At 63.7% G+C, this 103618-nt stretch carries 79 protein-coding genes and 1 pseudogene (1 of these 80 running past the window's edge); 34 read left to right on the top strand and 46 right to left on the bottom strand.

Annotated elements, in window-relative coordinates:
* The first annotated feature begins 28 nt into the window (after nucleotides 1-28).
* The 11 genes from mqo to DI041_RS08380 all read left to right on the top strand — a co-directional run bounded on the left by mqo (nucleotide 29) and on the right by DI041_RS08380 (nucleotide 12625).
* The gene (mqo, locus tag DI041_RS08430; RefSeq protein WP_136640133.1) at nucleotides 29-1729 is read left to right on the top strand and encodes a malate dehydrogenase (quinone); all 1701 of its coding nucleotides are present in this window, start codon (nucleotides 29-31) and stop codon (nucleotides 1727-1729) included.
* A gap of 304 nt (nucleotides 1730-2033) precedes the next feature.
* Nucleotides 2034-4229, top strand: coding sequence for a TonB-dependent siderophore receptor (locus DI041_RS08425; protein WP_136638430.1), 2196 nt, complete (start codon nucleotides 2034-2036; stop codon nucleotides 4227-4229).
* 156 nt (nucleotides 4230-4385) lie between these two features.
* Entirely contained in the window at nucleotides 4386-6029 is a 1644-nt protein-coding gene (gene mdcA, locus DI041_RS08420) for a malonate decarboxylase subunit alpha (RefSeq protein WP_136638429.1), read from the top strand.
* A 10-nt stretch (nucleotides 6030-6039) separates the two neighbouring features.
* Nucleotides 6040-6360, top strand: a complete 321-nt coding sequence (mdcC, locus tag DI041_RS08415) for a malonate decarboxylase acyl carrier protein (protein WP_046988478.1) — start codon at nucleotides 6040-6042, stop codon at nucleotides 6358-6360.
* The gene (locus tag DI041_RS08410) at nucleotides 6357-7265 is read left to right on the top strand and encodes a biotin-independent malonate decarboxylase subunit beta (RefSeq protein ID WP_136638428.1); all 909 of its coding nucleotides are present in this window, start codon (nucleotides 6357-6359) and stop codon (nucleotides 7263-7265) included. Before mdcC ends, DI041_RS08410 begins: the two co-directional genes overlap by 4 nt.
* Complete coding sequence (mdcE, locus tag DI041_RS08405; protein ID WP_136638427.1) at nucleotides 7262-7972, top strand: biotin-independent malonate decarboxylase subunit gamma; 711 nt, start codon at nucleotides 7262-7264, stop codon at nucleotides 7970-7972. The genes DI041_RS08410 and mdcE overlap by 4 nt, the downstream gene beginning before the upstream one ends.
* Nucleotides 7965-8606 (top strand): malonate decarboxylase holo-[acyl-carrier-protein] synthase, encoded by a 642-nt coding sequence (gene mdcG / locus DI041_RS08400; protein WP_136638426.1) that lies wholly within the window; start codon nucleotides 7965-7967, stop codon nucleotides 8604-8606. Before mdcE ends, mdcG begins: the two co-directional genes overlap by 8 nt.
* The gene (gene mdcB, locus DI041_RS08395) at nucleotides 8603-9460 is read left to right on the top strand and encodes a triphosphoribosyl-dephospho-CoA synthase MdcB (protein WP_136638425.1); all 858 of its coding nucleotides are present in this window, start codon (nucleotides 8603-8605) and stop codon (nucleotides 9458-9460) included. Before mdcG ends, mdcB begins: the two co-directional genes overlap by 4 nt.
* Nucleotides 9457-10377 (top strand): malonate decarboxylase subunit epsilon, encoded by a 921-nt coding sequence (gene mdcH / locus DI041_RS08390; RefSeq protein WP_136638424.1) that lies wholly within the window; start codon nucleotides 9457-9459, stop codon nucleotides 10375-10377. Before mdcB ends, mdcH begins: the two co-directional genes overlap by 4 nt.
* A 104-nt stretch (nucleotides 10378-10481) precedes the next feature.
* Complete coding sequence (locus DI041_RS08385) at nucleotides 10482-11849, top strand: SLC13 family permease (RefSeq protein WP_046985730.1); 1368 nt, start codon at nucleotides 10482-10484, stop codon at nucleotides 11847-11849.
* A gap of 56 nt (nucleotides 11850-11905) precedes the next feature.
* The gene (locus tag DI041_RS08380; RefSeq protein WP_046985729.1) at nucleotides 11906-12625 is read left to right on the top strand and encodes a GntR family transcriptional regulator; all 720 of its coding nucleotides are present in this window, start codon (nucleotides 11906-11908) and stop codon (nucleotides 12623-12625) included.
* A gap of 152 nt (nucleotides 12626-12777) precedes the next feature.
* Here DI041_RS08380 and DI041_RS08375 read toward each other — a convergent pair whose 3' ends face one another.
* On the bottom strand, nucleotides 12778-13098 hold the full coding sequence (locus tag DI041_RS08375; RefSeq protein WP_136638423.1) for a hypothetical protein: 321 nt from the start codon (nucleotides 13096-13098) through the stop codon (nucleotides 12778-12780).
* 151 nt (nucleotides 13099-13249) lie between these two features.
* Between DI041_RS08375 and DI041_RS08370 the strand changes: the two genes are divergently transcribed.
* Nucleotides 13250-14197 carry a nucleoside hydrolase gene (locus DI041_RS08370; RefSeq protein WP_046985727.1) on the top strand — a complete coding sequence of 316 codons (948 nt, stop codon included), beginning with the start codon at nucleotides 13250-13252 and terminating at the stop codon, nucleotides 14195-14197.
* Between the two features lie 4 nt (nucleotides 14198-14201).
* Here DI041_RS08370 and DI041_RS08365 read toward each other — a convergent pair whose 3' ends face one another.
* The 6 genes from DI041_RS08365 to DI041_RS08340 all read right to left on the bottom strand — a co-directional run bounded on the left by DI041_RS08365 (nucleotide 14202) and on the right by DI041_RS08340 (nucleotide 19886).
* On the bottom strand, nucleotides 14202-15461 hold the full coding sequence (locus DI041_RS08365) for an MFS transporter (RefSeq protein WP_136638438.1): 1260 nt from the start codon (nucleotides 15459-15461) through the stop codon (nucleotides 14202-14204).
* 61 nt (nucleotides 15462-15522) lie between these two features.
* Complete coding sequence (locus DI041_RS08360; RefSeq protein WP_136638422.1) at nucleotides 15523-16662, bottom strand: metallophosphoesterase; 1140 nt, start codon at nucleotides 16660-16662, stop codon at nucleotides 15523-15525.
* A gap of 153 nt (nucleotides 16663-16815) precedes the next feature.
* A complete protein-coding gene (locus DI041_RS08355) occupies nucleotides 16816-18357 on the bottom strand; it encodes a TerC family protein (RefSeq protein ID WP_136638421.1) in 1542 nt (513 codons plus the stop codon).
* A 43-nt stretch (nucleotides 18358-18400) separates the two neighbouring features.
* Entirely contained in the window at nucleotides 18401-18625 is a 225-nt protein-coding gene (locus DI041_RS08350; protein WP_032127628.1) for a helix-turn-helix domain-containing protein, read from the bottom strand.
* Between the two features lie 13 nt (nucleotides 18626-18638).
* Nucleotides 18639-19106, bottom strand: coding sequence for a DUF2975 domain-containing protein (locus DI041_RS08345; RefSeq protein WP_032969209.1), 468 nt, complete (start codon nucleotides 19104-19106; stop codon nucleotides 18639-18641).
* A 198-nt stretch (nucleotides 19107-19304) separates the two neighbouring features.
* Nucleotides 19305-19886: an NMCC_0638 family (lipo)protein gene (locus tag DI041_RS08340; RefSeq protein ID WP_046985724.1), complete on the bottom strand. Its 582-nt coding sequence runs from the start codon at nucleotides 19884-19886 to the stop codon at nucleotides 19305-19307.
* A gap of 128 nt (nucleotides 19887-20014) precedes the next feature.
* On the opposite strand from DI041_RS08340, the gene DI041_RS08335 reads away from it, so the two are divergent.
* Together DI041_RS08335 and DI041_RS08330 are read left to right on the top strand one after the other, a co-directional pair.
* Complete coding sequence (locus DI041_RS08335; RefSeq protein WP_004147836.1) at nucleotides 20015-20326, top strand: metalloregulator ArsR/SmtB family transcription factor; 312 nt, start codon at nucleotides 20015-20017, stop codon at nucleotides 20324-20326.
* A gap of 24 nt (nucleotides 20327-20350) precedes the next feature.
* Nucleotides 20351-21745 carry a DUF2867 domain-containing protein gene (locus DI041_RS08330; protein WP_046985723.1) on the top strand — a complete coding sequence of 465 codons (1395 nt, stop codon included), beginning with the start codon at nucleotides 20351-20353 and terminating at the stop codon, nucleotides 21743-21745.
* Between the two features lie 19 nt (nucleotides 21746-21764).
* Here DI041_RS08330 and DI041_RS08325 read toward each other — a convergent pair whose 3' ends face one another.
* The 5 genes from DI041_RS08325 to DI041_RS08305 form a co-directional block, all read right to left on the bottom strand.
* The gene (locus DI041_RS08325; RefSeq protein WP_046985722.1) at nucleotides 21765-22268 is read right to left on the bottom strand and encodes a GNAT family N-acetyltransferase; all 504 of its coding nucleotides are present in this window, start codon (nucleotides 22266-22268) and stop codon (nucleotides 21765-21767) included.
* A gap of 14 nt (nucleotides 22269-22282) precedes the next feature.
* Nucleotides 22283-22720: a hypothetical protein gene (locus DI041_RS08320; protein ID WP_046985721.1), complete on the bottom strand. Its 438-nt coding sequence runs from the start codon at nucleotides 22718-22720 to the stop codon at nucleotides 22283-22285.
* Between the two features lie 71 nt (nucleotides 22721-22791).
* A complete protein-coding gene (locus DI041_RS08315; RefSeq protein WP_136638420.1) occupies nucleotides 22792-24534 on the bottom strand; it encodes a GGDEF domain-containing protein in 1743 nt (580 codons plus the stop codon).
* Nucleotides 24535-24696: 162 nt separating this feature from the next.
* A complete protein-coding gene (locus tag DI041_RS08310; RefSeq protein WP_046985719.1) occupies nucleotides 24697-25722 on the bottom strand; it encodes an AI-2E family transporter in 1026 nt (341 codons plus the stop codon).
* Between the two features lie 125 nt (nucleotides 25723-25847).
* Nucleotides 25848-26696, bottom strand: a complete 849-nt coding sequence (locus DI041_RS08305) for an isocitrate lyase/PEP mutase family protein (RefSeq protein WP_136638419.1) — start codon at nucleotides 26694-26696, stop codon at nucleotides 25848-25850.
* Nucleotides 26697-26804: 108 nt separating this feature from the next.
* On the opposite strand from DI041_RS08305, the gene DI041_RS08300 reads away from it, so the two are divergent.
* Together DI041_RS08300 and DI041_RS08295 are read left to right on the top strand one after the other, a co-directional pair.
* A complete protein-coding gene (locus DI041_RS08300) occupies nucleotides 26805-27686 on the top strand; it encodes a LysR family transcriptional regulator (protein ID WP_136638418.1) in 882 nt (293 codons plus the stop codon).
* 104 nt (nucleotides 27687-27790) lie between these two features.
* The gene (locus DI041_RS08295; protein ID WP_046985717.1) at nucleotides 27791-28711 is read left to right on the top strand and encodes a bifunctional helix-turn-helix transcriptional regulator/GNAT family N-acetyltransferase; all 921 of its coding nucleotides are present in this window, start codon (nucleotides 27791-27793) and stop codon (nucleotides 28709-28711) included.
* A gap of 33 nt (nucleotides 28712-28744) precedes the next feature.
* On the opposite strand, the gene DI041_RS08290 is transcribed toward DI041_RS08295, so the two are convergent.
* Both DI041_RS08290 and DI041_RS08285 read right to left on the bottom strand, forming a co-directional pair.
* Entirely contained in the window at nucleotides 28745-29797 is a 1053-nt protein-coding gene (locus DI041_RS08290; protein WP_136638417.1) for a sensor domain-containing diguanylate cyclase, read from the bottom strand.
* A 152-nt stretch (nucleotides 29798-29949) separates the two neighbouring features.
* A complete protein-coding gene (locus tag DI041_RS08285; RefSeq protein ID WP_136638416.1) occupies nucleotides 29950-30957 on the bottom strand; it encodes a LacI family DNA-binding transcriptional regulator in 1008 nt (335 codons plus the stop codon).
* A 95-nt stretch (nucleotides 30958-31052) separates the two neighbouring features.
* Here DI041_RS08285 and DI041_RS08280 point away from each other — a divergent pair, with 95 nt between their 5' ends.
* Genes DI041_RS08280 through DI041_RS08260 form a run of 5 tightly spaced genes read left to right on the top strand, consistent with a single transcriptional unit; the run spans nucleotide 31053 to nucleotide 35686 of the window.
* Entirely contained in the window at nucleotides 31053-32105 is a 1053-nt protein-coding gene (locus DI041_RS08280; RefSeq protein ID WP_136638415.1) for a sugar phosphate isomerase/epimerase family protein, read from the top strand.
* A 27-nt stretch (nucleotides 32106-32132) separates the two neighbouring features.
* A complete protein-coding gene (locus DI041_RS08275) occupies nucleotides 32133-33350 on the top strand; it encodes a nucleoside permease (RefSeq protein WP_136638414.1) in 1218 nt (405 codons plus the stop codon).
* 12 nt (nucleotides 33351-33362) lie between these two features.
* Entirely contained in the window at nucleotides 33363-34487 is a 1125-nt protein-coding gene (locus DI041_RS08270; protein ID WP_136638413.1) for a Gfo/Idh/MocA family protein, read from the top strand.
* Nucleotides 34488-34507: 20 nt separating this feature from the next.
* Nucleotides 34508-35371 (top strand): sugar phosphate isomerase/epimerase family protein, encoded by an 864-nt coding sequence (locus DI041_RS08265; RefSeq protein WP_136638412.1) that lies wholly within the window; start codon nucleotides 34508-34510, stop codon nucleotides 35369-35371.
* An 18-nt stretch (nucleotides 35372-35389) separates the two neighbouring features.
* Nucleotides 35390-35686 carry a c-type cytochrome gene (locus DI041_RS08260; RefSeq protein WP_046985711.1) on the top strand — a complete coding sequence of 99 codons (297 nt, stop codon included), beginning with the start codon at nucleotides 35390-35392 and terminating at the stop codon, nucleotides 35684-35686.
* A 30-nt stretch (nucleotides 35687-35716) separates the two neighbouring features.
* On the opposite strand, the gene DI041_RS08255 is transcribed toward DI041_RS08260, so the two are convergent.
* The 7 genes from DI041_RS08255 to DI041_RS08225 all read right to left on the bottom strand — a co-directional run bounded on the left by DI041_RS08255 (nucleotide 35717) and on the right by DI041_RS08225 (nucleotide 43342).
* Entirely contained in the window at nucleotides 35717-36460 is a 744-nt protein-coding gene (locus DI041_RS08255) for a 3-keto-disaccharide hydrolase (protein WP_248298438.1), read from the bottom strand.
* A gap of 14 nt (nucleotides 36461-36474) precedes the next feature.
* Nucleotides 36475-37050 (bottom strand): gluconate 2-dehydrogenase subunit 3 family protein, encoded by a 576-nt coding sequence (locus tag DI041_RS08250; RefSeq protein ID WP_046985710.1) that lies wholly within the window; start codon nucleotides 37048-37050, stop codon nucleotides 36475-36477.
* Nucleotides 37050-38735, bottom strand: a complete 1686-nt coding sequence (locus DI041_RS08245; RefSeq protein WP_046985709.1) for a GMC oxidoreductase — start codon at nucleotides 38733-38735, stop codon at nucleotides 37050-37052. The genes DI041_RS08250 and DI041_RS08245 overlap by 1 nt, the downstream gene beginning before the upstream one ends.
* A 27-nt stretch (nucleotides 38736-38762) precedes the next feature.
* Nucleotides 38763-39659: a hydroxypyruvate isomerase family protein gene (locus DI041_RS08240; RefSeq protein ID WP_211195185.1), complete on the bottom strand. Its 897-nt coding sequence runs from the start codon at nucleotides 39657-39659 to the stop codon at nucleotides 38763-38765.
* Between the two features lie 523 nt (nucleotides 39660-40182).
* Nucleotides 40183-41001: a DUF6650 family protein gene (locus tag DI041_RS08235; protein ID WP_169050324.1), complete on the bottom strand. Its 819-nt coding sequence runs from the start codon at nucleotides 40999-41001 to the stop codon at nucleotides 40183-40185.
* 265 nt (nucleotides 41002-41266) lie between these two features.
* Nucleotides 41267-42364, bottom strand: coding sequence for a CBS domain-containing anti-phage protein (locus DI041_RS08230; protein WP_136638409.1), 1098 nt, complete (start codon nucleotides 42362-42364; stop codon nucleotides 41267-41269).
* 219 nt (nucleotides 42365-42583) lie between these two features.
* Complete coding sequence (locus tag DI041_RS08225) at nucleotides 42584-43342, bottom strand: hypothetical protein (protein WP_136638408.1); 759 nt, start codon at nucleotides 43340-43342, stop codon at nucleotides 42584-42586.
* Between the two features lie 334 nt (nucleotides 43343-43676).
* Here DI041_RS08225 and DI041_RS08220 point away from each other — a divergent pair.
* A protein-coding gene (locus DI041_RS08220) for an IS3 family transposase (protein ID WP_136638407.1) occupies nucleotides 43677-44818 on the top strand; the annotation gives its coding sequence in 2 pieces (ribosomal slippage) (nucleotides 43677-43914 and nucleotides 43914-44818; 1143 coding nt in all).
* Between the two features lie 7 nt (nucleotides 44819-44825).
* Here the strand turns inward: DI041_RS08220 and DI041_RS08215 are convergent.
* The 5 genes from DI041_RS08215 to DI041_RS21625 all read right to left on the bottom strand — a co-directional run bounded on the left by DI041_RS08215 (nucleotide 44826) and on the right by DI041_RS21625 (nucleotide 50868).
* Nucleotides 44826-45095: a hypothetical protein gene (locus DI041_RS08215; RefSeq protein WP_136638406.1), complete on the bottom strand. Its 270-nt coding sequence runs from the start codon at nucleotides 45093-45095 to the stop codon at nucleotides 44826-44828.
* Nucleotides 45096-45139: 44 nt separating this feature from the next.
* The gene (locus DI041_RS08210; protein ID WP_136638405.1) at nucleotides 45140-47113 is read right to left on the bottom strand and encodes a UvrD-helicase domain-containing protein; all 1974 of its coding nucleotides are present in this window, start codon (nucleotides 47111-47113) and stop codon (nucleotides 45140-45142) included.
* Nucleotides 47110-49419 carry an AAA family ATPase gene (locus DI041_RS08205; RefSeq protein WP_136638404.1) on the bottom strand — a complete coding sequence of 770 codons (2310 nt, stop codon included), beginning with the start codon at nucleotides 49417-49419 and terminating at the stop codon, nucleotides 47110-47112. The genes DI041_RS08210 and DI041_RS08205 overlap by 4 nt, the downstream gene beginning before the upstream one ends.
* A 1084-nt stretch (nucleotides 49420-50503) precedes the next feature.
* Nucleotides 50504-50779, bottom strand: coding sequence for a hypothetical protein (locus tag DI041_RS08195; protein ID WP_136638403.1), 276 nt, complete (start codon nucleotides 50777-50779; stop codon nucleotides 50504-50506).
* Nucleotides 50713-50868 carry a DUF6988 family protein gene (locus DI041_RS21625; protein ID WP_428992557.1) on the bottom strand — a complete coding sequence of 52 codons (156 nt, stop codon included), beginning with the start codon at nucleotides 50866-50868 and terminating at the stop codon, nucleotides 50713-50715. The genes DI041_RS08195 and DI041_RS21625 overlap by 67 nt, the downstream gene beginning before the upstream one ends.
* A 438-nt stretch (nucleotides 50869-51306) precedes the next feature.
* Here DI041_RS21625 and DI041_RS08190 point away from each other — a divergent pair, with 438 nt between their 5' ends.
* The gene (locus tag DI041_RS08190; protein WP_136638402.1) at nucleotides 51307-51681 is read left to right on the top strand and encodes an HNH endonuclease; all 375 of its coding nucleotides are present in this window, start codon (nucleotides 51307-51309) and stop codon (nucleotides 51679-51681) included.
* A 284-nt stretch (nucleotides 51682-51965) separates the two neighbouring features.
* On the opposite strand, the gene DI041_RS21575 is transcribed toward DI041_RS08190, so the two are convergent.
* A complete protein-coding gene (locus tag DI041_RS21575) occupies nucleotides 51966-52190 on the bottom strand; it encodes a helix-turn-helix domain-containing protein (RefSeq protein WP_080375042.1) in 225 nt (74 codons plus the stop codon).
* Nucleotides 52191-52304: 114 nt separating this feature from the next.
* On the opposite strand from DI041_RS21575, the gene DI041_RS08180 reads away from it, so the two are divergent.
* Both DI041_RS08180 and DI041_RS08175 read left to right on the top strand, forming a co-directional pair.
* Entirely contained in the window at nucleotides 52305-52625 is a 321-nt protein-coding gene (locus tag DI041_RS08180; protein ID WP_053496911.1) for a hypothetical protein, read from the top strand.
* Between the two features lie 142 nt (nucleotides 52626-52767).
* Nucleotides 52768-53722 (top strand): annotated as a pseudogene (locus DI041_RS08175) (IS5 family transposase).
* Nucleotides 53723-54013: 291 nt separating this feature from the next.
* Here the strand turns inward: DI041_RS08175 and DI041_RS08170 are convergent.
* Complete coding sequence (locus DI041_RS08170) at nucleotides 54014-55447, bottom strand: hypothetical protein (RefSeq protein WP_136638401.1); 1434 nt, start codon at nucleotides 55445-55447, stop codon at nucleotides 54014-54016.
* Between the two features lie 275 nt (nucleotides 55448-55722).
* On the opposite strand from DI041_RS08170, the gene DI041_RS08165 reads away from it, so the two are divergent.
* Both DI041_RS08165 and DI041_RS08160 read left to right on the top strand, forming a co-directional pair.
* Nucleotides 55723-57129 (top strand): ATP-binding protein, encoded by a 1407-nt coding sequence (locus tag DI041_RS08165; RefSeq protein ID WP_136638400.1) that lies wholly within the window; start codon nucleotides 55723-55725, stop codon nucleotides 57127-57129.
* A 234-nt stretch (nucleotides 57130-57363) separates the two neighbouring features.
* Nucleotides 57364-58332 (top strand): IS5 family transposase, encoded by a 969-nt coding sequence (locus DI041_RS08160; RefSeq protein WP_136638399.1) that lies wholly within the window; start codon nucleotides 57364-57366, stop codon nucleotides 58330-58332.
* Between the two features lie 274 nt (nucleotides 58333-58606).
* Here DI041_RS08160 and DI041_RS08155 read toward each other — a convergent pair whose 3' ends face one another.
* Both DI041_RS08155 and DI041_RS08150 read right to left on the bottom strand, forming a co-directional pair.
* Nucleotides 58607-58948 (bottom strand): hypothetical protein, encoded by a 342-nt coding sequence (locus tag DI041_RS08155; protein ID WP_227852001.1) that lies wholly within the window; start codon nucleotides 58946-58948, stop codon nucleotides 58607-58609.
* Nucleotides 58949-59114: 166 nt separating this feature from the next.
* Complete coding sequence (locus DI041_RS08150) at nucleotides 59115-59567, bottom strand: NIF family HAD-type phosphatase (protein ID WP_053496903.1); 453 nt, start codon at nucleotides 59565-59567, stop codon at nucleotides 59115-59117.
* A 412-nt stretch (nucleotides 59568-59979) separates the two neighbouring features.
* Here DI041_RS08150 and DI041_RS08145 point away from each other — a divergent pair, with 412 nt between their 5' ends.
* On the top strand, nucleotides 59980-60441 hold the full coding sequence (locus DI041_RS08145; RefSeq protein WP_227852003.1) for a phosphatase domain-containing protein: 462 nt from the start codon (nucleotides 59980-59982) through the stop codon (nucleotides 60439-60441).
* A 482-nt stretch (nucleotides 60442-60923) separates the two neighbouring features.
* On the opposite strand, the gene DI041_RS08135 is transcribed toward DI041_RS08145, so the two are convergent.
* From DI041_RS08135 to DI041_RS21520, 6 genes are all read right to left on the bottom strand, one after another.
* On the bottom strand, nucleotides 60924-62990 hold the full coding sequence (locus DI041_RS08135) for an integrase (RefSeq protein WP_136638397.1): 2067 nt from the start codon (nucleotides 62988-62990) through the stop codon (nucleotides 60924-60926).
* Complete coding sequence (locus DI041_RS08130; protein WP_136638396.1) at nucleotides 62983-64527, bottom strand: site-specific integrase; 1545 nt, start codon at nucleotides 64525-64527, stop codon at nucleotides 62983-62985. The genes DI041_RS08135 and DI041_RS08130 overlap by 8 nt, the downstream gene beginning before the upstream one ends.
* On the bottom strand, nucleotides 64524-65858 hold the full coding sequence (locus DI041_RS08125; RefSeq protein ID WP_248298437.1) for a tyrosine-type recombinase/integrase: 1335 nt from the start codon (nucleotides 65856-65858) through the stop codon (nucleotides 64524-64526). Before DI041_RS08125 ends, DI041_RS08130 begins: the two co-directional genes overlap by 4 nt.
* Nucleotides 65859-65936: 78 nt before the next feature.
* Complete coding sequence (locus tag DI041_RS08120; protein ID WP_136638395.1) at nucleotides 65937-66515, bottom strand: single-stranded DNA-binding protein; 579 nt, start codon at nucleotides 66513-66515, stop codon at nucleotides 65937-65939.
* 192 nt (nucleotides 66516-66707) lie between these two features.
* Nucleotides 66708-67256, bottom strand: a complete 549-nt coding sequence (locus DI041_RS08115; protein WP_136638394.1) for a toxin-activating lysine-acyltransferase — start codon at nucleotides 67254-67256, stop codon at nucleotides 66708-66710.
* Nucleotides 67253-79918, bottom strand: coding sequence for an SPM autocatalytic domain-containing protein (locus DI041_RS21520; RefSeq protein ID WP_169050323.1), 12666 nt, complete (start codon nucleotides 79916-79918; stop codon nucleotides 67253-67255). The genes DI041_RS08115 and DI041_RS21520 overlap by 4 nt, the downstream gene beginning before the upstream one ends.
* A 25-nt stretch (nucleotides 79919-79943) precedes the next feature.
* Here DI041_RS21520 and DI041_RS21215 point away from each other — a divergent pair, with 25 nt between their 5' ends.
* Nucleotides 79944-80144, top strand: coding sequence for a hypothetical protein (locus DI041_RS21215; RefSeq protein ID WP_046985705.1), 201 nt, complete (start codon nucleotides 79944-79946; stop codon nucleotides 80142-80144).
* 13 nt (nucleotides 80145-80157) lie between these two features.
* On the opposite strand, the gene DI041_RS08105 is transcribed toward DI041_RS21215, so the two are convergent.
* Both DI041_RS08105 and DI041_RS08100 read right to left on the bottom strand, forming a co-directional pair.
* Entirely contained in the window at nucleotides 80158-81552 is a 1395-nt protein-coding gene (locus DI041_RS08105; RefSeq protein WP_136638392.1) for an HlyD family type I secretion periplasmic adaptor subunit, read from the bottom strand.
* Nucleotides 81553-81582: 30 nt separating this feature from the next.
* Nucleotides 81583-83721: a type I secretion system permease/ATPase gene (locus DI041_RS08100; protein WP_248298440.1), complete on the bottom strand. Its 2139-nt coding sequence runs from the start codon at nucleotides 83719-83721 to the stop codon at nucleotides 81583-81585.
* Nucleotides 83722-83979: 258 nt separating this feature from the next.
* Here DI041_RS08100 and DI041_RS08095 point away from each other — a divergent pair, with 258 nt between their 5' ends.
* Entirely contained in the window at nucleotides 83980-85011 is a 1032-nt protein-coding gene (locus DI041_RS08095) for a LacI family DNA-binding transcriptional regulator (protein ID WP_136638391.1), read from the top strand.
* 96 nt (nucleotides 85012-85107) lie between these two features.
* Here DI041_RS08095 and DI041_RS08090 read toward each other — a convergent pair whose 3' ends face one another.
* Together DI041_RS08090 and DI041_RS08085 are read right to left on the bottom strand one after the other, a co-directional pair.
* Nucleotides 85108-87177: a PAS domain-containing sensor histidine kinase gene (locus DI041_RS08090; RefSeq protein ID WP_046985702.1), complete on the bottom strand. Its 2070-nt coding sequence runs from the start codon at nucleotides 87175-87177 to the stop codon at nucleotides 85108-85110.
* Complete coding sequence (locus DI041_RS08085) at nucleotides 87167-88663, bottom strand: ATPase domain-containing protein (RefSeq protein ID WP_046985701.1); 1497 nt, start codon at nucleotides 88661-88663, stop codon at nucleotides 87167-87169. The genes DI041_RS08090 and DI041_RS08085 overlap by 11 nt, the downstream gene beginning before the upstream one ends.
* 274 nt (nucleotides 88664-88937) lie before the next feature.
* On the opposite strand from DI041_RS08085, the gene DI041_RS08080 reads away from it, so the two are divergent.
* Together DI041_RS08080 and DI041_RS08075 are read left to right on the top strand one after the other, a co-directional pair.
* The gene (locus tag DI041_RS08080; protein WP_004147722.1) at nucleotides 88938-89840 is read left to right on the top strand and encodes an ABC transporter ATP-binding protein; all 903 of its coding nucleotides are present in this window, start codon (nucleotides 88938-88940) and stop codon (nucleotides 89838-89840) included.
* 12 nt (nucleotides 89841-89852) lie between these two features.
* Nucleotides 89853-93437 (top strand): ABC transporter permease/M1 family aminopeptidase, encoded by a 3585-nt coding sequence (locus DI041_RS08075; RefSeq protein WP_136638390.1) that lies wholly within the window; start codon nucleotides 89853-89855, stop codon nucleotides 93435-93437.
* 76 nt (nucleotides 93438-93513) lie between these two features.
* On the opposite strand, the gene DI041_RS08070 is transcribed toward DI041_RS08075, so the two are convergent.
* The 6 genes from DI041_RS08070 to DI041_RS08045 all read right to left on the bottom strand — a co-directional run bounded on the left by DI041_RS08070 (nucleotide 93514) and on the right by DI041_RS08045 (nucleotide 100290).
* Nucleotides 93514-93807 (bottom strand): hypothetical protein, encoded by a 294-nt coding sequence (locus DI041_RS08070; protein WP_046985698.1) that lies wholly within the window; start codon nucleotides 93805-93807, stop codon nucleotides 93514-93516.
* A complete protein-coding gene (locus DI041_RS08065; protein WP_136638389.1) occupies nucleotides 93804-94268 on the bottom strand; it encodes a GNAT family N-acetyltransferase in 465 nt (154 codons plus the stop codon). The genes DI041_RS08070 and DI041_RS08065 overlap by 4 nt, the downstream gene beginning before the upstream one ends.
* Nucleotides 94269-94377: 109 nt before the next feature.
* Nucleotides 94378-94764 (bottom strand): SseB family protein, encoded by a 387-nt coding sequence (locus tag DI041_RS08060; RefSeq protein ID WP_046985696.1) that lies wholly within the window; start codon nucleotides 94762-94764, stop codon nucleotides 94378-94380.
* Between the two features lie 134 nt (nucleotides 94765-94898).
* A complete protein-coding gene (locus DI041_RS08055) occupies nucleotides 94899-96614 on the bottom strand; it encodes an alpha-amylase family glycosyl hydrolase (protein WP_136638388.1) in 1716 nt (571 codons plus the stop codon).
* Nucleotides 96614-98101 (bottom strand): MFS transporter, encoded by a 1488-nt coding sequence (locus DI041_RS08050; protein ID WP_136638387.1) that lies wholly within the window; start codon nucleotides 98099-98101, stop codon nucleotides 96614-96616. The genes DI041_RS08055 and DI041_RS08050 overlap by 1 nt, the downstream gene beginning before the upstream one ends.
* Nucleotides 98098-100290, bottom strand: coding sequence for a glucosidase family protein (locus tag DI041_RS08045; RefSeq protein ID WP_136638386.1), 2193 nt, complete (start codon nucleotides 100288-100290; stop codon nucleotides 98098-98100). The genes DI041_RS08050 and DI041_RS08045 overlap by 4 nt, the downstream gene beginning before the upstream one ends.
* A gap of 237 nt (nucleotides 100291-100527) precedes the next feature.
* Here DI041_RS08045 and DI041_RS08040 point away from each other — a divergent pair, with 237 nt between their 5' ends.
* Entirely contained in the window at nucleotides 100528-102579 is a 2052-nt protein-coding gene (locus tag DI041_RS08040; RefSeq protein WP_136638385.1) for a glycoside hydrolase family 97 protein, read from the top strand.
* Between the two features lie 216 nt (nucleotides 102580-102795).
* Nucleotides 102796-103618 carry the beginning of a TonB-dependent receptor gene (locus DI041_RS08035; protein ID WP_169050322.1) on the top strand. Its footprint extends 1934 nt past the window's final position, so only the first 823 of its 2757 coding nucleotides appear in the window; the start codon lies at nucleotides 102796-102798; its stop codon lies beyond the right edge, outside the window.

The following is a 103618-nucleotide window of genomic DNA, read 5'->3' as shown; positions in this document are numbered from 1 at the left end:
CCTCCCCTCCGCCAACGATCCCGCCCCCATGAAGAAATTTGGCAAGGTTCTGCTCGCCCTGCTCGTGCTGCTGTTGCTGGCCGCCGCACTGTTCCTGTACTGGCCGCTGACCAAGCGCTCGGTGCCCGCCGCCAGCAACGACAAGCCCGTCGACGTTGTACTGGTCGGCGCCGGCATCATGAGCATCACCCTGGCCACCTACCTGCAGGAACTGCAGCCGGACTGGAACATCCAGATCTACGAACGCCTCGACGGCGTCGCCGGTGAAAGCTCCGACGGCTGGAACAACGCCGGCACCGGCCACTCGGCCTTCGCCGAACTGAACTACACCCCGGAACTGCCCGATGGCAGCATCGAGACCAAGCGCGCGGTCGGCATCGCCGAATCGTTCGAGGTCTCGCGCCAGTTCTGGTCGCACCAGGTGAAGGAAGGCCGGTTGAGCCAGCCCAGCGACTTCATCAACCCGACCCCGCACATGAGCTTCGTCTGGGGCGATGACAACATCGCCTACCTGCACAAGCGCCAGCAGGCCCTGGTGAAGAACCCGCTGTTCTATGGCATGCAGTACTCCGAGGATCCGGCACAGATCAAGCAGTGGGCACCGCTGCTGATGGAAGGCCGTGACCCGAAGCAGAAGGTTGCCGCGACCTGGATGCCGCTGGGCACCGACGTCAACTTCGGTGTGATCACCCGCCAGCTGACCACCGGCCTGCAGCGCAGCCCGAACTTCAGCCTGCACCTCAACCACGAAGTGAGCGCGCTGCGGCAGAACGCTGACAAGAGCTGGAACGTGACGGTGAAGAACCTCAAGGCCGGCACCGAGTCCACCACCCACGCCCGCTTCGTGTTCATCGGTGCCGGTGGCGCCGCGCTGAAGCTGCTGCAGATGTCCGGCATTCCGGAATCGAAGGACTACGCCGGCTTCCCGGTCGGTGGCCAGTTCCTCGCCTTCCAGGGCCAGGACGTGACCTCGCGCCACGGCGTGAAGGCCTACGGCATGGCCGAAACCGGTTCGCCGCCGATGTCGGTGCCGCACCTGGATGCTCGCAAGCTGGACGGCAAGCCGGTGGTCCTGTTCGGGCCGTTCGCGCTGTACAGCACCAAGTTCCTCAAGCACGGCTCGTGGTGGGACCTGTATTCTTCGGTCAACCACAACAACGTCGGCCCGATGCTGGAAGTGGGCAAGGACAACCTGGACCTGGTGCAGTACCTGATGGCACAGGCACGCTTGAACGACGCCGATCGCCAGGCCGAACTGGTCAAGTACTTCCCCAATGCCAAGCCGGGCGACTGGAAGCTGGTGACCGCCGGCCAGCGCGTGCAGATCATCAAGCGCGATCCGTTGAAGGGCCCGGTGCTGCAGTTCGGTACCGAGATCGTGACCGACAAGGACCACACCATCGCCGCCCTGCTCGGCGCTTCGCCGGGTGCGTCGACCTCGCCGCCGATCATGCTGGACCTGATGGCCAAGGCCTTCCCGGACCAGATGAAGGCCGGCTGGGAAAGCCGCCTGCGCGAGATCGTGCCGTCGTACGGGCGCAAGCTCAACGACAGCGCGGCGCTGGTCAATGAGATCCGCACGCTGACCAGCCAGAGCCTGCACCTGCCGTACCTGGAGGTGCCGGTGGACGCCAATGCGGCGGCGCCGGCCCCGGCGGTCGCGCCGGCAGCGGTGCCGGCACCGGCCAAGGAAAAGCGCAACGCCAACGAGGAACTGCAGGCGCTGTAAGCCCGGCAGACTCCCTGCTGCAGACACGGACGGCCACCCTCGGGTGGCCGTTCGCGTTTGCAGGGCTGCGGGTCAGAGCCCGTTGCCTGCGGCAACAGGATCCGACCCCCAAACGGGCGCTGCTGCATGCCGGGAAGCCTCTGCGCAATGACGAGAATTGTAATGTTGTTAAGAATTATTTACATTTGCGTCACTGCGCAGTGACCGCGCCTCTCCCAGATGGACCTGCCGTGCCCGAAGCCGCCGCCCCGGGTGCTGGACGACTGCTGCCGCCCCCTTCCCGTCTCCGAGCTTCGAACCCGCCATGTCCCTGACGTTCCGTAATCGCCTGCCCCGCCGTGCGCTGCTGCCGGCTGCCCTGCTGTCCTCGCTCGCAGTGGTCGCGTCTCCGGCGTTCGCCGAGGCCGCCGTCGATGGTGCTGCCGATGCCAAAACCCTGGACCGGGTCAGCGTGCGCGCCGAAAAATCCGCGCCGCCGGCCAGCACCACCCGCCTGCCGATCACCCTGCAGGAAACCCCGCAGTCGGCCACCGCGATCAGCCTGAAGCGCCTGCAGGACGAATCGCTGTTCAGCATCAACGATGTGATGCGCAACGTCACCGGCGTCAGCGTGTCCTTCTATGACACCCAGCGCCCGCTGTACTACGCGCGTGGCTTCGCCATCACCGACTTCCAGGTCGATGGCATTCCCACCTACAGCGGTTCGACCAACCAGGAATACGACACCGCCTTCTACGACCGCATCGAAGTGATCCGCGGCGCCAACGGCCTGCTCAGCGGTGCCGGTGTGCCGTCGGCCACGGTCAACCTGCTGCGCAAGCGCCCGGGCAAGGAGTTCGACGCCTCGTTCTCGGTCAGCGCCGGCAGCTGGGACTATCGCCGCATGGAAGCCGACGTGACCGCGCCGCTGACCGCCGACGGCCGCTTCCGCAGCCGCGTGGTCGCCGCCTATACCGATCGTGGCCTGTACTACGACCGCTACGACGAAAACAAGATGGCCGGCATGGCGGTGCTGGAAGGCGATGTCACCGACAGCACCACCCTCACCCTCGGCTACCAGAGCCAGGACAACAACCCCACCGGTTCGACCTGGGGCACCGTGCCGTTCTTCGACAGCCAGGGCAACTTCGCGCACCTGCCGCGCTCGACCAATCTGTCGCCGAAGTGGAGCTACTGGAAGCGCGAGAGCAACACCGCCTTCGCCAACCTGGAACAGCGTTTCGGCGACAACTGGCTGTTGAAGATCAACACCGCCTACACCCGCGGCAACGTGCAGAACGTACGCCTGTACGGCACCGGCAACCCGGACCCGGTGATCGGCTCGGGCATCTACCTGCGTGCCGCTGCCGGTGATTCCAAGGACACCCGCCGCAATGTCGATGCCTACCTGACCGGCAGTTTCCCGCTGTTCGGCCGCGACCACGATGTCACCCTCGGTGCGCAGTGGTCGGATCTTGAAGGCACCACCAACACGCTCGCACTGAACTTCCCGACCGACTGGGCGCGCTGCGGCAGCGACCGCTGCTACTACATTCCCAACGTGTACAGCTGGAACGGCGACATCTCCGAGGTGACCTACCGCCGCACCGGCGCGCGCCGCGTGGCCAAGACCACGCAGAGTGGCGTCTACCTGGCCACCCGCCTGCGACTGGCGGATCCGCTGTCGCTGATTGCCGGTGCACGCCTGAGCCGCTGGGAAACCCTCAGCCGCTCGTACAACGCGACCGGGGCCTACACGGCCACCAGCGGTGCGTACAAGGTCAGCGACGAAGTCACCCCGTACGTAGGCCTGGTCTACGACATCACCCCGAACGTCTCGGCCTACGCCAGCTACACCGAGATCTTCAATCCGCAGAACTTCAAGGACCGCAACGAGAACCTGCTGGCACCGGTGCAGGGCTCGAACCTGGAAGCAGGCATCAAGACGCAGTGGCTCGATGGCCGCCTGACGGCCAATGCCGCCGTGTTCGAGGCCAAGCAGGACAACTACGCGGTGCGTGATATGAGCGTGCCGGACGGTTCGCTCAGCGATGGCACCTCCGCCTACATCGGCATCAACGGCACCAAGGCCCGCGGCTGGGAGATGGACGTCAACGGCGAGATCCTGCCGGGCTGGACGGTCAACGCCGGCTATACCCACGTCAAGGTCACCCGCGCCGCCACCGACCTGCTGTACGCCAACCCGCCCAAGGACCTGCTGCAGCTCAACACCCAGCTGCAGCTGCGCGGCGCGCTGGAGCGCCTGAGCATCGGCGGTGGCCTGCAGTGGCAGAGCAAGGTGCAGGGCTACAACATCGCCTACCCGTTGGGCGGCACGGTCACCGTGAACCAGCCGGCCTACATGCTGGTGCAGTTCAACGCCAACTATCGCATCAGCGACAACTGGACCGCGACGCTGAGCGTGCGCAATGCGCTGGACAAGACCTACTGGGCCAACCTGGACTACAACAACTACGGCGAACCACGCTTCGTGTCGGCCAGCCTGCGCTGGAAGTTCTGAGGGGCCCGCGAACCGGTGGGTGCCGACCGTTGGTCGGCACACCCCAACCCTGAATGGGCCCGCCTCCGCGCGGGCCCTTCTTTTTGCTGCATTGCGGGTTGCACGCCCGTTCGTAATTATGGCGTAATTATCTCAACGCCAATCGGAAGCCGGTCGATGAACCCGAGCTGGGATACGTTGGAACGCAGCCGTCAGGCGCGCCTGGAGCGTGCTTCGCCCTGGGCACGCGGCCATGAGGTCGCCGCCGCCGACGTCGGCGAGCTGCTGCACGCACTGCTGGAGCCGTGCGACAAGGTCTGCCTGGAAGGCAACAACCAGAAGCAGGCCGACTTCCTCGCCCAGTGCCTGGCCGACCTCGATCCCGCGCGGGTGCATGACCTGCACATGGTGCAGTCGGTGCTGTCGCTGCCCTCGCACCTGGATGTATTCGAGCGCGGCATCGCCTCGAAACTGGACTTCTCGTTCTCCGGCCCGCAATCGGTGCGGCTGGCGAATCTGGTGGCCGAAGGACGCATCCAGATCGGTGCCATCCACACCTACCTGGAACTGTTCGGCCGCTACTTCATCGACCTCACGCCGCGCATGGCGCTGGTCGCCGCGCAGGCGGCGGACCGCCACGGCAACCTCTACACCGGCCCGAACACCGAAGACACCCCGGTGATCGTCGAGGCTACCGCGTTCGGTGGCGGCATCGTCATCGCCCAGGTCAACGAGATCGTCGACACCCTTCCCCGCGTCGACATTCCGGCCGACTGGGTCAACTTTGTGGTGCAGGCGCCGAAGCCGAACCACATCGAACCGCTGTTCACCCGCGATCCGGCACAGATCTCCGAGATCCAGGTGCTGATGGCGATGATGGCGATCAAGGGCATCTACGCCGAGTACGGCGTGAACCGCCTCAATCATGGCATCGGCTTCGACACCGCCGCCATCGAGCTGCTGCTGCCGACCTACGCCGAATCGCTGGGGCTGAAGGGAAAGATCTGCCAGCACTGGGCGCTCAATCCGCACCCGGCGCTGATTCCGGCCATCGAATCGGGTTTCGTCAGATCGGTGCACTCGTTCGGTTCGGAACTGGGCATGGAGAAGTACATCGCTGCGCGCGGTGATGTGTTCTTCACCGGCGCCGATGGTTCGATGCGCTCCAACCGCGCGTTCTCGCAGACCGCAGGGCTGTATGCCTGCGACATGTTCATCGGCTCCACCCTGCAGATCGACCTGCAGGGCAACAGTTCCACCGCAACGCGCGACCGTATTGCCGGTTTTGGTGGCGCACCCAACATGGGCTCGGATGCACGCGGCCGCCGCCATGCCAGCGACGCCTGGATCAAGGCGGGCCAGCAAGCCGCGCGGCCGGGCGAGATGCCACGCGGACGCAAGCTGGTGGTGCAGATGGTGGAAACCTTCCGCGAGCACATGGCGCCGGCCTTCGTCGACCGCCTCGATGCCTGGGACCTGGCCGAGCGCGCGGCCATGCCGCTGCCGCCGGTGATGATCTACGGCGACGACGTCAGCCATGTACTGACCGAGGAAGGCATCGCCAACCTGCTGCTGTGCCGCACTCCCGAGGAGCGCGAACAGGCGATCCGTGGCGTGGCCGGCTACACCGCGGTGGGCATGGGCCGCGACCGCGCGATGGTGGAGAACCTTCGCGACCGTGGCGTCATCCGCCGTCCCGATGACCTTGGTATCTCCGTGCGCGATGCCAGCCGCGATCTGCTGGCCGCACGCTCGGTGAAGGACCTGGTTCGCTGGTCCGGCGGACTGTACGACCCGCCCAAGCGCTTCCGCAACTGGTAAGGGACAGAGCATGGAAACCCTTGACTATCAATTCGACGGCACGACGCCTGCACACTTCCCCACCGATGCGGTGCTGGTCGGCGTGCTGGCATCGGGCAACCTGGAAATCCTGCTGGAGCCGGCCGCACTGGACGGCGCGATGACGGTGCGCATCATCACCTCCGCGCAGGGCTTCGGCAGCGTGTGGCAAGCGGTGATCACCGACTTCGCGCGACGCCATCCGCTGCGCGATGTGCGCATCTCGATCAACGATGCCGGCGCAACCCCGGCGGTGGTCAGCCTGCGCCTTGACCAGGCAGTGGAAACGCTACTGGCCGGAGGCACGCCATGAACCGCGTACAGCGCCACAGCTACTACGAAGCCGACGCCCGCGAGCGTATCGCCGGCCTGGTCGATGCCGGAACGTTCCAGGAATTCCTGGGCCCTGCGCGACGGATGATGAGCCCGCATCTGGCGCAGCTGGACCAGCCGGCGGCGTTCGACGACGGCATCGTTGTGGGTGAAGCCACCCTGCGTGGCCGGCGCGTGCTGCTTGCCGCACAGCAGGGCCAGTTCATGGGCGGCGGCGTCGGTGAAGTACACGGTGCCAAGCTCTCTGGCCTGCTGCGCCGCGCAGCCACGACCCGGCCCGAAGGCGTACTGCTGCTGCTCGATACCGGCGGCGTGCGCCTGCACGAAGCCAATGCGGGATTGATTGCCATTTCCGAGATCATGCGCGCCACGCTGGATGCGCGCGCTGCAGGCGTGCCGGTGGTGGCACTGATTGGCAGCGGCAACGGCGCGTTCGGTGGCATGGGCATCGTCGCCCGCTGCTGCAGCACCGTGATCATGTCGGAGGAAGGCCGGCTGTCGCTGTCCGGGCCGGAGGTGATCGAGACGGTTCGCGGCGTGGAAGAGTTCGATTCCCGCGACCGCGCGCTGGTCTGGCGGGTTACCGGCGGCAAGCACCGCTACCTGATCGACCAGGCGCAGGTGCTGGTGCCCGATGCCATCGAGGCGTTCGCGCAAGCGGCATTCGATGCGCTGCAACCGGACACCGCCAGCAGCGATGCCGATGCGGCACTGAGTGCGCTGCAGGCCCACCATGCCGCGTTGAAGGCACGCGTGCAGGCCTGGGGCGGATGCCGCGATGGACTTGAGATCTGGTCTCTCCAGGGCATCGCCGAACCCGAGCGGCTGCCGCTGCTGGACACCGATGCCTTCCTCGCCGCAACCGCCGATCGGAGCCTGCCATGAGCCTTCCGCTGCACGCGCTGCTTGATGCGCTGTTTCCGCGTGGCCACGCCATTGCGGTGAACGATTCGGTACTGACCGGCAGCGCCGCCACGGACGAAGGCGACGTGACCGTGATCGGCACCGCCGACAAGCTTGAGGTGGGTGTGGACCACGCGATGACACTGGCCGAAACCGTGCTGGCCAGCACCGCCGCGCACCCACAGCAACCGATCGTGATGCTGGTCGACACCGCCGGCCAGCGCCTGGCGCGCCGTGACGAACTGCTTGGCATCAACGGTTACTTCGCGCACCTGGCGCAGACGCTGGATCTGGCTCGCCGACGCGGTGCGCGGCTGGTGACCCTGGTCTATGGCGAGTCGGTCAGCGGCGGCTTCCTGTCGTTCGGCTTGATGGCTGACCACATCCACGCCCTGCCCGATGCGCAGGTGCGGGTAATGGACCTGCGCGCGATGGCAAGGGTGACCAAGCAGCCGCTGGAGAAACTTCAGGCACTCAGCCAGAGCTCGCCGGTGTTCGCGCCGGGTGTGGAGAACTACGTGGCAATGGGTGCGGTGGAATCGCTGTGGGATGGCGATCTGGCCACGCACCTGCTTCAGGCTCTGCGCACGCCCGCCGAAGGCGACTGCCGCGCCGCGCGGGGTGCTGAACGTGGTGGGCGCACACTATCCGCAAGCGTGGCGGCAGCCGTGAGCCAGGGCGATGCCTGAGCGGCTGCCCCGCCATACGCTGGTCTGGTTGTCGGCGCGCGCCGGCTGGCAGGCGGACATCGCTGCGCATGAGCCGCGCCTGGCCAACTGGTTTGCGCAGGGTCTGCCGGCCATCGTTGCGCGTCGTGCCGCGGACGATGCCGACCCACGCCTGCGCCTCGGCGTGCCGCTGCCCCCGATGGAGGGCAAGCTGCGCCTCGCTCTGCGCGTGCCGGCACGCGATGTGCTGCGCACCGCGCCGCCACCGACGCTGCAGGCCGTGCTGGAAAGCGACCTTGCACCGGACTGGCAGCGTCCCCTGCTGGCGTTGCAGGACATCGCAGCAGCACGCGTGTTCGGAGCGTTTGCCTGGCAGTACCTCACTGGACTGCACTATGTGCACGCGCGCTCGGACATCGATCTGCTGTGGCGGATCGACACCACCGCGCAGGCCGATGCCCTGGCTGCAAAGCTGCAGGCATGGGAAGCCGGATACGGTCGCCGGGTCGATGGCGAGCTGTGCCTGGCCGACGGTGCCGCCGTGAACTGGCGGGAGTACGCGGGACGCACCCGCGAGGTACTGGTCAAGCGCCCGGAAGGCGCCGCACTGGAACTGCGCGAGTCCGTGTTCGCCTCCGCCGGGGTGAGCGCATGAACGCCGTTGCGCAGCCGACTGTCCGGCCAGCAACGGCCGTGGACTGCGCGCGCCTGGGGCGTCTCGCCGTTGCCAGCCTGCATGCAGAACTGGCCTTGGCACCGAAGCCGGGACTGGTCACACCGTTCGATCGCGGCAGCCACCACGACATGGATGCCGGCACGTTCCTGCGCAGCCTGTTTGCGCTGCGCCACTATTTCACCGCCGTGGCCCGCGCCGGCGCTACGGAATCCCCGTTCGATGCGTTGCGCCAGCACGGTATCGCGGCCGAAGCAGCGATGCTGCGTGCCACCTCGGGCGTCAACACCCATCGCGGTGCGATCTTCAGCCTCGGCCTGCTGGTGGCGACCGCCGCTGCCTGTCGCTTCCGCCTGGGCCATGCCGCCACGGGTGAGCAGGTCTGCCTGGAGGTACGCCGTTGGGCTGCGGATTTCGCAAACGCCCCGCTGGATGCAGCCAGTCCTGGCCAGCGTGCGCGCGCCCGGCACAAGGTGCCGGGCGTGCGCGAGCAGGCCGCCGCCGGTTACCCGCTGTTGCGCGCGGTGGCGTTGCCCAGCCTGCGCGATGCGCTGGCCAGTGGCCTGACGCGTGAGGCCGCGATGTGCCACACGCTGATGCAGCTGGTCGCCCACACCGACGACCTCAACCTGCTGCATCGCGGTGGTGCTGAAGGCCTGCGTTGGGCACAGCAGCAGGCGCAGGATTTCCTTGCTACCGGCGGAGCCTTTGCACCGGACTGGCGCGCACGCCTGAAGCTCGTCGCTGATGCCTTCGTTGCGCGTCGGCTGAGCCCGGGCGGCAGCGCCGATCTGTTGGCATGCAGCGTGTTCCTGCTGCACCAGGAGCGCGCATGAGCCTTGCCCTGCTCTGCCCCGGACAAGGCGCACAGCATCCGGCGATGTTCGATCGCGTGCGCGACCTTGCTGCCGCACGGCCGGTGCTCGATGCCACCAGCGAACTGCTGGGCCGCGATGTATTCGCCGCCGCGACGGCCGACGACCGCTTCGACAATGTGCAGGCGCAGCCCCTGCTGTGCGCGGCAAGCCTGGCGCACTGGCAGGGCCTGCGCGAGGTGTTGCCAACGCCGACAGTGATCGCGGGCTACAGCATCGGCGAACTGGCCGCCCACGCCATCGCTGGAAGCATCGATGCAGCCACCTGCCTGGCATTGTCCGCGCAGCGTGCACACCTGATGGATGCCGCCAGCCCCGACGATGCTGGGCTCCAAGCCGTCCTGGGAGTTGACCGCATTGCCACGCAGCGGTTGTGCGATGCGCATGGCGCCTTCATCGCGATCGCCAGCGGCTACGACCACTTCATCGTAGGCGGCGCATGGCGGTCGCTGCACGCATTGGCGGAGGACGCGCAGTCGCACGGTGCCGAGATCCGTCCGCTGCCGGTCCATGTGCCCGCGCACACGCCGCTGCTGGCTGGCGCAGTGGCACCGTTTGCCGCCGCACTGGAAGCAGCGTCACTGCAGGCGCCACGCCTACCTCTTCTGGCCGGCATCGATGCGCGCCCGGTGCGTGATCGCGCCACGATGGTCCACACGTTGTCGGCGCAGCTGGCACAGACCATCGAATGGGCGCAGGTGATGCGCCAGGCCTTCGAGCGCGGCGCGCGGGTGTTCCTGCAGCTGGGCCCGGGCAACGCATTGGCACGCATGATCGCGCCGGCCTACCCGTGCTGCGAGGTGCGCGCGGTGGAAGAGTTCCACAGCCTTGAAGGCGCGGCGGCATGGGTCCACAGCGCGCTGGAGCGGCTGCAGTAACGGGTTCGAGCAGTACGTATCACGCAACACGCAGTACGTCGCCTTACCCCGGGATGGCGGGTCTCCATCCGCGCTGTACGTGAGCCACGTGTCTGGGAGGGCGCATGAGTCCACAAATCGCAACGATCATCGGTCTGGTGATCATGTTCATCGTTGCCACCGCGATGCCGATCAACATGGGCGCCGTCGCCTTCGCGCTGGCCTTCATCATCGGCGGGCTGTGGGTCGACATGGGGGGCAAGGAAGTCCTGGCCGGCTTCCCCGGCGATCTGTTCCTGACCCTGGTCGGCATCACCTACCTGTTCGCCATCGCGCAGAAGAACGGCACCATCGACCTGCTGGTGCACTGGGCAGTGAAAGCCGTGCGCGGCCATATCGTGGCCATTCCGTGGGTGATGTTCGTGATCACTGCGGTGCTGACCGCCTTCGGTGCGCTGGGCCCGGCAGCGGTGGCGATCATCGGCCCGGTCGCGCTGCGCTTCGCAAAGCAGTACAACATCAACCCGCTGATGATGGGCCTGCTGGTCATCCACGGCGCACAGGCGGGCGGCTTCTCGCCGATCAGCGTGTATGGCAGCATCACCAACGGCGTGGTGCAGAAGGCCGGGCTGGAGGTGACCGAGATGGCGGTGTTCCTGACCAGCCTGGGCTTCAACTTCATGATGGCGACGATCTGCTTCTTCGCCTTCGGTGGCATCGCCCTGCTGCGTCGTGGTTCGATCACCGCGGCGGGAACAGTCGGCAACGCGGAGCTGGCGATGGCCGGTGGCCCGCAGGCGTCGTCGCGCCAGTTCGCGATCGAAGGCCACGGCGCGCTGGTCGCAGCAGGCGGCGGCACGCTCAGCAATGATCCGGCGGCACTGGATGCGGTGAGCCTGACCCGCGAACGGTTGTTCACCCTGATCGGCCTGCTCGGCCTGGGCGTGGCCGCGCTGATCTACAACCTCAACGTAGGTCTGGTGTCGATCACTGTGGCGGTGGTGCTGGCACTGCTTTCGCCGCAGAGCCAGAAAGGCGCGGTCGATGGCATCAGCTGGTCCACCGTACTGCTGATCTGTGGCGTGGTGACCTACATCGGCGTGCTGGAACATGCTGGCGCTGTGGACTTCATCGGGAATGGTGTCTCCGACATCGGCATCCCGCTGCTGGGCGCACTGCTGGTCTGCTACGTCGGCGGCATCGTCTCCGCATTCGCCTCGTCGGCAGCGGTGCTGGGCGCGACGATTCCACTGGCCGTGCCGTTCCTGATGCAGGGTCACCTCAGCGCCGCCGGCGTGATCTGCGCGCTGGCGGTATCGTCCACCATCGTCGATGTCAGCCCGTTCTCCACCAATGGCGCACTGGTGGTGGCCTCCGCCGCAAAGGAAGAACGCGAGACCCTGTTCCGCCGCTTCCTGGTCTACAGCGGCCTGGTGGTGGCGCTGGGGCCGTTGCTGGCCTGGCTGGTGTTCGTGGTACCGGGCTGGATGTAACCGCCATCCGGTCGTGCCGACCGCTGGTCGGTACGACCTGGCGTTACACTCTGCGCATGGCTATTGCCCCTGCCCCACGTTCACCGAAGAAGCGCGCGCCTCTGTATGAAGAGGTGGCCGAACACGTGCGCGAACGCATCTACGACTACCGACTGCCGCCCGGTGAGTGGATCGACGAGCCCGCGCTGTGCGAAGAACTGGGCATCAGCCGCACACCGCTACGCGAGGCGCTGAAGCTGCTGGCAGCCGAAGGCCTGGTGCAGATCGATGCCGGTCGTGGCAGCCGGGTCACCCGTTTGACGTTGGAAGACCTCAACCAGCTGTTCCCGGTGATGGCGATGCTGGAAGGCCGCTGCGCGCATGAGGCGGTCAAGCACATCGACGACGCCGGCGTGCAGCAGCTGGAAGACCTGCATGCGGCGATGGAAACCGCAGCAGCCGAGGGCAACATCGCCGAGTACTACCGCAACAACTACCTGATCCACGAAACCGTGCAGCATTACGCCGGTAACCCGTGGCTGATCCGCATCACCCACGATCTGCACCGCATCCTGAAGATGCATCGCGGCCGTCAGCTGCTGACCCCCGGGCGCACCGCGCAGTCACTGGCCGAACACCGTGAGTTGATGGAGTGCTTCCGCCGCCGCGACGCACAGGCTGCCGAGCGCACCATGGAACGCCATCTGCTGAGCCAGGGCCAGGCACTGGCCGCCTACGTGGCGGCAGGGGGCCTGTTGAACGTTCCCGCACCGTTGCCGACCGCAGGCGGCGGCTGAGCCTGCCATTGTTCGCCGGGCATGGCCCGGCGCTACCGACCGCGGCCAACCGCTGTTTTGTAGAGTCGAGCCATGCCCGACTGCTTTTCGATCGGGCATCGCGGCGTTGAGAGCGAAGTGCAGTCGAGCATGACTCGACTCTACAGAGAGCTTCAATCGCTGCAGCTGCCACCGTCACCCCCACCACCATCACTGCTGCAGTCGGAGCTGCTGTGGCTGTGATGGCTGTGGTTGTCACCGGAATAGCCGCCTGTGCTGTCGTAGCTTCCGCCGCCATCCCCCCGGCTACCCGAGCCATCGGCCGTGGCCACCGCGATGCACAGGATCGCGCCGACCAGCGGCAGCAGCCAGACCAGCAGCAACTGCACCGTCCGGCCGCCCGCCGTCAGGCCGTCACGCTGCGCGATCACCACGGTGGCCACCACGTTCAGGCCCAGCACCAGCAGGACCAGCAGAAGGGCAACGATCAGCATTCGGCGGCTCCGTGCCTGGACTGGGGGCATTATGGCCTGCCACCCCGGCAATGGCCCTGCCTGTCATGAAGATGGGACAATGTAGGGCGCGCCGGCCTGCCCGCAAGGCCGCCGGCCCCCCTGCACCACACGGAAGAAGAAGAACAACAACATGCTGAAAGTCATTTTCGATACCGACCCGGGCGTCGACGACGCCCTGGCCCTGCTGTACCTGCACAAGCACGCCCAGATCGACCTGATCGGCGTCACCACCACCTTCGGCAATGCCTCGGTGGAGTCGACCACCCACAACGCGCTGTACCTGAAGCAGGCCTGGGGCCTGTCCGCGCCGGTCGCGCGCGGCGCCGAAGGCCCGCTGCAGCCGGAAGCCACTCCGGAAGCCTGGCCGGTGCACATCCACGGCCACAACGGCCTGGGCAACCACCCGGTGCCGGCCAACCTGGACGTGGCTGCCGACGCACGCCCCGCCCACCAGCTGATCATCGACCTGGTCCGCGCCCATCCGGGCGAAGTGACCCTGGTCGCGGTCGGCCGCATGACCAACCTGGCCCTTGCCCTGCAGCAGGCGCCGGACATCGCCGGCCTGGTGCGCGGCGTGGTGATCATGGGCGGCGCCTTCCACGTCAACGGCAACATCACCCCGGCCGCCGAGGCCAACATCTGGGGCGATGCCGAAGCCGCCGACGTGGTGTTCACCGCCAGCTGGCCGGTCACCGCGATCGGCCTGGACGTGACCACCCGCGTGGAAATGAACCGCGACGGCCTGGACAAGCTGGCCGCCCTCGGCGGTGCCGACGCCGAGCTGGTCCGTGCGCTGTCACAGGACTACGTCGACTTCTACCTGCAGGCCGGCCACAAGGGCATGGTCGTGCATGACTGCTGCGCCTGCATCGCGCTGACCCGCCCGGAGCTGTTCCAGTTCGAACGTGCCAGCGTGCGCGTGGCCACCGATGGCGTTGCCCGTGGGATGACCATTCCCAAGCCGGAAGGCATGGGCTTTGGTCCCAGCGTGTGGGACGGCCATGTAGTGCAGTCGATTGCCATCGGCGTGGATGCGGCCGCCGTACTGGCCGACATCGAGCAGACCCTGAAGGTCTGATCGCCTAGCGCTTGGCCCTGCCCGGGACCGTCTCGGGCAGGGTCCACAGCACTGGCAACACCAGCACCGCCACCAGCGCGATCATCGCGCCCGGCGCGGCCGCCCAGCCGCTGCGCTCCACCCACCATTGCGCCAGCCAGGGTGTTGCCCCGCCGAAGAATGCGGTGGCCATGGTCACCCCCAGTGCCAGCCCACTGACCCGGCCTTCGCCGGGGAACTGCTCGGCCGTGGCCGGGGCCGCCACCGCGCTCACACCACCGGCTACACAGGCCAGCAGCACCGCCGCCAGCGCGATGCCCAGCGCCGTCGCCTGCGCCATCCACGCGAACAGGGACAGCGGCAGCAGCGCTGCCAGCAGGGTCAGGCCCAGCAGCATCGGCCGTCGCCCTACGCGATCGGACAAGGCACCACACAATGGCGTGATCGCGATGACCGCGACTGCCGCAATCGTCGACAGCCACAACGCATCGCCCTCGTCGTGGCCCTGTGCATGCAGGAACGCCGGCACATAGGTGATGCCCACGTAGTAGGTGATCGAGCCCAGCGCCGAGATCGCGAAGGTGCGTGCCACCGCCAGCGGATGGTTACGCAATACGTGGCGAAGCGGCGTAGCCGGAATACTGCCCTCGCGACGCTGGCGTTCGAACTCCGGCGACTCGTGCATGCCCGAGCGCGCGACCAGGATCACAACCGCCAACGCCGCGCCGACGAAGAAGGGAATACGCCAGCCCCAGCTGTCCAGCTGCGGGCTGGGCAGCAGCGCAACCGTAAGCGCGGAGATCGCCACTGCCAGCAGCGCACCCACTTCACTGGCCGCCGAAGCCAACGAGGTCACCAGGCCGCGTCGCCGCACCGGCGCGCTTTCCAGCAGGTACGCCACCACGCCGGTGTATTCGCCTCCTACCGAGAACGCCATCACGCAGCGCAGCACCAGCAGCAGCACTCCCGCCGTGGCACCTGCGGTGGCCGCAGTCGGCAGCAGCGCAGTGGCCAGCATCGCCGCCGCCATCAAGGCCATCGACGCCAGCAGCATCCAACGCCGGCCCAGCCGGTCGCCCAGGTGGCCAAAGCACAGTGCACCGAGTGGGCGCATCAGATAGGACACCGCGAAGCCGGCCAAGGTGACCAGCATCGCCTCCTTGCCGCCGCCGAAGAACACCCGCGACAACACCGTGGCGAAGTACAGGTACAGAGTGAAGTCGTACCACTCCACCACCGTGGACAAGCCGGCCACCCACATCGAGCGCTGCCGCGTCGCCGTCATTTCATTCATCGCCGCAGGGTGTCATGCGCAGGGTGATGGCGCGGTGCACCTGCGTGCAGGGTCAGACCGGTGCGCGGCGCAAGGTGATCAGGGTGATTTCCGATGGCACGCCGATGCGTGCCGGGAAACCCGCCCAGAGGCCTGCACCGTTGCTCACGTACAGGGTCATCCCATCCACGTCGTAGCGGCCGGAGACAAAGCCACCGTTGGCACGCTTCACCAGCTGGTCCATACCGATGATCTGCCCGCCGTGGGTATGTCCGGACAATTGCAGCTTGACGCCACGCGCCGCCGCCTCGCGTGCATTGCGCGGGCGATGATCAAGCAGGATCACGGGTGCCGCCGGATCGGCACCCGCCAGCGCGGCCTCCAGGTCCGGCAGAGGCAGGCCATAGCGGGCCGCCACCGGGTCGGTGACGCCGGCGATGGTCAGCGCTGCATCACCGCGTCGTACCTGCAGGTGGCTGTTCTCCAGCACTTGCATGTGCAGCGCGCGGAACGCCTGCATCCACTCCTGGTATTGCGCGTAGTACTCGTGGTTGCCGGTGATGGCGATGACGCCGTCGGGCGCCTGCAGGTCAGCCAACGGGCGCGCGTCATCGCGGCGGGCCTGGACGCTGCCATCGATCAGGTCGCCGGTGATCACGATCAGGTCCGGCTTCAGTGCGTTGCTCTCGTCCACGACCTTGCGCACCCAGTCACCGGTCAACAGGCGGCTGGCATGGATGTCGGTCAGCTGGAGCACGCGATAGCCGTCGAACGAAGCCGGCAGTCCGGCGATGCTCACTTCGATCTGCCGGGGCTCGGGTACGGCCATGCCCTGGCTGACGCCATAGCCGCTGACCAGCAGCGCCAGCACACCCGCCACCGGCCGCAGCTTCGGCGCGCGCAACGCCGATACAGCACGTGGCCTGCGCAGGATGCGCGACACCAGCAGGCCCGCGTCCAGCACCAGCAGGACCAGCGCCAGCAGCAGTACGGCAGTCGAACCCGTGGCCAACGAGGCGATGGACAGCTTCGGAATTTCCGGCGAGGCCATCGTGCCCCAGAAGGTAGCAACAATGCGTAGCTGCACGGCCACGCCCACCAGCAGCAGCGACAGCACCACCTTCAGCCCGGTGGGCATACGCAGCGGCCAGAACAGGCGCCAGGCCACGTACAGGCCCATCAACAAACCGATCGTACTCAGCACTGCAATCATCCGGGAAGGAAAACGGGCCCGCCATGGTGACGGTTGCCGGCAGTGTTGTGTAGAGCCGGGCCATGCGGCGCTGCTTTGAATGTAGAGCCGGGCCCATGCTCGGCTTCTCAACATGCAGCCGAGCATGGGCTCGGCTCTACAACAACAGGTAGGTCAAGCCATTCCGTCGAGGCGCTCCACCCGCAGTCGCGTGATGCGGCGCTTCTCCATCGCCAGCACAGTGACGCGTACACCGGCCACACCCACCGCATCGCCAACGTCCGGCAGGCGACCCAGCTGTTCCAGCACCAGCCCGGAGATGGTCATGTAGTCGTCACTGCGCGGCAGCGACACACCGGTCAGCCGCTGCAGATCGTCCAGGGTCAGCGCGCCATCGGCCTCCCAGCAATCGTCACCCTGCGCGACCACGCCATAGCGTTCGTCCTGGGTGTCGACCAGGTCACCGGCAATGGCCGCCAGCAGGTCGTTGGCGGTCACCAGGCCTTCCACGCTGCCGTACTCGTCCACCGCCACCGCCAGCGGCACCGGGTGCTGGCGGATCAGTTCCAGCGCCTGCAATGCGCTGGCACTGGACAGCACGTACTGCGGCTCGCGCAGGTTGGCTTCCAGCTGCAGCGGCTTGCCCTGCAGCAGGTCGGCCAGCAGGTCGCGGCTCTGTACCACGCCGCGCAGACTGTCCAGATCGCCATCGCCCACCAGCAAGCGAGTGTGCGGCGACGCCACCAGGCGTGCCACCACATCCTCCGGCCCACGCGCCATGTCGATCCACTGCACGTCGGCACGCACGGTCATCACGCTCGACACCGGGCGATCGGCCAGGCCCAGCACGCTGCGGATCATCTCGTGCTCGGCCGGCTGCAACCGCTCTTCGGCATCCACCTGCTCGCTCGCATCTTCATCGTGATGACCATTGGCCGGACGCGCGCCGAGCATGCGCAGCACGGCGTCGGCGGTGCGCTGGCGGAACGGCTGGCGGCGCTCGTTGCGCTCACGGTTGAAACGCACCCACTGGTTGAAGGCTTCGACCAGGATCGAGAAGGCAATGGCCGCGTACAGGTAGCCCTTCGGAATCTTGTAGCCCAGGCCTTCGGCCACCAGGCTGAAACCGATCATCAACAGGAAGCCCAGGCACAGCACCACCACCGTGGGATGCTTGTTGACGAAGCGGGTCAGCGGCTTGCTGGCCACCAGCATCAGCACCATCGCGATGGTCACCGCGGCATACATCACGCCCAGGTTGTCGACCATGCCGACCGCGGTGATCACCGAGTCCAGCGAGAACACCGCATCGAGCACCACGATCTGCGCCACCACCATCGCGAAGCTGGCATAGACCTTCTTGCCATCTTCGTGATGCTCGCGGCCTTCCAGCCGTTCGTGCAGTTCCATCGTGCCCTTGAACAGCAGGAACAGACCACCGCCCAGCAGGATCAGGTCACGCCCGGAGAAGCTGTGGTCGAACAGCGTGAGCAGCGGCTCGGTCAGTTTCATGATCCATGCCAGCGCGGCCAGCAGCACCAGCCGCATCAGCAGGGCCAGGGCCAGGCCGATCACCCGCGCGCGATCGCGCTGGTGCGGCGGCAGTTTGTCGGCGAGGATCGCGATGAACACCAGGTTGTCGATGCCGAGAACTATCTCAAGCACGACCAGGGTTGCAAGGCCCATCCATATCGAGGGGTCAGCCAACCATTCCATTTCAGGTCCGTTTCGTCAGTAGGTAAGGGAAAAGGGGAAACACTCAGTCAGCCTCCTGCGCCTGCGCCGGGTCATGCCCGAGCAGGTCGCCAGGTGTGCACTGCAGTTCGCGGCATATCGCATCGAGCGTGGAAAAGCGGATGGCGCGTGCCTTGCCGGTCTTCAGGATCGACAGGTTGGCCAGGGTGATGTCGATGCGCCCGGCCAGCTCGGACAGGGTCATGCCCCGCTCCTGCAGCATGCGGTCCAGGGTGATGACGATCGCCATCAGTACATACCCATCAGATCAGGCCATCCAGGTCATCGCGCATCGCCGCACCCACCGCGAACACGCGCGCCAGCACGAACAGCATCAGCACCGCGACCAGGCCGGTGATCGACATGCCGCCACCGACTTCCATCCAGGTGAAGTCCGGGCCCATCCATGCGGCGTAGGCGCCGATCAGGATCGACAGCAGTTCCATCGCCAGCATCAACCACGCCATGCGCTGCAGGCGCTGCGCATTGGCATGGGTGAACGGCCGCTCGCGTGCCGCCGATGCCAGCAGCCGCAGCAGGTGGCGCAGGAACACCAGGCACAGCACCAGCAGCGCGACGATCGCGCCCAGGCCCAGGCAGAAATGCAGGAACAGGTCGTTGCCATGCGCGGCGGCAGCATTGGCGTCGTGGACACTGTCGAGCAGCCAGCGACGGTCGTGGGCAACCAGCGGCACGGCCAGCAGTGCGGCCAGGATGCCCAGCCAGCACATTGCCCGGACGGCCTGTACGGCGGCCTGGGCCAGGGTGAACAAGCCTCGCGCGGATCTGGCGCGGGCGGGACGAGCGGTCAAGCGGCCTCCGGTGTTGGGATGGCTTCGCCGCCCCGGGGTGAATTTATCGATAAACGATATACCACATCCCCGGTGAAAAGCTGAATCGCGGGCGTGGCCCCCGCGCCTGGCCCGGCGCTAGCGTACGGGCGCGGCCTGTTCCAGCATCGCCTCACCCGGGGTCGCCGACGCCATCGCCTGCACGCCGGCCTCCGGTGCCTGCCGCGTGACCAGGCGGAAACGGACCTGCAGCCTGCTCTGGCCAGGTGCGGCCCAGCCGTACTGGATGGCGACCTGGTCGGCCGACAGCGGTCCGCGCCCAGGCAACGAACGTGCCTGCAACGGCTTCGGTGCGGCCAGCATCAACCGTGCGAAGCCCTTCTGCACCACCGCCGCATCGGCCTTCTCCGCATATACCGTACAGGTGCCATCGTCGGCCCAGCTCACCGCATAGCGGCCACTGGCCAGCGGTACCATCCAGGCCACGCCCGGCTGGCCCTGCAGCAGCGTGGCCGCTTCGGCAGGCTGCAATGGCGACAGTCCATTGGATTCCATCAACGACTGCAGCCGCGCCGGGGCACCGATGTGCTGCATGCAGGCGGTATCGAACAGTTCGCTGAAGGGGTCCTGCGCGGGGGCGTTGCCCTTGGTCGTGCGCGCGGGCTGTGCCACTGCCAGGGTGGGCAGCAGGGCCAGGACCAGCCAGAACGCAGCGCGCATCGGAACTCCAAGGGCGGAAAGCAACAGGGAGGATGGCAAAGGGCATGCGGGCCGTGCAACTGGCCAACGCTTGACAGCCGGCCGTAGCGGGAGGACTATCAATTAACGAATTAGTTAATTAACTCGCCATGGACCGCATCTTCGAAGCCCTCGCCTCCACCGCCCGCCGACAGATCCTGGCCTATCTCAGCGCCGGCGAGCTCAGCGCGGGTGAACTGGCCGAGCGCTTCGATTTCAGCAAGCCCGCGCTGTCCAGCCATCTGCGCATCCTTGAGGAAGCCGGGCTGATCGAACGCGAGAAGCGTGGCCAGTTCGTGTACTTCCGGCAGGTGCCGGACCGCCTGGCCAATACGTTGTTCTCCTGGGCCGCTGAAGTCTGTCCGGTCGGTGGCCCGCTCAAGCGCGAAGCCCGCGCCCGCCGCAAGTCCCCTGCCCGCTGAGCATCCCTGCCAAGGAGCGCGACCATGCCTGGATCGACCCGCGACCGCCGTTCGTTTCCAGCAGTCAAGCTTCCCGCCCGGGAAGGAGCCAGCCCGACCGAAGTCACGCTGATCGCGCAATTGGGCATCGGTGCCGGTGATGCACTGATCACCGACGCCAGCCAGCGCCAGCGCCACCATCCGGCCTTCATCGATGCGCTGGATGAGCCCTCCGCACGGCTGGGCGGCATGCATCTGCAGCAGGGTGATCCGTCCTCGCTGTACAGTTTCTCTGTTGGTGCCGGTGGCCATCCGTTCCATCGCCATGCCGGTCCACGCATGTTCACGGCCATCGCCGGCAGCGCTGGTGCCGAGCTGCGCTTCGCCAGCGCTTCCGACGCCGAGCTGGCGAGCGATCCCGGCGTCTTCGCGCGCACGCTGCGGCGCGTCCGCATCCCGCCGGACTGCCTGTTCACCGTGCGCTTCGGCGGCGGCACCTGGCACCAGTTCGCATCGAACCACCGCAACCATCCGGCGCTGTTCGCGCTGTCGTGCCACAGCAATGAACTGGCCGGTGCGATGAGCGAGCACACCCGTGCGCAGGTACAGCGCAATGCCGGCGACATTCCCAGCCTGACCGACGTACTGCCGGAAGCCTGCTGGCCAACGGCCGCCGCACTGACGGCCACACCGCTGGTACAGCTGTCATTGCAGGCTGCGGCCCCCAGCCTGCGTGCCCGGCTATGCGCGCGCACCCGCGCATGGTTCGGCCCGCTGCGGCGGATCACATTGCAGCCGCTGCGTGGGTTCGTCGAACGCGCTACGCCGGCCTACCCCATCCAGTCGCAGCCGCCACACAACGACGGCCTGCTGGCCACCGCGCTACCGCTCAGCCACTACCAGGACCTGACTACGCTACTGCTGGACAGTACGCAGGTGCGGCAGCGTTCCGCGTCGACACTGCTGGCCGAGGTACTGGAAGGCTTCCTGCGCAATCCCCCCAGCGGCGTGGGCCGGTTGATGGCGCTGCGCAACCGCCTGGTTGCGCCGTTGCGGCTGCGCACCTCACCGCTGGGCTGCCCGGTATCGTCGCTGCTGTCCAATGACCGCAGCCGGCTGTTTGTTGGCCGTTATCCAGTGCTGGATTCGCGGGTCGATGCAGATGACCACTGCGCGGAAGTCCTGCTCGGTGCCGACGACCGCCATCTGCGTTTCCGCAGCAGCGTGCGGGTGCAGCTGCGTGCGGATGGTGGCGTCGAGATCAGTCTCGGTTCGCGCGTGCAGACCCACAATGCGTTCGGTCGCATCTACATGGCGCTGATCGACAGCACGCATCGCCACTACGTCGCACCGGCACTGCTGCGGCGTGCGGCCGAGCACGCACTGGCACCGGAACTGGACGGCATCGGTGACTGGGCGGGACACCCCGCGCCCAGGTAATGCCGGCCAGCGGCCAACGCTATCCCGCGCTGTAGCGGTACACCAGATCGCCAGCATCGCTGCGCACGGCCTGCGCATCGAGCACGCCGCCCAGCCGCTGCGCAACGGCCTGTGATGCCATATTGTCCGGCGCCATGTAGCTGACCAGGGTCGGCAGCTGCGCCACCACGAAGGCCCAGTCGCGCAGCGCGCCGGCCGCCTCGGTGGCGAACCCTTGCCCCTCATGGCCGTCGTACAGCAGCCAGCCCAGTTCCTTTTCCGGGAACAGCGGACCGTGGTTGATACCAACCTGGCCGATGCAGGCACCATTGTCACCACGCTCGATCATCAGCGCACCGTGGCCGAACAACTGCCAGCTGGCCAGATCGTGGCAGAACTGCCCCCACGCGGCGACCTCACCAAACGGACCGCCCATGCCGCCCGCGCGCGGCGATGCCAGGAACGCGGCGTAGACCTCGAAGTCATCGAGCCGTTGCGGGCGCAGCCGCAAGCGTTCGGTGTAAAGCGTGGGAATCTCAAGCATGCCGTCGCGCGACCTCAATACACCGCCAGGTGGCCGCAACCGCGGTGCTGTGGCTGCCCTTCCATCGTCACCTGTACGCTGGCCAGGGTATCGACACCTTCGGCAGTGCGGCACGACTCGCGCTTGATCTCGACGACGGCCGGCTGCCTGCCAAGTTCGCCGTTGAGCACGATCAGCGAGCTGGGTGCATCCGCCGGCTGCCCCATATAGCGCAGCGTGCCCTTGTGGGTGCGGCCGTCAGCGCTGAGGCTGGCATCGTGGTTGCCCTTGCCGGTAGAAGCAATCTCGATGCTCCAACCCGCACCGCCACCGGTGAAGGCCGGCACCGGGCTCAGGTCCGCGGCGATCGAAGGATGGCGCGGCGCATCCGCAGCGGTCTGCGAAGCGGTGGAGGTACAGCCGGCCAACAACCCGGCCAGCAGCACTGCGGCGACAACAGGGCGAGCGGTCATGATGGCTCCTTCCAAGCGATCAGAGGGTCAGTCTAGATGGCACTGCGTGCGCCAGCGATGAACGTGGCGTTTCAGCGCGGAACGCGCCCACCACCGGCCACCCGGACGCGATCACGGCCCTGCGCCTTCGCCTGGTACATGGCGGCATCGGCGGCACGCAGCAGCGTGCGCCAGCCCAGTGCATCGGTGCCGCCCTGGGCCACGCCGAAACTGGCGGTCACCCGCAGTTCGATGCCACCCGAGATTACGATGTCCAGCTGCTGCAGCGCCAGGCGCAGCGACTCCGCCAGGCGGAGGCCACCCGCGAGATCACCGTCGGCCAACAGCACCAGGAATTCCTCGCCACCGTAGCGGGCAATGCTGTCACTGCGGCGCAGGTGGCGCTGCAGCAGCTGTGCCACCTGTTCCAGCACCTGATCACCGGCATCGTGGCCATGGCCATCGTTGATCGCCTTGAAGCGGTCGACGTCCAGCAGGATCACCACCGCACTGGCCTCACCCTCGGCGTGCCGCTGCTGCACCACTTCCTCCAGCGCGCGCCGGTTCAGCAGGCCGGTCAGCTCATCGGTACCGGCCAGCTGGCGCAGCTCGCTGGTCAACGCCGAGCGCTCCCGCGACTTCTCGCGCAGCACTTCGATGGCATCGAACAGGCGCTGCATTTCGGCCAGCGGATGGGTGACGTGCTGCTCCGGCCCGGGTACATCGGAGGCGATCTGGATCACCTGCCGCTGTGCCTGCAGCAACGGCCGCAGGATCTGCAGATGGGCAATGCGCAGGGCCACCCCAAGCACCACCAGCGTGCCCAGCGCAGTCGCCAGCAGCACTGCCAGCCGCGTCGCCTCGCGGTTGCGGGTGCGCTCGAAACGGGCGATGGACACGCTCAGGTAACCATCACGCAGCGCTTCCAGCGACTGCAGTGTCGGCACGTAGCGTGCGGTGAACTCGGCCGCGGTCCACGGTGGCGGCACGCCGCGGCGACCGTCCTCGATCAGCTGCTCGATCATCGGCAGCGACTCGCCGAAGAACTGCCGGCGAGCCATATCCCAATGCCAGGACAGCGCCGGGTCACTGCGGAACACCGATTGGTGGCTGCCAGCCAGCCGCCACAGCTCCAGAAGGCGGCCCTCGGTCTGCAGAGCAGCGCGTACCTGTTCGTCGCGCCAAGCACCCCGCACCGCCACCGGTGCCATTACATTGGACGCCAGGCGACCGCCATGCTCGCGCAGATCGATCAGCACCTGGCCCTGCATCGCCGGAATGGCTGCTTCACGGTCGACACTGACCAGCAGATTGATCTGCGCCGAGGTCAGCAGGTGCAGCCGGTCGACGACCGCGAACATGCTGTTGATCGCCCGCTCCACTTCCTCCACCCGGCGCGCCTCCTGCGGCTGCGCGGTGACGCGGTCGACCGCCGCACGCGCCGATTTCAGCCGACGCTGCGCATCGGCCAGCAGGCCTTGCTCATCCACTACGCTGGGAGCAGCCCTGAACACGCTGTCCAGCTGCTGCATCGAGGTATCCACCCGCCTGCGCGCCATCGCCAGCTGCGCAGCCAGCCGCGCGTGTTCGGCGGCATCGGCCGGGTCGGCGCCGAGCAGGCTGTTGGCCGGGCCGCGTTCGGCGGAGACCAGGTTGGCCAGGTCGAAGGTCTGCCGCAGCTGGCGCAGGCTGACCAGATTGTCTTCGGCGGCGCTGTAGCGCAGTGTGCCCTGGACCAGCGCGATGGCCATCAACGGCAGCGTACAGACCACGAACAACCCCGCCAGGATCCAGACCCAGGTCCGCAACCCGATGGGCGATGCCTTGCCGGCCATGCAAATTTCCCCTGAAGTGCGGATCACTGTAGCCGCCGGTCCCGGTAGCGCCAAGCCAGTGCCGCGCGAACCGTGACCACGGGTATACCGCAGTCAACGCGAATGCGCCGGCAAGGCCTCACCAAGCGCCTGGTCGGGGCAAATGCGTCACACCCTGCCGTACTAGATCCAGCGCTGGTCGACCAGTTCGCGCTTCACATAGGCGTAGAACACCGGCGCGGCAACCAGGCCCGGCAGGCCGAACGCCGCTTCCATCACCAGCATCGCCAGCAGCAGCTCCCAGGCACGGGCCTGGATCTCACCACCGACGATGCGTGCGTTGAGGAAGTACTCCAGCTTGTGGATCACGATCAGGTACAGCAGCGCCGCCACCGCCACATAGAACGAAACCGACAGCGCGACGATGGTGATGATGGTGTTGGAGATGATGTTGCCCACCACAGGCAGCAGGCCGGCGATGAAGGTGATCAGCACCAGGGTCTTGGACAACGGCAGGTGCACGCCGAACAACGGCAGTACGCCCAGCAGGAAGATGGCGGTGAACACGGTGTTGAGCAGCGAGATCTTCACCTGCGCGAACACCACCTGGCGGAACGCGGTGGCCAGGCGGCTGGTGCGGCCGATCAGCTCCTGCGCCAGCGGGCCCATCTTCGGCAGCGGCAGTTCGTCGTACAGCGCGATCATCGCGCCCAGCACCATACCGATCAGTACGCGTACACCCACCTGCACCACCGAGGTACCGGCCACGCCCAGCTGGCGCTGATGTTCGGCGGCCCAGTCGTTCAGCGCCGTACGCAGTGCCGGCATGTCCTCGGGGATGTACGGCTGCAGCAGCGCCGGCACCTGGTGCCGCGACGAATTGAGGATCTCCATCAGCCGCGCCAGCAACGCGTCCGGCCCGCCGGTCTCGTTGCGGAAAAAAGACGCCACGCCGATTCCGGCCAGCACCAGCGCACTGATGATCACCGCTGACAGCACGATCACCGCGATGGCCCGCGCCCGGCCTGGCGGCAGCTTGCCCTCCACGGTGGAAGCCAGCAGGTGGGTCAGCTGAAACACCAGCAGGCCCGACAGCAGGGTCACCACCAGGCCCAGCTTCAACGCCAGCCACATGCCCAGCAGCATCATCAGCCAGGCCGCGATCCTCGGGACGGGGGGCTTGGGCTGGGCAACAAGGGCGTCATGCATCAGGGCAGGTCCGGGCGGGGTGGCCCATGGTAGAGGATTGCCGTGGCGATGCCGCGTGCAGGATGAATGGCCGTTACGCCACGATTGCACAGGCCGCCTCCCTGCCCCCGGCAGGCTTCCTCGACTCAGGCGCGATCCAGCGCCAGATAACGACCGGTACGCACGATCTCCTCGCGCTCGCTGAAGCTGGCCAGCGCATTGGCGACACGTCCGCTGTCACCGGTCACAGCAATCTCCTGCAGGGTGCGTTGCATGGCCCGGATCGCCGCGCGTTGCAGGTCCGAGGGAATGATCACCAACCGGTAATCGAGTTCGGCAAGCCGCACCACCGGCACCAGCGGCGTCTTGCCGCTGTGGAACATGTTGATCAACTTCGGCCCGGGAACACGCTGCGAAATCACCTCGATCTGTTCCAGCGTTTCCGGTGCTTCAACGAAGATCATGTCCGCGCCCGCCTCCACATACGCACGCGCGCGTTCGATCGCCGCGTCCAGGCCTTCGCAGGCGATGGCGTCGGTACGCGCGATGATCATCAGCTCCGGGTCGATCCGCGACTGGCAGGCGACGCGGATCTTCGTGCACATCTCGCCCACGTCCACCAGCGTCTTGTCATCCAGGTGGCCACAGCGCTTGGGGAAGGCCTGGTCCTCGATATGCAGGGCGGCAACCCCTGCCCTTTCCAACGCGCGCACCGTACGTTCAACATTCGCGGTGCCGCCGAAGCCGGTGTCAGCGTCGGCGATCACCGGCAGATCGCAGGCATCGACGATCCGTTCCACCTGCGCAAGCACTTCGCTGAGACCGAGCAGGCCGATGTCCGGCACGCCGGCCGAACGTGCGATGGCCCCGCCGCTGGCGTACACCGCATCGAAGCCGGCCAGCTCCACCAGGCGTGCCGACAAGCCATCGAATACGCCCGGTGCGATCACGCTGCCCCGCCGAAGCAGATCGCGCAGCCGACGTGTCTTCTTCATGTGGTCTCCCTTGTAGTTGGTCATCTGTCGTGGGATACCGATGATGTTGCCGCCACCGGCGACCGTCCAATACCGTGTTCGTACAGCACCAGAACGCCTGAGGTTCCAATGGAACTGCGCCACCTGCGCTACTTCGTCATGACCGCCCAACTGCAGAGCTTCACCAAGGCCGCTGAGGCCCTGCATATCGCCCAGCCACCGCTCGGGCAGCAGATCCGCGCCCTGGAGGAAGAGATCGGCACGCCGCTGTTCCATCGCCAGGGACGCGGCATCGTGCTCAGTGACGCTGGCCGCGTGTTCTGGGCGGCTGCAGTGGACATCCTCGCGCGCGTCGACCAGGCCAAGGAACAGGCGCTGAGCGCTGCACGCGGCGAGGTCGGCACGCTCACGCTGGGGCTGACCGAATCGGCCTCATACAACGACGCGGTGACCGCCCTGCTGCGCAGGTTCCGGCAGGCGCATCCGGCGGTGCAGCTGCAACTGGTCGAAGACGGCAGTGAATCCCTGATCCGGCGCCTGGACGACGGCGAACTGGACGCGGTAATCGTGCGCCCACCGTACTCGCATCCCGGCGAGCTGGTGATCCAGCAGCTCAGCGCCGAACCACTGGTGGCGGTACTGCCGGCCGAACACCCGCTGGCCTGCCGGGCGGGCATCGCACTGACCGAGCTGCGCGATGAGCGCTTCATCCTGTTCTCGCGGAAATCCGGCTATGGCCTGAGCGCCGATGTCGTCGCTGCCTGCCGCAGCCAGGGCTTCACCCCCACCATCCAGCAGGAAGCGCCACAGGTGGCCTCGGCCATCAACCTGGCCGCAGCGGGCCTGGGCATCGCCATCGTGCCGGCCTCGATGCAGACCCTGCATCGGCCGGGCCTGGCCTTCGTCGCGCTGGAACTAGGCATGCCGATCACCGCCCTGCAGCTGGCCATGCGCGGCCAGCATCCCGCGCTGGCCGCCGCGCTACTGCGCTGTGCATGCAGCAGCGCATAGCCGCTGCCGGGGCCGGGCGACGCTCGCAGCACGGAGCTGCCTACCCCTTGATTATTTGACTTGGGCAAGTAATTATTTGACAAAGTCAAACAAGTGGATCGGCCATGACAACGGGTACGCTTTCCGAACGCGCCGATGCAGTGCGGCGCTTCAACCGTTTCTATACCCGGCAGATCGGCGTACTGCAGGAATCGCTCCTGCGCAGTGGCCTGTCCCTCACCGAAGTCCGCATCCTGTACGAACTGGCCCACCACGCACCGTTGTCGCCCTCGGACCTGTGCCGCGAGCTGGGCCTGGATGCCGGCTATGTGAGCCGGGTCATCGCCAGGTTCGAGCGGCAGGGCTATCTCATCAAGGACCGCTCGGCCGGGGATGCGCGCGTGGTCGTTCTGACCCTGACTCCGGTTGGGCACAGCGTGTTCGCGCCGCTGGAAGAAACCTCGCGGCGGGAAATGGCCGAGCTGTTGGCGACGCTGCCCGAGACGGCACAGCTGATGCTGCTTTCGGCCATGGGCCAGATCGAAAGCGTGCTGGGCGACAGGTCTCCCTCGTACCTGCTGCGTGACCCGCGGCCGGGCGACATGGGGCTGGTGGTCTCGCGGCAGTCCGCGCTGTACGCCCGCGAATTCGGCTGGAATGCGGAGTACGAAGCGCTGGTGTCGGAGATCGTTGCCAGGTACCTGCGCGAACTGGACCCGGCGCGTGAACGCTGCTGGATCGCCGAGAAGGACGGCGACATGGTGGGCTCGGTGTTCGTGGTCAGGCAGGACGACAGCACCGCCAAGCTGCGCCTGCTCTATGTGGATGCCACCGCGCGCGGCATGGGCATCGGCGCCCGGTTGGTGGAAGAGTGCATCGCGTTTGCGGCGTCCGCCGGCTATACGCGGATGACGCTCTGGACCAACAGCGTGCTGGCCGATGCCCGGCGCCTGTACGAACGCGCAGGCTTCCAGCTGGTGCAGGAAGAACCCCACCACAGCTTTGGCCACGATCTGCTCGGCCAGGTCTGGGAACGAGCGCTCTGATACCCGCATGCGCACGGCGTGCGGTGCCGTATATCAGTCCGCCCAGCTGGCCGTATTCTTGCCTTGGCGCTTGGCGTGATAGAGAGCCTTGTCGGCCGTGGCCAACCAGTCTTCCACGGTGCCCTGGCCCGGCGTCGCCGCGATACCGATGCTGACACTGAACTCCACGCCCGGTGCCACCTGCCTTGCCGCTTCGAGCAGATGCAGCCGGATCCGCTCGGCCACATGCATCGCATCACGCGTTGTGCAATCACGCAGCAGCACCACGAATTCGTCGCCACCCAACCGTGCCGGTATGTCGCCCGGGCGCGCGAATTCGCGCAAGGTGGCGGCGATCTGCCGCAACACCTCATCCCCGGCCCGGTGCCCATGTGAATCGTTGATGCGCTTGAAGTCGTCAACGTCGAGCATCAGCAGGCAGGCGAATCCACCCTGTCCCTGCGCCTTGTCCAGCACCTGCTGCGCGCGAAGGATCAGAAAGCCACGGTTGGCCAGCTCCACCAGTGGATCCATCCGGCTCAGCCGCTGCAGCTGGCGGTTCTGTGATTTGACCCGGCGTGCCAGTTGCCAGCTCAGGATGCTCAGCCCGATGCCATATACGAACAGGAACGGCACGCTCAGCACGATCGTGCGCTGCGAGGAGATGGGCTGGTAGGGAAATCCAAGCGCCCACCAGCTGAGCAGAAAGCCCAGCACCAGTGCCAGCGTCGCCCGCATCGCCAACCGCACGCCACCGGCAGCGATCTTGTCGGCGACCAGCAGCGCGGCGAACAACGCACTGGGGACCGCGCTCAGCGCCATGAAGGCGATCCAGCCGCCGCCGAAGAAGGAGTCGGCCACCATGCAGCGGAACTGGACCACTGCGGGCTGGCGGGATCGGTGGGTCAGCAGCAGTGCAAGCGTCGGCCACGCCAACGCGTTGAGCAGCAACAGTACCCACGCCCAGGCGCCATCCTGGCGTTCGAGAATGATCGAAGCGATGGGGATCGCCCCCAGCCCATTGCCGACGAAGCGCATCCAGCCGATGCGCCGCGCCGCGCCGATGCCCTCGACTGCGACTTCCGTCGCGTCAATCAAGAACGGCATGGCCGACCCCCTTGAGCGATCGCACGTTCCCCCCTGGCAGCCTGGCGGGCTGCCTGTGCCGAGTCTGACAGCTTCGCGTCAATTCCGGATCAAGGGTTGCTGGCTGCAACGGCGCGGGCCGGCGGCCGCACGTCCATTGCCCCGCACCGCCCTCAGCCGTTCCTGGGTGCAGCCGTCGAGCCGCGCAGCATCAGGCGGAAATCCAGCGTCTGCTGCAGCGGCACATCGACCTGCTCGATGATGGCGAGCAGCAGGCTGACCGCGCGCTCACCGATCTCGCGCATGGGCTGCCGGATGGTGGTCAGCGGCGGCGTGAGGTAACGCGACGATGCCAGATCGTCAAAGCCGACGATGGACAGGTCATCCGGCACGCGGATGCCCAGATCCCGGCAGGCCGCCAGGGCGCCCAGCGCCATCTGGTCGCTGAAGCAGAAAATCGCCGTCGGCGCGGCGGCCGAGGCCAACAGCCCCTGCGCAGCCGCATGGCCGGACTGCAGGGAAAAATCGCCCGGCACGATGCCCAGCTGGCGCAGGCGGCCACGCGCCTTGGCGGCGGCCCGGACCCCTTCCATCCGTTGCTGGTGCAGCGGATTGTCGGACGGTCCGCCGACCACGGCGATGCGCTCGTGCCCCAGTCCATACAGATGGTCCATCACCGCGCGCGCGGCGGCCGCGTTGTCGATGTGCACGCTGGGGATGCCCAGCGCGGGATCGAATTCGCAGCCATTGACCACCGGTGCAGCGGTGCCCCGCTGCTGGACGATCTCGTGGGCCGTCGGCGGCAGGCGGTGCCCCAGCACGATCAGGCCGTCGGCCTCGTTGCGCCGGAGCATCTGCGCGTAGCGCTCCTCGCGCTCGGGCAGATTCTGGGTATCGCCCAGCAGCACGGCGTAACCGACCGCCTGCGCCGCGTCCTCCGCGCCCTGCAGGATCTGCGCGAAGAATGGATTGGCGATGTCCGGGACGGTGACCAGGATCTTGCCGCTGCGCTGGGTCTTCAGCGTCCGGGCGACCGTGTTGGGCACATAGCCCAGGGCAGCGGCCGCCTGTTCGATGCGCGTGCGGGTGGCCGGCAGCACCTTGTCCGGCCGCGAAAGCGCACGCGACACCGTGCCAGCGGAAACGCCAACGTGCTTTGCGATGTCGTAGATGGTTGCCATGGCGTTACGTTGTTCCAGCCGCTGTGCAGTGCACAACGGGTCTGCAGGAGGCCCATGCTAGGGTAATGCAATCGATTGCATCAGGGCGAATCATCTTGAAGACGCTCAAGGGTCCAGCGCTGTTCCTGGCGCAGTTCATTGGCGACACACCTCCCTTTGATCGACTGGACACGCTGGCCGGATGGGCCTCGGCGCTGGGCTATTCTGGCCTACAAGTACCGACCAGCGCGCCCCACCTGTTCGATCTGGCCGAGGCCGCGCGCAGCCAGGCTTACTGCGACGACCTCGCTGGCATGCTGGGCGGGCATGGCCTGCAGATCACCGAGCTGTCCACCCACCTGCAAGGGCAGCTGGTTGCCGTCCACCCCGCCTACGACAGCCTGTTCGACGGTTTCGCGCCGGCAGACAAGCGCGGCGACCCGGCCGCCCGCCAGGCCTGGGCGGAGCAGCAGCTGCTGCTGGCCGCCAAGGCCAGCCAGCGCCTGGGGTTGACCGCGCATGCCACGTTCTCCGGCGCACTGGCCTGGCCCTATTTCTATCCCTGGCCGCAGCGTCCACCGGGGCTGGTGGAAGAAGCCTTCGCCGAACTCGGCCGCCGCTGGCGCCCCATCCTGGATGCCTTCGACGCCTGCGGCGTGGACCTGTGCTTCGAGATCCATCCGGGCGAAGACCTGCATGACGGCGCGACCTTCGAGCGCTTCCTCGATGTGGTGGATCAGCACCCACGCGCGAAGATCCTCTACGACCCCAGCCACCTGCTGCTGCAGCAGATGGACTACCTGGGTTTCATTGACCGCTATCACGATCGCATCGGCATCTTCCACGTCAAGGACGCGGAGTATCACGCGAGCGCGCGCAGTGGTGTCTATGGCGGCTACCAGGACTGGATTGATCGTCCGGGGCGGTTCCGTTCGCTCGGCGACGGCCAGGTCGACTTCAAGGCGATCTTCTCGAAATTCGCGCAGTACGACTTCCCGGGCTGGGCGGTGCTGGAGTGGGAGTGCTGCCTGAAGCACCCCGAGGACGGCGCACGCGAAGGTGCCGCGTTCATCCGCGACCACATCATCCGGGTAACCGAGCGTGCCTTCGATGATTTCGCCGACAGCGGCACGGCCCCACACTCACTGCGCCGCATGCTGGGGATCTGAGCCATTACCGCCCTGGGAGGGCAAGCCATGACGCACACCATGTCGCGCTTGGGCGCGATGATGTTTCTGCAGTTCTTCATCTGGGGGGCCTGGTTCGTCACCCTGGGGACGTACCTGGTGCAGGGCCCGCTGCAGGCCAGCGCCAGCCAGGTGGCAACGGCCTTCCTCAGCCAGTCCATCGGCGCCATTGTCGCGCCCTTCCTGGTCGGCCTGATCGCCGATCGCTACTTCGCCGCGCAGCGCATCCTCGCGGTGCTGCACCTGGCCGGCGCTGTGCTGATGTGGCTGGCGTCCACGGCCACCAGCTTCAGCATGTTCTCGGCGTACGTCATGGGCTACATGCTGCTGTTCATGCCCACGCTGGCGCTGGCCAACAGCGTGGCGATGCGGCACATGCAGTCGCCCGAGAAACAGTTCCCGCTGGTGCGGGTGGCCGGCAGCATCGGCTGGATCGTGGCAGGCGTGCTGATCGGCTGGCTGGGCTGGGAACAGGCGCATCGTCTGGAGCTCACGTTCCAGATGGCGGCGATGGCCTCGCTGGCGCTGGGCCTGTACGCGTTCACCCTGCCGCATACGCCGCCTCTGGCACAGCAGCGTGACGCTGGACTGGGGCAGATCCTGGGGCTGGACTCGCTGCGGCTGCTGAAGTCGCGCGCCTACCTGGTGTTCTTCCTGGCATCCATCGCCATCTGCATCCCTCTGTCGTTCTACTACAACTTCACCAACCCATATCTCAACGACCTGGGCGTGCGCGGCGCGGCCGGCCTGCAATCGCTGGGCCAGGTCTCCGAAGTGCTGCTGATGCTGGCAATGCCGTTGCTGTTCGTGCGGCTGGGGGTGAAGACGATGCTGGCGGTCGGCATGGCCGCGTGGGTGGTTCGCTACGTCATGTTCGCCTTCGGCGATGCGGGTGGCGGCTTCTCGCTGCTGGTGATCGGCATCGTGCTGCACGGCATCTGCTACGACTTCTTCTTCGTCACCGGCCAGATCTACACCGATGCGCATGCCGGCCCTGATGCACGCAGCAGCGCGCAGGGCTTCATCACCCTGGCCACCTACGGCGTGGGCATGTTGATCGGCACCTTCCTGTCCGGCGCGGTGGTCGAGCACTACACGACGGCCGCAGGGCCGGACTGGCAGAAGATCTGGCTGTTCCCGGCCGGCGTTGCACTGGTCGTGCTGGTCGCCTTCCTGCTGCTGTTCCGCGAGCGGCCTGCCGCCGCGGCCACACCTTCCACGCCTTGAGGACCGCAGCCGATGCCAAAGCTTGGAATCGCCATCATCGGCGCCGGCATGATCGGTACCGTGCATCGCCGTGCGGCATTGCTGGCTGGTGCCGAGGTATGCGGCGTGGCGGCCTCGTCACCGCAGCGCGCGCGTGAGGCAGCGCAGTCGTGGAATGTGCCGCGCGCCTACCGGAACATCGAGGAGGTGGTCGCCGATCCGCAGGTGCAGGTCGTACACGTCTGCACGCCCAACCATCTGCACCGCTCGATGGCGCAGGCTGCGCTGGAAGCCGGCAAGCACGTGATCTGCGAGAAGCCGCTGGCCACCACGCTGGAAGATGCGCAGGCGCTGGCAGGTTTGGCCGCGTCGACCGGACTGGTTGCTACGGTGCCCTTCGTCTACCGCTACCACCCGGTGGTGCGCGAGGCGCGCGCACGCATCGCCCAAGGCGATCTGGGGCCGCTGCATCTGATCCACGGCAGCTACCTGCAGGACTGGCTGTTGGACCCTGCCAGCAACAACTGGCGCGTGGACCCGGCGCTGGGTGGCGCATCGCGCGTGTTCGCCGACATCGGCTCGCACTGGTGCGACCTGGTGGAATGGGTCAGCGGCGAGCGCTTCACCGAAGTCAGCGCGGCGTTCGATACCGTGATCGCCGAACGTGGCACCGACACCGGTCAGAGCTTCAGCACGCCGACGGGGGACAGCCCGATGCAGGCGGTGACGAGCGAGGACGTGGCGGCGGCATTGTTCAGAACCGGCGCCGGGACGCTGGCGGCGCTGACGGTCAGCCAGGTCTCGGCCGGACGCCGCAATCGCCTCTGGTTCGAGATCGATGGCGCCAACGCCAGCGTGGCGTTCAACCAGGAAGACGCCGAGCGGCTGTGGATCGGCCTGCCCGACCAGCGCGAGGAAATCTTCGTGCGTGGGCCCGGCGCCGGCAGTGCCGAGCAACGCCGGCTGTCGGTGTTGCCGGCCGGTCACGCGCAGGGCTACGCGCAGTGTTTCGAAGCATTTGTTGCGGATACCTATCTCGCCATCAACGGCGAGCGCCCGCAGGGACTGCCGACCTTCGAAGATGGGCTGCGCTCGGCGCAGATCGTCGATCGTGTCATTGCATCGGCCAGGTCGCGCGCCTGGACTGCCATCGGTTGAAAACCCGGGAGGATCTGTAGATGAAAACCCTTGTCCGTAGAACTGCAAGTCTCGTCCTGCTGCTCACTGCCCTGCCCACCTTCGCAGGCGAAGCCGCCAGCACGCAGAAACCGATCGCGGTGCAGATGTACACCCTGCGCAACGCCGGCTCGCTCGACCAGCAGTTGAAGATCGTCCACGACGCTGGCGTACACGCGGTGGAAACAGTCGGCACCCAGGACACCAGCGCGACGGAACTCAAGCAGCTGCTGGACCGGTATTCGATCAAGGCGATCTCATCGCACGTGCCATTGGCCGAGTTGCGCAGCAACCTGGACGGTGTGGTCGCCTTCAACCGATCAATCGGCAACACGACGCTGGTGGTACCGTACCTGGACAAGAAGGATCGCCCGAGCGACGCCGCAGGCTGGACCGCGCTGGGCCAGGAACTGGGCAGTATCGCCAGGCAGGTGCGGGCCAAGGGCATGCGCCTGGCCTACCACAACCACGACTTCGAGCTGGTCGACTTCAACGGCAGGACGGGCCTGGAACTGCTGTTCGCCGCGGCCGGCCCCGACCTGCAGACCGAGCTGGACCTGGCCTGGGTCGCGCGTGCGGGCCTGGATCCGGCGGTGATGCTGGGAAAATTCCGCGGCCACATGTTCGCCGTGCATGCCAAGGACAATGCGCCGAAGGACCAGGCCGAAGACGAAGGCGGATTCGCTGCGGTGGGCCAGGGCGTGCTGGACTGGAACGCGATCCTGCCTGCTGCGGCAGCCGCCGGCGTGCACTGGTACATCATCGAGCACGACCAGCCACGCGATCCGGCCAAGGTCGTCCAGACCGGTGCGGACTATCTGCGTGAACACCTGACCACCAAAGCGCCTGCCCATGCGCGGCGCTGACGCATCAAGGAGCCCCACATGAAAATGATCCTGGCAATGGCGGCGGCCCTGGGCGGCATGAGCCTTGCGACAGCAGCATGGTGCAAGGATGACCCGGCCGCCGGTGCAAAGCTCTACACCGCGAACTGCGTGGCCTGCCATGGTGCGGATCGCGCGGGCATGCCGGGCGCATTCCCGGCGCTCACCGATATCGGCAAGCGCATGGCACCCGCGCAGATCAAGGAAAAGATCAGCAAGGGCGGCGGGCTGATGCCGCCCTTCTCCCAGCTGTCGCAGCAGGAAATCGATGACATCGCCAGCTACCTGGCGAAGTAAGCGGCCGGCAACCACGCCGGCCGCGTGCCACTACAGCTCGCGCACCCAGACGTTGCGGTAGCTGACCCTGGAGTCGTGCTCCTGCAGGTAGAGCGGCGCACACCCATGTGGCGCGTAGGAAGGCGCACCGATGTATTCGGTCTTGCCTGCCAGCACGGTGTCGTCCTGCACCAGCACGCCGTTGTGCAGCACCGTGATGCGCGCGGGCGACGCAAGGCCGCCGCCCGCCGAGAAGCGCGGTGCTTTCCAGAGGATGTCGTAGGCCTGCCACTCACCCGGTGCGCGCGAGACGTTCACCAACGGCATCGCCTGTTTGTAGACCGAGCCTGCCTGGCCGTTGGCATAGGTCGGGTTGTTGTAGCTGTCGAGCACCTGCAGCTCATACAGCTCCTGCAGGAAGATGCCGCTGTTGCCCCGGTTCTGTCCGTCGAAGCCCTTCGTGTCGGCGGGTGTGCGCCACTCGACATGCAGTTGGACATCGCAGAAGCGTTGCCTGGTGCGAATACCCTTGCTGCCGGGCACGACGGTCATGGCGCCATCGGCAACCTTCCAGGGCACGCGTCCGCCCTGCTCCGCCTCCCACGCGGAGACATCCTTGCCATCGAACAGCACGATTGCATCGGACGGTGCCTTGCCTGGCGGCGTAGCCACGGTCGCAGGCACTGGCGTCCACACCTCGGTCTTCTTCGGATCGCGTGCAGCGTCGGCACCGTTCTGCGCGAACGCAGGTGCGGCAACCAGCACGGCAGCCGCGATCAGCAGAGGCTTGATCATCCTGTTGCGCTCCATCAGCTGGTCCCCCACGCGGGCGTGCCGGGAACATAGGCCAGGTCGCCGTCGTAGCGCCCCGGCACCGCAACGTACTGCAGCACCCCGGTCGCGCCGACTTTGGAGGTGAAGAAGCCGAAGATAGCCAGCTGCTTTAGCATCGTGAAGTAGTGTGGCATCGCCTCGCCTTCTTCAGGCGTACCGGTTTCGGTCACATCGGCATGACGTGCCTTGGCTTCGGCGTCCAGCGTTCGCAGCAGCCCGGTGCGGGCTTCTGGCGTGAGCGACACGAAGCGGCCGCCGGCGCGTTTGTCGATGTCGGCCAGGCCGGCGCGGAACGTCGCCTGCTGCCGGGCGGTGTAGCAGTCGCTGACGAACGTCGCCATGAACAGGCCGGCGCCGGCATCCTTCGCGCCTGGCGTCCGGGTCCGCGGCAGGATGGTCTCGGCTATCTCGTCCAGCGTGCCGACATCGGCGTCGGAGAAATGGATCTTCGCAGTGGCGGCCGGGGCCTGCCCCTGCACGAGCGCAGGCAGGCCGACCATGGCCGCACCGGTGGCGGCGACGATCATTTTCAACAGTTCACGGCGATCCATCAGAGGTTCCCCGCTTTCAGTTCGCGCACCGCATGGTCGGCGGCCCGGGCCGTCAGCGCCATGTAGGTCAGCGAAGGATTCACGCAGGCGCTGGAGGTCATGCAGGCACCGTCGGTGACATACACGTTGGGCGCATCCCAGACCTGGTTGTGCTGGTTCAGCACCGAGCTCTTCCGATCACGTCCCATCCGCGCGGTTCCCATCTCGTGGATGCCCTTGCCCGGGGCATAGTCGTTGTCATGCATCTTCACGTCCTTGACGCCGGCCGCTTCCAGCATCTCTGCGGCATCGGCGGCCATGTCCTTGCGCATCGCCAGTTCGTTGGCGCGCATGGCAACGTCCATCGCCAGTACCGGCAGCCCCCACTTGTCCTTGCGCTCCCGGTCCAAGCGGATCGTATTGTCGTGGTGCGGCAGCATTTCGCCGAAGCCGGTCATGCCGATACGCCAGTCGCCCGGCACGGTCAGCGCTTCCTTAAGGTCGGCACCGATGTTGAGCTCGGCGATCTCGCGCGACCACCCCGTGCGGCTGGCACCGCCCTGGTAGCCGAAGCCGCGCAGGTAGCCGCGTTTGTCGGCCGCGACGTTGCGGAACCGCGGAATGTAGAAACCGCACGGACGACGGCCGAAGTAGTACTTGTCTTCGTATCCCTCGACGCGGCCGGAGGCACCCGCACCGAAATGATGGTCCATCACGTTGTGCCCCAACTCGCCCGACGAGGAGCCCAGCCCGCCGTCCCAGACATCGGTGGCCGAGTTCATCAACAGCCACGTCGAGTTGAACGACGAGGCGTTGAGGAAGATGACCTTGGCGGTGTACTGGTAGGTCTGGCCGGTCTCGGCGTCGATGACCTCCACGCCGCGGGCACGCTTGCGGTCCTTGTCGTAGAGCACTTCCTTGACGATCGAGAACGGCCGCAAGGTCAGGTTGCCGGTCTTCATCGCCGCCGGCAGTGTCGCTGCCTGGGTGGAAAAGTAAGCGCCGAAGGGGCAACCCAGGATGCACTTGTTGCGGTACTGGCAGTTGACGCGGCCCTGCTCGGGCATGGGCTTGGTGATGTTGGCAGTGCGCGAGTGGATCATGTGCCGGGTGCCGCCGAATGCCTTTTTGATCCGTGCGGCCACGTCCTTCTCGACGATGTTCAATGGGATAGGCGGCAGGAACTCGCCATCCGGCAACACGTCCAGCCCTTCACGCGTACCAGCAATACCGGCGAACTTCTCCACATGGTCGTACCACGGCGCGATATCGGCGTAGCGGATCGGCCAATCGGCCGCGATGCCGTCCTTGAGGTTCGCCTCGAAGTCCAGGTCGGAGAAGCGATAGCTCTGCCGGCCCCATAACAATGAGCGGCCGCCGACGTGGTAACCACGGAACCAGTCGAAGCGCTTGGTCTCGACGTAGGGCGAGTCCTGCTCGTTGGCCCACATTCCTTCCAGGTTTTCGGCCAGCCCGTAGTCGCGCATCAGCACCGGGAAATCGGCTTTCATCGCCTGGGTGGGCCGGTTTCGATGCGGGAAGTCCCACGCCTCCTTCATCGCATTGACGTAGTCCTTGACGTGCTCGATGTTGCGTCCGCGTTCCAGCATCAGGACCTTCAGGCCCTTTTCGGTCAGCTCCTTCGCTGCCCAACCGCCACTGATTCCCGAGCCAACAACAATGGCGTCGTAGTGATTATCTGCCATGGGTTTCTCACCTGGGTGGATATCGTTTCAGACGTCGCAGAGGCGGATTGCCTCGCGCAATGAGCCAACGGGATCGGGCGCTGCAGGCATGAACTCCTGCGCCAGATATCCCTTGAAACCGGTGTCGCGGATTGCGCGGCAGATCGCCGGATAATGGAGCTCCTGCTGGTCTCCGATCTCGTTCCGGCCGGGCACGCCCGCGGTGTGGTAATGCTTGAAGCAGGCATGATGCTTGCCGATGGTGGCGATGATGTCGCCTTCCATGATCTGCATGTGGTAGATGTCGTAGAGCAGGCCGAAGTTGTCCGAGCCGAGCCGCTGACACAGCTCCACACCCCATGCGGAGTGGTCGCACAGGTAGTCGCGATGATCGACCTTGGAGTTCAACAGCTCCATCACCAGCACCACACCGCGCTTCTCGGCGTGCCCGAGGATGCGCTTGAGGCCGGCCTCTGCATTGGCCAGACCTTCCTTCGGGTCCATGCCGTTGCGGTTGCCGGAGAAGCAGATCAGGTTGCGATAACCGGCATCGGCGACCAGATCGATGTGCCGCGTGTAGCGTTCCACCAACTGGTCATGGAACTGGCGGCCAGCAAAGCCCTTGGTCAGGCCCAGCTCCGCGCCGTTGCACATCGAGCTGTACACGCCGTTGGCCTTCAGCGTCGGCCAGTCCTCCGGACCGACCAGGTCGATCGCGGCAAAACCGATGTCCTTCACTGTCGTGCAGAGCTGGGCGACCGACAGCTGCGGGAAGGTCCAGCGGGCGACGGAATGCTTCAGGTTGCCCTTGAGTTGCGCAGTGGCAGCGAATGCGGGGAGCATGCCTGCCGCCCCCAAGCCAATGCTGCCGGCAACTGCGAGACGCAGCGCATCGCGCCGCGTGAGGCCCGTCGCCGGGGCCGGTCTGATCGAATGGATGGACATCCACCTGCCGGCCTCCCAACCGGTATCAAACGCAACGATTCACAGCAATGCAATCGATTGCACCATAGGGGAGGAAATTGTCTGTTTGCAAGTCGCGGTGCACGAAAACCGATGCTGCGGGGCACAACTCCGAATGGATTCCGGAAAAAGAAAAGCCCCGCATCGCGGGGCTTTCTTTTCTGCTGCAGGCGACCGTTCGATCAGAACGGTTGGGAATACCAAAAGTGACAACAAATCCCCATAGCACCTGTAAAGCGGGCGTTCTAGCCGCCTGAGCCCCCTCGAATGTAAACTTCTACGCCCCTCAGTGCAGAGTTTTCACACTGCTCACGTCGCGGTGCTAATGCCAGTAGCGCCACAGCTCCACCGCTAGACAGAACCAGCATCCCTCCGTTGACCATCAACAAAGAGCCAAACCGCGCAGTCTACCCTCGGCAGGCCTCCGATTCTAATGAGCTCCCGCCATCCCATTGGGCGCCCCACCGAGCCCGCGCCGTACAGAACCACTGGGCATCGCTAAGAACTAAGGTACTTGCGAAATCGGCCGGGAGAGCTGCAAATGCCGATAGGCGTCCAGGAGCTCATTTCCAAGCTTGTAATCAAGATCTTCTGCGATCTCGATAACTAATGGGATAATTTCTACCCGCAGAGAGGCGAGATCACGACAGAACTTCCCGAAGGCAGGATCTCCACCATCGCACCTCAACGTAGCAAGATGCGGGTTCGCCGTAAGGAACTTTTGGATCGCATTCCTCATCCGTTGCATACGCTTCCATGCGAAATCGTCCTTAGACAAGTGACCAGATGACTCAGTGATTCTAGCCCTTATCTCCAGCAACGATGTCGCAACTTGATCAGGATACTCTACATCGAGCGCGTCAAAAAAAACACGCCTTCCCTCGATGTAACCTAGGAAGCTATGGCGTTGGGCCACGTTTCGGCTTCGTGCGTACAATTCGAAATGAACGATGTCGAAGTCCTTGCCAACAAGCTTCGAAACGAATGTCTGATGCGCCCTCTTCCAATCCCGCAGCATTTGTGTTGGGTACGCACTGGGATCATCGTCGATGAGGCCATGGCAGTTCTTGCATAGCCATATTCCGTTCTCCGCAGACTTCAACTCGGTCTCTGTCATTCTCATTTCGGAACGGGGTCCTCGGGAACTGGCAGCAACAATATGAGCAGCTTCAGCGATCGCTCTAGCTTTTCCTGTTGTCGTTCCATAGGACGTGAAGCGGCAACAAGTCGGATTAGCGCAGAAAAGGTGCGCTTCAAATGCAATATCCCTCTTCACGCTATCCGCGAATTCGACGCGTTGATCAGTTACTTTCTTCTTAGCCACGAGCCCCTCGATTTTTACATATTCTCGCTTTAATGCGAACGATTCCACCATTCTAGACCAACCCACGAATCAACATAATTCCCATCAGGATCAGAGCCCCATTATGACCCAATCGCATTACCCACCAACTTCGATGCGGGCAACGAATTACCTCCACGTTTAGCAACTAAGATCATTCTTTGGCCACCACCCCTGCCCCCCCCAGTCCAGATTGACAACAAGCAAATCGTCACCCCAGGTCAGGGAGAAAGATGTCGATACAGAGCTATCGATCCAAGACTGGAGCTTGCCTATCCTTCAGTTCATGGATGAATTGAACAAAGTTCCGCAATGACCCGCGCTCAACGTCAGTTATCCGGTCAGAATCGAAGTGCATGACGTCATTTCTAAGTTGCCGAACGATGTCAAGCTCTCGAACAAACACTGCTCGATTGGCCTTTAACCCTAGCCTGGCCCAGTTCCCCGGGTTTTCGATCAGCCGAATATGCTCTCCGATCGTAAGGTCCGCAACAGACTCAATCATTCGATCTGGATCGTTCTCATTGCGCACTTCTGCAAGTTCCTCTTGAGTGAATCGACCATCAATCAACGAGCGAATGTGATTTTCAATCTCGCCAATTAGCAGAAATGGCTCAGCCAGGTCTTGGAACTGCTGACTTAAATCAGTGGTGGTCAAGATGCCACTAATAGAGCGCCGCTCGTTACGAACAAGAACATACGAGCTATCGATGATCCTGTTGATGACTTGAAATAGAGAGTCTGTCTCCTTAACCTCAACATGTGGTCGCATGCATTCTCGGACAAACTGAGGCATAGGATGCCCGAGTGTCATTGCTGGGCCGATGCTGTCCCAACTTACAACGCCTCGCACATCCCGCTCATTTGTCATGACTGGAAGTTGTGAGTAGTCATGCCGAAGCATGAGAGTCACCGCCTCCTCAAGCGAGGCATCGGGTCCAATTGTGACCAGCCTCAGTCTTGGGTCTAGTAAGCGGCTGACGCGATATGCAGGCTCCACTCCGGCCCCACCAACGAACTGGACTGGCGCGGCGCCTTCCTGTGCAGCAAGCTCCACTGCTGGCTCCAGGTCATTGTTCTCGGGGCGCTCTTCCGGTTGAACTTCGAGCGCCTGTGGCAATGCGAACTGAACCCGTCCATCTATATGGGAACTTTCAAAATCGGGTACGGTGACAAGGCCGGCCTGCTCCAGAGAACGACGAACAAGCCAGTTAACGTTAGTGCCACGACGCAGCGCATCAAACCAGCCAATGAGCTCGCGGACAGATATTGGTTCGGGCGCGCGCCCCCCTCTCAGGGTGTCCGCGATATCGCTCAATAAACGATTTCTTGCCTCAACGTCCATTGTAGGTACCCTCCAGATGATGAACCGACACCTATCGTGAACAAGAGTTGACGTCGGTTCAAGGCTTGATAGGAACACTATCAGCTCAGGATCAAGATCAAGTCGGGGCCCGCTAGGACGACCTATCCCCTCTCCGCGACCGGTGACCTGCTCTGCTTGTGTTAATTTGTGCGATTCGCTCCCCGAAACATAGGCTCAGCCTAGTCGTCGGCACCGCGCTTAACTATTGGGAGAACAGTTAGGCTCTAACTTCTCAGCAAATTCACGCATCCATTCATTCTGCCTTTCACGCGCTTCTTCCGCGAGCCTACTCCGCTCCTGCAACTGCTGTCTAAGGAACGGCATCGTGGTGTCGTCTTCGTCAATCTGGGGCTTTAGACCAGCGCGAGCACGCAGCGCGGCAATCACCTCAATCGTGGCGACGCCAATTTTTGCATACCTCAATCGCCGGTCTGAGAAGTAGTCACTACCATCACCGGAGCCGTCATACTCTGCAACGAAGTCAAGATAGGCTTCAGCATTTGCGAGCTTGATAGGCAGACTATGGACTTGATCGAGCAGATCTACTGGCATCGACCTCCACACAACGTCCAAACCTGACAGATCGAGCTTCGGGGAGGGCACTTGAACGACTAGTTCACCTTGCGGGCTATTCGAATAGTCGCGCTCTCCATGACGTGTTCCATCATCTGACACTACTGCCGCACATAGCGAAGCGAATGAATCTAAGGTAGCGGATACGGTGACCGCCAGATAGAGGAAGTCAGCCAGTCGGACTCTCTCATGGGCATCAGCCTCGCGACGCCTTGTAAGATACGCATTGATCCAAGTACCTGCGACAGCGCCTATTAAAGCTAGAACTCCGGTAACAATAGGTATCCATGGCAAATTGCTGTTCGCCGCGCACGTGAGCACCTTAGCGCTCGCCGCGGCCACGAGCATTGGATTTGCGTCTAGCGGCCCCATCATCGACTCCATGTAATGACCAGCGTGCTGCCACAGTTAAAGGGACTGGAGCATGTCTATTTGAGCACAAATAGCCCCCAGGACAAGGCCCTGTCAGAGACATCGCAGGAAGGCTTAGACTCAACTTCCAAGTCCAGCACCCGCATTCAAGTAGGCCATTCCTGACGCACTAACTTCATCCCGGCTCGGCTCGGCTCGGCTCGGCTCGGCTCGGCTCGGCTCGGCTCGGCTCCCGGAAGAGAGTACCGCCGCCAAATGGATAATTCGGCGAGCTACTCAGGACTGAATCGCCCAGGGTTCCGTAGACACCTTGCAGCCATAAACTATGGCTTAAGCGGAGGTGGTTATGAGCACGAAGCGGTACACCGATGAGTTCAAGATCGAGGCGGTCCGGCAGATCGTTGAGTACGGCCGCCCGGTAGTGGAGGTTGCCGAGCGACTTGGCGTGTCGATCCACAGTCTTTACGGCTGGAAGCGGCAACTAGGCAAAGGCGATGTTGTCCGACGTGTCGAGCAGGATCAGAACGCGGAAGTGCGCCGCCTCAAGGCTGAGCTACGCCGGGTCACTGAAGAGCGAGACATCCTAAAAAAAGCCGCCGCGTACTTTGCAAAGGGGTAAGAGCAAAGTACGCCTTCATGAAGCAGCACGCAGATCAGTTCGGCCTCGCGGCGATGTGTCGGATGCTTGGAGTCCATCGCAGTGGCTACTACGCCTGGCTGAAAGAGCCGGCAAGCGATCGCGATAGAGACGATCAGCGTTTGCTGGGACTGATCAAGCACAGCTGGCTGGAAAGCGGCTCCGTGTATGGCCACCGCAAAGTGACCACAGATCTGCGCGAGCTTGGCGAGACGTGTAGCCGTCATCGCGTGGCCCGCTTGATGAAGAGCGAGGGGTTGCGAGCTATGGTCGGCTACGGTCGGCGACCGCGCCCACTGAGTGGTCCAGTCGGATCAGTCGCCAAAACCGTCCTGGCTCGCGGCTTCAAAGTCAGTGAGCCAAATCGCGCGTGGGTCACGGACATCACTTACATCCGCACGTACGACGGCTTCCTGTACTTGGCGGTGGTTCTTGATCTGTTTTCGCGCCAAGTCGTTGGATGGGCAACCCGGCCAACTCAGCATACGGATTTGGTTCTGCAGGCGCTGTTGGCTGCAGTGTGGCGGCGCAAGCCAGCCCCAGGACTTCTGCTTCACTCCGACCGAGGCAGGCAGTTCACCAGTGAAGACTGGCAGAGCTTCCTGCGCGAGCACGACATCGTGTGCAGCATGAGTCGGCGAGGTAACTGCCATGACAACGCGGCGATGGAGAGCTTCTTCCAGCCGCTGAAGCGGGAGCGGATCAAGCGGAGGATCTACAGCAATCACGACGAGGCCCGCGCCGACGTCTTCCAGTACATCGAGCTGTTTTACAACCCAAAACGGCGACACAGTTCCAACGACGGGCTGTCCCCGGTAGAGTTCGAGAAGCAGTACGCACTAAACGGCTGACGACTGTCTACAAAACCCTGGGCGATTCACCAGAGCCGTCTGGACTGGCATGGAAGCGCTTCGGCACTATCCACACCTCGCCAACCTGAAGTTTATCGAACCACTTGCCATTAGACAGCTTTGCCTGAAGCGATTTCAGGTTGTCAGGCAGACTCTCTTCGTAGGCCGCGAGCTCGACAAGGCCAACCCCGCGCCCCTCAAAGAAGAGCGCAGATTTCGCCTGGCGAAATGCGAGGTAGAGCTCTGAGATTGATGGAACTTTTGAGCCCTTGCTCACCGAACGCCCCCTATGAATCCCAACAGTAGTTTGCAGTTTTTATTTCACGAATGCGACTTTGTGATGGGCCACGGAATCGCTAAAAACTCACCCTCCGAGAACCAATCGCTCGCAGTGACTCTATTTAGCGCGACTGAAGGGGCGGAGGACCATAGGACGAGGGCCAGCGACTCCTTAGCACGACTGCAGGTGACATATAGGAGGCGCAAGGTACGATCGATGGTCGTTTCCTTTCCTTTCCCAACATTGTCCCAGTCCGATTTACTGAGCTGGACCCCTCCAAAAATCTTGTCGTATGAAATTTGGTTTCCACCAGCCAGCTTATCGTCCATCACAACCATAACGTGAGCAAACTCCGAGCCTTTGACCACCTGGTGGGTGGCAAGCACAGAATTTCCAGCGAGGTAGGTGCGATACTTCTGCAACTGACTCCAAGGAGTGTCGAACAGCGCACACCACCCCCGACGTATGCGGTCCTTCTTGGACTCCTCCTCTCCTCTGGCCGGAGCAGGTGGAGCAGGAGACTTGTCGGAAAATGCATCTAGAAGTCGATGATCGACCTCGAACAGATTCGCGCCCAGTATCGGCGTGAGAACTTGTTCAACAGTGGCGCCAGGATTCTGACAGGCAGTAGCAAAGGCGGAAATGGCTCGAAGCATCTCGTCGGAACGCCTAGCACGCTCGGCCGCTTGTTCTGGCATGTTATCGAGACGACCGAAGCAGCGAAGGACTTCGGTGGCCATAAGCTCGTCTATGGCACCATCGGGGCCAACACAGGCCTCCAACTGCGCAAGCTCATTCAAAAGCACCTGCACAGCAGTAGGCCCCTTGTTCTCGCCGCTTCCCGTAGGCGCGGCCGAATTTGGGTCGATCAGAACCATTGCACTGTACGCGTCGAGGAACGCGCCGCGAGTTGCGACAAGCTTGTGCTCTAGAGCGAGCAGCTGATAGTGACCTTGGCTCCAAGCATCGGAACCGCTGGCTTGCCGCATCTGGTCTGCGCACCACCGCTCGCTTGCAACCTTCTCCTCCGGCGAGAGCGATGTGTCGCCAACAAAGAGTCGGACCACTCCGCCGGCCTTTTCAGTTCGCGGATGCTGCTCGACGCCGTTGGCAGGCTGCGTTCTGCCATCGATCTCTGCCTCCCATATTCTGTTGATGAGCGTGACGATTCGACGTTGACTGCGATGATTCATTTTCAGCTCTGGCGTCGCCCAGCTCACTGGGACTAGACTCGGAAGATCCGAGTGACCATCCGTGTATATGCGCTGCCGATGGTCGCCAAGCAGTCCCAGAGTGAGGCCGAAACCCCTCGGCTCCGCGAAGCTCATCAAGGCGTCCAAGATACCCTTCATGGTGTCTTGAGACTCATCGATAAGAATGATGGGGTGGCGGTCCTTCAGAATGGTCTGCAGCGTAGACTTGTGCTGCAGCAGCCACGCCGTCGCGTCCAGCACATGTTTGTGGGCGAGCGCGCCGGCACCATGCGTCTCGCGGTCCGGGTTGTAGATGAACACATCCGTCAGCCGAAATGCCTCGATGTCCGCCTTTATCTCATCCAAGTCCCGCTGCTTCGCTGCAGTGATCCCTCTAGGCTTGGCAACCGCCTCTGCAGTTTCCTTTTCCAGCTGAGCTTGCTTGATGGCGACGAGGGCTTCTCGGATGTCGTCGTTAAATCCGCTAATGAGTTCCCAACAGAACGCGTGGATTGTGGAGACATCCACCAAGTCGTTGTCTCCAAGGCGACCTTTGATGACCGCGACAGCGTTCTTTGTGTATGTGACCACGCGTATCGAACGGCCATAGATCTGCAGTCGTCGGGCGAGTCGCCCCCCTTTTTCATGCTCCACAACGCCGGTCATTCGACGCAGCACCTCGACCAATGTGCGCGTCTTTCCGGACCCCGCGCCGGCAAAGAGGAAGTAGCTGCGAGGCGGCTCCTCAGTGAGATAGCCGCAGATTTCATCGACAACCCCGTCATCACGCTCGTTGTTGCCAGGGACGGCGAGCGCGCTCATGTCATCGGTTCCTTGCTGGGCTCAAGCTGCGCCTGTAACCAAGCCAGGGCATCGGCGATGTACTTCGGGCAGACAACTGGTTCATCAGAAGAAAGCTGCTCGAAGATGCTTGCAGCAAACTCGCCCTTTCGTAGCGAGCCATGCATTACCGTATGGAGTGCCTTGACCATCTCTGCAACGCTTCCAGCTTCGGCCGCGGCTCTTGCCACAGATCCAAGCGCGCCAGTCGGTGGCTCAATCTCAACGCCATCATCATCGGCTTTGCCTCCCATGAGCGCCTTGAACCAAGGCATGTTTGTAAGAACGAGGGAATCTTCAAAGGAGCTGGGCCAGCTGCCGTTAGCTTCAGCAACTGGCAGCTGCCAAGCGAATCGCACGAGGCCCGCTGCGGCCTCACCCCATACCAACTGAGCGTCGGTCGGATTCTTCAAATCATCGAGCATCTGAAGCCTTGGGTGCCACCCACGGAGCGTCGGATTGCCGCAATGGAGACCAGCTTGACCGGTGTTTGCGACCGCGACCAGCCTCTTGGTTGGCTCGCCGTTCTTCTTGGGTTTGCCGTCCTGTTCCTCGCAAGGGTCGACGTCGGTGATGATGACAGTAGGGATCCGCAGCTTCTCGACGAGTGGCTTGAGTCGGTGGGCATGACTCCCTCCGATATCAAGGAAGGACACATATCGACTGTTCAGCTCCTTGAAATCTCGCTCCATGAAAAGAGGGATGAGCATGCGCTCAGCAACGCCTTCCACGAAGATGGCCGCATTGGCGAATAGCAGGTCGGTGTGTTGGACACGGAAGTATCGCTCTGCGAACTGACGTGTCTTCTTGTCATCACCAAAGACCTGCCCGAGATTGACTACTTCAGTGGTTGGCATTGGGCTTGCCGCGCTCTTTGCAACGCGGCGTACATACCGGAGGCGGTCAAAGTCCTCAGCGTGCGCGAGATGGCTCGAGTGGGTGCTGATCAGCAACTGGCTCTTGAGCGCTGAGGCGTCTGCTCCCGTCGGGCTTATGAGCTTGTGTGCCTTGTCGGGAAAGATACGCTGCACTTGGACATGAAGGTGCGCCTCAGGCTCTTCAATCATCACAAGGTGAACGGGCGCAGGAGATCCTTTGTCGGGCTTTAGCCTAGCAGCTTTGAATGACACCAACTGATAACTGAGGGACTGGAGGTTCTGGTAGCCGAGTCCGATGGAGTGTTCAGGAAGGAGTTCTTCAAGCGACTCCTTCTGCATGCTGTACTGCACCGCAGTTCCATGGTCTAGCAGGTCAGCCGTCTGGATGCGCGTGCGAAAACGAATTTCCTGGGGATCATGCAGACCCGGATAGCCGAGCTGCTTCACCTCCTCAACCGAATCGGCAATGGCCTCGTGAATCTTCTTGTCAAGGTCTCTTTGCGCCTCTGCCACCGCTTTGACGAGGTCCGCGCGGTGACCATGCCCTGTACTGGCGACGTTCAAGTGCTGACGGGCAAACTTGAGGAGTTGGTTGGAGAACATGCCAACTCGATGCGGCCCGGATGCCGACCGCGACTCAGCCTCTTCACTGCCCAGCCCACGCTGAGCGGCAACAAAGTCGACTCGGATGACCTTGGACAGATGCTTCCGATCAATGCGGCTGGCATTTTCAGCAAGCGCCTGGCTGGCGTAGGTCTTGAAGCCGGTTATTGGGTTGTTCTCTGCATCGAGTTTATATGCACGAACCTGGCCGAGTTTCGAAGGTTCACGGAGCCAAAAGTCCAAAAGGTCTATGGGCCAAGCCAACGAGTCAGCACCCATTTCCTTCACGGGCCCGCGCGCCGTGCGGTATATCCAGGCAAGTTGCTTTAGCTCTTCAACGGTTGACGCTGGTTCCAAGCGAAGGCGGATACCCACTGCACCACCCTTCCAGCTGAACTTGGAAAGGAACGGTGCGACGTAGTGGTACATGCCCGCCTCGGCATCGAACCAAAGGTCCAGCGTTGGCATGGTCGAGAGAAGAGCTTGAAGCTGCTGCTTCCACTGCTCCTCGTCACCTGGCACGGTTAAGGGGTCTTCCGGTAGGGCTTCCCATACTTTTCCAAGAGCTCGCAGTGTTGGCCATTGCGAGAGGCTGATGTCAAAAGAGCCAAAGGACGAACTTTCTGCGAGGAAGTGACGGAGAGCGGTGAGTACCGAGGTCTTCCCGCTGTTGTTCGCTCCGACCAGAATAGTGGTCTTCTTGTTGACGTCCAGTTGAACCTTGCCGAGGCGGCGGAACTGGCACAACTCTAGAAATCGAAGTGTGATGCCTCCGGAGACCGGAATGACTGGACCTGCGTCTGGCATTGAGGCACCTTTTGACTGGAAGTTAGCGATGTGCCGCTATTAGGCAGATACTTAAGGCGCCAGGGAAGACGCCCTCATGTCACCAATAGCAGCGAAGATGATTTGGTTGGCCATCATGGATAGCGACATTTCTGTTCGGCTGAGGACCTGGAACCCGCGAGAAATTGATGACCGGGAAGACGCCTGCTTCCGACCCAAAGCGGCATCGATCCGCCCTCGATAGATCCCCCGAATCTCGCTTAATCGCTGCCGCATCGGAACTAGAGCGCACGCCCATCGTTCTGAAACCCCATCCCATTCCTGAGCGTCGTCCGCTAGAACTTCCCGTTGAACGGCAAGTGCATGGAAAGCAACCTTAGTCGGGAATGGTCGGCTCATCGCCCCAAGCGGCCGAACCCACCCTGTTCGCCCTAGCAGTGCCAGCACGGCGCGCCTGGGAAAACGGCGAACTAATTGCTGCGCTTTGAGTAGATCGGTATATCAGGCGGTCGTTAACAATAGAGCCCACATACTTTCCATCGGGGCCAAAAACACGCTCGCCTTTGATGCGACCTACAACTGCGCCTGAGCGGCTGTAAACAAATTCCCCATTCACCTGCAGAGGCTTGCCGTTCTTTGTAAACAGATCCATCTTTCCCCCGAGCTCCTATAAGGAACGGCAACTCTGCCGCAAATGCCCCCTGGTCGACCTAGGGGGCCGGCCACGCCTTCACCCACAAAGCGTCGCATCTAAGGTTCTCAATCTAGTACAACTAGATCCTAAGCGGGCATAGCTTGGCTGGCAAGCTAAGGGACTCCCGCGCAGCCAGCCCTCCATTTCCCGCCACGGGACGACATGGACCCTGCCCGTAGAAAGCCCTAATTCTCTACCCGTCTAGTGCCCATTTGCGGGCAACCACGGGAATACCCCTGCTCGATTGGCAAGTCTCAATTGGCTAGTGTGGTCGGAGGAGCGGGCACCGCTTCGCCCAACGCCTGAACCAGCCCCATCGATCGCAGCATAGCGACGATCTCCAGTTGCTTCTCTGCAACCCACTGATGTCGGGCAGCCACCTCTTCCTCTGGGACCCGCTTTCCGGCCAGTTCAACGGTTTCGAGAATGGAGAGCCATTGACGTGCTGAATCCCAACAAATCCACCACCTCGTCAGGAGAAGTTTCGATTACGCGGGAGCGACGGATCAAGGACTGGTAGCCATGGTGGACGTAGCCGTGCATTGTCTTCTGCGACTGCTCCCAGGTATCCAACAAATCCGCGTAGCGCTTTTCACCGGAACGCTGGACCACCCTGCGGATCATCTTCTCTGGGGCTGCAGTGTCATGGCCCTTCTGAAACCGCGCCAACTCCTGATCATCGGCCATTGCAGCCACAGCCCGCGCACAAACGCTTCAAAAGATGGGCGCATCAGCGCTGTGGCAGAGCCCAACAGCCCGTGCTTGACGAGGAGCATAACTGACGATTGGTGTTCGTGAACCACCGCGAAAGCTACGACCGCCATGTGGTCTGGCTCCGGCCCATGCAGAACCAGCCCGTAGAGTTTCTCCTCGTTCCAACGCCGCACGTGGTCGGCCCACTCCAGTGCCCGCTGCACGCGCGGCTCCTCCATCCAAACCGACAACTCGTCATGTGCTGCGCCGCCCTCAGGCATCGGCCACCTCCCCGCTGGCCCGGGCCGGATGTATGTTTACCGAGGTATCGAACAGATCGATGTTTTGGTCAAGGATAGTCATGGCGCCATCTTGACAGCCAACACCCTGGCGCGCGATAACTCGCTTGCCGCGCGGGGATTCCCGCCGGCGCATTGCCTGCTTAGCTCAAGGCAACAGGTTCCCGATCCGATCGCACACGCGACGACGGGATAGTTTTTCCTGTCTTTTGAGATCTAAGCATGCCCAAACTCCAACGCTTGAGAACCGACGCTTTCCACGCTCAGAAGGGCCGCTGCTGCTATTGCAGCCTGCCGATGTGGAACACTTCACCCGACGAATTAAAGCCGTTCGGCCTCAGCGCCAGAACCGCCACTCCGCTCCGCTGCACAGCCGAGCATCTGTTGGCTCAGCAAGATGGCGGTAGGGACGTGGCCGGCAACATCGCTGCCGCGTGCTGGTCATGTAACCAACGCAGACACAAGCGGAAGTCTCCTCCCACCCCCGAGGCCTATCGTGTCTTCGTGCAAAAGCGCGTGGCAAAGGGGAAGTGGCATCCGCCCAGCGTCGCCAAGCTGCACCTCAGATCGCATGGAGAGCATCTACACGCCAGATGAGTTCCGCCATGTTCATGCCTTGCCTCCCGCGCCTGCTGAACGAAGCCTCAGGAGGTCCTGATGAGGGACAACCTGCATACCAACAATCGACCGAGCGTGGCTTGAGCAGTTGAGGCCGCGCCGTGGATAAATCATTCGCGGACGAGCTCCGTATCCCCCGTCCCAGCCGCATTTTGCGCAAGGTCGAGGACACGGGCTTTGGGCCACATTGCCGTTGTCAGCGTCACAGTCTGAGCCTAGCCAGGCCCAAAGTGGGCGCCGCGCAACCTAAGAACTGCCAGTCGCTAAAGATCCGCCCCTCGAAGCAGGCTCGACGCTGATAGACCGAGCGCATCTGCGAGTCTGATCACGGTGGATAACCGGCAGTCCTTCTTTCCTTGCTCAATGTGACCAAGCTGCGTCCGGTGCATGCCCAGTTTGTCTGCGAAGTCCTCCTGGGAAAATCCCAGTGCCGTTCGTCTCGCCTTCACGGCGGCGCCAAGGGCTAGCTGGTGCTTGGGAGTACTCACCCCCTAAGCTTTAATTCCGTAGTACTTTTGGTCTACAGTACTTACGGTAGCATCTTGATGACCTGGGCCTCCTAGAGGCCAGTGCATTCTTCGTAACTTGGGCGAGGGAAGACTATGAGCTTCTTTTTAGTGGATGCTGAGTCCGAGTTCACCTTGGAGCTTTCCCTGAGCCAAGAGTCGGAACAAGATCTGCGGCGCCAGATTGCAAAGATCCAAGAGGGCGCGGATGCCGGTTTGCTGTCCAAGCGCCTAGCTGCCGAGTTCTCCAGATTGGTACCCGAGATGCTCGACTGGGACATCAAAAGGCCTACTAAGGCGCAGATCGCATATGCCCGCTCAATTTGCTATCAGGAGAAGATTGAGCTTCCCGACGAAGCGATGCAGTCGCGCTACACAATGCATCTATTCATATCCTCACGCGGCCAGTGGCCGTGAACCTGCTCCCTACCGCTCCCCATATCCATCGGCCAAAATGGTAGTTAAGGATGCTCTGAACAAATATGAGGGAAGTTGCATGGTAGTGCCGGCAGCTGGCCGGCACGCTAGTCGACCATGAAATGTACAGTGGTGGTCGACCATGCAGCTGACATTTGGTGATGCGGACGGCCCGGGGCAGCGCAAGCAGACCCGGCGTGAGCGGTTCCTTGCCGAGATGGACCAGGTCGTGCCGTGGAAGCGCCTGCTGGCACTGATTGAGCCGCACTACCCGCAGATGGGCAGTCGCGGAAGCCAGCCGTAACCATTGTCGACAATGCTGCGTGTGCATTTTCTACAGCAGTGGTACGCACTCAGCGATCCGTCCATGGAGGAAGCGCTGTATGACACGGCGGTGATGCGTCGTTTCGCCGGCATTGGCGGCTTGGCGCGCATTCCTGATGAGACCACGATCCTCAACTTCCGCAAACTGCTTGAGGCACACGGACTTGCGGCAGAAATGCTTAACGCCGTGAACGCCCATCTGCAGCGCTGCGTGCGGGAACGATCGTGGATCGCCACCATCATTCATGCGCCAAGTTCAACCAGGAACGCAGACAAGGCGCGCGATCCGGAAACGCACCAGACCCGTAAAGGCAACCAGTGGTATTTCGGCATGAAGGCGCATATCGGGGTCGATGAGTTCTCCGGACTGGTTCACCACTCAGATGCACGGCGGCCAACGTCAGCGACGTAACGGTCACACATGCGCTTCTGCACGGCAAGGAGACGTGCATCCTTGGCGACAGCGGATACACCGGTGCGGACTCCCGAGCAGAGCTGAAGAACTGCAAAGCCGCCTTCCTGATTGCACAGAAGCGCGGCAAGGTGAAGGCGATTAGGAACGCAAGGGAGCGGCGTTACCAGGAGCGGTGGGAAACCTGGAAGGCCAGCCTGCGCGCGAAGGTGAGCACCCCTTCAGACTCATCAAGCGCCAGTTCGGGTACACCAAGGTCCGCTATCGCGGCTTGGCGAAGAACACCGCTCAGGTGCTGACCCTGTTTGCCCTGTCCAATCTGTGGATGGCCCGCAGGGAATTGATGCCCGCCCAAGGGTAAATCCGTCCGGAGGTGCCGAAAAGGCACGTCCAAAGCCACCTCTCAGATAAAAAATACCTCCTCGGTGACGTTGCCCGCCGTCGCGGCTCGTAGAAACAGCTCTCCGGGTCAACTGCTCAGAGCACCTCTAAGCAAAATCGGAAACCCGAATGGAGCCGACACCGCGCCGCACAAGGCATGGACGGGGGTCCGATAGGGTCGATCGCAAGACGACCGCCATTGAATCCGCAGCGCGCCTTAAAGCATGACCATTGGACGAAAAGGTGCTTACACGCACAACGGTCGCGCCCCTCAGGTCTGCTGAATATTGAACGACTTCCCGCAGGTCGGGCATGGTGCCGCTAACCCTGCAAGGGCCGGTGGCCCCTGCCACCCGATCGCCACCGCGCCAGAATGCGTCGGCGGCGCAATACCTGGGAAAAGCATGACGCCGTGCACCGCTGTGGCGCGAACGTCTCCAGCGACGCCGGGCGACACCAGACCGGGCGGAAGTGCTGGGATCCAGTTACCGTGGTTCCATTGCGTCATATGCTTGGCAACCGAGGCGGGGAGCGGGTGCATCGCCGTGCCAAAGACGTTGTTGTGTCCGAACGAATACACCAGTCGGGCATAGCCCGGTGCCCTTGTGGGCACGGTATTGCCTGCAAAGAAGCCACCATGATGAGTAGCAACCACGGCGGTGAATTCTCGATCCTTAACCAAGCTGATGTACTTGTAGCTGGCGTCGCCGGGAAGCAACCAGTTTAAACCCCTCCAATCCACCATCAGGGCATTGCCGCGATTGTTGAGATTGTTCCCGGTTCCGGTGCACTGCGTAAGGGTATAGCTCCCAGACGTGCCGAACTTAAGATCGGCAAAGACCGGGGGCAACTGGAGCACCTGGGAGCCGGCAACTAGAATTCCGTTCTGGAACGCCATGTGAGCAGGATTGACGGTGTGGGGGACAATCCAGGTGCACTTCAACAGGTCCGGGTCCAATGACGTGGCGGTGTAGTGATCCGCGTGCCAATGCGAAATGAGAACGGGCGCCGGTGATTTGTTGTTTGGGCAGGTGCAGAACTTGAGCGCAGCGGGGGTGGTCCACGCGTTCGCCCCGATGGCCCGGCCAACATCAAAGTAGAGAAGAGGCCGCCCGGTTTCACCGAGCATCACGTTGGAAGAAGCTTGACCCACGTCCAGTACGGCCATCGCGTGGGGGCGCGGAATGCTGTCAAGCACAGCGCGGAGAGCCCAGTGATCGGCATTCACATGGGTGACTTCAGGCCTCAACCTGTTGAGGTGCTCAATCAGAGGTGGTTCGGGGAGGTGGGCAAGCCCCAAGAACCCCGTGGTTCCGGCGTCAGTAATGCTGGAATAGCTGATCGCGTCGCCAGCGGGTGTGGGACGGAACATGAGGCCTATCCACCGCCCCACTATGGTGCCCTCCGCACGCCTGTCGGGCGGCGCGAGGTCGGTTACAACCTCAACGAGTTCGCGTTCATTGAAACCGCGCACAATGACATCGAGGTGAAACAGCGGAACCTCCTCAAAGAACCGCGATACGTACTCAGGTTCAGGCTCAACGTCCCCGTACTGCCGCCAGGAGTGAAGTGCCCATCTGTATGGGATCGCGTCAAAGGACAATCTGAGCTGACGGCGGCCGATGGTCTCCATTGACGCCAGATGCCCCAGTAGAACTCGAGGTGTGGGTGTAGGAAGAGTGTCGTCAAGAAAGTACGGGTTCATCGTTCGGTCCTCCGTGATCGAAAGCGCTCAGGCGATGTTGCGGGCCTCGGCCAGGTCGCCGCACATCCACGCCCATGTCTGATAATACTGGCCGAAAGCGACAAGAGAACGGTTGATTGCTCGATCCACAACCATTCTTCAAGAATGTGCATGCCGACACATTGCGGACTGTAAAGTTAGCCCCAACTCGGCCGATAGCGTGTTGCAGGGCTGCGCCTGAGTGGGCGTCCAGGGAAGTAACTCCGTCTTGAACTACGCATGATCAGGAGATTCACATGGAAGGATTTGTTGGCCGTCAGCGTGAAGCGCAGGTGCTCGAGGATCTGCTTTCAGGATCGCCAAGCAAGGGCTTGAAGATTCAGAGCATTGAAGGTCCCAGTGGAATTGGCAAAAGTAGCGTGTTTGCCAAGGCCATGCGATCCATTGACTTGGATAGCCTGGGTTTCCTGAGGATAGAGTTGGTAGGAGCTAACCGGGGGATAGATGGCTCAACTGGCGAGTTCACTGCCGCAGCCATTGATCAGCTGGTTGGCTCGCTTGTGCGCTCTGCAGTTGGGCCGGGAATCGGGTTGAAGCCATCAGGCTACTACTTCCCGGAGACCCGTGAAGCAATTGAGGCTGTCTCTAAGATCAGGGGTGAGATCACCAAGGAACTCTTGGAGCGCGGAGTAAACACTGAAGACCTCGAGGGAATTGCCAAGCTGATAAAGTCAGGTGCATCCATCGTTCAGCGTGTCGGCATGTTCGTGCCGAAGGTCAAAGAGTTTGTGGACCCTGAGGCAGTGAAGGAGGCCGCCGACGAGCTCCCCGGGGCCGCGAGTGAAATCAAGGCCTTGTCTTCAGAATCCATCCGTATCTGGGAAAGGCTCGGTATCGGTTCCGCCTCATCCCTCCGTGAGGCTGCTAAGCAAGATCCTGAAGAGGTCCTTGCGAATGCATTGGTAGCAGATCTAAAGGCGATCCTGCTGGGTGAGCACGAAGGCAAGCTCAAGCCGGGGCACGGGAAGATCAAGCGGTTGGAACGGTTGCTCTTCGTTGTGGAAGACTATGAGGCGCTTCATAAGCAGCTCGGCGGACTTCTGATCCCCAAATTCCTAAACAAGCTCAAGAGCAGCGACATCGATGCAACTTTGATCGTGCTGACGAGGTTCAAGCTCAAGGCCACAAACCCTCTCTGGAAGGACTACGAGGCGCAGCTTAGACGCGCAATTGTGCTCAAGCCCCTTGAGAAGGCTGAAGTGGACGAGCTTCTGGCGGAGTTTGGCATTGTCGATACAGCGGAGAAGGAGCGCGCTTGGCTGGAGTCCTCTGGTCTTCCATACCATCTTTCGCTTTTGATCGATGAGCTCGATAGTGGCGGGCGTAGTTCTACCAGCTTGAAGGAGCTACACCAACGCGTCGTCATGTGGATGAGTCCGCGCGAGGTCTCTTGGCTACACCAGGTTCTCTACATGGATGATCTGCAGGTAGAAGCGCTGGAGCAGGTCTTTGGTAGTGAGCAAGAAGCAAGGGACGTTCGTGACTGGTTCGAAAGTGAAGGCTCAATCCTTGATCAATCTTCCCAGAAGCTGAGAATGCTTCCGTTCGTTCGATCACGTCTTTGTGAGTATCTGGAGAGCCGCGACCGAAGGAAGACAAAGGAGCTGAAGGCCCGTGCGGATGCGGTTTTCCTGGCAGATTGATCTCTGTTTTTGATCCGGGAAGATATCTCACCTTCATGTCATCGAGTGAGAGAGCAACTTGCCTCAAAGCAACAACCGGCCGCCCGTGCAATGAGGGGTTGAATACCCGCTCGCAAGATGCGTTGAAGTCCTTCCATCAGTAAGGTAAAGCATAAGGGATGCTCTGAACAAATATGAGGAAGATTTCATGGTAGTGCCGGCCGCTAGCCATGAGATGAAGAGTGACGGTCGATCATGCAACTGACGTACGGTGACGCGGAGGGCCTGGGCCAGCGCAAGCAAACCCGGCGTGAGCGGTTCCTTGCTGAGATGGACCAGGTCGTGCCGTGGAAGCGCCTGCTGGCACTGATCGAGCCGGACTACCCGAAGACGGGTCGTCGCGGCCGCCAGCCGTATCCTTTGGCGACAATGCTGCGTGTACATTTCCTGCAACAGTGGTACGCGCTCAGCGATCCGTCCATGGAGGAGGCACTGTATGACACGGCGGTGATGCGCCGTTTCGCCGGGATCAACGGCTTGGCCCGTGTTCCTGATGAGACCACGACCCTCAACTTCCGCAGACTGCTTGAGACACATGGGCTGGCGTCAGAACTGCTTAGCGCAGTGAACGCCCATTTGCAGCGCAAAGGCATGAGCCTGGGTGCGGGAACGATCGTGGACGCCACCATCATACACGCGCCAAGTTCAACAAATAACGCGGACAAGTCGCGCAATCCGGAGATGCATCAGACCCGGAAAGGCAACCAGTGGTACTTCGGCATGAAGGCGCATATCGGGGTCGATGAGTTCTCCGGACTGGTTCGCCATGCGAAGTGCACGGCGGCCAACGTCGGCCACGTAACGGTCACCCACGCGCGGCTACACGGCAAGGAGGCGTGCATCCTCGGCGACAGCGGCTACACAGGCACAGACTCGCGACCCGAACTGAAGGACTGTAAAGCCGCGTTCCTGATTGCAAAGAAGCGCGGCAAAGTGAAGACAATCAGGAACGCGAGGGAGCGGCGCTACCAGGAGCGCTGGGAAACCTGGAAAGCCAGCCTGCGGGCGAAGGTCGAGCACGCCTTCAGAGTCATCAAGCGCCAGTTCGGATACACCAAGGTTCGCTATCGCGGCTTGGTGAAGAACGCCGCTCAGGTGCTGACCCTGTTTGCCCTGTGTGATCTGTGGATGGCACGCCGGCAGCTGATGCCGGCCCAGGGATAAATCTGCCTGGAGGTTCCGAAAAGGAACCTCAAAACCACTTTTCAGGTATCAGTTTCCTCGCCCGCCGCGGTGCTCCGTACCGCGACTCGTGGAAATAGAGGTCCGGGCGAACTGTTCAGAGCATCCTCAAGTGAATGCAAATTGCGAGGCTATATGCATGGTCGGGACTAGCAGCATGCAGCAACCGGTGATTGCAGAGCTGAGCTTAGGCGTGCAGGTAGCGTCGCTTCTTCTCAGAGCCCCGTGACGAGAGCCGGTGAATTCACCCGAACGATCAGCCGTCGGCCAAGAACTCGGCACGCGCTGCCTTCAGCACACTGGCCGAGTCGCTGACTAGGACCTCCGCTGGAGCGGCACCATCGAGCAGCGCGTGGGGAGACAGCAGCCACTCGACCTCGCCCCAACCGGTGGTTCGACGCAGCCCGTCCGGCTCGCACGCGAACCTCCTATCACCGCGCAACGTCATCAAGATTTCGGCAAGATGATCAGGTGGTTGGCCATTGGCATCAAACTGCCAAGTCGGGTAGCGATAGCTGGATACGGGGTTCGCGATGTAGACACGTAGCAAGCAGCCGGTGCGCCGCAACTGACCTACGCGACAGCTACCGGTGCTCACCGGCAAGCCGAGTCCGGCGGCGACTTCGCCCGCACTAAGCCATTGAGCGGCTAGCGCCTCCCGCTCCACAGCAGCGCATCGCAGGATCTGCGGAACTGGCGTCAGGGACTGAGCGCCGCTCCCGAGAGGAATCGCCATAGGCTCGCGCATCAGCGGTCGCCGCTTCTCAAGAGGACCTTGGCGGAGCTGTTGCTGCGTTGACTCGTTCAATTAAACGTCGAGACGCAATCAAGAGCCCATCATCGCCTGGAGGATATGGGGATGCAAAAAGCGGAATCTGAACCCACAAGTGCTCCTGTCCCGGATGGACATACGGTCCATGGTCATCGAGTAGCAACGCTTTCCCAAGGCGCGGCTCGACGAGCCGCAGGTCCTTGGTCTTCCCCGCCCATTGAACGTAGTTGAGACTCGCAAACCAGATAGGAGCACTTCCTTCGCGGCCAAGTAGTTCAGCGATGGCGCGAAAGCGATCCTCCGGCACGGTAGTGAACATCACCAACTGATTGAACTGCGATTGGACGTTTAAAAGGAACCTGTGGAGACCAGGCCTTGGAATCTGACTGATCGCATTGGATATGAGTGTTCCTTCTAGATCCAACGCCAGCACGGTCGGCTTCATATGCTACCTCTGCCTTTAGCACACGATTGTACTTTGCGCGCGCAACCGGTCACTGTCTATTCCGTGAGCCTACTGGTACGCAGCTGCTGGCCCGGCGTGAGCCTACTGGTACGCTGCTATCGGCTCCCCGTGAGCCTACTGGTACTTCTTGAATCTAGGCGAAAAGAAGATCATCTTTAGCGTTAGCGCGGCCCATCTGAATAATGTAGGAGGGTCGTTACACCAACTCGAAATCCACAGCACAAGCGTCGACCAGCGCATAGGTCGTTGCTTGCTCACTCCTCGCAATGAGGTTTAGAAAGTGTTTAGAACCAGCCATACCCACCCTCTACATATTGCCACGCTCAACGTCGGCACTAGCGACGGGGCAATAGGCATAACGTTCGCTCCTGGCAAGTATCAAGAGTCCGCTATGACCGGCGCGTGGAATCGAGACTTAGAATTGGATCTGCGCACAATTCGTGAGTGGGGGGCGACCTACCTAGTGTCCCTACTTGAGCCATGGGAATTCGATGAACTCAGGATCGCTGCACTACCCGAACGAGCAATAGCCTTAGGTCTCCGATGGTTTGGCCTACCGATCGTAGATGGTGCAGGCCCGGCGGATGCCTTTCTTGATGAATGGCGAAAGGTGGGGCCTGCACTCTGCGAGAAAATACTGTGTGGGGGTCGAGCCGTGGTGCACTGCAAGGGCGGCCTGGGACGAGCGGGAACCGTAGCCTGCCTATTGCTACTGGACACTGGAGCCGCTAAATCTGCAGAACAAGCCATGCACATGGTTCGTCAGGTCAGGCCCGGAGCAATTGAGACGAATGAGCAAGAACAGTTCATCCGCAGCTGGTCCAAATCTGGAACCTCGCATGGGTCCGAGTAATTGGTATTCGTTGAGGCCAGGTTAGCTCTTTTTGGAGGAAAAGGACCCAATACTGCCAGGTGGCCGACCGCCAGAATCGGTCCCCCTCACCGATGGCAAGGGAGAGTTCAGGTAGTCAGCATCTAGGCCTCGCAGGCTCGCGTTGTACGACCATCTTACGAACTGCTCCAGTAGGCAGTTATTCTCGCGATAGACGCGTTCTAGTTCCGCCTCCAGCCGTAGAATTCGGTCCATAGCAATCTGCATTTCAGGGACAGCCTCGACCTTCCGCAGATGCCCCCTTTTTGCGGCTAACCCCGCCTTACGCTGTTCGAAGGCTTGCTGAATCCGAGTGTGCTTATGCAACGCTTGCCGCGTATACCGCGTAAAGAGGTGCCGCTCCACCGCGTCCAGCAGAGATTGCCAAGTCAAACGACCTGACCAGCCGTCAAGAATTCCGACAATTCTAGCGATATCTTCATCACTGAGATTCTTTGCCCTTCTCATGAAGTGGTCCCTCGCACTTCGATCGCCCATTCCATTGGCACCTGCTCTTTGTCACGTTGATCCAACAACCGGCGGGCATCCACTGCCTGCCGAACCCGAGAGGCCGGACGAATGTGAGTCAAGCGGATTAGCGCACCTGGTGGAACTTGCGGATCGTCCAGAATTGCAACAAGCTCCGACAGTCTTGATAGCGTCAGCCTTTGATGTTCAACCCAACGCGACGCGCCACATATCCCTTCAGCGTCCGCAGCTTCTGCCTCAGCTAAAAGACTACTGGTTTCGGCAAGTTTGGCACGCGTATTTGCATCACCGATTTCGTCGCCCTTGATACACACCTGCTCGTTGCAATTCGTACAGTCACGGTGCAGGGCGCAGGGCGACATGACGAAGTCGTGCACGCAGACTCCGAAATCGGTTGTGTGGGCGGCTTGGATGCCCATTTCCGTGAACTTCTCTCGAGGAATTAGGCTAACCCGGACCTGCGGCCGCGGCTCAGCCGCCAGTTCAGTCACCGACTCGCGCTGCCTTTCCTGCCGCAGCCCCACAAGCCGCGCCTGAACATCGCGATCAGAGACATGGTTGTATGAGTCATTCTGACGAACGTCATTCCGACCCGACCACTTTGCGATGTCGAGTTCACTCATGCCACCGGCCTGAGCCAAGGTATTCAGATAGTGTCTGAATTGGTGAGTACGAATGACGATTGGAGATCCGTCTGAATCGAAGTAGCCCAGATGATCGAAGACGGACTTAAATCCGTGCTCTGTACGACCACCAAGACCAGTAGAGATAAAGCTCTGATCTGGCGCCTCGATGACGCAACGTAACGTCCGCTTGGTCCGATGCAACTCATTACGCCGAACTACGCAAAGCGCTTCGCTGTACCGCAGATCAGAATCGACGTCCAACCAAGGGAACCCTCTGGGCAGGAAGCTGATGACAGAGGCCTCAACATCCGAGAACTTGACTACGATTCTGCCGCGACGCTTCTCGACAGGCACGCCATTACCCAAGCACCACGCCCTAGTGCTCGCGGGCGACACCGATTCTGCAAAAAGGACTTCGCCGAGCTCTGCAATTGACAAGTCACAGCCGCGCAGATGCTCGAGATGTGATGGGAGGAACATCGTCTTGGGATCACGTTCGTACCAGCGCGCCACGCGACGCGCCTCTGCTGATAGATCATTGAGTCTTCTCACGGCCTCGCGCACGACCGAACTCATAGATGGGACAACCCACTTGACCATGGGGTCTGCACCCTTGGAAGGCCAGAACCGCAGCCCATATGCCGGCGACGCATCCGGACGAGCTGTTGTGACCTCAGGCTCCGCTCTAAGCAGCAAAACCTCATTCACCCGATCCGGGGCTGAGCACATGATCCCCGCCGCCGACGTTATAAACAGATCAGCAGGCTCGCTCGCTGCGCGAAAGGCCAGCGCCAGGCATTCCAACGAGCGGGGGCTGGGAAGCTTAGCCTGCCGGGCAGCCTCAAACTCGTCTCCTACCCTACCGTTCGCCTCCGTCGGGCGAGGTATGGAATTGAACCAGCGCAATGGGACCGCCGCTAAGCGGTTGTCATCAATGAACGAAGCAAGCATCTCCAATTGCGAACCGACTCGATAGCCCGCAGATGGGCTGAACTTAGCCCGGATGAGTAAAGCCGCCCTATTGAAGGTCGCCGCAGTGACTGAAGCAACATTAGAAGCCCCTTGATCTTCCAGTGCAGCTGCCAACGCTCGCAGGGAGGCGAGCCGAAACCCTATACACTTCGTTGGGCGCATACCATGCTGATATCGAAGGTAGGACTTGGCGAACGAACCAAAGGGCTCGGGCATCGGGCGTGGCACACGCTCGTTAACTGAATCCCATGAGCTAAAAATAGCGCGAAACGCGCCTCGCCTAGCTTTGATCCTGACAGAATCCGCGATCTCCCATGCCATATCCTCGAAGGCGAGCTCGGCACCAAAGATGGTCAACTCATTCCGGCACAGAGCAATAAACGCAGAGACATTCCCCTCGGCATTTAGCTCACTACGCGGCTGAAAAAGAACTACTTTAGCCACAGGTTCTAGCTCCACCGAGTGAGCAACGACGCACCTTAGCCTGGCGACATTCCTCTATCACGGCCGCAACTGCGAATATGGTTCGGTCGTTGATGGAAGCGATGCGCTTATCAGAATCCCTGAGTTGCTTTTCACGCTGGTCAAGCAGGTGCTGTAGTACCGCCTCATGTGGCCCATCCATCCAAGCCTCGAAGCTGGAGCAGGTGTAACAGGCGATCGGAGCATTGAATCCGCAGAATCCGTGTGTTCCACAATCGCCCATAGGGGAACCGCTTCGATCAATACGCAGATCGATTACGCGCTTCGACGTATTCTCGCCCAATCCCTCCACAAGCGTTCCCGCGAACGCTTGGGCCAATGGAGCCATCTCCATAGCAATGGCACGATCAATGCGCTCGATGATTGCAGGCGAACTGGCCGAGTAAACGCCAACATTCTGGGTGTCTGTGTGATCGAGAAGTCGGGCGATGACCAAAGGACTGTACCCCTCTTCACCAGCTCGCGTTCCGATCGTTCTCCTGAATCGGACACCGCTAATGCTCATCGCCTTACCCGTGCGCTCGGAGACCACTGACAGGCCTTCGAGAACGGTCGTAATCGTCCGGCCAATCATGACGGCAGTCCGATGGAATTCAAATCCCTGGGCGCCCGCCTTCGAGCGCACGGAGGGAAACAGAGGGGCTTGCCCTGCATCGCCTAGGATCGAACAGAAGCGTGCGCGAACGCTCTCAGCGTACGAACTGACATGCTCACCAAACTGCTCGACAAGCGGGCGCTCTACGAACTGAGCACGCGAAAACTTTGCACCTTTCTTAGCGCTTGGCATCTGAATGGAATACTTCAGCATCCCATCAGCATCTGTTTCCACCCTAACATCGCAGACCTTTAAGGACGCGTACTGCTTGCTACGCTGACCCAATAGGATGAAAAGCCACGCAAGGGTGAAATCTGCTGTAGACACATCACCTTTTGCATATGCTTGATTGAGCGCTGATTGCAGCGCTTCTTCTTCGACATGGGTAAAAGGACCATCATGTGGATCCCATGTAAGTATAGACACACCCTTGTCATTGCCCTTGAGCCGCAATTGTTTGAGAAGCAACTCTACGTCTTCACCGACCCCTGGGTAGCCCAGCTGGACCCATTTGCGGAGAAGCCCCGCGAAGGACCCCAAGTACCATTCCGTCGACTGATGGAGGCCTGCACGGTAGTTCAGCAAATCTACGGCTGTGATGCTGGGAATTTCCTTAGGCGTAGCACGCAGGAAGTGCTGTAGCCTTTGAAACATATTCTTTAGATGATCGGGAGAGCGATTCTCTGCATACCACGTCAATACGGACTTGGCGCCATTACGCAGCACTGGCGAAGCGTTTTGCAGCTGATTGAAGTCTAGATGGATGCTATTGACACCATCGCGGTATGCCCAGATATCGGCGCTTGGATCGAACTCGATGCCCGACTTAGTGCGACTGCCTACCCATACAGTGAGTGCACGCGCCTCGCTAGCTTCTTCCTGATATCCGGGGTCATGTTTCACCTGCTCCTCCTCACTGGGCGGCTAAAGGACTTGGCTTGCATCTCCAGCGACGCTTCATTGCTTTTTCGCTGCACGTGCCTTTTCGTGTAGTGCGAAGCCATCTTCGACCTGGGCGACCAGCCCATCGTCTGGGTCCGCATTCTTTCTTCGTCTTCTGCAGCCACACCTTGGCTATCCATGAGATCAGAGAAGTCGTCGTTCCAGGTGTGCCTCAATACATGTGGGGAGAGGTCATCAGGAAGACCGGGGACCTTGCTACGCAGCTCCCTGAATAGTTTGTTGAGCGCCGGCTTTGACAGCGGCTGGCCTGTTCCCGTCGCCACGAAGAGATAGGGATGGCGGCGCGCACCTTTGATCTTTGCTCGTTCTCCCATAATGTAACCTTTGATCAAGTCCGCCAGATCAGGACCTAGTGCAAGTAAGCGACCTCGCGTTTTAACAAGCGGCGCGCTGTTTCGCGGCTCTTCTGGATTGCCGGGCCGCCGAACGATCGTCACTTCCCCTGTCCGAATGTTGACGTCACTGGCGTAGGTAGCAAGCAGCTCGCCGTTGCGAACGCCCAGAAGGAGTAGCCAGAGGAAGATGAGTTGGTTACGAACCCTGACGTGCCTGTTCTTCCAGGGGTTGTCCGCACTGTCGGGATCAATGACCTCGAGGATTCGTGCACGGACTTCCGCGTCTACCCCCTGACGGCTAGCCTGCGCGGACTGGCGGCTGGGCATTCTGGCATTGACAAGGCCTACGAATGTTTGAGTGGCCTCAAGCAAGCTCTGGCTGTGAGGATGTCCCACTTCTAGCTTCAGGCGCCGACCTGCTGTCAGCCAAGAGATGTAGTCCCGAATGTATGCCATACGGGTTCCCTTCGTGTTGGCGCTCACCTGTGCTGGCGCCTTCACCGTGGGGCGCATTCGGGCCTGTTCCAGTGTTACGACCCTAGACACTACTGCTCGGGCTGACTCATCCATCTGGCTCAGAGCGTCCAGTTCATCTTGCCGCAAACCAACCAGCTTGGTGAGCAGCTCCACCTCTCCTAGGGTAAAGAGCCGACCGTCATTGATTCGATCGTGAATGTCTATACCGAGATGACGAAACACTTGATGGGCAATCATCACAGCCCGGGCCGCGTGCTCGAGCGTGTTCGTGGCCAGGCCAGCTGCCCGGAGCTCGGTAACCAGAAATAGGTTTGGATGCCAGAGGGGGGATCCCGACTCCTTGCACAGAAGCATCGGAAGTCGCTCTCCAGACTCAAACCGAACTGTTTTCACCCTATAGCCTGCGGCCATGTTGACGTTTCCGAAAGGTAGTCGGTAAGCCAGGAAATCGGCAGCCATCGGAAAACGTTAACAACAAAAAAAGGCCCTTGGCAAATGCGCCAAGGGCCCTTGTTAACAGATATTAGAAGGTATCCTCTAGAACGGAATATCGTCATCAGCGAAGTCGTCCATCGGCGGCGCCTGCTGCGGCTGCGGGCGCTGGTTGCCACCCTGGTTGCCGTAGCCGCCGCCCTGGTTGCCGCCCTGGTTGCCATAGCCACCACCCTGGCCTCCGCGCTGGCCACCGCCGCCGCCGCCGCCGTACTCCTGGCGCGGCGCCTGCTGGCGCTGCGGGCGCTCACCGCCGCCGTAATTGCCGCCACCACCACCGCCGCCTTCACCGCGGCCGCCCAGCATCTGCATCTCGTCGGCGATGATGTCGGTGGAGTACTTCTCCACACCGTCCTGGCCGGTGTACTTGTCGTAGCGCAGGCTGCCTTCGACATACACCGAGCTGCCCTTGCGCAGGTACTCGCCGGCGATTTCGCCGAGCTTGCCGAAGAACACCACGCGGTGCCATTCGGTACGTTCCTGCTGGTTGCCATCCTTGTCCTTGCGGACGCTGGTGGTGGCCAGGCTGATGCGGGTGATCGCCATGCCACCCTGGGTGTACTTCACGTCCGGGTCGTTGCCAAGGTTGCCGACCAGGATGACTTTGTTGATGCCGCGCGCCATAGGTAAGTGATTCCATTGTCCGGGGGCTGGTGCCTGTCATAGCACACAGCCGGAGTTGCCGATACCCGGCCGCCCATGGGTGGGCACTGCCAGAAACCCGGCATTCTATCATCGAGCCCCAGCCCACCGGGCTTGCCGCTGTTCCCCCGACCGCCAGAGTGGCGGCCGGGGCGGACGTTCACCCTTCCCGGATCAGGCCGCCTGCGACGGCACGCCGCCCAGGGTCACCTTGTCACGCCGGCCGGTGGCCGGATCGGTCCGGTGCATGGACAGGCTGCGCCCCGCGAACGGCCCGGTCAGCAGATCGCCCAGCATGGCCTCGGCCAGGCCGTTGCCGGGCTGGGCGAAGGGGGTGATGAACTCGATCAGCCACAGGCGATCGCCACTGTTCCAGTCGTCCAGTTCCAGCCGCTCGCCCTGCTCCAGCTTCTGCTCGGCCTGCTCGGACAGGTTCGCCCAGATCGCAACGCCCAGCGGCAGCTGCTCCAGCGCCTGCTGGGTCAACCCGGCGAAGGCCGCACCGGCTTCCTGCATGCCCGGCAGCGGCGGCAGTGTGCCGAAACGGAACACCCGGAACTGCTCCTTCAGCAGCGGCGGCATGAACGACCATTCCAGGTCCTTGAGCTGCATCTCACGGTGCAGCGGCGATTGCGAAAGCAGCCAGACGATCTGGCCCAGAGCCTCGGCAACAGTGCGCGGTGCCCCTTCGGCGGCGGCGGTGTCTGTCGTGGAAGTGATCATGAACGGGAAATCCTGTAGTCGGGAATGGCGGTCAACAGTTCCATGGTGGCCGGATCGCGCGCGGCCGTGCTGATGCCCTGGGCATAGGGCTGGGCGTCGAACGTGGACATCGCTTCGATCATCTGGAAGCGCTTCTTCTGCGCCAGCGCCAGATTGTCATGCAAGGCTGAGCGCTGTGTAGCCGGGCCGGACGGAATGCTTTCGTCGATGGGGGCACGCTGTTCCGACCGAGCCGATTGCTGCATACGCTCGGCGGCGGTGGGCTCAACGCCACCGAAGCGATCCCGGGATTCTGCCGCCGCCAGTTCCGCCGGGGCCTGCGACAGGTCAGCTGCAGGCGCTAAGCGTGGATCGCCGCCTCGGCGGTTGACCCGGCCGGAGGCGGCATCACCGCTGCCCAGGTCACGTCCGCCCTTGCCGGCGCCACCGTTGAGATTCAAGCCGTCCCCGCCAGCGTCCTCCTCCCGCTCTCCAAATGCGAAGAACATGTCCGACAAGGCCGCCTGGGTGCCATCGGTACGGGTGTACTGACCGTTGGCGTAGGTGGTGTTGTCCGGCGATGTACCGGGCATCTGCCCGGTGCGGCGCGCATCAAGATTGATCGACGCCACGCCCGCCTGTTGCAACGTCAACAGTTCACCGATCTGGCTGATGCCATCGCGGTTCGCGTCGCGCCAGACCTGGAACTCTGCAAAGCGAGCGTCGTTGGCATCCAGGCGCCGGTCACCATTGCTGTCATAGGCAGCCAGGCCTTCAAGGTCGGAATGGGCCCCCTCCAGATCCATCGTGAACGAGATTTCGGCGCCGGAATCGATCGTGCCGTTGCGGTTGCGGTCCAGGACAAGCAGGCCATCGTGTGGCCCGACCCAGCCTGTCAGGTCACGCACGCCATCACCATTCATGTCGAAGCGTGTGGCGCTTTGCGCCCAGCCCACGGTCTCGACGCCGTCGCCATCCAAATCAAGTACGACTGGGCCCAGGCGCCCGCCCCACTGGTTGACGACAAACTTCAAAGGATCACTCCACAGGCCGGCGCTGTCCTGCGACTGGACCACGATCTCATACCAGGTATCGTAATTGACCTCCTGGAAGTAGCCAGCCCCACTTCCGCGTGGATCCCCCCAATCTCCCGAGGTCTCCGTGCGCAGTCCACCTCGGGCAACAATGCGCTGGAGAAAGATATTGTCCGAGTAGGCCGCAAGGAACCCATCACCCGAGATGGCCCGCGTGGTGGTTCCCCCATCGAAGGTGTAGGTGTCCCCGGAATAGGTGTCCCAATACTGGCCCGACGTTCCGACAAACTCAACGGCACTGGTGACAACCAGGCGTGCGAAGAAGTCCTCGGGGTCACTGGCGGACACCACTTGGACAAAGTTCCCATCCTGCCAGGTCGCAATCGTCGGACGCTCATTGACGTTCTGCACATTGATCGTCACCCAGGTGGTGCTCGACAATCCGCCACGATCGGTGACCGTCACCTGGATCTGGTGGCTCTGTGCGGATTCATAGTCCAGCTGCCCGTGCAATGCGATCTGCCCGGTGGTGGCATTGATGCCGAACAGATTGCTGGCGCCGCCGGTAATGGCAAAACGGTGGTCGCGGTTGTACCACTGGCTGTCGGGGTCGGACCAGTTGGTGAACTGGAACACGGTCTGCCCTGCGCCCGGCGACGATTCAGCCAGCGTCAGGCTCTGGCCCCAGGTTGTCGGCGCTTCATTGACGTCTTCGATGCGTACCGTGATCTCGCGGTTGCCCGACACCAGCGCGCCGTCTGTCGCACGCACCGTGACGTTGTAGTACGCCTCCAGCTGGCCGTCGCCATCGCCGTCGATCAGCTGCAGGTACGGCGCCACGGCCTCGAAATCGAAGCTGCTGACGTTGTACTTCAGCTGGTTTCCGGAAATGACGAACCAGGCAAACGGGTCGTTGATGATCTGGTACGAGGGCGCGGTTCCGTCCGGATCAGACGAGGACAGCGTGGCTACCACCTGCCCGGACACGCCGGTGTTCTCGGAGGTGAGGGCCACGTGCTGCACGACGTCCGGCGTTCGTGGTGCTTCGTTGACGTTGGACACGCCCACTTGGAACACTTGGTCGCGGGTCGCGCCGTGGGTGTCGGTCACCCTCACTGTAATTGCATGCGAAGTGGCTGCCTCGTAGTCCAGCAGCCCACCATTGGCGACGCTCAGTACACCAGCAGCAGTGATGGCAAAGCGGCCGCCGGCATTGTTGACCAGGGTGAAGGTCAGGCCGTCGGTGGCATCCTGGTCCTGGCCGCTGAACCTGCCGACCTCGGTGCCGTTGCCCGTGTTCTCGGCAATGCTGAGCGAGCGGTCGGCAGTGATACCATGAGGCGCGTCGTTGACGTCCTCCAGGCGCACGGTAATGGTGCGCGCACCTGCCGAGGTCAATCCACCGGATACCGCTTTCACCGACACCGAGTACACCACCTCCTGGCGGCCATCGCTGTCAGCATCGCTCAGTGTCATGCCGGCGGCCTTCAGCGCCTCGAAATCCAGCACCAGGCCGTCACGGAACTTCAGCTGGTTACCGACCAGAGTGAACCAGCCGCGCGAGTCTCCCTCCAGCACATAGCTGTAGCTGCCATTGCCGCCGCTGGAAGCCAGGTTGGCAATCACCACACCGCCCAACGCGGCATTTTCGGCAGCGATGGCCACCGGCTGGCTGGACACGGTCGGTATCGCCGGAGCTTCATCGACGTTGGTCACCGCCACGGTGAAGGTCTTGTCGCGGGTGAGGCCACCGGCGTCGGTCACGCGCACCACGATCTGATGCGATGTGTTGGTCTCGTAGTCGAGCAGGCTGGCATTGGCCACCGTCAGTACACCCGCCGCGGAAATCGCAAAGCGGCCACCGGCATTGTCGGTCAGGCTGAAGGTGAAGCCATCGTTGTCCGCGTCGACGCGGGCGAAGTTGCCCAGCACCGTGCCATTGGCCACCGGCGCATCCGCCGTGGATTCGACCGTGCTCAACGCGCGGTCGACCGTGATGTCGGTCGGACGCGCGTTGATGGAGACCGACAGGGTCTGCGTCTTGCTGCTGGTCAGGCCGGTGGCGGTCTCCTTGGCGATGGCGGTCACGGTCAGCGCCGCAGTGCCGGTCAGATCGGCCGACCACGTGGCCGGGCCGACCAGCGCTAGGCCGGCCAGCTGCGCCGGCGTCAGCGACCACACGCCGTTGCCCAGGTTCGTTCCCTTGTTCAGGGTCAGCCCGGTCGGAAGGTTGGAGATGCGGATCTCCAGGGTCTCCGAACCATCGGTATCGGACAACGCAGCCTGCACATCCAGGGCCAGCGTGCCACCGTCGAGGGTCGTACCGACCTGCACCGCGCGGCTGATCACCGGCGCATCGACCACCGGTTTCACGTCGAGGAAGAACACCCGCTCGGTCACCAGGCCACCCGCATCGGTGGCGACCAGCTTGATCGCTACCCGTCCGCTGGCATTGCCCTTCGGCACCAGGGTCACCGTCCGCTCGCCGTTGGCACCGGCGGTGATGGTCGGCGCGTTCATCCAGGCCACAGTGGAACTGAGATCGGTAGCGTCCAGTACGAACGCCTGTACGGTCACGCCGGATGCGGGGGTCAGGTCATCGCCCACGGTGAACTGCACGGCAACCTGTCCATCTTCGTTGATCGACTGGTCCGCCACGACGCTGACCGAGGGCAGACCGTTGCCATCCCAGTGGTGCCGCCATTGGTTCTCGAAGGACGCATCAGCATGCAGGGCCTGGTAAGCGGCTACCGTGGCGGGCTTGGTCCGGCCGGCCATCAGCGTGACCAGCGCCTCGGCGTTGATGGTACTGCTGGCATGCTCGCCGGCCAGGATGAAATCGATCTTGTAGTTGGCGCGGTCATTGGCGCTGGTCGTGGTGTACCAGCCCTTGATCGTGGTCACCACGCTGGTACCGATCACCGAGATCACCAGATCATCGCCGGTGCGGCTGAACCACAGATCATTCCGACTGATGTCGCGGTAGCCGATGACGTCGATGTCGTCGCCACTGGAATCGTAATTGCGGATCTCATCCGCACCCGAATCGCGATCGATCAGATAGACGTCACTGTCATCGCCACCGATCAGGATGTCGCTGCCGGCGCCGCCATACAGCGTATCGTTGCCGGCCTGCGCATCCAGCAGATCATCACCGTCACCACCATAGAGCGTGTCATTGCCGGCCCCCCCGTAGAGCGTGTCATTGCCGGCACCGCCCTCGATGTAGTCATCACCCGCGCTACCGGTGATGGTGTCGTTGAATGCACTGCCGATGATCCGCTCGAATGCATCTTCAAGCACGTCACCGGCCGCTGCGCCGCCATGGGTTCCCGTCGCCAGGTTCAGCACCACGCCGGCCGTTGCCGAAGCATAGGTCAGCGTATCGACACCGGACCCGCCGGAGAGTGTGTCAGCACCAGCGCCACCCTCAAGAAGGTCGTCGCCATCGCCACCGCGCAGGATGTCGTTGCCGAGGCCTCCCTTCAGCGTGTCATTGCCGATGCCACCTTCCAGCAGATCGTTGCCGGCACCGCCATCGAGAATGTCGTTGCCTGCATCGCCATACAGACGGTCATCGCCGTCTTCGCCGTACAGGTTGTCATCGCCGTCACCGCCACGCAGTTCGTCGATGCCCGCACCACCGTACAGGGTATCGCGACCGAGCTCGCCCCACAGTTTGTCGTCGCCGGCATCACCGCGCAGGGTGTCATCGCCATCGCCACCGTACAGATCGTCATTGCCACCGCCACCATTGATGGTGTCGTTGCCGCCCAACCCCTGGATCACGTCGCGGTTGGCCTGGCCGACCAGCGTTTCACCGGCTGCGGTGCCATACAGATAGTCGTCGCGGTTGACGACCGTGAACACCAGCTGCTTGCTGACACTCAGTCCAGCGCCGCCACGATCGGTTGCCGTGACTGTCACCGTCACCGTACTTCCCGCTTCATAGTCGACGATCGCGCCAGCCTTCAGGCGCAACTGGTTACCGTTGACGATCTCGAAACGGCTGTCCGAAACGCTGTAGGCCATGGTGGCGAAGTCGCTACCCGCCACGGTGTCCGGATCGGTGGCCGACAGCGTCCCCAGCAGGATCGCGGGCAGCGTGGTGCCGGTGGCCACCCGATCGGTTTCGTTGAAGCTGGTGGTTGTGGCCGCGAATGCCACCGCGGTCGGTGCTTCGTTTTCGTCTTCGATGGCATAGGTGAAGCTGAGGGTTCCGGCCGAGGCCAGCTCGCCGTCGAATGCCCTGACACTGGCGGTCAGCAGCACTTCCTTGATGCCATCGCCATCGAGGTCGACCAGAGTCGCGCCCTGCGCTGTCGCCAACGCCTCGAAGTCGATCGCAACGCCCGAACGCACGCGCACCTGTTTGCCCACCACCTCCAACAGGCCGCCCGGGTTGGTCACCAGCTGCAGGGTAGGCGTCGTGGTGTCGGGATCGCCAATCACGAAGGTGCCCACCACCGTGCCGGCCCCGGTCTTCTCGCCGGCCAGAACCGGTGCGGTGTTCGGCGGGCGGGTCGGCGTGAACGGCGCCTCGTTGATGTTGCGCACGTCGATCGTGAAATCCTTTTCGAACCACGCGCCGGCGCCGTCGGTCACGCGTACGCGGATGGTGTGCGCGGTGCCGGTCTCATAGTCCAGCTTGGTGCCATCGCGGACGCTGAGCGTGCCATCGGCCGCAATCCTGAAGCGGCCACCGCCGTCATTGATGAGGGTGAAGGTGGCCGTATCCTCTGCACCGTCCCGGTCGACATGGCCGAAGCGGCCCAACGACAGGTTGTTGGCGGCGTTCTCGTCCACCGCCAGCGGACCCGGGGCGAGGATGTCGCTGGGCACGTCATTGACCGAACGCACCACCAGGTCCACCACCTGGTCGGCGGTATTGCCGTCGGCATCGGTGACCCTGACCACGAAGCGGTCGGTGCCGTGGCGATCGGCTGCGGGGGTATACACCCAGGCACCGGTGGCTGCGTCGAGTGCAACGCTGCCCATCGTCGGCCCCTGCAGCACGGCGTAGCCGGAGATGTTGTCGTCATGATCGACGGCATTGACGTTGCCCGCCAGTGCCACGTCCTCGTCAGTCGACAGCGACTGGTTGGCCAGCTGCGGGCCGGCCTTGCCGGTGGGATGCCAATAGCGCGTCAGCTGCGCCGCAATGGCTGCCGGCAGGACGGCCGGCACCTGCGTGGAGAATTGCGCCATGGCCTGGATCAGCGGCTCGGCATGGGCCAGGAACAGCGAGCCCGCCGCTGTTGCGATCTCCCGCAGGCGACCTGCCCCGGTGTAGTAGCCGGCGATCGTAACGCTCGATCCACCGCCCAGCACGCTCACCACCAGGTCGTCACCACTGCGCTGCAACCAGACCGATTCCGGACCGGCGTCCTGCAACACCAGCCGGTTGCGACCGAGCGAATCCTCGATCCGATCCGCTCCGTCATGACCCGCGACAACATAGGTGTCGTCGCCCGCACCACCGCGCATCAGGTCGTCACCACCGTCGCCGGACAACGTGTCGTTGCCGTCTCCGCCTTCCAGCAGGTCGTCGCCTGCGCCGCCGGACAGGACATCATCGCCGGCCTCGCCGTACAACTGGTCCGCGCCCGCCTGTCCCCCCAACGTGTCGTCGCCGTCTCCGCCCCAGGCCTTGTCGTCGCCCGCGTCACCACTGATCTGATCGTTGCCCAGGCCGCCATACAGCTCATCGGCGCCGGTGCCGCCGGCCAGTACGTCCTTGCCCGCACCGCCATCCAGACGATCATCACCGTCATCGCCGGACAGCGCATCGTCGCCGTCGCCTCCCATCAGCGTATCGTTGCCGTCTCCGCCAACGAGCACGTCGTCGCCCGCCCGGCCGTCCAGCCAGTCGTTGCCCCCCAACCCGAGCAGCCGGTTGGCACGCGCGTCGCCACTGATCGTGTCACCAAAGTCAGCGGTTCCCACCACGTTCTCGACCGAGCTGACACCACCATTCAGCACGATGCTGTCACCGGTGGCGTGCCCGCCGAACAACGAGCCCGTGGCGAGATCGGCAACCAGCGCCGCGCTGGATGAGACGTAGCGGATCGTGTCTCCGTAGGCCTGCCCAGGCTGGATCGCCTGCCCCAGGCTCACACGGTCACTGCCGCCGTCCAGCACGTCCGCGCCAGCACCGCCCTCCAGCGTGTCATCGCCATCGCCACCGCTCAGCGTGTCGTTGCCGTCGCTGCCGGAAAGGACATCCTCACCCGCCCCTCCGTTGATGACGTCGGCCGCCGTACCGCCCAGGATCAGATCGTCATCGGCCGTGCCCCCCTGCGCGAGCTGGCGGAGATTGCGCAGTTCAACGGTAAGGCCATCGTTGAGCTGCGTGCGCTCAACACTGATCTGCGCGTTGCCGTCACTGCCGATCTTCACCGATCCATTCTGGGCCGCGACCACGTCCAACTGATTCTCGCCGCCGACAATGCGCAGGCGCAGATTGGACAGGCTGATGCCCTTTCCGAACGACAACAGGTCGTCGCCCGACGCGTCCTGGCGCGGCGCCTCACGCAGCAGCTGCAGGCCGTTGGCGGTGTTGCGCCAGGTCGTTCCCTGCAGGCGCCCCACCCCGTAGTTCCAGGCCGAAGCCGGCGGGATCGTGGCCTGCTGCTGCGAGAACAGGAAATCGACCTGATCGAAACTGCGGTAGGCCACCTCTCCGCTGAGGCGGTTGGTCAGGGTCAGCCGGTACGCATGCCGCCCCGCGCTATCGCCCAGGTAATCCCACGATGCCAGGTACGCGCCGGATACCTGGCCGTCCGCGCCCACCACTTCCTCCAGATCGAACGCCGCGTCCATGATCTGGTCGTCACCGTCGCCGACGTTGTACTCATACACATCGTCGCCCGCTCCACCACGCAGCAGATCGTTGCCGCCGCCACCCCGCAGGATGTTGTCGGAGGCATCACCGCCCAGGCGGTCGGCACCGCTTCCGCCGGCAAGGCCCTCGATGCCCTCATACACGTCGCCCTTGGCATGGCTGGTATTGCCGACGGTGTTGCCAAGATAGGCAACGACCGCGCTGCTGCCGGCATAGGATGCGATGTCGGTGCCCAACCCGCCAAACAGCAGATCGGCGTCGCTGCCCCCTTCCAGCGTGTCGTCGCCGCTCCCGCCGTAGAGGATGTCCGCACCGGCACCGCCCTTCAGCAGGTCCGATCCTTCATTGCCGTTGAGCAGATCATCGCCAGCACCGCCGTCGATGACATCGTCACCACCGTTGCCGGTCAGCCAGTCCTTGCCGGACGTTCCACTGATGGTGTCGTTGCCATCACTGCCGCCCAGCAGCGTCATCGCGGCAACGCCCAGGCGACCGGTGGCGGCGAACACCATGTTCTCGATGGAGCCGCCCAGCGCGTACCAGTCCTTGATCGTAAGCGTGTCTGTGGACTGCGACAGACGGCCCGCGTCGCCATCACGGCCCACGGTCAGGCGCAGATCGTTGCCGATCTGCTGCAGCAGGATGTCCTGGACGTCGATGCCCGCACCGAACTCCAGTGAATCAACGCCGGCGTTGCGCGCGATCACGCCATCCAGCGCGCCCATGTGGCGGCGCAGCACCTGTGCCTCGTCGTTCCAGTCGTTGTGGCTGATCCAGCTGGCGCCATTGAAGTACACCACGCCGTCCTTGCTGACCGTGCCATCGGCGTTGCGCACGTAGCCGTTGACGTAGCTGCCCTTCTCCCACACCAGATCCCAGTTGTCGACGTAGTCATCAAGAAGAATGTCTTCGCCATCGCCACGCTGATAGCGGAAGACATCATCGCCTTCGCCGCCCACGACCTCGTCGTTGCCGCGTCCGCCGACGACCAGATCCGAGCCGGAACCACCATATACACGGTCGTTGCCACCGTCGCCGAACACGGTGTCGTTGCCGTCGCCACCGAGCACCTGGTCGTTGCCGGAGCCGCCCATCACCCAGTCCTGGTCGCCGTCGCCGGCAACGAAATCGTCGCCGGCCCCGCCAATGCCGAAGTCATTGCCGGCCAAGCCACGGATCTCGTCATTGCCGTCACCGCCATAGATGAAGTCGGCGCCATAGGTACCGAGGATGACGTCCGATCCGGCGCTGCCGATGATGTAGGACGTCATGTCACCAATGCGGACCTCCTCACCATTGGCAAACCGCAGCCACTCCACCCGGTGGGTCGTCTCAAACCAGTCGCTGATCACCAGCTCGTCGCTGGTGGTCCTGGCACGGCCGGCCGAATCGATGAACACCAGCGAGATCACCAGGTTGTTGCCGTCCCTGCGCATGCGCAGGTTCTCGAACGCAACACCGGCGCTGAACACGATCGCATCCTCGCCGCCACGGACCGTGCCGTCGGCAAGGTAGTCGCCGCCGCCTGCCCAGCCACGTGCCAGCAGCCCCTGCTCCATCTGGCGGATGCGCCAGGCCAGCGAGTCACCGCCCTTGTTGGCCACCGACGCGCCGTCCGCCTCGTCGAAGATCACATCGCGGCCATCGCCAAATCCGAACAGGTACTGGTCCGAGCCACCGCCGCCGAACAGCGCGGCGCCATTTCCGAAGCGGTCGTCACCGGCACCACCGCTGATGATGTCGGCACCGTCGCCGCCCAGGATCCGGTCGACGCCGGCACCGCCTTCAAGCCAGTCCGCGCCACGGCCACCATAGAGGCGATCGTTGCCTGCGCCGCCGCGCAGCAGATTGCCGTTGCCGCCGTTGACGGCGATCGCCGCGGCCTCCGCTGCGGCATCGCCGGCCGCAAAGGTGATGTTGGAAACCGCGCCGGCGAACAGGACGTCGTCACCGTCCTGCCCGAGCAGCCAGTCATCCAGGCGTCCGCCGACCAGCGTGTCATTGCCGGACCCGCCGAGCAGATCATTGCCAAGGTCCCCGCCGCGGACGATATCGTCGCCGTCGCCTGCATCGATGATCGCGGCCACATCCACCTTGTGGCTGCCATTCATCGCCGCGCCGTTGACCTTGAGCGCTGCCGAAGAGGCCAGCACATTGCCTTCCAGCGAGATCTGGTCCGCCCCGCTGCTGCCGGCGATCTCATCCTTCATCGAGGTTTCGATGCTGTCGCGTATTGTTCCGGCGCGCTCATCACCGGCCATCACCGTGAACGTGCGCTCCTTGCCGTCGAGTGCCATGTAGAGATTGGCTGGCCCGATACCGATGCCGTCCACGGTGCCATCGAGGATCTCATCCATCAGCACCGAGAAACCGCCCGTCCAGTCGCTGGCGGCGCGCCGGTGCAGTCCCAGCTCGCGGGCACGTGCGAAGGTAATGGCCCAGCCTGCGGCGAAACCATCCGCCGATCCGGTCGACAGCAGGGCGTTGACCACGCTGGGATCGGCCATGTAGCGGCCATAGTCCAGGGCCACGGACAGATCGCCCACCAGCTGCGTTGAATTGAAGTCCTGTGGACGGGTGGTCGCCAGACCGTTGGACAAGGTCCGTTTGATGTAGATGTCACCGCCTGCCATCTGTGGCACCAGCGAACGCAGTGCCGCCAGGGAGCCGTAGCCGATCACCTCGGCGGCATCGCGCGTCTTGAAGACCACCGCCCCGTTGCGCCGATAGACGAAATCCTTGCCGTGGGTTCCGTATCCACCGGCAACCACGGACGCGGGATCGATCAGGCGTGAACCTGCCAGTTCCAGTACGTTGTTCAGCGTTCCGCTGACCGTCTGCGCGAAACTGATGGCCGCCATCGGGGTGGCGCCCGAGCGCTGCCAGACGCCGCTGATGGCGAACTTGCCCGAGGCCTGGTCCCAGGTCACCTCGGCGCCGGAACGCGGCTTGCCCCCGAACATCGATCCGATCACGCCGCCGAAAATGTAGCCAATGAACGCACCGATGACCGCGCCGACCGGCCCGGCCATGGACCCGAATCGCGTGCCCATCGCCGCACTGGAGGCTGCGCTGGCGGCGCCAACCATGGCACCGATGGACGCCCCCAGCGACGCGCCGATCTGCCCTGCGATGGTATCGAACTCCACCAGCTTGGAGGCCAGCTTGGTGCCCAGCCAGGTGGCCACCACCGTGCTGATGTTGAAGCTGCCCAGGTTGATGTTGCTCAGCGCTGGTACGCCGTTGGAAATGTTCTGGATGATCATCCCCAGCGCCTGCGCCGCTGCAGACTGGCCCAGCTCGCCGACCACCGTTCCCTCCAGGCCGAGGGCATGGATGAGCTCACCGGCCAGATAGGACGAAACCACGCCGGTGGCGTTGGCGCCCAGATCCAGTTCGATATCCTGGAACGCGGCATCGAATGCCTGGAACGCCGATTCGGTCACCCTCAGCTGCGCCAGCGCTTCGGCCAGATTCTCGCCAAGTGCGGAAAACACGATTGAACCGATGCTGCTGACCAGGGCGTCGTCGAACAGTACCGAACTAAGCGAGCTGCCGAAGCTTGAACCGATCGAACCGATGTTCACACCCAGATACAGCACATCGTCGGTGGTGGTCACCGTGCCATCCGCAGCGATGACGGTGTTGACCTCGATGCGGATGTTGCCGCGGGTGGTGACGTTGTCGATCTGGTCGACTTTTCCATCTCCGTTGCTGTCGATCCTCACCTGCGCGGTCTGGACATAGTCGTCCTCGTCGCTGACATCGCCGCCGGAGATCAGGAAGCGATTGTTGCCAAAGTTGCGACTGCCGCTGGTCTTCTCCTGCAGCACGCGCTCGATGCGGTCGTAGTCCCCGTCACCATCAAGATCGGTGCGGACGATCTCGATGACGTCGCCATTGATCGTCTCGCCTACGATCCTCACGCCGTCGCCCTGCGGTTCGGCGATGGTCAGGATGTAGCCGGTGGGCAGATAGCTCTGGCTCTGCCCGATGAAATCAGCCGAGGGCAGGATGAGCTCCTTGTCCGCCTTGGGCAGGAATGCGAGCGTGCCGTCGGTGCGGATGACCGCAATGTAGTCCTGTGCGGTGACCTGATGCTCCTTGTAGGCCTCGATTGACAGGGTATAGGCGGGGCCATTGTGAGCACCCACGCCTGTCACCATCACGTACTTCCCGCTCTCGGTCAGTACATAGAGATCCGGCAGGATCACAACATCGCCGAGGCGGCCACCGGCAGTCCAGGCGCCGCCCGGAACGAAATCCGATTGGCGCACATAGTGCGTGTAATGGCCCTGGATGAAGGCCTGCGCGGCCGTCGTATCCACCCCCTGACCATGCACCATCGCCATGATCATGCCGAGGCTGTCGGATGGATTCCCCACGCCAAAGCCGGCTGAACCCTTGCCAATGCCACTCATCCGGTTGATATCGAAGCCCACCGGCAGGTTGTCGCGGGTCAGGAACAGATCCATCATCTGCGTCTGCGCAAGCGCGGTTCCCAGCGAGAAGCCCGGGAAATACAGGTCGCCGAAGTTCAGTCCGATTCCCTTGGCATCTGCCAGCGCCTGTCGACCGAATGTGATGGCGTCCAACTGCTGCTGCGTTGGAATGTGCAGCGTGGCCAGGGCATCGGTAATGATGTCGCGCCAATCCACCGGGTTGGCCTGTGTTGGCCGATTGGCAACGATGAAGGAGTTGCTCGCGTCGTGATAGAGCGCCATCCCGAAATAGCCGCTCTTCTCTTCGGCGGAGGCTGAGATCACCGACCAGCCGGTGCCATCGAGCGCGACACGGATCGACATCTCGTCAAACTGCATGAGCTCGGCAATGGACGCCATCAGCGCTGCGTTGTCGCCAATCGAGGCGCTCGCGCTGGCGGTCTTCATCCGCCTGACGATCGTGGTGATGGACCGCTTCGGAACCTGGGTGATGGTGCGACCACTCATGTCAGTTCTCCACTCCATTGGGTTGAACAACAATTTCGGCACGTTGCCGGTTGGCAAAAAATGTGATCGGATTCAGGGTTGAGGTCCGCGCTCGCTCATCGCTCCCGCCCCGCTTCCTGCACACGTCTTGAAAGCGGCGACAACAGGTACTCAATGATGCGCCGATCACCGGTCTTGATTTCCGCCGTTGCTGCCAGGCCCGGTGCCAACGCGCGACGCCTCCCATCCACCTCGATCCAGGGCTGCAGCAGGCGCACGCGGGCCGGGTAGCGCAACCCTTCCTTCTCGGTCTGTACCGCATCGCGGCCCACAGTCTCGACCACGCCATCCACCACACCGTAGCGGGTGAACGGATAGGCCTCCAGCTTCACCTCCACCGGCTGCCCGTCGCGGACGAAGCCGGCATCGCGATTGGGCAGCATCGCATCGACCACCAGCTCGCCGTCATGCGGCACCAGCACCATCAGCGCATCGGCCGGCTTCACCACACCGCCGATGGTGTGCACCTGCAGCTGCTGCACCACGCCGGTCACCGGTGCGCGTAGCACCGTGTGACCGGCCTTGTCATGGGCCTTCTTCAATTCTTCGCCACGCAGCGCGCGCGCCGCTTCGGCCTCGGTCAGGGCATCCAATGCTTCGCGTGCGAACTCGCTGCGGCTCTTGCTCATCTGCTGGCTGGCCGCCAGTTGCGCTGCGGTCGCTTTGCGCTGCTCTTCGCGACGGATCGCCAGGTCCTGGCGCATGCCGACAACACGCTCCTTCACTTCGGCCACCTGCAGTCGCGGCACATAGTTGTCGCGGCTCAGTTCCTCCAGCTTGTTCAACTGATCGGTGGCCAGCGGCAGCTGCTCTTCCAACTTGGCGATCTCGGCCAGGATCATGCCGTGCTCGCCATCGCGCTGGCTACGCTCCTGCTGCAAGCCGCCCACAGTGGAATCGAACTCGCGCTGCTTGGCGGCCACCAGCGCCTGCTGGATGGCAATGATGCTGTCAGGTGCTCCCTCCGGTGCGATGAAGCGACCGGCCCGACCGGCAACGTGGTCAACCACGGCCTGCGCCCGTGCCACATCGATCTGCGCGGTCAACAGTGCCTGACGCGCCTGCTCGACTTCGGCATGGCTGACCGTCGGGTCCAGTTCGAGCAGCGGTGTGCCGGCCTTGACCGACTGTCCTTCGACCACATGGATCGCACGCACCACGCCCTGGTCCGCCGCTTGGATCACCTTCACGTTGCCGCGCGGAATGACCTTGCCTTCCGCCACGGCAACCATGTCCAGGTGGCCAAGGCACGACCAGACCAGTGCGATGGCGAGGAAGGCGATCAGCAACCAGAGAACAGTGCGGCCGATCGGGTTCGGGGGCTTTTCCAGAATTTCCAGCGCCGCCGGCAGAAAGTCGGGCGCAGCCGAGCTGCGCGGATCCGGCTGCGCACGCTCCGCGCGCAGGCTCTCGCGCAGGATGCCCAGGTGGTGCCTCAGTCCCTTCAACATGCGTGCTGTCCTTGGCTGGGCGCGCGGTGGTCAGTTCAGCGGGGCCGCCACGGCGGGCAGGCCCATCTGTTTGGTGTAGAGCAGTGAGTAACGGCCTCCCGCGCGCAGCAGATCCTCGTGCGTGCCGGTCTCGGTGATGCGGCCACGTTCGAGGGTCACGATGCGGTTGGCCTGGCGTACCGCCGACAGACGATGCGCGATGATGATCACGGTGCGGCCGGCGGACATCCGCTTGAGGTTGTCCTGGATGACTTCCTCGCTCTCCGCATCCAGCGCCGAGGTCGCCTCGTCGAAGATCAGGATCTTCGGATCGATCGCCAATGCACGCGCGATTGCCAGACGCTGCCGTTGGCCGCCGGAGAGATTGCCACCACGCTCGTCGATGCGTGTGTCGTAGGCCTCGGGCAGCTCCAGGATGAAATCGTGCGCACCAGCCAGCTTGGCCACTTCCACCACCCGGCTCATCGGCATCGCCGGGTCTGCCATGGCGATGTTCTCGCGCACGCTGCGGTTGAACAGCAGGTTTTCCTGCAGTACCACACCCACCTGCCGCCGCAGCCACGCCGGATCCACCATGGACAGATCGACACCATCCACCAGCACACGGCCACGCTCCGGGGTGTGCAGGCGCTGGATCAGCTTGGTCAGGGTCGACTTGCCGGACCCCGAGGGGCCGACCACGCCGAGGATCTCACCCGGAGCGATCTCCAGACTGACCGACGACAACACTTCCTGTCCCTCAGGCCGATAGCGGAACGACACATGCTCCAGCGCGATGCGGCCATCTACTGCCGGCAGGCTGGCACGCGAGGGTGAGCTGGCCGGTTCGGTAGGGGAGTTGAGGATGTCGCCCAGCCGCTCCACGGCAATGCGCGCCTGCTGGAAGTCCTGCGCCAACTGCGCCAGGCGCAGCACCGGTCCGGCAACCTGCCCGGCAAGCATGTTGAACGCCACCAGCTCGCCCACGGTCAGCTTGCCGTCAATCACCAGCCGCGCGCCGAAGAACAGCAGCGCCACCGTGGCCAGCTTGTGGATCAGCTGCACCGCCTGCGAACCCCAGTTGGCCAGCATGCTGGCGCGGAAGCTGGCCTGGATGTAGCCCGCCAGCTGCTTGTCCCAGCGGTTCTGCGCCTGCGGCTCGACCGCCAGCGCCTTGATGGTTTCCACACCGGTTACTGCTTCGACCAGGAACGACTGATTCTCGGCACCGCGCACGAACTTCTCATCCAGGCGGCGCCGCAGCATCGGCCCGACCACCATCACCACCACGGCGTACAGCGGCAGCGTGATCAGCACGATCAACAGCAATGCAGGGCTGTACAGCCACATCACGGCCAGGAACACGATGGCAAAGAACAGGTCCAGCACCACGGTCTGCGCCGAAGATGTGAGGAACTCGCGGATGGTCTCCAGTTCGCGCACGCGCGCCACCGAATCACCGACACGGCGCGCCTGGAAGTAGGCCAGCGGCAGATGGGTGAGGTGCGAAAACAGCTTCGAGCCCAGCTCAGCATCCACACGGCTGGTCGTATGCGAGAACAGGTAAGTGCGCAGCCCGCCCATCACCACTTCAAACACCGAAACCACCAGCAGGCCCAGGGCGAGCACTTCCAGGGTGGTGATGCCCTTGTGCACCAGTACCTTGTCGATTACCACCTGGAAGAACAGCGGCGTGATCAGTGCCATCAACTGCAGGAAGAACGAGGCTACCAGCACGTCACGCAGCAGGCGGCGATACTTCACCAGGGCAGGAATGAACCAACCGACATCGAAGCGCCTCGCGGCGCCGGCCACGCTTTCACGCGTGGTCATCAGCAACAGGCGGCCATCGAACTCCTGCGAGAACTCGCCAAGGGACAGCGTGACCGGGCGTCCGTCGGCCGCCGCGTCGAAGCACAACACGTTCTCGGCGTCGGCCTTGAGCACGAGCGTATAGCGTCCGTCGGCCAGGCAGGCGATGGCGGGCAGCGGATGATCGCGCAGCGCGGTAACCCGCGCCTGTACCACGCGTGCTTTGACGTCCATCCGCTTGGCCAGGCGCAACAGATCCTGTGTATCGATACGGCCTTCGGGGTGGCCCAGCTGGTGCCGGAGCTGGTCGGGGTCGGCAGGCCGATCCAGAAACCCCAACAGGGCGACGAAGCACGCCAGCGCGCCTCCATCGTCCACGCACAGCGACTCCTGCAGATCGATCCCTGATCCGTTGCTGCCCACGTCAACTGCCTTGTTGTCCCCTGGTGCGCGGACTCTAGGGCCATGCCATGGCAGCTGTCCATCTGCTGAATGCGCTTTTGTGCAAATCGGGTCAAAGTGACAAGTTGGTCACATTTTTTAACATCAACCCCATTCATTCAGACAGGAGCGCACCTGCAAGCAGCGGGCCAGCCTCATGGCATCATGATCGCTGCACGTTCCCTATCAGTTCCCATGACAATCAAAGGCAAAGCCACCTCCCTGGACATCGCCCACCTGGCCGGGGTCTCCCAGCCCACCGTGTCGCGGGCCCTGCGTGGCAGCCCGATGGTCAATGCCGAGACCCGCGAGCGCATCCTGCGCATCGCCCGCGAGCTGAACTACAAGGTCGACAAGAACGCCTCCAGCCTGCGCCTGCGCAATGCGGGCACGCTGGCCCTGCTGTTCTTCGAAGACCCGACCAACGACGACTCGCTGATCAACCCGTTCTTCCATTCGATGCTGGGCTCGATCACCCGCGCCTGCGCCCTGCACGGGCAGGACCTGCTGGTTTCGTTCCAGCAGCTGTCCACCGACTGGCAGGCCGATTACGAGGACAGCAACAAGGCCGACGGCATCATCCTGCTCGGCTACGGCGACTACCACGAATCGCGCGACCGCCTGCAACGGCTGGTCGAACAGGGTACGCACTTCGTGCGCTGGGGCGCCGCCCTGCCCGGCCAACCCGGCGTGTCGATCGGCAGCGACAACTTCCAGGGCGGGCACGACATCACCACCCACCTACTGCAGCAGGGCTGCCGCCGCATCGCCTTCCTCGGCCATGCTTCCAGCCACTACCCCGAATTCCAGGAACGCTACCGCGGCCATGTCGCGGCCCTGCAGGAACACGGCCTGGCTGCCGAGGCGGCGCTGCAGCACGATGCGATCACCACCGAAGCCTCCGGCCAGGAGGCCTGCCAGGCACTGCTGGCGCGCGGCGAGCCGATCGATGCGATCTGCGCAGCCAGCGACCTGATCGCCATCGGCGCGATGCGGGCCCTGCGCGAAGCCGGCCTGCGGGTGCCGCAGGACGTGGCGGTGACCGGCTTCGACGACATCCCCTTGGCAGCATCGGTATCTCCCGCACTGACCACCGTGCAGCAGGACACCAAGCAGGCCGGGCAACTGCTGGTGGAGCGCCTGCTGGCACTGATCGGCCGGCAGGCAGTGGACAGCCAGAGCATCCCGGTAAAGCTGGTGGTGCGGGAATCATCGCAGCGCGGGTAGTGTCGAGCTCGCTCGACCAGCGGATGCGACTCCAGTCGGGAAAGATCAGCCGAGCATGGCTCGGCTCTGCACAAAAACAGTCGAGCAGGCCCGACTCTACGGATTGCCGCCTGCCGTTTCAGGCATCGCGGTGCGAACCGCTGCGCTGAACTCGTCAAGCAGGAACGGCTTGGCGATCATCGCCATGCCCGCATCGAGGAAGGACGAGCGCTCCTGCGCCTTCTCCGCGTAGCCGGTCATGAACAGCACTGGCAAAGTCGGCCGCGAGTGACGGGCTATTTCGGCGAGCTGGCGGCCATTGAGCCCAGGCAGGCCGACGTCAGTGATCAACAGATCGATGCACTGGTTCGAAGTCAGGATCGGAAGCGCGGCGTCCGCATCGCCCACCACCTGGGCCTGGTACCCCAGGTCCTCGAGCACCACCGTGACCAGCATGCGCACCTGCTCATCATCCTCGACCACCAGGATCGACTGGCCAGCGCCGAGCCGGATGGCTTTGGCCTGAGCGGCCACCGCTTCGCTGGTCGCGGCCTCCACCAGTGGAATGAACAGGGAAATGGTGGTGCCCTCACCCAGGCGCGATTCGATCGCGATGTGACCACCGGACTGCTGCATGAAGCCATACACCATCGACATGCCCAGCCCGGTTCCCTTGCCGATGGGCTTGGTGGTGAAGAAAGGCTCGAATGCGCGCTCGACCACTTCCGGCGCCATGCCGGCGCCCGTGTCGGCGACTGCCACCACCGCATAGTGCCCTGCCGGCACTGCCGGATACTGGCCTGCATGCACATCTGCTTCCGCAGTGCGCAGGATCAGCTCGCCGCCATCAGGCATCGCGTCGCGTGCATTGATGGCCAGGTTCAGCACCGCACTTTCGAACTGGTTGGCATCCAGCGTGGCGTGCAGCGGCACCGGGCAGGTTTCGGTACGCAGCCGCACCGTTTCCCCGATAGTGCTGTGCAACAGGTGCTGCACCGATACCAGCAACGTGTTGATCTCCACCGGCCGCGCGTCCAGCGACTGCCTGCGCGAGAACGCGAGCAGGCGCTGGGTCAATGCGGCGGCACGCTGCGCCGAGGTGGTGGCCGTATCCAGGAAACGCTCCAGATCATCCACCCGCCCCATGTCCAGGCGCAGGCGCACGATGTCCAGCGCGGACAGGATGCCAGTCAGCATGTTGTTGAAATCGTGCGCGATGCCACCGGTCAACTGGCCGATCGCTTCCATCTTCTGCGACTGCCGCAGGGCGGCCTCGCTGGCCTCGCGTGCAGCCATCTGCGCTTCCAGCTCACGCGTGCGCTCGGCCACCATGGCCTCCAGTGCATGTGCGTGCTGCTGGCTGTTGCTCAGGGCCAGCTTGGCGGCGGTGATATCGGTAACGAAGACGTGGAATCCGTCGACCCGGCCCTCGGTATCGGTGCGCGGCGAGTAACGCACTTCGCAGTCGCGCCGGCCGCGTAGTGGATGGGGCCAGGTGATCTCGAAGAGCGCCGCTTGGCCATCCAGCGCGCGCTCCATCGCCGCCCTGCGCTGCTGCCATACGGATTCGCCGATCACCTCGCGAACGTGCCTGCCGATCACCTCGCCGGTGGCGAGATCGAACCAGGTCTCATAGGCGCGGTTGGCGAAACGGAAGCACATCGAACGATCAACAAAGGCGATCAGGACCGGCATCGCATCGGCGATCAGGCGCAACTCGGTTTCACTGCGGGACAGTGCGGCCCGCCCGTCCGCCAATGCCGCCATCTGATCACGCACGAGGAACTGCTTGTCACGGGCCCGCAGTGCGCCCTGGACGGCACTGATCAGGGACATGCTGCCAAGCGGCCGGTCCATCTCCACCACGTTGATCGAAGCTGGCAACAGTGCCTCGCGGGTGGAACGGCGGTACGACCGCGCCGAGCGCAGCAGGATGAATGGAATATCCGACCAGGCCGGTTGCTGCTGCAATGCAGGCAGCATACCGTCGGCACCGCGCACCAACGCTTCCTGGGTCACCACCACCAGGCCGGTGCGATCATCCAGATGCTCGGCCAGCTCCTCCAGGTTGCCGGCGATGCGCGTTGCCAGCCCTACCCCCTCCAGTACCGCGGCAATGCTGTCGGCATCGCGTCCGAAGGGCGCCACGATGCGGACGACCGTGCAGCCTTCGTCCCTATCGGACATCGGACTGGCCCAGCAGCGCTGCGCTGTCACCCACGAATTCGGGCGTGCCGGTCAGGATGCCCTGGAAGTCTGCCAATGGCGCACTGACGGTGATGCCACGCCCGTCGATCTTCAGCTCACGGATGGTGTCTTCGTGCGCACCGCCGCGGTTCTTGATTACCGAAACGGCTTTGCGGATGCGACCCTTGGCCTCGAAGAAACGGAACAGCACCACCGCATCGGCGATGTAGGACACATTGAGGCTGCCGGTGGACATGGTGCCCACCAGGCCATGCTGCGGATTGATCAGGAACGTCGCTACACCCTTCTGGTTGAGATAGGACAACATCTCGTGCAGCTGCAGCATCAGCTGCTTTTCCTGTGGCATTGCCGTGACATAGCCATTCAGGCTGTCGATCACCAGCACGCTGCAGTTGCGCTGCTCGACCGCCTTGCGCAGGTTCCAGGAAAACTCACCCGGCGACACCTCGGCCGGATCCATCTGCAGGATCTCCAGCAGACCCGAGTGCAGATGCTTGTCCAGGTCGATGTCCAGTGCCGATGCACGCGCCAGCAAGGTACCAACCCGCTCGTCGAACTCGAAGATGCAGCAGCGTTCGCCACGTTCGCAGGCCGCCCACACGTACTGCAGGGCGACGTTGGTCTTGCCGCTGCCAGCGGGACCGGTCAACAGGGTCGAGGTCCCGCGCAGGGGGCCCCCGCCCAGCAGGCGATCGATCTCGTCGACGCCACTGCTCACCGGCGAACCCACGAACCGGTCGTGGTGCTCGGAGGCGATCAAGCGGGGGAAAATCTCGAGTCCTCCACGACGGATCACCATATCGTGGTAGCCCGCAATGAAATCCACGCCGCGCAGCTTCTGTACCTGCATGCGGCGCCGGGCCGGGCCGAAATCCAGGGTCAGGCGTTCCAGCGACAGCACGCCGTGGCACAGGCTGTGCAACTGCCCATCGCGCTCTTCGCCGGTAGAGGTCAGGTCATCGACCAGGATTACCGTAGCGCTCTTGGGCGCGAAGAACTGCTTCAACGCAAGGATCTGGCGCCGGTAGCGCAGAGAGTCCTGGGCCAGCAGGCGCAGTTCGGACAACGAATCGAACACCACGCGGGTGGGCCCGATGCTGTCCACCTTGGACATGATCAGATTGACCGTCTCGTCCAGCTCCATTTCCCACGAATGCAGCACCGACTGCAGGCGACCGTTGCCCATTGCGCCTTCAGCCGATCCCAGTTCGAACAGGTGCAGGCCATCCAGCGACCAGCCATGGGCAGCGGCGACTTCGCGCAGTTCCTCGGCGGTCTCGGACAACGTGATGTACAGGCAGCGTTCGCCCCGCCGCAGGCCTTCCAGCAGGAACTGAAGCGACAACGTGGTCTTGCCGGAACCCGGTGGTCCTTCCAGCAGATACAGCCGCGCCTGCGGAAGTCCGCCGCCAAGAATGCTGTCCAGTCCCTCTACTCCGGTAACAGTCCGCATGTACGCCTGCATGGCAATGGCCCTGAGAGGCGCAAAGACTATCGGTGCCCCTGTCGACGTCCTGTGTGATCCGGCCGACCTTCCCCAACGCATTCAGGAAGACTTCACAGGCTGGCCCCCTGCCGCCCTGGCGAAGCCCCACGCACTGGAAGCCGCCCCTGCCGCGCCCTTCAACGGTGGGGTGCCCTCACCTGCTACCCGCACGGCACCATGACCAACGGCGCATGACGCCAGCCCGGTTGCGGGTGATAAACAGCGCGATCACACACGGAAAGGTGTACGTCGCATGCTGAAGATAGATTCGCTGTCCAAGACGTACGCCAACGGCGTGCACGCTCTCAACAATGTCAGCCTGGACATCCCGCGCGGCATGTTCGGCCTGCTCGGGCCGAACGGCGCCGGCAAGTCTTCGCTGATGCGTACGCTGTCCACCCTGCAGGAGGCCGACAGCGGTTCGGCCATCCTCACCATTCCCGGCGAAGCGCCGATCGACGTACTGCGCGACAAGGACGCGGTGCGCCGCCGGCTGGGCTACCTGCCGCAGGATTTCGGCGTGTACCCGAAGGTCAGCGCGCTGGACCTGCTGGAACATTTCGCGGTGCTCAAGGGGCTGACCCAGCGCGCGCAGCGCCGCGAGGTGGTCGATGGTCTGCTGCAGCAGGTGAATCTGTGGGACGCGCGCAAGCGCAAGCTCGGCACGTACTCCGGCGGCATGCGCCAGCGCTTCGGCATTGCCCAGGCACTGCTCGGCGACCCGCGGCTGGTGATCGTCGACGAGCCCACCGCCGGCCTCGACCCCGAGGAACGCAATCGCTTCCTCAACCTGCTGGCAGCCATCGGCGAGAACGTGGCGGTGATCCTGTCCACCCACATCGTCGAGGACGTGACCGACCTGTGCCCCACCATGGCGATCATGAACAAGGGCCAGGTGCTGCTGACCGGGCGCCCCGCCGAAGCCATCGATGCTCTGCAGCAGCAGGTCTGGCGCAAGCAGGTCGATCCTTCGGAACTGGCCGACCATGAAGCACGCTACGTAGTGCTGTCGACCCGTCTGGTCGGTGGCCGCCCGGTGATCCACGTGCACAGTGCCAACGATCCCGGCGACGGCTTCGCGGCGGTGGCTCCCGACCTCGAGGACGTGTACTTCCAGCGCCTGCGCCTGCAGGCCCGTGCCCGCGCGGCAGCCTGAGCGGAGCACGCCATGATCCTCAACTTTTTCCGCTTCGAGCTGCGCGAGCAGCTGCGTTCTCCCCTGCTGTGGCTGCTGGCCGGCCTGTTCGCCCTGCTCGCCTTCGCCGCTGCCTCCAGCGACGCCGTGCAGATCGGTGGCGGCAGCGGCAACGTACACAGCAACGCGCCCACCGTGATCGCGCAGATGCTGGGCATCTTCACCCTGCTCGGCATGCTGGTCACCGCCCTGTTCGTCAGCAACGCGCTGCTGCGTGACTTCGAGCTCGGCACAGCCGAGCTGATCTTCGCCAGCCCGGTGAAGCGCCGCGACTACCTGGCTGGGCGCATCGCTGCCGCCCTGGCCGCCGGCTTGCTGGTCTACATCGTGATTGCGTTTGGCCTGTGGCTGGCGCCGTTCATGCCGTGGATCGATCCCGAACGCATGGGCCCGATCAGCTGGCAGGGCTATGCCTGGACCTTCGCGGTCATCGTCATCCCGAACCTGTTGTTCACCACCGCACTGCTGTCGCTGCTGGCAGCGCTGACCCGTTCGATCCTGTGGGTGTACATCGGGCTGGTGGCCTACCTGGTGCTGTACGGCGCCAGCGCGGCCCTGCTGCGCGACATCGACAACACGTGGATCGCAGTGCTGAGCGAGCCGCTGGGCATGCGTGCGCTCAGCCGCACGATCCGCTACTGGTCCACCGCCGAACGCAACAGCGGAATTCCCGAGTTGGCCGGCTACCTGCTGGCCAACCGCGCTCTGTGGCTGGGTGTGGCCGCCGCGCTGTTCGCCGCTACCTTCGCACTGTTCCGCACCGAACGCAGCGGCAGTGGCCGTCGTCGATGGGGCCGCAGGCAGGCGCAGCCGGTTGCCGATGCCAGTGCGGTCCGCCCGACCCGTGCAACACTGCCGCGCGTGGTACCGGCGTTCACCGCCACCACGGCGTGGCAGCAGTTCCTGCGCCAGATCCGCTTCGATACACGTGGCGTGTTGCGCAGCGTGCCGTTCATCGTGCTGCTGGTACTGGGCCTGGCCAACTTCCTGCCCAGCGCGCTGTTCCGGCAGACGCTGTACGGCACCTCGATCTGGCCGGTCACCTCGCAGATGATCATGGGCCTGCAGGGTGCCTTCAGCTGGCTGCTGGTGATCATCGTGCTGTTCTTCGCCGGTGAACTGGTCTGGAAGGAACGCAGTGCGCGCATCAACGAAGTAACCGATGCCATGCCGGTGCCGAACTGGGTGCCGCTGCTGGCCAAGTTCACTGCCCTGCTGGCAGTGATCGTCTGCTTCCAGGCAGCCGGCGCGCTGGCCGCGATGAGCGTGCAGCTGGCCAAGGGCTACACGCATCTGGAGCCGCTGCTGTACCTGCGCAGCCTGGCGCTGGATTCGGTGGTCTACATCCTGATGGGCGGCCTGGCGCTGGTGCTGCAGGTGCTCACCAACAACAAGTTCGTCGGTTACGCATTGCTGATCGTGGTGATGATCGGCCAGGGTGTGCTCGGCCTGCTCGACTACACGCAGAACCTGTACAACTTTGGCAGTTGGCCCAACGCGCCCTATTCGGACATGAACGGCTACGGCCACTTCCTGACCGGACAGCTGGCGTTCCAGGGTTACTGGGCGCTGTTCCTGCTGACATTGATGTGCCTGGCCTCGGCGTTCTGGGTACGCGGTGTCAGCCAGGGCTTGCGCCAGCGTCTGGCCCTGGCCGGTCGTCGCCTGCGCGGTCCGACCGGCGCCTTCGCAGCACTGGCGGCACTGGCCTTCATCGGTGTGGGTGGCTGGCTGTACTGGAGCACCAACATCCGCAACGAGTTCCTCTCGCCCGACCAGCAGCTGGACCTGCAGGCCCGCTACGAGCGCGAGCTGTCGAAGTACCGCAATCTGCCGCAACCACGCATCGTGGCGGTGGACAACCGCGTGGACCTGTTTCCGGAATCGCAGTCGATGGTGATCGATGCGAACTGGACGGTGCGCAACACCCACGCCACGCCGATCCAGGACGTGCATGTATCGATGGGGGATGACAAGCAGCTGGTCGCGGTCGATCTGGGCGGGCAGACCCTGGCGATGCACGACGCTGACCTCGGCTACCGCATCTACCGTCTGGCCACGCCACTGAAGCCGGGTGAAAGCCGCAACGTCCATTTCCGGGTGGTGCAGAAGCCCAACGGCATTACCGCCGGCCAGGCACCGAGCAACATCGTGGACAACGGCACGTTCTTCAACAGCCGCGTGCTGCCCTCCTTCGGCTACAACGAAGGTGCGGAGATCAGCGACCGCAACGAGCGGCGCAAGCGTGACCTGGGTGAGCCGCGGCGCATGCCCAAGCTGGAAGACGAAGCCGCGCGTGCCAACACCTACATCTCCAACGATGCCGACTGGCTCGACTTCCGTACCACGGTCTGCACGGCGCCGGACCAGGTGGCGCTTGCCCCGGGCTACCTGCAGCACGAGACCACGGTGAACGGCCGGCGTTGCTTCAGCTACGCGATGGACCGCCCGATGCTGAACTTCTACGCCTACCTGTCGGCACGCTGGGAGGTACGCAAGGCGAAGTACAAGGACATCCCGATCGAGGTCTACTTCGACCCGGCGCACGGCTACAACGTGGACCGGATGATCGAAGCGGTACAGAAATCGCTGGCCTACTACGAAGCGAACTTCACGCCCTACCAGCACCGGCAGGTGCGCATCATCGAGTTCCCGGGCTATGCCCGCTTCGCGCAGTCGTTCGCCAATACCATCCCCTACTCCGAGGCCATCGGCTTCATCGCCGACCTGCGTGACCCGGACAAGGTGGACTATGTGTTCTACGTGACTGCGCACGAGATCGCACACCAGTGGTGGGCGCACCAGGTGATCGGTGCCAATGTGCAGGGCGCCACGGTCCTGTCCGAGTCGCTGTCGCAGTATTCGGCGCTGATGGTGATGGAGCAGGAGTACGGCCGCCAGCACATGCGCCAGTTCCTCAAGCGCGAGCTGGACGGCTACCTGTCTGGCCGCGGTGGCGAGGCCATTGAGGAGCAGCCGCTGGAGCGCGTGGAAAACCAGCAGTACATCCACTACCAGAAGGGTTCGCTGGTGTTCTACCGGCTGCGCGAGGAGATCGGCGAGCAGGCCCTGAACCGCGCCCTGAAGCGCTTCCTGCAGGACAAGGGCTACCAGCAACCCCCGTACACCACCTCACGCGAACTGCTGGGCTACATCCGTGCCGAGACCCCGGCTGATCGCCAGCAGCTGGTCACCGACCTGTTCGAGAAGATCAGCTTCTATGACAACCGGGTGCTGGCCGCCAGCGCGCGCAAGCGCGATGACGGCCGCTACGACGTGACCCTGGACCTGCACGCCGCAAAGCAGTACGCCGATGGCAAGGGTAAGGAGAGCGACGGGAAGATGGATGACTGGGTCGAGATCGGCGTGTTTGCCAACGGGCCTTCGGGCAAGGAACGCGACCAGAAGGTGCTGTATCTGCAGCGCCACCACATCACCAGCGCCGCGCCGAAGATCACGGTGACCGTGGATGAAAAGCCGGATGAAGCGGGCTTCGATCCGTACAACAAGCTGATCGACCGGGTGAGCGATGACAACCGGCGCAAGGTGACGCTGTGAAGTAATGGAGCGCCGGCGGTTGCGTCGGCGCTCCGCATGGCACATGTAGTGCCGAGCCATGCTCGGCACAGCGCTTTCAGCGCACCGTGGCCTTCGGCCCCAGCAACGCCAGCAGTACATAGACCACGATCGAAGCGACGGTGCCGAGCACCGCCGGCAACCCGAAGGCCCAGGCCGAACGGCCCTGCTGGCGCGCCCACTGCGCCAGATGCCACGCCGCGCCCAGGTTGATCAGCCAGGCGATGACGAACACCGGCCACTGCACAATGCCCACCGCGCGCAGCAAGGGCATGGCCACCAGCGCGGCGGCGATGGCCGCGATCAGGAAGATCAGGGCCGACCGGGAATGGCGAGGTGCGGGGGCATTCATGCGGCCACCCTGCGCATCATCACCAGCACGCGATAGTTCCGGTTGTCGGCTTCCTGCAGGGGCTTCCAGCCCAACCGAGCGTACAGGCCGCCATCCAGCGCTTCGGTCTGCAGATACAGGTCGGAAACGCCCATCCGCACCGCCTGCGCCGCGGCCTGTTCCACCAGCGCGCCAGCCAGCCCACGCCCGCGATGACTATCGGCCACGAACACGCTGCCCAGCCAATGCTCGTATTGCGGGAAAGCCGGCATCTCCCTGCGCTTGAGCTGCACCGCGCCGACCACCTGACCGTCATCGAAGGCGGCGATCAGGTGCGGAAAGCCTTCGGCATCCTGCGGCGGATTCAGCCGCTCCAGTTCCTGTTCAAGCGACAGACCGGCGTCCTGGCCCCATTCCGCGTGGTACCACCGGGCCAACTGCTGCCGTTCCGGTGCGTCGGCGGTTAATACCCTGAATTCCATGGCAATGCCTCTATCCCAATGTCATCCAAGGGGATCACGGACGGCGCTCGAAGGGAAGCCTTCTGCAGCGTCGAGCCATGCTCGACTCTGCAAACAGCACGGCGACGGCTCAGCCCTGGGCGAAGTCCTTCAGGATCTCGCCAACGCCACTGGGCGAGATCTCGAAGCCCAGAGGCGTACCCGGGTTGATCACGACACCGTAGCCGCTGGGCACCCGGCGCAGCACGTCCAGCGTCAGCCAGCGGATCTGGTGTTCGGCCTGCTGGCTGTAGATGCCCACCCGCGACGGATCGGTGAACACGGCCACGTGCAGGGTGCCCTGCTTGTCGAACAGCAGCGGGTCGAAGCCACTGCCGTCAGGGGTGATCAGGCTGCCGGTCAGCAGCACCACCTCGGAGGCGACGAAGGCCGCCATGAAGGCGCGGATCGGCACCGCCCCGTCCATCGCCGCCTTCAGCAGGGTTTCGATCGGGGTCTGCGGGGCGAGGTCGGTCATGGCGATACTGCGGGGCGTGAGGGGCGTGAGGGGCGCCTATTGTAGAGTCGAGCTTGCTCGACTGCTCGAAAAGCGTGCCAACCGAGGTTGGCACCCACCAGAGCGGTAGCGCCGGGCCATGCCCGGCGACGCCCTCAGCGCCCCAGCCGCTGGTCCCGCGCCCGCTGGTCGGCCATCGCCTTGTCCAGCTCGGCCTGCAGTGCCGGCTGCTGCACGGCGGCATCCAGCACGTAGACCTTGACCCCGTGCGCCGGAACCTCGACCTTCAGCGCGCCAGCCACCTTCAGCGAACCACTCTCCAGCGCGTCGCGCCAGCGGCCAGCCTGCAGGTAGCGCCCGACCTCGAACGTCTTCGCACTGTCGCCCTTGTTCAGCAGCACCAGCGCGGTCTGCGCTACATCACCATGCTGCAGCACGCGGAAGAACACCGCCTCATCGCCCTTGAGGCGTTCGTTCACCTGCAAGCCGCGCTGCAGGGCCGGGATGGCTTCGCGCAGTTTGGCGATGCGCTGCAGCGGCGCGAAGATCGGGCTCTGCGGCGCGGCGTCCACGCGCGGCTGGCCGAAGTAGGCACGGTTGCCAGCGTGCTCGGCGCGGCCCCGCATGAAGCCGGTCTCCGAGCCGTAATAGACCACCGGAATGCCGCGCGCAGTGAACAGCCAGTTGTGCGCATCGATGAAGCCGCTGTCGCTGGCCTGTAGGCGTGGCATGTCGTGGTTGTCGTAGAAGCTCATCAGCTCGTACGGATTGGCGTACGGGCCGCCGGTCAGGTGCAGCGGCTCGGCCAGGGTTTCAAAGCCCTTGCCTGCGGTGCCGAAGGTCTGTTCCAGCGCGCCGCGCAACGGGAAATCCAGCACGCTTACGTTGGCATTGGACGGCCAGGTGTGTTCGGCGATGCTCGCCGCGTTGTAGTCGAACGCCTCGCCGAACATGAACATGCCCGGGTGCTGCGCGCGGATGCGGTTGACGAACTCATGCCACCACGGATGCGGCAGCCAGCCGATGGTATCGATGCGCAGCGCATCCACCCCCTGTGCAGTCCACTGCAGGTAGGCGCCCACCAGATAATCCATCACCGCCGGATTGTCCTGGTTGAAGTCGGACAGTTCAGCCAGGTTGCCATCGAAGATCGAGCCGTCCTTGCTGTCGACCGGACCGATGTTGTTGTAGAACGCGTGCAGCGGGTTGTGCTTCGGATCCAGTTTCTGCGGTGGCAGATTCTGGTGATCGGCGATCAGTGTGCCGTCCTTGGCGAAGATCTGGCCGAACTGCGGCTGCCGCTTGGGCATGGTCCAGGCCGGCGAACCATGGTTGCCGACGATGTCCAGCACTACCTTCAGGCCGGCGCCGTGCAGGCCCTTGGTCAACCCGGCGAAGTCCAGGTCGCGGCTGGGCAGGTGCTCGTCCAGCGTGTAGAAGTTGATGCCCCAGTAGCCATGGTAGCCGGTCTTGCCACGATCGGTCAGCGTGCTGGTACAGCTGATCGGCTTGCTGCCGGTGAAGGCTTCGTCCGGGTTGTCGACGATGGGCGTGATCCATACAGCGCCGAAGCCGAGGTTGCGGATGTACTGCGCATTGTCGAGCACGCCGCGGAAATCACCGCCGAGGTAGCCGATGTTTCCGTCCACCTTGTCCGGGCACGGCACCGGGATATCGAAGGTGCGGTGCTTGCCGCCCTGGTCGCGATGATCGTTGGACGGGTCGCCGTTGACGAAGCGGTCGGTGACCACGAAGTACACCGCATCGCTGGCGAACGGCTCGGTGGTGCCCACATAGTCCGGGCGTGGCGCGGCCGTCGCATGGCCGGCCAGCAGTACCAGAGAAACAGCAACAGACAGCGCACCACGCATCACACCACCTCCGGACGGGACGGAACCCGCAGCACGCACAGGCCGGCGACGAACAGGCTGCAGCCGCCCAGCACCAGCACATGCATCGGCTGGCCACCCAGCCAGGCGCGCAGGGCAAAGCCGAGCGCGCTGGCCGCAACCAGCTGCGGGATCACGATGAAGAAATTGAAGATGCCCATGTACACGCCCATCTTCGATGCCGGCACGCTGTCGGACAGCAGTGCGTATGGCAGCGAAAGAATGGACGCCCAGGCGAAGCCGACGCCGACCATCGACAGCAGCAGCCAGTGCGGGTCGCGGATGAACATCAGCGAGACCAGACCTGCACCGCCCAGCCACAGGTTGACCAGGTGGCTCCAGCGCAGGCCGATCGCACGCACCATCGGCGGAATCAGTACCGCGGCCAGCGCAGCGAAGCCGTTGTAGGCGCCGAACAGCACCCCCACCCAGTTGGCTCCCTCGTTGTAGGCCGCCGACTGCGGATCGGTCGAGCCGAAGTGGATACCGGCCACCGCGGCGGTGGTGTAGATCCACATCGCGAACAACGCGAACCACGAGAAGAACTGCACCCACGCCAGGCGACGCATGGTGACCGGCATCGCGCGCAGATCGCCGACAATGGCGGCCAGCATGTGGGTGCCCGGCAGCGCACGGGCGAGCGCAAGCAGCACGCCGTAACCCGCACACAAGCCCGCCAGCACGTATAGCATCTTGTCGCCCTGCCGCCAGGCGATCAGCAGCGCCAGCACCACGCCGAGCCCCAGCCACAGCGCCACCTGCGTCCACGGCGCCGGGCCACTGATGGCAGTCCCCGCGTGGTGCGCCGGCGGCTCGGCATCATCAAAGCCAGCCAGCTCCGTCGGTGAGTACTCGCGGGTGCTGACCACCGTCCAGGTGATCGCCGCCAGCAGCACCACTGCACCGAAGTAGAACGCATAGCGCACGGTATCGGGCACTTCTCCGGCAGCTGCGGTATTGGCCACACCAAAATGGGCGAGGATGAACGGCAGGAAGCTGGCAACGATGGCACCGATACCGATGAAAAAGCTCTGCATCGCGTAGCCGACCGGTCGCTGGCGCGGCGCCAGCTGGTCACCGACGAAGGCGCGGAACGGTTCCATCGACACATTGATGGAGGCGTCCAGCACCCACAGCGTGCCAGCGGCAATCCACAGCGTTGGCGAGTTCGGCATCACCAGCAGGGCCAGTGTGGTCAGCACCGCGCCGATCATGAAGAACGGACGGCGGCGGCCCCAGCGCGTCCAGGTGCGGTCGGACAGGTAGCCGATCACCGGCTGCACCAGCAGGCCGGTCAACGGCGCAGCGATCCACAGCCCGGGCACCGCGTCCATGTCTGCACCCAGGGTCTCGAAGATGCGGCTGGCATTGGCGTTCTGCAGGGCGAAGCCGAACTGGATGCCGAGGAAACCGAAACACATGTTCCATATCTGCCAGAACGACAACTGCGGCTTGGCCGGACGATTCATCGCGTACCCTCTGTCGCTGTCACCGGCGCCACTTTCAGCGCCTGCACCTGGGCCTGGTTGAGCACGCCACCACGCCCGCCCTTGCCGCCGGTGTAGTGCGCGAAGTGCTGCAGCGCGCTCATGTTGAAGCCCTCTTCAAGCGTGACCGTGCACCGCCCCTTGGGCACCGCGAACGTTGCCGAGGTCGAATCCTGCACCGCTACGCTGTGCGGCAGGGTGACCGTATGCCGCCGCAGCGGCTGGCCCGGGCACTGCAGCACCAACTGCTTCACCGCTGCGGTCACGCCGGTGTTGATCGGCCCGTTCGCGTTGCTGTACTGCAGGCGCAGCCGCACCAGCCCGGCCTGGGCCGCCGTGAACTGCCAGCGTTCCTCGCCCTTCAGCACCTGCTGCGGACCGACGCAGAGCATCGGGCTGTGCAGTGATTCCAATGCGCCCTCGCGCCGGGTCAGGCTGAAGCAGTGCTGCAGGCCATCGTCGCTGATGTGCACTTGGCCATTGCTGGCAGCGACGACCCTGCCGTCCTTCCACAGAACCTGCCCAGTCGTGACCGGCACGCTCCAGCCAGCGCCATTGCGTATGGCCTGCGGAGTGGTTGGCGTGGCCGGCGCACGCGCATTGGCGTCGGCGGTTGTGCCACCGAAGCCGGTCGCGGACGGGGCAGCCATCAGCTGCACCGTGGTCGTGTTGCCTTGGGTCAGCGTCCTGCCCGCCACCAGCAGGCCATCACCCAGCTGCTGCGGGCGCTCCAGCACGTAGTGCTTGCCACCGGCGTCCAGGCTGATGCGACGCTGCGTGCCGAACAGCTCTGGCACCAGCGTGGCCGGCAGCTTGGGCCGCACGTGGCCATCGTCCTGCACGCCAAACACACCTTCGAGCACCATCGACAGATAGCCGGCCACCGACCACAGCTGGCGTTCGGAGTTGACCACCGGGCCGCTCAGCGCACCTTCCTCGACATGCACGGCCTGGCTGACCAGCTCGTAGTTCTCCATGTTGGAACCGGCGAGCGCTGCGCCCTGCATCAACGAGCGGATCTCGGCGGCGATGCGTGGTGCATCATCCAGTTGCCGCGCCGCGCGCAGAGAGTACGCGCTGACGAACGGCCAGATAGCGCGGTTGTGGTAGATCGGCTGCTGCGCCTCCTGCGGCCAGACCACCGGGCTGCCGGCCGGCCCCACCGGGTAGGCCACCAGCGCACGGCGCGCACGCTCGCCCGGCAACACCTCGGCGAGGATGCCCAGCGACAGGCCGAGCAGATCGACCTTGGCGTAGGGCACCGGGTGCGCGGCTTCGCCGATGTAGCTCATGTACTGGCCGATATCCTCGCGCCAGAAACGCGCATCGATCTGCTGCGCCAGCGCATCGGCCCACGCCTTGTAGTCGGCCGCGCTGCCATCGCCATGCTGGCCGGCCAGGCGTTCGGCCAGGCGCAGCGCCTGGTAGTGCAGCACGTTGGTGGACAGCGCATAGGAGTCGCCGATGAAGCGCACGTCCTCGCGGGTCCAGTCCGGATAGGTCTGCTCACGCCAGTCCAGGAACGAGGTCTCGCCACGGTACAGGCCCATCTGCGCGTCGAACACCATCGCGCGGTCCTGCGCCAGCGTACCCTGCAGCGCTTGCCAGACCTGGTCGGCAAACGCGCGATCGTCCAGCAGGTGGCGCGCCGCCAGGAACCACACCACGCGGTCGCTGCTGATCGGCCAGCTGCCGCCGGAACCGGTGTCCTGCGCGACGAACAGGCCGGGCGTGTGCCCATCGCGCGCCGCCGACAGCTTGAACTGCAGCGACTGCCGCGTGCGCTGCGGGTCCAGCCGCGCCAGCGCCAGGTCGGCGGCGAAGCTGACATCACGGGTCCACACATAGGGCCAGCGCGCACCAGTCTGGAAGCACTCGCACGGCACCGGCCTGCCCTCATCGAATGCAGGATCGCGGATCGCATCCACGCGGTCCTGGTCCATCTCCTGCTGGGCCAGCGCGAACAACGCATCGAACATCACGCTGCCGGTCTGGCTGCGCATCGGCATGGGCGCAATGCGCACCTCACCCTTGGGCGCGTGCAGCACGAAGCTGCCGTTGGCAGCGGCTTCGGCGCGCGCATGGCGGCCGTCGAATTGCAGGTCGGCCGCCTGCGCGGTCGATCCCAGCGCTGCCCCCAGGGCAGCGGTCAGGCAAATGATCTTCAGCATCGAAGCGGCGGACCGGCTTGCGCCCGTCGGCCTCCCTCCCTCTCTGCACGCGTTGTAGGTCCGCACCTCCGTTGCCGGCGGGCGGGCGCGGCCCCTCCCTCAAGGTGCCCTGGTCCCATGGTAGACGCGGGGCTGTCGGCTGCGTCCAGCTGCATACGTATTCATGGCGTTGCGCGGTAGCGGGGCTGCCGTGCTGGCTTATGGTCCCGGTCTGCCAACGGCGCCTTGGGAGGGGAAATGCCGATGTCACCCACTGCTGTACGCGCGGTGTTCGCGCATGTGCTCGGACTGACTCTGCTGGGCCTGGCCGCGCTGGCACACGCCGCGCCGCAGGTGGCCAGCGTCGAATCACCGGGAAAGGCGCTCAAGGTCAGTCTGGTGCTGGACGGTGGCACCGCGCGCTATCGCGTCGAGCGCTTCGGTGAGGTCGTGGTGGAGGATTCGAAGCTTGGCTTCGCCCTGCGCGACGGCCGGCTGGACCGTGATTTCGCACTGCTCGGCCAGCAGCGGCGCAGCCTCGATGACACCTGGGAGCAGCCTTGGGGCGAACGCCGGGCCACCCGCAACCACTTCAACGAGCTGACCGTGCAGCTGGCCGAGACCACCGGCAGCAAGCGCCGGCTGGATGTGGTGTTCCGCGTGTACGACGATGGCCTCGGCTTCCGCTACATATTCCCTGAGCAGCCGAACCTGCGCGAGGCGACCATCGATGACGAGCTGACCGAGTTCGCCATCGCACAGGATTCCACCGCGTGGTGGATCCCTGCCGGGGAACCGATCCACTATGAATACCTGTACCAGCGCACCCCGCTGCGCGAAGTGCCGCTCGTGCACACGCCGATGACCCTGCGCAGCCACGACGGCCTGCACGTGGCCATCCATGAGGCGGCACTGGTCGACTACGCGGGCATGTGGCTGCGCCGCACCGAGGGCCAGCGCCTGCGCGCCCAGCTGTCGCCCTCGGCCGAAGGCTGGAAGGTGCGCCGCGCCCTGCCCTTCGCCACGCCGTGGCGCACCCTGCAGATCGCCGACCGTGCAGGTGGCCTGGTCGAGTCGGACCTGATCCTCAACCTCAATGAGCCCAATGCGCTGGGCGACGTGAGCTGGGTGAAGCCGGCCAAGTACCTGGGCGTGTGGTGGTCGATGCACCTGGACAACGAGAGCTGGGCGACCGGCCCGAAGCATGCCGCCACCACCGCCAAGACGAAGAAGGTGATCGACTTCGCCGCCGCACACGGCTTCCGCGGCGTGCTGGTGGAAGGCTGGAATCCCGGCTGGGACGGTATGTGGGTGGGCAACGGCTACGACTTCGACTTCACCCGCGCCACGCCCGATTTCGATATCGAGGCGCTGTCCGCCTACGGCCTGAAGAAGGGCGTGCACCTGATCGGCCACCACGAAACCGGCTGCGCCATCGAGCACTACGAGGACCAGCTGGGCGCCGCGCTGGACCTGTATGCGCGGCTGGGCATTGACCAGTTCAAGACCGGCTACGTCTGCGATGACGGCCAGATCGACCGCCGCAATCCGTCCGGCGGCCCGCTGTGGCGCGAGTGGCACGACGGCCAGTTCATGGCCCGCCACCATCTGAAGGTGGTGCAGGAAGCCGCACAGCGGCACCTGTCGGTGAACCCGCACGAGCCGATCAAGGACACCGGCCTGCGTCGCACCTACCCGAACTGGATCTCGCGCGAAGGCGCGCGCGGCATGGAGTACAACGCCTGGGGCCAGCCACCGAATCCGCCGGAACACGAGGTCAACCTGGTGTTCACCCGTATGCTGGCCGGGCCGATGGACTACACCCCCGGCATCCTCAGCCTGAAGGGCCGCCACGGCCAGGCCATTCCCAGTACGTTGGCCCGCCAGCTGGCGCTGTACGTGGTGCTGTACAGCCCGATCCAGATGGCCGCCGACCTGCCCGATCACTACCTGCAGCACCGCGAGGCGTTCCGCTTCATCGAGGACGTGGCAGTGGACTGGGAGCAGAGCCGCGTGCTCAATGGCGAAGTGGGCGACTACGTGACGATCGTGCGCCGCGACCGCAACAGCCGTGACTGGTTCCTCGGCAGCATCACCGATGAACACGGCCGCGTGCTGCCGGTATCGCTGGGCTTCCTGGAACCGGGCGTGCGCTACCGCGCCGAAATCTACCGCGATGGCGACGGCGCTGATTTCCGCAGCAATCCGTTCGCGTTCAAGCGCGAAACACGCGAGGTGACCAGCGCCGATGCACTGACCCTGGTGCTGGCGCCGGGCGGTGGCCAGGCGATCCGGTTCACGCCGCTCTGAATGGAACGCTAGTGCCGGCCAGCGGCCGGCACTACCGCAAACAGGACCTGAAAGCGATTACAACCCTGCAAACGCCATTGAATACGTATGCAGGGTGATTCCCGCGAAGAATGCGCTGCCTACCATAGCGGCGACGACAGCGGCCACCGCGTCGCACGTCCACGGTCACTCCGGGACGTTCACGAATCGATCTGCAACATTGCCTGGGAGGGGAAAATGTTGAACCACAAGCGCAGCGCGCTGAGCATCGCGCTGGCCGTTGTCCTGGCGCCGACGCTGGCGTCGGCACAGTCCACGCAGAACACCACCACGCCGGCCGCCACCGCCGCCACCAACCTGGATACGGTGCAGGTCACCGGCATTCGCCGCGGCATCGAGAACGCGATCGCGATCAAGCAGGACGCCACCTCGGTGGTCGAAGCGATCTCCGCCGAAGACATCGGCAAACTGCCCGACGTCAGCATCGCCGAATCGATCTCGCGCCTGCCAGGCCTGGCCGCCCAGCGCGTTGCCGGCCGTGCGCAGGTGATCAGCGTGCGTGGCCTGTCACCCGACTTCGCCACCACGCTGCTCAATGGTCGCGAAGTGGTCAGCACCGGCGACAACCGCGGTGTCGAGTTCGACCAGTACCCATCCGAGCTGGTCAACGGCGTGACCGTCTACAAGACCCCCGACGCGGCGCTGGTCGGCCAGGGCCTGTCGGGCACCATCGACATGCAGACCGCACGTCCGCTCAGCTTCCCCGACCGCGTCATCGCCGTCAGCGGCCGCTACCAGAAGAGTTCATTGGGCCGCGCCGCCGACACCGACCCGTACGGCAACCGCTTCAGCGCCAGCTACATCGACCAGTTCCTGGACAAGACCCTCGGCATTGCCATCGGCTACGCGCACAGCGACATGCCGATCCAGGAAAACCAGGTGGGCCTGTACGAGCCGTGGACCACCGAGCACACCACCAACGGCAACCGCCCCGGCGTTGCCGCTGGCACCTACTTCACCGATGGCATCAAGGCACTGCGCCGCACCGGCAACAACAAGC

Origin of the sequence: Stenotrophomonas maltophilia (assembly GCF_004920835.1) — a bacterium.
GTDB classification, from domain to species: domain Bacteria; phylum Pseudomonadota; class Gammaproteobacteria; order Xanthomonadales; family Xanthomonadaceae; genus Stenotrophomonas; species Stenotrophomonas maltophilia_AQ.
Note: the sequence above shows the minus strand (reverse complement) of the source record. Positions and strands in the feature narration are given on the sequence as shown.

Coding starts and splice junctions, on each gene's coding strand:
- mdcH (WP_136638424.1), top strand. CDS start 9,457: ATGAGCCTTGCCCTGCTCTGCCCCGGACAAGGCGCACAGCATCCGGCG.
- DI041_RS08385 (WP_046985730.1), top strand. CDS start 10,482: ATGAGTCCACAAATCGCAACGATCATCGGTCTGGTGATCATGTTCATC.
- DI041_RS08295 (WP_046985717.1), top strand. CDS start 27,791: ATGACAACGGGTACGCTTTCCGAACGCGCCGATGCAGTGCGGCGCTTC.
- DI041_RS08370 (WP_046985727.1), top strand. CDS start 13,250: ATGCTGAAAGTCATTTTCGATACCGACCCGGGCGTCGACGACGCCCTG.
- DI041_RS08085 (WP_046985701.1), bottom strand. CDS start 88,663: ATGCAGGCGTACATGCGGACTGTTACCGGAGTAGAGGGACTGGACAGC.
- DI041_RS08380 (WP_046985729.1), top strand. CDS start 11,906: ATGGCTATTGCCCCTGCCCCACGTTCACCGAAGAAGCGCGCGCCTCTG.
- DI041_RS08150 (WP_053496903.1), bottom strand. CDS start 59,567: ATGAAGCCGACCGTGCTGGCGTTGGATCTAGAAGGAACACTCATATCC.
- DI041_RS08425 (WP_136638430.1), top strand. CDS start 2,034: ATGTCCCTGACGTTCCGTAATCGCCTGCCCCGCCGTGCGCTGCTGCCG.
- DI041_RS08300 (WP_136638418.1), top strand. CDS start 26,805: ATGGAACTGCGCCACCTGCGCTACTTCGTCATGACCGCCCAACTGCAG.
- DI041_RS08080 (WP_004147722.1), top strand. CDS start 88,938: ATGCTGAAGATAGATTCGCTGTCCAAGACGTACGCCAACGGCGTGCAC.
- DI041_RS08315 (WP_136638420.1), bottom strand. CDS start 24,534: ATGGCCGGCAAGGCATCGCCCATCGGGTTGCGGACCTGGGTCTGGATC.
- DI041_RS08310 (WP_046985719.1), bottom strand. CDS start 25,722: ATGCATGACGCCCTTGTTGCCCAGCCCAAGCCCCCCGTCCCGAGGATC.
- DI041_RS08350 (WP_032127628.1), bottom strand. CDS start 18,625: ATGGCGATCGTCATCACCCTGGACCGCATGCTGCAGGAGCGGGGCATG.
- DI041_RS08240 (WP_211195185.1), bottom strand. CDS start 39,659: ATGTCCATCCATTCGATCAGACCGGCCCCGGCGACGGGCCTCACGCGG.
- DI041_RS08170 (WP_136638401.1), bottom strand. CDS start 55,447: ATGAACCCGTACTTTCTTGACGACACTCTTCCTACACCCACACCTCGA.
- DI041_RS08045 (WP_136638386.1), bottom strand. CDS start 100,290: ATGCTGAAGATCATTTGCCTGACCGCTGCCCTGGGGGCAGCGCTGGGA.
- DI041_RS08145 (WP_227852003.1), top strand. CDS start 59,980: ATGACCGGCGCGTGGAATCGAGACTTAGAATTGGATCTGCGCACAATT.
- DI041_RS08355 (WP_136638421.1), bottom strand. CDS start 18,357: ATGGAATGGTTGGCTGACCCCTCGATATGGATGGGCCTTGCAACCCTG.
- DI041_RS08055 (WP_136638388.1), bottom strand. CDS start 96,614: ATGCGTGGTGCGCTGTCTGTTGCTGTTTCTCTGGTACTGCTGGCCGGC.
- DI041_RS08325 (WP_046985722.1), bottom strand. CDS start 22,268: ATGCTTGAGATTCCCACGCTTTACACCGAACGCTTGCGGCTGCGCCCG.
- DI041_RS08165 (WP_136638400.1), top strand. CDS start 55,723: ATGGAAGGATTTGTTGGCCGTCAGCGTGAAGCGCAGGTGCTCGAGGAT.
- DI041_RS08125 (WP_248298437.1), bottom strand. CDS start 65,858: ATGGCTGCCGATTTCCTGGCTTACCGACTACCTTTCGGAAACGTCAAC.
- DI041_RS08345 (WP_032969209.1), bottom strand. CDS start 19,106: ATGTGCTGGCTGGGCATCCTGGCCGCACTGCTGGCCGTGCCGCTGGTT.
- DI041_RS08360 (WP_136638422.1), bottom strand. CDS start 16,662: ATGATTGCAGTGCTGAGTACGATCGGTTTGTTGATGGGCCTGTACGTG.
- DI041_RS08285 (WP_136638416.1), bottom strand. CDS start 30,957: ATGGCAACCATCTACGACATCGCAAAGCACGTTGGCGTTTCCGCTGGC.
- DI041_RS08260 (WP_046985711.1), top strand. CDS start 35,390: ATGAAAATGATCCTGGCAATGGCGGCGGCCCTGGGCGGCATGAGCCTT.
- DI041_RS08275 (WP_136638414.1), top strand. CDS start 32,133: ATGACGCACACCATGTCGCGCTTGGGCGCGATGATGTTTCTGCAGTTC.
- mdcA (WP_136638429.1), top strand. CDS start 4,386: ATGAACCCGAGCTGGGATACGTTGGAACGCAGCCGTCAGGCGCGCCTG.
- DI041_RS08160 (WP_136638399.1), top strand. CDS start 57,364: ATGCAACTGACGTACGGTGACGCGGAGGGCCTGGGCCAGCGCAAGCAA.
- DI041_RS08210 (WP_136638405.1), bottom strand. CDS start 47,113: ATGAGCGCGCTCGCCGTCCCTGGCAACAACGAGCGTGATGACGGGGTT.
- DI041_RS08090 (WP_046985702.1), bottom strand. CDS start 87,177: ATGTCCGATAGGGACGAAGGCTGCACGGTCGTCCGCATCGTGGCGCCC.
- DI041_RS21520 (WP_169050323.1), bottom strand. CDS start 79,918: ATGTCGATCCGTGTCGCGCTCGATGGCACCGGCTGGTCGGTGATCTCA.
- DI041_RS08075 (WP_136638390.1), top strand. CDS start 89,853: ATGATCCTCAACTTTTTCCGCTTCGAGCTGCGCGAGCAGCTGCGTTCT.
- DI041_RS08040 (WP_136638385.1), top strand. CDS start 100,528: ATGCCGATGTCACCCACTGCTGTACGCGCGGTGTTCGCGCATGTGCTC.
- DI041_RS08250 (WP_046985710.1), bottom strand. CDS start 37,050: ATGGATCGCCGTGAACTGTTGAAAATGATCGTCGCCGCCACCGGTGCG.
- mdcC (WP_046988478.1), top strand. CDS start 6,040: ATGGAAACCCTTGACTATCAATTCGACGGCACGACGCCTGCACACTTC.
- DI041_RS08245 (WP_046985709.1), bottom strand. CDS start 38,735: ATGGCAGATAATCACTACGACGCCATTGTTGTTGGCTCGGGAATCAGT.
- DI041_RS08105 (WP_136638392.1), bottom strand. CDS start 81,552: ATGTTGAAGGGACTGAGGCACCACCTGGGCATCCTGCGCGAGAGCCTG.
- mdcG (WP_136638426.1), top strand. CDS start 7,965: ATGCCTGAGCGGCTGCCCCGCCATACGCTGGTCTGGTTGTCGGCGCGC.
- DI041_RS08230 (WP_136638409.1), bottom strand. CDS start 42,364: ATGGACGTTGAGGCAAGAAATCGTTTATTGAGCGATATCGCGGACACC.
- DI041_RS08205 (WP_136638404.1), bottom strand. CDS start 49,419: ATGCCAGACGCAGGTCCAGTCATTCCGGTCTCCGGAGGCATCACACTT.
- DI041_RS08320 (WP_046985721.1), bottom strand. CDS start 22,720: ATGACCGCTCGCCCTGTTGTCGCCGCAGTGCTGCTGGCCGGGTTGTTG.
- mdcB (WP_136638425.1), top strand. CDS start 8,603: ATGAACGCCGTTGCGCAGCCGACTGTCCGGCCAGCAACGGCCGTGGAC.
- DI041_RS08120 (WP_136638395.1), bottom strand. CDS start 66,515: ATGGCGCGCGGCATCAACAAAGTCATCCTGGTCGGCAACCTTGGCAAC.
- DI041_RS08365 (WP_136638438.1), bottom strand. CDS start 15,461: ATGACGGCGACGCGGCAGCGCTCGATGTGGGTGGCCGGCTTGTCCACG.
- DI041_RS08290 (WP_136638417.1), bottom strand. CDS start 29,797: ATGCCGTTCTTGATTGACGCGACGGAAGTCGCAGTCGAGGGCATCGGC.
- DI041_RS08335 (WP_004147836.1), top strand. CDS start 20,015: ATGGACCGCATCTTCGAAGCCCTCGCCTCCACCGCCCGCCGACAGATC.
- DI041_RS08095 (WP_136638391.1), top strand. CDS start 83,980: ATGACAATCAAAGGCAAAGCCACCTCCCTGGACATCGCCCACCTGGCC.
- DI041_RS08225 (WP_136638408.1), bottom strand. CDS start 43,342: ATGGAGTCGATGATGGGGCCGCTAGACGCAAATCCAATGCTCGTGGCC.
- DI041_RS08060 (WP_046985696.1), bottom strand. CDS start 94,764: ATGACCGACCTCGCCCCGCAGACCCCGATCGAAACCCTGCTGAAGGCG.
- DI041_RS08340 (WP_046985724.1), bottom strand. CDS start 19,886: ATGCGCGCTGCGTTCTGGCTGGTCCTGGCCCTGCTGCCCACCCTGGCA.
- mdcE (WP_136638427.1), top strand. CDS start 7,262: ATGAGCCTTCCGCTGCACGCGCTGCTTGATGCGCTGTTTCCGCGTGGC.
- DI041_RS08065 (WP_136638389.1), bottom strand. CDS start 94,268: ATGGAATTCAGGGTATTAACCGCCGACGCACCGGAACGGCAGCAGTTG.
- DI041_RS08070 (WP_046985698.1), bottom strand. CDS start 93,807: ATGAATGCCCCCGCACCTCGCCATTCCCGGTCGGCCCTGATCTTCCTG.
- DI041_RS21625 (WP_428992557.1), bottom strand. CDS start 50,868: ATGCTCCTCGTCAAGCACGGGCTGTTGGGCTCTGCCACAGCGCTGATG.
- DI041_RS08050 (WP_136638387.1), bottom strand. CDS start 98,101: ATGAATCGTCCGGCCAAGCCGCAGTTGTCGTTCTGGCAGATATGGAAC.
- DI041_RS08115 (WP_136638394.1), bottom strand. CDS start 67,256: ATGATCACTTCCACGACAGACACCGCCGCCGCCGAAGGGGCACCGCGC.
- DI041_RS08305 (WP_136638419.1), bottom strand. CDS start 26,696: ATGAAGAAGACACGTCGGCTGCGCGATCTGCTTCGGCGGGGCAGCGTG.
- DI041_RS08410 (WP_136638428.1), top strand. CDS start 6,357: ATGAACCGCGTACAGCGCCACAGCTACTACGAAGCCGACGCCCGCGAG.
- mqo (WP_136640133.1), top strand. CDS start 29: ATGAAGAAATTTGGCAAGGTTCTGCTCGCCCTGCTCGTGCTGCTGTTG.
- DI041_RS08190 (WP_136638402.1), top strand. CDS start 51,307: ATGCCCAAACTCCAACGCTTGAGAACCGACGCTTTCCACGCTCAGAAG.
- DI041_RS08270 (WP_136638413.1), top strand. CDS start 33,363: ATGCCAAAGCTTGGAATCGCCATCATCGGCGCCGGCATGATCGGTACC.
- DI041_RS08265 (WP_136638412.1), top strand. CDS start 34,508: ATGAAAACCCTTGTCCGTAGAACTGCAAGTCTCGTCCTGCTGCTCACT.
- DI041_RS08195 (WP_136638403.1), bottom strand. CDS start 50,779: ATGGCCGATGATCAGGAGTTGGCGCGGTTTCAGAAGGGCCATGACACT.
- DI041_RS21215 (WP_046985705.1), top strand. CDS start 79,944: ATGGACGCCATCAGCGCTGCGTTGTCGCCAATCGAGGCGCTCGCGCTG.
- DI041_RS08255 (WP_248298438.1), bottom strand. CDS start 36,460: ATGATCAAGCCTCTGCTGATCGCGGCTGCCGTGCTGGTTGCCGCACCT.
- DI041_RS08180 (WP_053496911.1), top strand. CDS start 52,305: ATGAGCTTCTTTTTAGTGGATGCTGAGTCCGAGTTCACCTTGGAGCTT.
- DI041_RS08330 (WP_046985723.1), top strand. CDS start 20,351: ATGCCTGGATCGACCCGCGACCGCCGTTCGTTTCCAGCAGTCAAGCTT.
- DI041_RS08375 (WP_136638423.1), bottom strand. CDS start 13,098: ATGCTGATCGTTGCCCTTCTGCTGGTCCTGCTGGTGCTGGGCCTGAAC.